Source organism: Devosia aquimaris (assembly GCF_020169335.1).
In the GTDB taxonomy this organism is placed as follows: domain Bacteria; phylum Pseudomonadota; class Alphaproteobacteria; order Rhizobiales; family Devosiaceae; genus Devosia; species Devosia aquimaris.
Window position 1 is genome coordinate 1 of sequence record NZ_JAIEZN010000002.1, and the last position, 111894, is coordinate 111894.

The following is a 111894-nucleotide window of genomic DNA, read 5'->3' on the forward strand; positions in this document are numbered from 1 at the left end:
CTTCTGTCAGAAAACACCAGAACAGTGGGAGCATCAAGCTCGACGTCGTCCAGTGCGCCGGGTTGTATTCAAGTCACTTAAGACTGTCAACACCCTTTTTTCAGTTTTCAGACCGGTTTGAATTGCTTCTTTCCGTTCCAAATTCTGGTCCTTTGAAATCGCTAATTGCTTAGGTTTTTCAGAGGCTTGCTTCGTTGCCCGCCGCCGTTTGGCGCCGCGCTCTTCAGCGATGGGCGGGTTATAGGGGGCACCCTTTTGCCTGTAAACCCCCCATGACGACAAAACCGTCATTTTCTGATTCAGCCCCCATGCCCCGGTGTGGAAAACTCTACTGAACCACGAGGGATTACGGCGCTTTCCGGCCGTTTGCGGAAAAATGCCGAGACATTTCATTTCCTTGCGGGATATTGCCTGGCGCTGTCCACCCCCGGGGACCGGAGCCAGGGATCACGGGCTCGTGGCCCCCGTTTTCCCAGTTCCGCCGCATTTTGCGCCGATATGGCGCCCATTCGGATGCGTTTGGCGCATCGGGGACCGCAAAGGGTTCGCTTTCGGTACGTGTTGGGTTAGGTTTCGCGCGCGTGGTTCTTTATTGGACCCATGCGCAGAGCCGGCCAGCAAGATCGGCGACCAAGGACAAGACTATGGCAGACCCAAGGATGGTGCATTGACCGCGGCGCAGAAGAGTCGCCATGCGGCCCTGCTCAAGGCGACCGGTTTCGAGGACGGTCCGGCGCTGACAGTACAATCCACCGATGGTGACATACCCCACGGGCGCGAGCTCAGCTTTACCTGGCTGACCGGCACCGTGATGACCGGCCTGACCAGCGTGCTGCTGATGGGCGCGGCGCTCTATGTCTCCTTCCAGGGACAGGACACCTTCTCGACCGCCTATGAGGCGCTGCAGCTGTCGCGCCCCAAGGCAGCCGAGGCCTTCCCCACCGATCTCTCCGCCAAGACCTCGCGCACCCGTCCCGTTGCCGCCACCCGCAGCGACCAGGAAGTCATCGAAGCCTCGATCCGCGAGACCGTCGACGGCCGCGACATGATCCGCAACCAGCCCTTCGTGCGCATCCGCGCCACCCTGGCCACGGCGGCGACCTCCCTGTCCGAGGGCATTCCCGAATATGATCCGGTAGCCATCCTGCAGGCCACCCAGCCCATGTCGGTGGCCAGCGACGCCATTGACATCAATACCGATGTCTATGGCGCCGAGGTCGAAGGCGAAGTGGCGGTCAAGCTCGCCGCCATCCCGCTGACCTTCGTGCCGCCCCGCGCCATATCGGACCAGTCCGCTGCCCAGTTCGTGCGTGGCGTCACCGAGTCGGACACCGCCATTGTCGGCGCCACCGCCCCGACCCTGGCCTATGCCGCCCTGGGGCCGGCCGTGCGCGACCTGGGCCTGTCCAACGACAGCAATCTGATCGGTGGCGTGGCCGAGAACGTGACGGTGCTGCCCAAGACCACCCAGGCCTCCGAAGCCGGGCTCGGGCGCTCGGAGCGCTTCCTCACGCTCAGGGACGATACCAACCTGCCCGAACTGCTGAGCAAGAACGGCTTCACCGCCAACCAGTCCAAGCTGGTGATGGACGCCCTGCGCAATGTGCTGCCAACCCAGGAACTGCCCGCGCGCACGCGCCTGCGCATACTCTATGGCCCGCTCACCCGCGAGGCGACGAGCCTGGTCCCCTATCGCATGAGCCTTTATGAGCCGCGCGCCGACGACAGCTATCAGCATGACGCCACCGTGGCGCTGACCGACACGGGCCAATATGTGCTCGGCATCGAGCCGGACTTCATCGAGTTTCCCGAAGAGGACACCGAAGAAATCAACGTGGCCAACCTGCCCACGGTCTATCGCTCGATCTGGGAGACCGGTCGCAAGCACGATCTGGACGACGCCACCATCGAGCGCATCATCGGCATGTTTGCCTATGACGTGGACATGAACAAGAAGATCGCCCCCGGCGATGGCATCGAGATCCTCGAGACTGCGCCGGACGCCGACAACCACAGCGAACTGCTCTATGTCGGGCTGACGCTGGGCGCGACCTCGCGCCAGTTCTACCGTTTCGGCACCGACGATGGCGTGGTCGATTTTTATGATGCGGACGGCGAAACCGGCAAACGCTTCCTCACCCGCCGGCCGCTCGAAGGCGGCGGCACGCTGCGCTCGCGCTTCGGCTACCGCATCCACCCCATCTTCCACACCCGCAAGCTGCACACCGGCATTGACCTGGCCGCCCGGTCGGGCACGCCGATCTATGCCGCCGGCGACGGCGTGATCAAATATTACAAGTGGCAGTCCGGCTACGGCAACAAGGTCGAGATCCAGCACGTCAATGGCTATGAGACCGCCTATGGCCACATGTCGCGCTATGTCGATGGCCTGAGCGTGGGCAGCCGCGTGCGCCAGGGCCAGATCATCGGCTATGTCGGCTCGACGGGCCAGTCCACCGGCCCGCACCTGCATTTCGAAATCCTGATCAACGGCAATCTGGTCGATCCGCTCAGCGTCAAGCTGCCCAAGGACAATGTGCTGGCTCAGCAGTACAAGGCGCGGTTCAACCAGACCATCGCCCAGATCAACGATCTGATGGCCCGCGATCCCGCGCCAGTCTCGGTCGCCCAGGCCAACTGACCGCGGGCGCTACTCGCGCGACGCCCACACCGCCATTTCAACCCCGCCCGGGGCACGGAAATGAAAGCGGCGTCCGCCGGGGAAATCGAACTGCGGCCGGGTGATCACCCCACCCGCCGCCAGCACGCGCCGCTCCGTGTCATCGAGATCGGTGCTGCGCACAATGGCCATGGTGGCGGCAACGCGCTCGGCGCTCTGGTCAATGCCACCCTCGATGCCGGCCCCCTCCACAGCATCATAGTCCGGTCCATAGCTGGTCTGGCCCCAGCCGAAGGCAGCCTGGAAGAAACCCATGGTCGCCGCCCGGTCGCTGGAGGGAAATTCGATATAGTCGATGATCTCGGCCATGCCTGGCTCCCCGAATCTTGTTCTTGTTATGTTCTAGTGCAGGCCAACCCACTTGGCAAGCAAAGGGGCCGGTCTTTCGACCGGCCCCTCACTGTCGCTATCGCCGCGATCAGGCCGCGGCGTCCATGGCCGTGGCCGGCTTGAGCACAATGCCCTCGTCATCGGCATCCACGGTCACCCGGCTGCCGTCGCGGACCGTGCCGCTGAGGATTTCCTCGGCCAGTTCGTCCTGCACGCTGCGCTGGATGACGCGCTTGAGCGGCCGTGCCCCATAGGCGGGGTCATAGCCCTCATTGGCCAGCCAGTCGCGCGCCTTGTCGGTGAGCTCGAGCCCGATATCGCGCTCCTTGAGCAGCTCCTTGAGCCGCCCGAACTGGATGTCGACAATGGCACCCATGTGTTCGCGACCCAGCCGATGGAACAGCAGGATCTCGTCGACACGGTTGAGGAACTCCGGCCGGAAGGCCGCCTTGACCATGTCGAGCACGCGGCCGCGCACCAGCTCCACCGATTCCCCGTCCTTGAGCTCGACCAGATATTCGGCGCCCAGGTTGGAGGTCAGGATGATCACCGTATTGCGGAAGTCCACCGTGCGGCCCTGCCCGTCGGTCAGCCGACCATCATCGAGCACCTGCAGCAGCACGTTGAACACGTCCGGATGCGCCTTCTCGATCTCGTCGAACAGCACCACCTGATAGGGGCGACGCCGCACGGCTTCGGTCAGCACGCCGCCTTCGTCATAGCCGACATAGCCCGGAGGGGCGCCGATCAGCCGGGCCACCGAGTGCTTCTCCATGAACTCGCTCATGTCGAGCCGCACCATGGCGGTCTCGTCATCGAACAGGAACTGGGCCAGGCTCTTGGTCAGCTCGGTCTTGCCCACGCCGGTTGGGCCCAGGAACATGAACGAGCCGATCGGCCGGTTCGGATCCTGCAGCCCCGCCCGCGAGCGCCGCACCGCACGTGCCACCGCGGCCACCGCTTCGGATTGGCCGATGACGCGGGCGCCGAGCGAAGCTTCCATATGCAGCAGCTTTTCGCGCTCGCCTTCGAGCATCCGGTCCACCGGAATGCCGGTCCAGCGGCTCACCACCTGGGCGATATCGCTGGGCGTCACCACTTCGGCGGCCATGCGCGCGTCGGGCGTGCCGTCGCCATCGGCATCCTCGGCGGCGGCAATGCGCTTTTCGAGGTCCGGAATGACGCCATAGGCCAGCTCGCCCGCCTTGGCCAGGTCACCCTGGCGCTGGGCAATCTCGAGCTGGCTGCGCGCGCTGTCGAGCTCTTCCTTGAGCTTCTGGCTGCCCTGGAGGCGCTCCTTTTCAGCCAGCCATTTGGCCGAGAGGCCCTGGGCCTGTTCTTCGAGCCCCGCCAGTTCGGATTCGAGCCGCTCGAGCCGGATGCGCGAACCCTCGTCTTCTTCCTTGCGCAGCGCCTCGCGCTCGATCTTGAGCTGCATGATGCGGCGATCAAGCTCGTCCAGCGCCTCGGGCTTGCTGTCCACGGCCATGCGCAGCCGCGCCGCCGCCTCGTCCATCAAATCGATGGCCTTGTCGGGCAGGAAGCGGTCGGCAATGTAGCGATTGCTCAAGGTCGCCGCACTCACCAGCGCCGAATCCGAGATGCGGATGCCGTGGTGCAGCTCATACTTCTCCTTGAGCCCGCGCAGGATCGAGATGGTGTCTTCCACCGTCGGCTCATCGACAAACACCGGCTGGAAGCGACGGGCCAAGGCCGGGTCCTTCTCCACATGCTTGCGATATTCGTCCAGCGTCGTGGCGCCCACGCAATGCAGCTCGCCGCGCGCCAAAGCGGGCTTGAGCAGGTTGGAGGCGTCCATCGCCCCGTCACTCTTGCCGGCGCCGACCAGCGTGTGCATCTCGTCGATGAACAGAATGATCTGCCCCTCGGCCGAGGTCACTTCGCTCAGCACCGACTTCAGGCGCTCCTCGAACTCGCCGCGATATTTCGCGCCGGCAATCAGCGCACCCATGTCGAGCGAGAGCAGGCTCTTGTTCTTGAGCGATTCGGGCACGTCGCCATTGACGATGCGGATGGCGAGGCCCTCGGCGATCGCGGTCTTGCCGACGCCGGGTTCGCCAATGAGCACCGGATTGTTCTTGGTGCGGCGGCTCAGGACTTGAATCGTGCGGCGGATTTCCTCGTCGCGACCGATCACCGGGTCGAGCTTGCCTTCGCGCACATCGGCGGTGAGGTCGCGCGCATATTTCTTGAGCGCATCATAGCTGTTCTCGGCCGAAGCCGAGTCCGCCGTGCGGCCCTTGCGGATCGCCTCGATGGCCGCGTTGAGCCCCTGCGGGGTCACGCCGGCCGATGCCAGGATCTTGCCGGCCTCGGTGTCCTTTTCCACCACCAGGGCGAGCAGCAGGCGCTCGACCGTGACAAAGCTGTCGCCGGCCTTCTGCGCGGCGCTTTCGGCCGTGTCAAAGACCCGCGCCAGTTCGCGGCTCAGATAAAGCTGGCTGCCATCGCCGGAGACGCTTGGGATGCGGGCCATTTCGGCTTCGACAGCGGCCCGGGCGCGCTTGGCGTCGCCACCGGCGCGTTCGATCAGCCCATTGGCCATGCCCTGGTCGTCATCCAGCAGCACCTTGAGCAGGTGGATGGGCGCGAACTGCTGGTGACCCTTGCCCAGCGCAATGGTCTGGGCGCTCTGAATGAACCCACGGGCCCGTTCGGTATATTTCTCGATGTTCATGCAACTCTCCTTGTCTCGCCCGTGCGCCGGCCCAAAAGGCACCGAAGTCACGTCGGAAGCGTCGTATGGCGGACCGCCTGGCAGGCAGCGCTGATCCGTCACTACAGGCTATATGGGAGCAGTTTTGCAAAGAAAAAGGCCGGACATCGCTGCCCGGCCATTTTTCAGTTTCGCTGGTTTTATTCGCCGGCTGTGGTGCTGCCGGCGGTCAGGAAGGCGGGCAATTCGCCCACGTCGGGCTGCTCGGCGCCGGCCAGATCGGCCCCGCCATCGCCACCGGCCGGACGCCGACGGCGCGGACGGCGTTCGCGCGGCTTGCGCACTTCGCCTTCGGCAGCGGCTTCAGCCGCAGGGGCCTCTTCGCTGGCCACAGCGGCGGCCACCGGCGCCACATTGCCATCGACCTCGCCACCCTCGACGCGAGCGGGACGCTCACGGTCAGGACGCTGGCGGTTGCGCTCATTGCGCGAAGGCCGTTCGCCATCGCCGCGATCCTGCCGCTGCTGGCGCTGTTCGCCCTGCTGACCGCCCTCGGGCTGCTCGTCGCCCTCCTGCTGCACATATTGCTGCTGCGGCTGGGGCTGCGGCGAGGAGAAGCGCGAGTTCATCTCGGGCATGTCGTCATCGTAATCGGCGTCGTCCTGGCCATCGGGCCGCTGGCCGTTCTGGGCCTGCTGGGCGCTGGAGACGATGCGGAAATAATGCTCGGCATGCTGCAGATAGTTCTCGGCCATCACCGAGTCGCCGCTGGACTGCGCGTCGCGGGCAAGCTGCAGATATTTCTCGGCGACATGGGCAGCGTTGCCGCGCACCTTGACGTCCGGACCGGTGCTCTCGAAATTCCGAGACAGCGGGTTCACGTGCTTGCGTCCGCCGTTGCGGCCACGCTGACGGTTCTTGTTATTCTGGTTATTGGGTCTCATCTGGTCGCTTTATCTAACTCTAGAAAAATAAGCGTCACACTGCTGGCGGACCGGCGTCATGCCTGGTCGGGCAGCTCCCCGCGAAGACCGAAGTCTTAGGCCGCAGGGCTCTATCATGGCTTCATGAAGACCGAAACCGTCTTACGGCGTCCGAACCGGTCCGCGTCATTCCAGCCTGGGCTGGAACCGCGCTGCAAACTGCAGCTTCCGGATGTGTCGGATGGCATGTCGCCGTGGCGCTCATGAAGCGCCGTTGACAGCCCGATCAGAATAGAGGGTTTGCGCCCGATTTGCCAGCACTAATTGTGGCGCCTGCAATAGCCCCCTCAGCTGCGGTCCAGCCCCCGGGCCCAGACCACGCGATCCTGCCCGCCAAGATCGCGATGCACTGCAACATCGGCAAAGCCGGCTTCCAGCAGCAGCGCCGAAACCGCCGCGCCCTGGTCATAGCCGATCTCGACCAGCACATGCCCATCGGGCCGGAGCCAGGCCGGTGCCTGCTTGGCAATGATGCGATAGGGCGCCAGCCCGTCGGGCCCGCCATCCAGCGCCAGCCGCGGATCGAAATCGCGCACCTCGGCCGCCAGCGTCTCGACAATGTCAGACGCGATATAGGGCGGGTTGGAGACGATGAGATCAAAGCTCTCGCCAGACTGCAGCGGTTCGAACCAGCTTCCGTGTTTCAGCGCAATGCGTTCGGTAACGCCATGGCGCGCGGCATTGGCACCGGCGGCCAGCAGCGCCTCGGCGCTGAGATCGACGGCCACGGCCGTCGCGTCGGGCTGGTTGGCGAGAATGGCGATGGGGATGCAGCCCGTGCCCGTGCCCAGATCGAGCAGGCGCCCACCCGAGGGCAGCGCGCCCAGTGCCAGCTCGACCAGCAGCTCGGTATCGGGCCTGGGCTCCAGCGTTGCGGCATTGAGCCCAAAGGCCAGGCCGTAGAACTCGCGTTCGCCGATGATCCGCGCCACCGATTCCCCGCTCATGCGCCGCTGCAGCAGTTCGGCCACGGCAATCGCCTGGGCTTCGCTCACCGGCTCATGCTCGCGCACAGCCAGCGCCACCGCGTCGAGCCCCAGGGCGTGTTGGGTCAGCAGCTTGGCGTCGAGCGCTGCCGTCTCGAATCCCAGCCGGGTCAGCACATCGCGCCAGCCGCGCCAGAGTTGCCCCAGGCTGGGCTGGCCAGTCAGTTCGATTGCTCCATCGCCGCCAGCTGCGCCGCCTGGCTTTCGGTGATCAGCGCCTCGATCAATTCGTCCAGCGCTTCGCCGGTGATCACCTTGTCGAGCTTATAGAGCGTCAAATTGATGCGATGGTCGGTGACCCGGCCCTGCGGGAAATTATAGGTGCGGATGCGCTCCGAACGATCGCCCGAGCCGACCTGGCCCTTGCGCTCGGCCGAGCGGGCGCTGTCGCGCTCCTCGCGCTGCATCTCATAGAGTCGCGAGCGCAGCACCAGCATGGCCTGCGCGCGGTTCTGGTGCTGCGACTTCATGGCCGAGGTCACCACCAGCCCGGTGGGTAGGTGGGTGATGCGCACCGCCGAGTCGGTGGTGTTGACGTGCTGGCCACCGGCGCCCGAGGCCCGCATGGTGTCGATGCGGATATCCTCGTTGCGGATTTCGATGTCGATGTCTTCCACTTCCGGTAGCACCGCGACGGTGGCGGCCGAGGTATGGATGCGGCCCGAGCCTTCGGTGGCCGGCACGCGCTGCACGCGATGGACGCCGCTCTCGAACTTCATGCGCGCATAAACGCCCTTGCCCGAGACATTGGCGATGATTTCCTTGTAGCCGCCCATTTCGCCGGGGCTTTCTTCCATCACCGTGACCTTCCAGCCATGGTTGGCGGCATAGCGCTCATACATGCGGAACAGGTCGCCGGCGAACAGCGCGGCCTCATCGCCCCCCGTGCCGCCGCGGATTTCGAGAATGATCGACTTCTCGTCCGCTTCGTCCTTGGGCAGCAGCAGCACGCGAACGGCCTGGAACAGCTCGGCGATGCGCTCGTCCAGCTCCTCGATCTCGGCCTGGGCCATCTCGGCCATTTCCTTGTCGCCGCTTTTCAGCAGCGCCTCGGCGTCCTCGCGGTCGCGCAGCGCCTTGGAATAGGCGCGGATCTGTTCGACGATCGGCGCCAGCTCGGCATGTTCCTTGCTGAACTTGACGAACTCGTCCGGCCCGGCCCCGCCTGACAGCGCCGCCTCGACATATTGGAAGCGCGTCTCGAGCGCGTCGAGCTTGTCCTGGGGAAGAGATGCCATGGCTGCAGTCTTTCAAGTCTTGAAGAGCCACGCTTTAGGGATATCGCAGCGCCGAGGCAAGGGTGCGCGGTGGCAAGCCTGACGCTGGATCGTTTCCCCCTTCAGTGGATTTACGGCTCCTTTGCCTCCCTCCCCCTTGAGGGGAGGGAATGAGGGAGGGGGTCCGTCAGTGGCCCACAGAACCACGTCAATTTGAACGTGAAGCGATCTCCACCGCGAAGATACCCCGGCAGGAAGCGCAGAACGGTGCCGTTCCCAGGCCGTCATGATTGCGAGATCGGGCGCGCTAGACCGGCAGGCCCTGCTTCTCGATCCACTCCTGCAGCAGCGCCCGCACCGAGACCCCGCTTGAGCCATCGCTGAGCGCGGCCGCCACCGACTGCTGGATCGGCTTGAGATCAAGATTGAGCACCAGCTCCTTGATCGGCCCGATCGAGGCCGGACCCATCGACAGCCGCGTCATGCCCACCGCCATCAGCGCCAGCGCCTCGAGCGGCTTGCCGGCCAGCTCGCCACACATGGTGATCGGCACGTCATAGCGCCGCGCCGTTTCGACAACCAGGCGAATGGCGCGCAGCCGCGGCATGCCGATAGGGTCATAATTCTTGGCGACGCGCGGATTGGCGCGGTCCGATGCAGTCAGGAACTGCACCAGATCGTTCGAACCGATGGAGACAAAGTCCGCCAGCGGCAGCAGCTGGTCGAGCTCGAACAGCAGCGATGGCACCTCCACCATCACGCCCAGCTCGAGCTTGCTCGGCAGCGGCTTGCCGGCGCGGCGCAGGCGCTCGACCTCCTTGTCGACCACCACGCGCGTCTGCACGAACTCGAACGTCTCGGTGACCATGGGCACCAGGATCTTGAGCGGACGCCCATTGGCCGCCAGCAGCAGCGCGCGGATCTGCGTGCGCAGCAGGCCCGGCCGCTCCAGCCCCAGCCGGATCGAGCGGAAGCCCATGGCCGGATTTTCCTCGGCCATCGAGCGCTGATAGGGCAGCACCTTGTCGCCGCCGATATCGAGCAGGCGGAACACCACCGGCCGGTCCCCGGCAATGGCCATGGCCTCGGCATAAAGTTCGGCCTGTTCGCTGAGCCTTGGCAGCTTGCTGGCGATCATGAACTGCAACTCGGTGCGGAACAGCCCGACCCCGGCCGCCCCGGTATCGTCCAGCATGGGCAGATCCGCCACCAGCCCCGAATTGTGCAGCAGCGTGATGGCCACGCCATCCTTGGTCACGCTCGGCTTGTCCTTGAGCGCGGCATAATGGGCGCGGCGCTTGGCCGTGACCTTGACCTTGTCGATATAGGTCTGCTCGATGTCCGGCGTCGGCCGCAGATGAGCCACGCCCGCCGTGCCATCCAGAATGATGTCGTCGCCGCTTTCGCACATCGAGACGATCGAATGCGCCTGGCCCACGGCCACCAGCCCCAGCGAGCGCGCGACAATGGCAACATGGGCCGTCGTGCCGCCCTCTTCGAGCACCACGCCGCGCAGCTTGGTGCGGTCGTATTCCAAGAGTTCCGCCGGCCCCATGTTGCGGGCCACCAGAATGGCATTGTCGGGCAGCGCCTTGCGCGCCAGCGCCTGGCTGTCGCCGGTCAGCATGCGCAGCAGGCGATTGGCCAGGTCATCGAGATCATGCAGCCGGTCGCGGATATAGGGGTCGGTCTGGCGCATCATGCGCGCCCGCGTGTCGTTCTGCACCCGCTCGACCGCCGCCTCGGCGCTGAGGCCATTGTCGATGGCCTCGGTCAGCCGATGCACCCAGCCGCGATCATTGGCGAACATGCGGTAGGTTTCGAGGATTTCGCGGTGATCGGTGGCGCCGGCCATGTCGCCATGGTCGAGCATGGCGTCGATCGAGACGCGCATCTTTTCCAGCGCCGTCTCCAGCCGCAGCTTTTCGGCATCCGTGTCGTCGGCGATGAAATTGGTCACCACCACGCGCGGATCGTGCAGCACCACGGTGCCCAGCGCGATGCCATCGGTGAAACTGACGCCAGTGAACATGCGCGGCCGCCTGAGATCGATATCGGACCCCGGCTTGATCAGATTGTCGAAGTCGGAGGTGGCGATCATCTCGGCCAGGATTGTGGCCGTCGTGAGCATGGCTTCGGTTTCATCCTCGCCATAGCGGCGGCGCTCGACATTCTGCACCACCAGCACGCCCAGCGTCTGGCCCGCGCGCAACACCGGCACGCCGAGGAAGGAATTATAGCGCTCTTCGCCCGTTTCCGGACGATAGGCAAAGCTGGGATGGCTGGGCGCGTCGTCCAGGCTCAGCGGCTCGGCCTCGGCCGCAATCAGCCCGACCAGGCCCTCGCCCAGCCGCAGCGTCGTCATATGCACCGACTCAGCCGCCAGGCCCTTGGTGGCAAACAGCTCCAGCGCGCCATCGTCGCGCAGCACATAGAACGAGCAGACATCGGCCCGCATATTGTCGGCGATCAGGCCCACGATCTTGTCGAGCCGCGCCTGCGAAGCCAGCGGCTCCGCCATTGTCTCGCGCAACTGCCGCAGCAGCACGCGTGGGCCGCCTATCGTCGTGACCATCTCGCCTTCAGACGGCCCTGCAAAGCCGCCCCCCTTGATCGGACGCGGCTCATCCCCTCGACGGAGCCTTATGCGTCCTTCTTGTCCAAACCGTAATAAGTATGCAGGGCGCGAACCGCAAGCTCAGCATACTGCTCATCGATCAACACCGAGGTCTTGATTTCCGAGGTGGTGATCAGCTGGATGTTGATGCCCTTGTCGGCCAGCGCCTTGAACATGGACGACGCCACGCCCGCATGGCTGCGCATGCCCACGCCCACGACCGACACCTTGGCGCCGCCCTTGGAGCCCGAGATACGGGCATATTCGATGCGGTCGCCGGCATCCTTGAGCGTCTTGATGGCCTTGTCATATTCGCTGTCGGGGACAGTGAAGGTGATGTCGGTGGTCGCGCCATCATCGGCGATGTTCTGCACGATCATGTCCACGATAATGCCCTGGTCGGCCAGCGTGCCGAAAATGGCCGCGGCCACGCCCGGATTGTCCTTGACGTCGCGCAGGGTGATCTTGGCCTCGGCCTTGGCGAGCGTCACGCCCGAAACGATCTGCTTTTCCATGATCTCTTCCTCATCGCAAACCAGCGTGCCGGGCACGCCCGGCGTCCCGTCGGGCGCCAGTTGCGGCGCATCGGGATCATCAAATGTCGAGCGGACCAACAGGCGCACCTTGTGCGCCATGGCCATTTCCACCGAACGGATCATCAGCACCTTGGCGCCGAGCGAAGCCATCTCCAGCATTTCCTCAAAGGAAATCTTGGTCAGCCGCTGCGCCTTGGGCACGATGCGCGGGTCGGTGGTGTAGACGCCGTCGACATCCGTATAGATATCGCAGCGATCCGCCTGGATCGCCGCCGCCACCGCCACGGCAGACGTGTCCGAGCCGCCCCGGCCCAGCGTCGTGATCCGGCCATGCGGCGACACGCCCTGGAAGCCGGTGATCACAGGCACCCAGCCATCATCGAGCCGCTTGTTGAGTTCGGTCGGGTCAATGCCGGTGATGCGCGCCGCGCCGTGCGCGTCGTCGGTCTCGATCGGCACCTGCCAGCCGGCAAAAGACCGCGACTGGATACCCATTTCACTGAGCACAATGGCCATCAGCCCGGCGGTCACTTGCTCGCCCGAGGCGACCACCGCGTCATATTCGCGGGCGTCATGCAGCGGGCTGGCTTCATTGACCCAGCCGACCAGCTCATTGGTTTTGCCGCTCATGGCCGAAACCACGACGACGACCTGGTTGCCGGCCTCGACTTCGCGCTTCACATGCCGCGCAGCCTGGCGGATGCGCTCGACCGTGGCCACTGACGTGCCACCGAACTTGACGACTATGCGGGCCAAGACCCCTACCCCGTTCCTCCGGCAGAACCCGCCGGTACGCTGTTGCTGGCGCGGACATGCCACAAAGGCGCGGCGGGATCAACGGGAATGGTGGAAAGGCGGGGCGGATGCGAAGGGAGGGGGCGGACTGGCGGCTTGGGCGAGCGATCGCAGGATAGCAGGCACTGAGGTGACGTGGAGGTGTTTGACAGGCACCGAAGTACCTGCGAGCCTCGGGCCGAGGCCAAGGTGACGATGTTTGAGCTATTTGAACAATGAGCAATCCGCCGCTAGCGACTTGTATCGCCTGTGGCAAGCGCTACAGAGCCTTGGTGCAGTTAAAAGCCGGGATTGCAAGCTACAGGTGCGCTTCATGTGACCACGTCACCTGGGAGGAGATGCCGGCGCTCGACAAAAAGATCCTCTATCTTGATCAGTTGGCCATTAGCCAAATTTTCAAAATCCGAACGGGCACCTACCCGCCAGATGCCCCTCACCATGCCTTTTGGGAGGAAGTAGCGGAACTTCTGGAGCAATGTGTTTTGCTACAGCAACTATTATGCCCGTCCTCCGACATCCATCGAGACGAGTCGATGGTATTTGCCAGGGGTGATGACTTGTCTCTCGCCCACGAGATGCTCGGTGGTGACACGAGCTTTCATGCCTCATCAGAGATAGAGGGAGACCAAGTCTGGACCTATCTGCGGGCGTTTGCGTCCGACACCGCGCCGGTCCTAGATCTCTCCGTGGACAAGATCCTCCATGGGCATCGAAACGAGTGGCTTTCTCGACTCCACATAACTGCTGCGATGGACTGGACCAGCTTTGCCAAGGGTGTGCGTGACCAGCGAGAGGTGTCCGCAGACCAAATGGCGCCCCTCTACGAACACTGGCGCTCTGATGCCAAGACGTCATTCAAGAGCGTTCTGGAGACCGAACTCGACTTCGGGAGCTCAAGAATTAGCGCCTACTCGCATTTCGTGGAGCTGGCCAGACAGGGCTTGGAGGGCGGCAATACTAACGCATTCGTGAATGCGGCGCTATCGGGACCGGTTCTGGAGTTTCGTGAGCTCCGCGAATACTTCACGAGAACAGGTCTCGGGATTGATGATGCCGAACGCCAAGTTGTGAATTTTTGGCAGTGGCCAGGCAATAGAACCATCCCGCACCACAGAATTCAAGCTTACCTATTCGCCGCAATGGCCCGCAAAATTAAGGCCGGCCAAAGAAAGAGCCCAAATCGTGGCGCCACTAACGATGTTCGAGCGATAGCGACTTATGCCCCTTATGTAGACGCCATGTTTGTGGATAGCGAGTTCGCGACGTTCCTACAGGAGGCCCCGCTCAAAGACGAACTCACCTACCGGGCGAGGATATTCTCAATCCGTTCCCGAGATGCGTTTTTGGACTACCTGCGCGGAGTGGTCAGGAGTGCGACTATAGAAACTGAAATGATTGCGGTGGCCCTCTACGGAGATGGCGCCCGACGAGCACAAGAATGACACCGGTCGGTGGTTAGTACTTTCTTGTCCAGAAGACCCCTCCCAGATGGATGGCTGCTTCCCAGATTAAGCGCTCGGAGAACGTTCGTCCGCAACGGGGTCGGGTCCGGCGAATGCTTCGGAAGAAGTCGACCGCCGCCGTGAGACCACAACATAGCCAAAAATTACCCGCTACCCCGACTTAAAGCGCCCATTCCCCGTTAGTAGACGAATAGAGAACAAAATACCTTCAAAGCCGTGAGGCGGTCCTACATGAGCAGGACATAGTTGGTGGTCGCTTCAATGGCGGCCTCGAGGCTTAGTTTCTCCTGGAACGCCAGTTGAAAACCAAATACGACGGCCTGCCCGCGCTCTTCGGGCGTACCGTGGTGGTTGGGATGGTCGATCATGTTGTCACCCCCCAGAAACTTTGTCCTCGCAAAAACCGCAGCAGGAAAGCTTGGCCTTTCAAGTTTTCTTAGACCTGCGAAGTAGCCAGCAAATGCGTCAGCCTGGAGTTCAGTGCGCTTAACAGTAGGCTGTCCCTGGTTAAGTGCTTGCAGCCCCAACTTGTACTGCAAAATATGGCCATACTCATGGGCACAAACGGCAGCCACAGCCGCATCTGGCGCCTCAGGCATTTGCAGCAGCTCTCGCAGAAAATTTAGCCCAAACAGAACCGACCCATCAGGTTTTCCAAGGCGCGGAGCTGTGGTGGCGTATGCGTTCTTTGAGCCTCCATCATCATAGTAGGCGAAGCCAGGGTCAATTTTGAACGCGCTCGCCAACATCGCCTGGGTCCGACCAAAGGCAATGTCCAGATTTGCATTCCCGGAACTGGAAATTACCGGCTCATTGCCGGTGGCCGCCGATATCGTAGGGCCTAGAACGTTGTCAAACAGGCTGGCTTCGAGGGATGGACTGGGTGCACAACCAGCATATTCCGAGCCCTGTGCATGTGCTGCACCACACGAACAAGCAACGCCTCCAAAAATCAACGTAAGTGAACCACCAAGCAGGACTTCTCGGCGTGTGAGCATCTCCGCCTCAACACATATTTGGGAATTGTTGGCATGCTTCAGGGGTATCCCCGCCGTTTGGGGTAGGGACGGGGTCAGGAACCGGATCTGGTAGAGGAGGAAGGCGCTGACCACCGACACGGAAATTGGCGTACTCAATTCTCTGGGTGAAGAGGTTGATCCCTAAATTCCAAGTAGATGTCCCATTCTGATGGTTGGCGGTCATTTCATAGACAGGTCCCGCAGGTAAAGAAATCTGTCCACTAACAGTTACGGACGAAACGGGCCCCAATTGCTGCAATGGAGGGTACACACCACTATTCCCGGTCTGCTGAGCTATAGTCCACCAAAGCTCTTGCCCATAGTACATCGGGTTCGGCGTACCAGTTTGAAGCTGCTGTATCACCGACTTGAGGATGGGCACCGGATCCAGGTTTTGGGCATTTGCCACTGAGGATACCAATAGGGAGATTGCCCCAAAAGCTACTGTTAGTATTCGCCTCATCTTCCGCCCCGAATACGATTGCGGAACCAATTAGCTCACAATATTAAGCATTTCTCAATGCCTTTATCCAAAAGTCCGCAAACTTGTTAATTTTCAACATTTGCCAGATACGCCCTCCTTCGTAGGCCATTTCTCCGTTCGTGGATTCGCGAGCCTCGCTCCACCTTATCCCCGCCCCCCAAAAATCCGTGCCACACGCGCCACATCCCCCCACTCAAGCGGTGCCGACGAAGCATCGGGCGGGGAGGCTGGCTGCATGGGGTCGCCCAGGCCGATGCATGGATGCTGACCGCTCAGCCACTACCCTGCAGTCACTTTGATCCGCGTTCACTGTGCTTGAAAACGTCCTTCGCACAGTCGATGAAGGCCCGAAGCTTGGGCTGCGACTGGCTCTTGGTCGGGAAGTAGAGAAAATAGCCGCTATCCGATGGCAGCTGGCCTTCGAAGTAACTCTTGAGCGCGCCGCTGCGAACATGCTGCTCCACGGTTGCAACAGGCAGGAAAGCGAGGCCGTGACCGTCTATGGCAAGGCTCGTTATGGCCCTGAGATCGTCCACGATGATGTGCTGGCGAGGCTGGATGGACACTGCCTGGCCATCGCGCAGGAAGCTCCAGCGATGAACGCTGTTGGCGCTCCGAAACCGGTAGAGAATGGCATCGTGGTCGAGCAGGTCCTCCAGATGCTGGGGCTCCCCGCGCTGTGCGATATAGTCGGGGCTGCCCACGATCGCCCATTTGACTGGCGGCGATATTCTGACGGCCACCATGTCCTTGGCGACAGACTCTCCAAGTCGAATGCCCGCGTCAAACCCTGACTGTATGAGGTCGACCAGGGCGTCGTTGACGGAGATCTCCAGGGCTACAGCGGGATATTGAGCACTGTAGTGTTTGATCACAGGCCGAAGCAGCGGCTCAATTGCCAGTGTCGGCACAGTCAGTCGCAGTGTCCCGGTCGGCGTTTCCCCCAGGGCCGCGGCGGATTGGAAGCCTTCTCTTGCCTGTGCAGCTGCAGACAGCAGGTGGTCGGCAAGCACCCGTCCAGCGTCCGTCAAAGCAACCCGCCGCGTCGTGCGCTGAAGCAGGGCCGTGCCAGCTCTAGCTTCCAAGGCCCGGACGGCTTTGCTTACGGCTGTGGTGGTAACGCCCAGGGCCTTGGCGGCCTTGGTGAAACTGCCGTTCTCGGCAACGGCAAGAAACGGCGACACATGGTCAAAAAGGCTCTTGTCAGACGTCAATTGTGCACCCCTGGTTCACACTTCATGGCGCTTTCGGCATCTTTTGGCAATGGTAGCCACGAGCTACGTCATTGGTCTCAGCAAGGAGAACACTATGACGACGCAAACGTGGTTCATTACAGGCACCTCTTCTGGCCTCGGCCTGATCCTGACCGAAAAGCTGCTGCGGCGCGGCGATCGCGTTTTCGCCACCGTCCGGCGCGCAGGCCCTCTTGATTCATTGCAGGAGGAATTTGGCGAACAGCTGATTGTCGATCACCTCGACGTCTCCAAGGAAGGCGCCGCGCGCCTGTCCGTGAACCGGGCTTTTGATCGGTTCGGACAGATTGACGTCGTCGTCAGCAATGCAGGATACGGGCTGTATGGTGCTGCCGAAGAGGTGACGGGCGCCCAAATCCGCCATCAGATCGATACCAACCTCATTGGTTCAATCGACGTTATCCGGGCCGCACTGCCGCATCTGCGAGAGCAGGGCGGTGGCCGCATTGTGCAAATTTCCTCCGGAGGCGGTCAGGTCACTTTGCCCAACTACAGCGTCTATCATGCCACCAAGTGGGGCATCGAAGGGTTCGTGGAAGCTGTGGCCCAGGAAGTCGCAACTTTCGGCATTCAGTGCACCATAGTCGAGCCGGGCGCCGCCGCGACCAATTTCCTGAAAAGCCTGGACTCCACGCCGGCAATGGACGTCTACAAGGACACGCCATCGGGAAAATGGCGCGAGCTGATCGCAAGCGGCGCGTTCGACGACTTCGGCAATCCGGAGAAGATGTGTTCCACGATCATCGACTTCATAGATAGCGGCAACCCCGCCTTGCGCTTGCCACTCGGCGGTCAGACCGCCGACTTCATAGAACAGACCCTGCAGAAGCGCTTGGAGGACATGCGCGCCGTAAGGGACTACTCCGTGGCGGCAGATTGATCTGATCCGGGCCCCAGAATGTCTGGTGCGGCGGCCGAAGCACAAGTCTGCCGAAAAAGCATGGACAGCCGATATTCGGTCCTCGGAAGTTGCCGGTGACGAACCAATACAACGTCGGCTGGGGCACACGTTTCGTTCCTCGATTCGCGAACCCCGCTCCACCTTATCCCCGCCCCCAGAAATCCGTGCCACACTGGCCCCGTCCCCGCCGTTCACGCGGTGCCGACGAAGCATCGGGCGGGGAGGCTGGCTGCATGGGGTCGCCCAGGCCGATGCGTGTATGCTGACCACCGGCCGGACACTGGTCTTGGGGAGAGAGGGGCTGGAGCCCCGCCCCATGCCGGCATGTCCAACCCGAAAGGGCGGCCGCTCGATGCGTGCGCAGGAATACCAGTGCGTGTGAAGCGGCTTTCGCCTCTTCAAAAAACGCAAACAGGCGGCGCAAGCCGTCGGGGCGAAAGCCGCTTCATGCCGTGTCACCGCCGCGACGCACAGCGTCGCCGGCGCTATGGGCGCTACCGCCTGCGACGCCGCTGCGCTTGCCTCCATCCCACCTGCGGGCTCATATGGCGCAACACTGGAGCCTGCCCATGACCGACACCACCATCAATGACGCCGAGGTCGCCAAGTTCACCGCCATGGCCGAGCAATGGTGGGACCCCAAGGGCAAGTTCAAGCCGCTGCACAAGTTCAATCCCGTGCGCCTGAGCTATATCCGCGAGAGCCTGCTCAGCCATTTCGGCCGCGACGGCAGCGCCATGCGGCCCTTCGAGGGCCTCAGCATTCTCGATGTCGGCTGCGGCGGGGGCCTCCTCTGCGAGCCGCTGACCCGGCTGGGCGCCACTGTCACCGGCATTGATGCGGCCGAGCGCAATATCGCCATCGCCCGCGTCCATGCCCAGCAGTCGGGCCTCGCCATCGATTACCAGGCCACCACCAGCGAGGCGCTGGCCGCCGCCGGGCGCCGCTTTGACGTGGTGCTCAACATGGAAGTGGTGGAACACGTCGACAATGTCCCGCTCTATATGAAGAGCTGTGCCGTTCTGGTCGCCCCCGGCGGGCTGATGCTGACGGCCACCATCAACCGCACGCTGCGCGCCCGGGCCCTGGCCGTCTTTGCCGCCGAGCGCGTGCTGCGCTGGCTGCCGGTGGGTACCCATGACTGGAACAAGTTTTTGACCCCCGAGGAGATCAAGGCGCTGGTCACCCGCAACGGGCTCACCGTCACCGCCGAGAGCGGCGTGGTCTTCCACCCCCTGGCCGATGAATGGCGCCTCTCGCCCGATATGGGCATCAACTACATGGTGCTGGCGGCCCGCCCGGCGGCGTGATGGCGGGGGGCCTTGCGCCCCCCTTCTCGGCGGTTCGGGGCTCGGCTATAAACGGGTATTCCCCCCCGGAGTTCCCCCATGCGCCGCCTGCTTGCCGCCCTTGTCGCTGTGGCCTTCGCCACGCTCGCCATCCCCGCCTTCGCCCAGACCGACGCCGACGTGCTCGACCAGATCGAGACGCTGCATGGCGATTCCGAGGGCTTTGTCGCCGCCTTCGAGCTCTTGCGCGAATCCTTCGTCTCGGGCGACGCCAGCACCTTGGCCGACATGGCCGTCTACCCCCTCACCGTCGAGGCCAATGGCGAGACCTATGATGTGCTCAGCGGCCAGGACCTGGTGGACAACGCCATGACCCTGGTCACCCCCGAAACGGTCGAGGCCATGGGCAACCAGTCCCTGGCCGATCTCATCGTCACCAGCGACGGCGTGGGCCTGGCCAATGGGGCCATGTGGATGGCCCTGGTGTGCAGTGATGACAGCTGCAGCGACAGCTATTGGGGCGTCATCCGCATCAACAACTAAGTATTGGCGTAAAAAGAAAATACCGCGGTGAGCGGTATTTTCTGTAATTTTACCAGACCCGATAGGACTAGCTTAAGAGCCCTTGGCCACACTGCCGGCAAAGGACGTGATTCCACGCATGCTTGGGCTTGATCGCAATCTGGATGTGCTGGACGACCTCGCGGCGGCGAGCGAGGCGGCGCGCCTGCGCGGCGACTATGCCGAAGGCGCCGCCATTGCCCGCCGCGCTGCCGACCACGCCCGGCGCGAGGGCAACCTGCCCGTGCTGGGCGCCATGCTGCGCCTGCTGGCCGAGCAATTGCTGCGCACCGGCGACAATGAAGAGGCCGTCACCGCTGCCGTCGAGGCCGCCGATATCGAATCCGGGCTCGACAACCAGACAGCCCGCGCCCGCAGCTGCACCATCCAGGCCATGGGCTATCTCGAGCTGGGCCTGGCCGAAGAGGCGCTGCAGGCCCTCTCGACCAGCCTGGAAATCGCGCAGCGGCTGCGCGATCCGGACCTGTTGTTCTGGAGCTACAACCGCATCGGCAACGCCAAGTCCCACATGGGCAAATATGCCGAGGCGCGCGATTTCCTGCGCCGCGCCCTGCCCCTTTCGGCCGGCCTGGGCAGCGAAGCCAAGTTCTGCATCCTCAACAACCTGGCCGACAATGCCGCCAACCTGGCCAATGCCGCCCATCTCGAAGGCGACAGCGTCGTCGTCGCGGATGCAGTGGAATTCGGCCTGCTCTATGCGCTGGACGCCATCGAGCTGGCGCGGGCCGCCGCCCATCCGTTTCGCGAGGCGATCAGCCTGGGCAATTATGCCATGCTGCTCGCCCATGCCGGCGACACCGAAGGCGCCATCCGCGCCAACACCCGCGCCCACGCCATCGCCGCCCGCAAGGGCTATCATGCGCTCGAACTCGAGACAGGCTTCAACCTGGCGCGCTTCGCCATGCTGGCCGACGATCTGGAGACCGCTGCGACCCGGCTTGAAAGCCTGATTCCCGAACTGGCCCAGCACAATGAGGCGCGCCTGCTGCTGCTGAGCCACCAGATGCTGTCCGACATCTACCAGCGTCTTGGCCGCGCCGATGCCGCGCTGACCCATTTCAAGGCCTTCCACCGGCTGGAAAGCACCACCCGCAGCACCATTGCCGAGACGCGCAGCCGGCTGGTCACCACCATGACCGAGCTGGGCGCCGCGCTGATCGAGGCCGAACGCGCCAACCTCGAGATTCGCCTGCACCAGATGCAACTGGCCGAGCTGGAGACCGAGCGGCAGGAACTGCTGCTGCGCACCACCGACCTCGACCGCAAGGCGCATGAGGACGATCTGACCGGGCTCAAGAACCGCCGCTTTGCCCTGGGCGCTTTGGCCGAACGCATTGCCACCTGCCCACCCGGCCAGTCGGTCTTTGTCGCCATCGCCGACGCCGACCATTTCAAGGCCATCAACGACCGCCTGGGCCACACGGCCGGCGACCAGGTGTTGCAGGCCCTGGCTCATCTGCTGGAGTCCCGGATGGGCCCCGGCGACCTGGTGGCCCGTCTGGGCGGCGAGGAGTTCTTGATTGCCATGACCGGCACGGCCGAGACGGCCCGCGCCACCTGCCAGGGTCTGGTCGACACCGTGGCGCAGGCAGTCTGGCCCAATGGTCTTCATGTCACCATCAGCGTGGGCCTGGCCAGGGCCGCCCCCCATGAAGACGTCAACGCCGTGATCGGTCACGCCGATGGCGCGCTCCATCGCTCCAAGAGCGGCGGCCGCAACCGCTTGACCCTCGACATCTAGCCAGGTCCTCAGGCGTCGCGCTGCTCCTCCACGGCCCGCGCCAGATCTTCGGTCTCGTCGCGGCTGAGATCCTTGACCCGGCCGAAGGGCTCGCACTGGCCCGGTGTCTTGCCCTTGTCACCGGTGTCGGGGGCGGGCTTGATCGGTGTGTCATCCTTGGGCGTCTTGGTCACTACAGGCTCCTTATCCACTCTCTTGCTGCCCAGTGCGGCCCCATTTCCCCGCCAAGTCAACACACGTTGCCGGCCGACGAGTGTACCGTACGGTACGGTACGGTTTTTGATTGATCCTGGTTTCGAATGGGTCTAAAAAGGGGAACGTCACCGCATCGCTCGGCACTGACTTCGAAGGATTTCTCCATGCCCGCCTATCGTTCCCGCACCACCACCCATGGCCGCAACATGGCCGGCGCCCGCGGGCTCTGGCGCGCCACCGGCATGAAGGATGGCGATTTCGGCAAGCCCATCATTGCCGTGGTCAATTCCTTCACCCAGTTCGTGCCCGGCCACGTGCACCTCAAGGATCTCGGCCAATTGGTGGCCCGCGAGATCGAGATCGCCGGCGGCGTCGCCAAGGAGTTCAATACCATCGCCGTGGACGATGGCATCGCCATGGGCCATGACGGCATGCTCTATTCCCTGCCCAGCCGCGACATCATCGCGGACTCCGTGGAATACATGGTCAACGCCCATTGCGCCGACGCCATGGTCTGCATTTCCAATTGCGACAAGATCACGCCCGGCATGCTCAATGCGGCAATGCGTCTGAACATTCCGGTGGTCTTTGTGTCCGGCGGACCGATGGAAGCCGGCAAGGCCATGCTCAAGGGCAAGCTGCAGGCGCTCGACCTTGTCGATGCCATGGTGATGGCTGCCGACGACAATTACACCGATGCCGAAGTGCAGGCTGTTGAAGAGGCTGCCTGCCCAACCTGCGGCTCCTGCTCGGGCATGTTCACCGCCAATTCCATGAACTGCCTGACCGAGGCGCTCGGCCTCAGCCTGCCGGGCAATGGCTCGACCCTGGCTACCCATTCCGATCGCAAGCGCCTGTTCCAGGAAGCCGGTCACCTGATCGTCGATCTCGCCCGCCGTTGGTATGAGCAGGATGACGCCTCCGTGCTGCCGCGCACCATTGCCAGCAAGGCAGCCTTCGAGAATGCCATGAGCCTGGATATCGCCATGGGCGGCTCGACCAATACCGTGCTGCATATCTTGGCGGCCGCCCATGAGGGTGGCGTCGACTTCACCATGGACGATATCGATCGCCTGAGCCGCAAAGTGCCCGTGCTGTCCAAGGTCGCGCCGGCCAAGGCGGATGTGCACATGGAGGACGTTCACCGCGCTGGCGGCATCATGTCCATCCTGGGCCAGCTCGACCGGGCAGGCCTGATCAACCGCAGCGAGCCCACCATCCATGCCGCGACCATGGGCGATGCACTGGACAAGTGGGACATCTCGCGCACCAATTCGGAGAGCGTGCGCCAGTTCTACATGGCGGCCCCCGGTGGCGTGCGCACGACCCAGGCCTTCAGCCAGTCCAACCGCTGGGCCGAGCTCGATCTCGACCGCCAGAATGGCGTGATCCGTTCAGCAGACAATGCCTTCTCCAAGGATGGCGGCCTGGCCGTGCTCAAGGGCAATATCGCCATCGACGGTTGCATCGTCAAAACCGCGGGCGTGGATGATTCCATCCTCAAGTTCACCGGCCCGGCCCGCGTCTTCGAAAGCCAGGACGATACCGTCAAGGCCATCCTGAGCAACCAGATCAAGGCCGGCGATGTGCTGGTGATCCGCTACGAAGGCCCACGCGGTGGCCCCGGCATGCAGGAAATGCTCTATCCCACGAGCTATCTGAAATCGAAGGGCCTGGGCAAAGCCTGCGCCCTGTTGACCGACGGCCGCTTCTCGGGCGGCACCTCGGGCCTGTCCATCGGCCACGTCTCGCCCGAGGCTGCCGAAGGCGGCACCATTGGCCTGGTGCGCGAAGGCGACATGATCGAGATCGACATCCCCAACCGCAGCATCACCCTGCTGGTCACGGATGACGAGCTGGTGCAGCGTCGTCACGATCAGGACCAGCTGGGCTGGAAGCCGGCCCATCCGCGCAAGCGCAACGTGACCACCGCCCTCAAGGCCTATGCCGCCTTCGCGACCTCCGCCGCCCGCGGCGCGGTGCGCGACACCCAGGCGATCGACAAGCTCTGGAACTAGGCGCCCGCAATCTGGACGCATGAGACAGCCCCTCCCCGCAATGGGGAGGGATTGCCGGCCGGGTGAAGGCCCGTCGCCGAGCGCGGAAAACAATCACGACAAACGCGTGACAAGCCGATCCGGCAATGCTAAACGGCCCGCAGCCACCTGACGGTCTGCCAAGACTGTCTTCTGGTCAGGTTCGATAGCGGGGATTCCACCCTCCCTATCGAACCGACCCTAGTCCCCCAAGACATCAGTCCGAGACGGTCTTTCCGTCCACCACCTTGATCTGCCGACGGCAGGCAGCGGCGATCTTTTCGTCATGGGTGGAGATCAGGAAGGTCGTCTGCTCCTGCTGATTGATCTCGGCGATCAGCGCCATGACCTGGCTGGCCGATTCCCGATCAAGATTGCCGGTGGGCTCATCGGCCAGCACCAGTTCGGGCTGGTTCATCAGCGCCCGCGCAATCGCGACACGCTGTTTCTGCCCACCCGAGAGTTGGGTAGCGCGGAAATCCATGCGGTCGGCCAGCCCCACGCGTTCCAGCAAGTCCTCCCCGCGCGCGCGGGCGCCGGCAGTCTCGCGTCCCTGGGCAATGGCAGTGGGGAAAATGACATTCTCCAGTGCGGTGAAGTCTGGCAGCAGATGGTGGAACTGAAAGACAAAGCCGATGTGGCGGTTGCGGAACTCGGTGAGCGCTGCATCACCTGCCCGCGTCAGATCCTCGCCGAGCATGCTGTGCCGGCCGCTTGTGGGCTGCATCAGCGTCCCCAGGATGGTGAGCAACGTGCTCTTGCCCGATCCCGAAGGCCCCAATAGCGCCGCCAGGTCCCCTTCCTCAAGCACCAGGTCGAGCCCCTTGAGCACACGCGTCTCGGCATCACCCGATCCATAGGTCTTGACCAGATCGCCAACCTCGACCAGCACGCTCATTGGCCGATCACCGACACCGGGTCGACCCGCGCTGCCGCGCGGGCCGGCAGGATGGAGGCCAGAATGGCCCCGATAGTGGTCAGCGCAATGGCCAGCCCATAGGCCCCCTGGCGCACATCAATGGGCAAGCTGCCCGAAGTGATGTTCTCCGGCAATGGAAAGGGCGACAGCGCCAGATAGCCCAGCCCGGCGCCCAGGAGCCCACCCAGCAGGCCGATAAGCGTGCCCTGCAGCACAAAGACGGCCACCACAAAGCCACGCGGTGCGCCAAAGGCCCGCATGATGCCGATCTCGGGCCGACGCCGATAGGTGGACAGCAGCAGCGCACTGGCAACGCCGATCACAATGGTCACCAGGGCAAAGCCCTTGATGAGATTGCCGGAGTTGGCCTGCGCCCGCAGCCCGCTGAGCAATTGCGCATTGCCCTGCGTCCAGGGCGTGGCCTTGAGCCCTGTCTCGGCCGCCAACCGGACTGCAAATTCATCGGCCTGATTGAGATCGTCCAGCTTGATCTCCACGCGGCTCAGCCCCTGCGGCAACGCGAACAGCGTACGTGCCGTGGCAGTGCTGACAAACGCTGCGCGCGCATCGAGCGCTTCGACGCCGACCTTGAAAATGCCGGCAATCACCAGCGATCGCTCGACATTGCGGTCCGATTGCAGACGGATCACCTGGCCAACGCCAATGCCCAGGTCTTCGGCCAGCGACTTGCCCACCAGCACCGCATTATTGGTGAGCACCGTATCGCCGGCGATCAGCCGGCTCTGAAGATCGGCAATGGCGGAGACCTTGTCGGGCTCGACACCTGTCACCGACACTGGCGCCCGCGACTGGCCGCGGATGACAAAGCCATTGCCCACGATCTGCGGCGAAACCGCCTTGACCCCCGCCATGGCGGAAATGGCCGGCAGGAAGGCTTCGGCACTGCGAAGGGTATCGCGCTGACCTCTGGCCTTCTGCTGCACCAGCTGCGCCTCGACACCCTCGGGCAACAAGAGCCCCGCGTCGCGGCTGGGCGCTTCAAGGGTGACATGGGAAATGTCGCCCACTGTCTGCTGCACCAGATAGACCGCCAAGCCGCCGATCAGCGCGCTCATGAAAATAAAGACAAAGACGCCCGTGGCGACCCCGGCGACCAACAGGCCCGTTTGCGCCTTGCTGGCGGTAAGATAGCGCCAGGCGATCTTGATGGCATAGAGCATGGCTAGCCCGCCGTGACCATGTCGCCCGCCTTGACCGTCGCAGGGGCCAGGATCACCACATCACCCGGCACAAGCCCGCTGGTGACGATGACGCGGTCGGCGGGCCAATCGTCAAACGTGATTTCGCGCAGGCGCGCGACGCCGTCGGCGATCACCATGACATGGCTTTGGGTTCCCTCGGTCACAATGGCGGCTCGGGGGATCGACAGCGCTTCAGGCACCTCTTCGACGATGACATTGGCATTGACCGTGAGCCCCACGGGCAGTGAAACGGCATCGTCGAAGCTGATTTTGATGGCGCGTCCGCCGGTAGCGGCATCAACGGTCGGGGCGGCGAAGACCACGGTGCCATGCTGGGCGACCGTGGCGCCCACAGGCTTGAGCAGCGCCTTGAGGCCCTTGGAGACGCGCGAGGAATAGAGTTCGTCCACGTCGGTTTCGACCACCAGATCGCCTGTGTCGGCGATGGTGAAGAGCTGGGTCTGCGGATCGACCAATTGGCCCTGATCCACGCCACGCGACAGCACCACCCCGGCAATGGGGGCAGTGATGACATATTGCTCGCGCTGCTTTTCCACCTGTTCCAGCGCGGCCTGCAAGCGCGCTGTCTCGTTGATGGCGCCAGCCAGTGCCAGCTCGGCGTCCTCAAGGCTTGAGCGGGTGGCATTGTCGCCCAGCGCCCGCGCACGATCCGCGGCAGCCGCCGCCTGGCTCTGGCGCACCTGCTGGGAGTCGAGTGCAGCCCGCGCCTGCTGCAGCTGCGATTGCACCAGGCTATCGTCGAGCCGCACCAGCACCTGCCCGGCGGCAACCTCGTCGCCCTCGCCGGCCAGAACCGCCACTGCCTGGGCAGATACCGCCGCCCGCACCGTCACCGACGTGCGCGCTGCAATCCGCCCGTTGACGGCCAGCACCTGCGACACCGGGCCGACGGAGAGCATCTCGCTGGCGACGACTTTGGGCCGCGCCTGCCAGGGCTTTTCAAGCAACGCATAGGTGCCCCCTGCTCCCAGCGCGAGCAGCAGGACAATCAGCCAGAACCAGCGCCGCTTGCGGCGCCGGATCACCGGACGGGAGGGTTTGTCGGAGCCGACCACAGCACTTCAGCCTTTTGATGCCTATAGGCTGTGTACGCCGGGTCGCCCCCGACAGATTTGCGGTCGATCAAACTTTGTTGATGACGGCCTAGCTGCGGCCGATCCGATCGAGCGTGGCGAAGTCCTCATCGCTCAGCGTGATGGCAGCCGCGGCGACATTGTCTTCGAGGTGCTTGACCTTGCCGGTGCCCGGGATGGGCAGCATCACCGGGCTGCGCTTGAGCAGCCATGCCAGGGCGATCTGACTGGGGCTGGCATTGTGCTTTTCCGCAATAGCGCGGGCATCGGCGTGTCCCTGGACCAGCTCGCCACCGGCCAGTGGGAACCATGGGATGAAGCCGATGCCATTGGCCTGGCAATAGTCCAGCACATCCTCGCTCTGGCGATTGGCGAAATTGTAGAGATTCTGCACCGTGGCGACGGGGAAGTACTTCTGTGCTTCCTTGATGTCGGCGACGCTGACCTGGCTCAGGCCGGCATGGCGGATGAGGCCATCGGATTTGAACTGGGCAATGGCCTCGAACTGGGCGGTCCGGTCGGTCTGGCCATCGATCCGATGCAGCTGCCACAGATCGAGCACATCAAGCTTGAGCCGGCGCAGGCTGGTCATCACGCCCTGGCGCAGGAATTCCGGGCGCCCCACCTGGTGCCATTGATCCGGCCCGGTCCGGGTCAGCCCGCTCTTGGTGGCGACGATGGTGCCCTGGCCATAGGGCGCCAGAACCTCCCCGATCAGCTCTTCGCTGATATAGGGGCCATAGCTTTCCGCGGTGTCGATGAAATCGACATTGAGCTCCGGCAGGCGCCGCAGCACCGCCTTGGCACCTGCCATATCTTCCGGCGGACCCCAGATGCCCTTGCCGGTGATGCGCATGGCGCCAAAGCCCAGGCGATTGACCTTGAGGTCGCCACCAATGGCAAATTGGCCCGAAAGGGCTGCGTCAAGTTTGGTCATGCTGTGTCTCCGTAGGATTGCGCCGGATGTGGCGCGCGAAGGCGGTCGCCCGTGCCAGGCACAGGGCGGCTGGAGGGATCAGTTGTGCTCGTCGGGCAATGACGGCAGGGGGAGAAAATCAATGCCATCCTCGGCCAGCGCCACCACCTCGTCACGGGTGGCCTCGCCATAGATGCCGCGGGCGTCAGCTTCCTCGAAATGGATCTTGCGCGCCTCTTCGGCAAAGCGGTCCCCGACATAGTCGGCTTCGGCAATCACCTTGTCGCGATAGGCCTTGAGCAGCGCGCGCAACTGCGCCGGATCAGGCCGACCGGCACTCACCGCGACGCGATCCTGATCGGTGCGCGCCACGGCCGGGGCCATGGGCGCCTTGTCCACAGCGGCGTCACCGCACACCGCACAGGTCACAATGCCACGCGCCTTCTGGTCATCGAATGCCGCGGCATTCTTGAACCAGGCGTCGTAGTGATGTCCCTTCGAGCAGTGCAGTGCGTATTGGATCAAGGCAAGCGTCTCTATGGGCCCTGCGGCCCGTTCAGTCAGGATATAGGTCGATTGCTCAGCTGTGCAACGGCAGCGGTGGCGCAAAGCTGCGCGCATTGGCCAGCGCCGGGATGCGCTCGCGCACTTCCGTAACCAGGCCAGGATCGATCTCGGCGAGCAGCACGCCGGGCGCATCGTGATCAAGCTCGGCAATCACCCGCCCCCAAGGATCGATCACCAGCGAATGGCCATAGGTGGCGCGGCCGTTCTCATGCTGGCCACCCTGGGCAGCGGCAATGACATAGCTGCCCGTCTCGATGGCGCGGGCACGCAGCAGCACATGCCAATGCGCCTGGCCCGTCGGCACGGTAAAGGCCGCCGGCACGGCTATCAGCCCGGCCCCGGCGTTGGCCAGGGTATTGAACAGCGTCGGAAAACGCATGTCGTAGCAGATCGCCATGCCCAGCGTGACCGGGCCCAGCGCCGCCGTGGTGGCCTGCGTACCGCCCTGATAGGTCGCGCTTTCGCGATAGGCATTGAGACCGGCAATAGTGGCATCGAACAGGTGGATCTTGTCATAGCTCGCCACCACGGCGCCATCGGGCCCGAACAGCACCGAACGATTGGCAAAGCGCCCGTCGGGCAGCGGCACGGCGAGCGAACCGATGTGGATGAACATCTGGTACTGCCGGGCCAGCGCAGCGACGCGCGCCAGCTGCGGATGGTCCTTGTAGGGTGCAGCGACTTTGGCCAGCGCCTCGCGGTTCTCCGCAAAGGCCATGGTGACCTCCGGCGTCAGCACATAGGCGGCGCCCGCCGCTGCCGCCTCGGCCAGCATCGGCTCAAGCGCAGCCATATTGGCCTCCGGATCGGGGCCGGAGCGCATCTGGATCGCCGCAATTTTCATGTTTGGTTTCCCGGGATCGCGTCAGGCCTGCAGCAGCGGGTCGAGACCGCCACGCCGATCAAGCGCGGAAATATCGTCGTAACCGCCAATATGCGCGTCATCGATGAAGATCTGCGGCACGGTGCGGCGCCCGTTGGCCCGCTGCGTCATGGTTTCACGCAGGGCCGGGTCGAGAACGGTGATCTCGGTATAATCGGCCCCCTTGTCGGCCAGCAGCGCCTTGGCCGCGTGGCAATAGGGGCAGGTCGGCGTAGTGTAGATTTCGATGCGAGCCAATGCTCTTCTCCAAACGAACCTGTCGGTCCTGATTATATGGGCATGTCCGCGCCAATGACAACGCGGGCGAAGGTCACAACATCGACGTCCGCCACGCCGGCCCGGTGCAATGTGTGGGTCACCGCCTTGGTGGTGGCGCCGGTGGTATAGACGTCATCGACCAGCACGACACGCCGCCCGCGCGTACGCACCAGGGCATCGGGATGGGCGGCAAACGCCCCGGACACATTGCGCTGCCGACCGTCGCCGCTGAGACCCACCTGCTGGCGCGTGCGGCGGATACGCTTGACCAGGCTCGTATCGACATCAAGCCCGATAAAACGACCCAGCGCCAGCGCCAGTTCGGCTGACTGGTTGTAGCGCCGCTCGTGTTGCCGCGCCCGATGCAGTGGCACCGGCACCAGGAGCGGCCGGTCCTGCCACAGCTCATGCCCGGCCCCCGCCATCAACCTGGCGCAGAATACGGCCAGTTCGGGCCGGTCACCATATTTGAGGCGCGACACCAGCGTGCGGGCCACCTCGCCATAGACCACGGCCGCGCGCGCTCGGCCGAAGGGCGGCGGATCAGCCAATGCTTCGGCCGAAAGCATGTCGCCTCCCATATCGGCCGCGAACGGCAGGCCCAGCCGCGGGCAGAGTGGCGCCGTGATGGGCCGCAGCTCAGCAAAGCAGCCCGGACACAGCGTCTGCGCGGTCGCAATTGGCGCCGCGCAGACCAAGCAGACGGGCGGATAGACTATGTCCAGCAGGCCAAGCCTGGCCCGTCGCAGGCCCGTCACCAGACCGGCGGCCCAGTCCCCCGCTTTGACAAGCGCGCTGCGGCTCTCCATAAGCCAGCCATAGTGCCAGCTTTGCGTCTGGCCGCAAGACATTCCAGCCCGCACCAAGACAGCCATGACCCAGCCCGCTTCGATCTTCGACACCGCACAGATCGCCCGCAATCTGGCGCGCCGTCCCAAGGGCGGCGATTTTGTCACCGATCTGGTGCTGGCCGATCTCGAGGACCGTCTGGGCACGCTGATCCGCGAGTTTCCGCGCGCCGCCATTATCGGGCCCGATATCGAGCACCTGCCACGGACCGGTGCTACGGCCAGCCACAGCTTCGCCTATGAGCGCCATGCCGCCTTTGCCGGGGACGACGACGTGCCGGCACTGCAGGGCGACGCCTACAATCTCATCGTCTCGCTGCTGCACCTGCAGGCGGTCAATGACGTGCCCGGCTATCTGGCGCGGCTGCGGGCGCGGCTGGCGCCCGACGGCCTGCTGATGGTGGCCGCGCTTGGTGGCCAGACGCTGACCGAGCTGCGCGAGGCCTTTCTCGCGGCGGACGCTCTGGTGCTGGGTGGCGCGTCGGCCCGTGTCGCCCCCATGATCCAGGTGCGTGACGGCGGCGCCCTGTTGCAGCGCGCCGGCCTGGCCCTGCCGGTGGCCGATGTGGAAACCCACGTCGTGCGCTATCCCCAGCCCTTCGCGCTGATGGCCGAGATCAAGGCGCTGGGCGCCTCCAACCCGCTGGTCGACCGGCCCCGCCGACCGGCCACGCGCAGCCTGCTGGCTGCAGCGGCGACGGCCTATGCCGAGCGCGATGCGGACGCCGATGGGCGGGTGCGGGCCACGCTCGAGATCATCTGGCTCTCCGGCTGGGCGCCGCACGAAAGCCAGCAGAAGCCGCTCAAGCCCGGCAGCGCCACCACCCGCCTGGGCGATGTCCTGGGGAGAAGCTGATGGACGCGCTGGCGGGACACATCCTGATCGTTTCCGGCTCGCCCGGCTCTGGCAAGACCACCATTGCCGCCGCGCTGTCGCGCCTGCCCGGCTGCAAGAAGGTACACCTGCATTCCGACGATTTCTGGGGCTATATCGGCACCGGCCATATCGACCCCTGGCTGCCCGAATCCGATGCCCAGAACCGCATGATCATGCAGATCGCGGCCGAAGTGGCGGCCCTTTACGCCCGCAATGGCTACCTGGTGGCGCTTGATGGCGTCATCCGCCCCTGGGCGCTGGAATTCTACCAAGCCCTTGGCGTGCCGACACATTATCTGGTGCTGCGGACCAGCGTCACCGAAGCGGTCGCCCGCTGTCAGGCCCGCGGTGGCGATAGCCTCACCGATCCCGAGGTGGTGGCCGAACTGCATGCCCAGTTCGCCGATCTCGGCCCGCGGGAACGTCATGTTCTCGATGTCGGCGGGCTGGACCAGGCGGCAACGCTCGACGCCGTCGTGGCCGCCTTTGCCTCTGGCAACTATCGCCTCGACTAGCGATTCCAGTGGCGGAAGCCCGTGCCATTTGGCACCCTCTGATCGGCCATTTACAGGCTGTGCAAGGGGAGATGAGCATGGCGCAATGCAGGGTTATTCGGGGCGGCGTGGCCTTTCACGGCAAGCAGGGCATGGACTATTTCGCCGGAGTTTCGGCGCAAAGCGCTGATTCCACAGGCATTTGCATGCACATGCTGGTGCTGCCGCCGGGCGGCAAGGCCAAGCCGCATTACCATGAGCGCCACGAGACGGCGATCTTCCAGCTCGAGGGCTCGACGTCCTTCTACCATGGGCCGACCCTGGAGTTTCTCGACCATGTGGCCGAGGGCGACTATGTCTATATTCCCGCCGGCGTGCCGCACCAGCCGTTCAACCCGACCGACAAAGTGGCGCGGGCCTTGATTGCCCGAACCGACCCCAATGAGCAGGAAAGCGTGGTGCTGCTGCCTGAAAGCATGAGCCGGATCTAGCAGTCACACCCTGCCTGACAAAACCGGGCACTTCGGCAACATCTGACAACATGGCGTGCACCCGAACCGTGACACATGCGGGACATGCGAAAAGGGCCGGTGTTTCCACCGGCCCTCTTCAATGAGATGACGAAAGACTGCGCGATTACGCGGCAGCTTCCTCGTCCGTATCGGCAGCGTCGGCCTTGCTGCGCTTGGGCGACTTGGCCAGGTTCTTTTCGATCAGCTGTACAGCCTCGGTCAGGGTCAGCTTGTTGACCACACCGATCTCGCGGCTCATGCGATCCATGGCCTGTTCGAACAGCTGGCGTTCCGAATAGGACTGCTCAGGCTGATCGTCGGAGCGATAGAGATCGCGCACGACTTCGGAAATTGCGATCAGGTCGCCGGAGTTGATCTTGGCTTCATATTCCTGGGCGCGGCGCGACCACATGGTGCGCTTGACGCGGGCGCGACCGGTGACGGTGGTCAGCGCCTGGGCGACCATATCTTCCTCGGCCAGCTTGCGCATGCCGACGGATTTGATCTTGGCCACGGGAACGCGAAGGGTCAGCTTGTCCTGCTCGAAGCTGATGACGAACAACTCAAGGGTCAGGCCGGCGACTTCTTGTTCCTCGATCGAGACAATCACGCCGACGCCATGCGCCGGATACACGACATACTCGCCCGTCTTGAATCCAAGTCGCTGCTGTGACTTCTTGGCTACCATATTCATGGAACTCCTTGTTGACGCCCCAAATGGACAGTTCCTGGCGGAACGGACCGTCCATCCCTACTATTCTTTCGGCGATCCGACGGATCGTCGCGCGCAGCAATAACCCCACGGGCTACCGGGTCCGCTTTTCCCGGAGCTCATGCATCCATTGATGTTGTCAAAAAAATCGTGCCTGACGGCACGGGCTGGGTGACGGGCTAATCTGCATACCCGGAGAGGTATAGCACAAAAATTCAGCAAAATCAAAAGTTACGAATCACCGCGCGCCGAGGCGCCGATTCAATGTGACGATCCTGTGGCTGACCCCATCACGGATCATTCCGCCAGGGCAAACTCCAGCAGCAGGCTGCGCTGCCAATCGTTGAAATTATTGTCTGACCCGATGAGGATACGCGTCTCGCCATCGGGCGCGGCATGCACCGTCAGGGACTCCATATTGTCGATGGCGCCGCCATCGGCAGACATCAGGATCGCCCCTGACAGCAGATTGCCCGGACGGACCTGATCGGCCGGCACGCGCCTGAGCGCCATGGAGAACCCAAGCACCGACAGCCCCCGCTCCAGCACCAGCAGGTCGCCATCGGGCAGAAAGGCGCAGTCGGTGGGATAGGTGCCCGGATGAGCCTTGTAGCTGAAGGCGCCCTTGTCGGCTTGGCCCAGCATCCAGCCCCGATGGTTGCCATCGGCATCGGGCGCATCCTCGGTGATCAGAATGGTCGAGCCGGCCACCGGCGACGCCGGCGGCGCGATGCACACCGACTCCAGCGACTGGTTGGTGCGCAGATTGCTCAGCCACTCCGGCAAGGACACCTCGCGCGCCGCCCCGCCCGGCCGGGCATCGTCCAGGCTAAAATCGGCCACCCGCGTCAGATGCTCAAAGCTGACGCGCACGGCATAGGGCTGGCCATCGCGATAGATGGTGTCGAGGCTCTCGGCATCGCGCGCATATTGGCGCGGCAGCGGCGCCCCCTTGGAATTGAGGATCGGCTCGACTGTCACGCCGATCAGGCCGAGCAGGCGTCCGCTATCGTCATAGGACAATCGGCCCGAGACGAAACTGCCGCGATCGGTGACAAAAGCCAGCTGCTGGCTGGGGCCGGTGACAGCGACACCCGAGAGCCCCCCGAAACGGTCATCGGAAGCGCTCATGGCGATGCCGCCCCGAAACACCAGGCCACCCACGGGCTGGTCGAGCGTCGCCCCCATGAAGCTGGCGACCTGGACAGACGTGACAGCCAGTTCGTCGCCCTGCACCATGCTGCTGGCCGCAAGCAGGGCAAGGGCGACTCCAGCGCCGCGGATCATCCGCGACCGCGCCGACGCGTCTGGGCAGGCATTTCTTCGTCGAACAGTGCCGCCAGTTCGTCGGTGAGCGCACCGGCCAGTTCCTCGGCATCGAGCAGGGTCACTGCGCGACGGTAGTAGCGCGTCACGTCATGGCCAATGCCCACCGCCACCAGCTGGATGGGCGAGCGGGTCTCGATATCCTCGATCACCTGGCGCAGATGGGCTTCCAGGTAATTGCCGGCATTGACCGACTGCGTGCTGTCATCGACCGGCGCGCCATCGGAAATCACCATCAGGATGCGCCGGGCTTCGGGCCGCGCCATCAGGCGCTTGCGCGCCCATTCGAGTGCCTCACCGTCGATGTTTTCCTTGAGCAGGCCTTCGCGCATCATCAGGCCCAGGTTGCGGCGCGCATGGCGCCAGGGTTCCTCGGCGGCCTTGTAGATGATGTGGCGCACGTCATTGACGCGGCCGGGGCTGGCCGGACGCCCGGCTTCGAGCCAGGCCTCGCGGCTCTTGCCGCCCTTCCACGCCCTTGTGGTGAAGCCCAGGATCTCGACCTTGACGCCGCAACGCTCCAGCGTGCGGGCAAGGATGTCGCCGCAGATCGCGGCAATGGTGATCGGCCGGCCGCGCATGGAGCCGGAATTGTCGATCAGCAGCGTCACCACGGTATCGCGGAAGTCGGTGTCGTTCTCGACCTTGAAGCTCAGCGCCTGCATCGGATCGGTGACCACGCGGGTGAGGCGCGCCGTATCGAGCAGGCCTTCCTCGAGGTCGAACTGCCAGGATCGGTTCTGCTTGGCCATCAGGCGGCGCTGCAGCTTGTTGGCCAGCCGCGCCACGGCGCCGGCGAGGTTTTCCAGCTGCTTGTCCAGCAGCGAGCGGAGCTGGTCCAGCTCGTCGGGCGGGCATAGCTCGGACGCCTTGACGATTTCGTCGAACTTTGTGGTGAACACCTTGTAGTTGAACTGGTTGGACAGCTGGTTGCCGCCATCCTTGGCCGGCGGCGGCATGGGCGCGTCTTCACCGGCATCGGTGGCCGCGTCCTCATCCGAATCGGCCATTTCCGACTCGATGCCGTCGACATCGCCAGTCTCTTCGCTGTCGCCAGCGCTTTCGTCGGTCTGGCTGTCCTGGCTCTCGTTCTCGCCTTCGCCCTGCTCGGGCGCCTGGTCGGAACTGTCGCCGCTGTCGGGTTCCTGATCCTGGTCCTCACCGTTCTCGGCGTCGTCCGGATCGCTCATCTCGCTTTCGGGGACGAGATTGAGGTCGCGCAGCAGCGCCTTGGCCGCCTTGCTGAACTCGTCCTGATCCTCATAGCGGGTCAGCAGCTCGTCGAGCGACTTGCCGCCCTTGTCTTCGATTTCCTTGCGCCAGAGATCGACCAGTGCATGGCCCGAGGGCGGCACCGCCACACCGGCCAGCTTCTCGCGCAGCAGCAGGCCCAGCGCCTCGGCAATGGGCGCATCGCCCTTGTCGTCGACCTCGGCATAATTGGCACGGAACAGCCGGTCTTCCAGCATTTCGGCGATATTGCCGACCATGCCGGGCATGCGCACGCAGCCCAGGGCCTCGACACGCGCCTGCTCGAGCGCGTCAAAGGCCGCGCGGGCCACAGGGTCCATCGGCGCACGCTTGCGATGGGCTTCCGGATCGTGGCTGGCCAGGCGCATGGCCATGGCATCGCCCTGCCCGCGGGCAATGGCAATGTCGCGCCGGGTCGGCAGGCGCGGCAGATTGGCCAGCCGCGCCTTGTCGGAGGTCAGCAGTGGACGATCGGCCGTGAAGCTGACCTCAAGGTCTGCCTTGCCACCAATGGCGCGCACCGTGGCACCCATGGCGGATTTGAACACCTGGGTCTGGTCGGGCTTGTTGGCTTTGCTGCGCGGGGGAGTGGCCATGGAAATGTCCGATCAGGCAGAGGCAGGCGCGCTCAGATGCGCCGAAAACAAAAGAAACATGGGCTGATAGCGCTCTTTTTCCCACTCGGGATGCTGGGCGATATCGGCGTCGGTTGCGGCCCATTCCTCGACGTGGTCGAGAACAAAGCCGGCGGCAATCAGGCTGTTGATCGTGGTCGAGATCAGCCGGTGGTGCTTGACCACGCCATCGGCGATCCAATTGGTGAGCCGTTCGCCCTCGCGCAGATAGTCAAGGACGGCGCCCACCATGCGGCCTTCGGCGTCAGTGACGAAATCGGGCGTGGCCCGTGCCGCGAACACCGGATGTTCCATGGAGAACACCAGCGAACCACCCGGCACCAGTGCCGCGCGGACGCGCGCGCAAAAACTGTCGAAATCGGCGAGGTAATGCACGGCCAGCGAGCTGAACACCAGATCATAGGCGCCATCGCCCAGCGCTGCGGTTTCCAGATCTGCCCGGGCAAAACGCACCGGCAGGTCGGCACAATTGCGCCGCGCGACGTCCAGCATGTTTTCGGAGAGATCGAGACCCACCACCTCGGCCGCACCGGCCTTGGCGGCCCATTGCGCGAAATAGCCGAAGCCGCACCCCAGATCGAGCACCCGCAGACCGCTCAGCGGCGGCAGCATGGCCCGCAGCGACGGCCATTCGGCGGCACCGGCCAGCCCCTCGCGCGAGCGGGGGAACTGGCTGTAGCCGTCGAAAAACTGCGCGTCGTCATAGATATTCTGGGCCACGAGGCACCATCCGAAACCTTAGGCGGTCACCGCCAGATTGGCCGAGCTCTCCGGCAGATCTTCGCCAAACACGCGCTGGTAGAACTCGGCCACCACGGGGCGCTCAAGCTCGTCGCATTTGTTCAGGAAGGTCAGGCGGAAGGCAAAGCCGACATCGCCACCGAAAATGGTGGCATTCTCGGCCCAGGTGATCACGGCGCGCGGGCTCATCACGGTGCTCAGGTCGCCATTGATGAAGGCCGAACGGGTCAGATCGGCCAGGCGCACCATATTGGCGACCAGCTTCTTGCCCTTTTCGGTGGCGGCATAGTCCTTGTTCTTGGCCAGGACGATGCCGACTTCCTTGTCATGGGGCAGATAGTTCAGCGTCGTCACCAGGCTCCAGCGGTCCATCTGGCCCTGGTTGATCTGCTGGGTGCCGTGATAGAGGCCCGAGGTATCGCCGAGGCCAATGGTGTTGGTGGTGGCGAACAGGCGGAAGGCCGGGTGGGGCACGATGACGCGGTTCTGGTCGAGCAGGGTCAGCCGGCCGGCGACTTCGAGCACGCGCTGGATCACGAACATCACGTCCGGACGACCGGCGTCATATTCGTCGAACACCAGGGCAACATTGTTCTGCACGGCCCAGGGCAGGATACCGTCGCGGAATTCGGTGATCTGCTTGCCGTCCTTGAGGACGATCGCGTCCTTGCCGACCAGATCGATACGGCTGACATGGCTGTCCAGGTTCACACGAACCAGCGGCCAGTTCAGGCGCGCCGCAACCTGCTCGATATGGGTCGATTTGCCCGTGCCGTGATAGCCCTGCACCATGACGCGGCGGTTGAAGGCAAAGCCGGCCAGGATAGCCAGGGTCGTGTTGCGATCGAACAGATAGTCCGGATCGACCGGCGGCACATGGCTATTGGCTTCCTTATAACCCATCACCTTCATGTCGGTGTCGATGCCGAACAGCTCCCGAGCCGAATATTCGGTGTCGGGCAGATTGGTGTATTCAGTCATGGTAAAGCTCTTGGCGAAAAATCGAGGCAGGAAGGGCAGAAAGCTCGGCGGGTCTATAGCAGCATTGTGACGGCGGGGGTAGTCTCCCGCCGGCATGGCTAGGTGCCGATAAAACCCATCTTCTTGAGGTGGCTATAGGCGGCAATGATGGTGCGCAGGCGCTCTTCGGACGATTTGTCGCCGCCGTTGGCATCGGGATGGTGGATCTTGACCAGGGTCTTGTAGGCCCGCTTGATCTCTTCGGACTTGGCCGGGCCGATGATGCCCAGGGTTTCGAGCGCACGACGGTCGTTTTCGTTGAGCGGCTTGACCCGTTCGGCCGCCGGTTTCTGAGCCTGGCGGTGGCGATATTTGGCGAACACGCCGAACGGATCGCCATATTTGTCGCCCGGACGCAAGTTGGCCGTCGACCGGGCCCGCACGCCCGGATTGCCGGTGGCAAAGCTGGAACGGCTTTCCGGACGCGGCGGCTGGGTCAGCGCCTCGTTCAGCTCGTCCTTTTCCATGCCGTCAAAGAAGTTGAAGGCCGTGTTGTAGTGGCGGACATGTTCCAGGCAGAAATGGTGATACTGCCCTTCGCTGCGGTTGCCCTTGGGGGCCTTGTATTCACCTGCGGCCTCGCAGCCCTCCCAGTCGCAGACATGCTCGATGGGCGCGGGTTTTTCTTCCCGCCGGGGCCGGATGCGAATGGTATCGAAAAGCTTGGATTGCGGTTTCATTGCGCCTAGTTGTTTGCTTCACGTCATTCAGAAAGGGGCAGCACGCTTGTCCATCAAAGACACCATTACCGCCAAGCTCTCGAGCAGGTTTGACCCCGCTTTCCTCGATGTGGTCGACGAATCGCAGCTCCATCACGGCCATGCCGGATGGCGAGAGGGTGGAGAGACCCACTTCCGCGTCAGAATCGCGACCAGCCATTTTGACGGCCTCAGCCGCGTCGCGCAACACCGCGCCGTCATGGATACCCTGCGCGCAGAGCTGGACGACAGGGTCCATGCGCTGGCCATCGAAGTGCTGCCCAGCGCCGGACCTGATGCTGTATCAGACAGACCCTAGCCGCGCATAGCGTCCAGAAACGCCGAAACTTTGGCGGGCTCAACATCGCGGGCGATATAGGCCTGGCCGATGCCCCGCGTCAGGATGAAGGTCAGCGCGCCGCGGCTGACCTTCTTGTCCTGCGCAATGGCCGCCATCAGCGCCTCGGTCGAGCCCAGCGTGCCCGGAATATCCCCCAATGTGGTGGGCAGGCCCGATTTTTTCAAATGCGCCACGATGCGGCCGGTATCCTGGCTGGGCGCCAGGCCCAGCTGCGCCGAAAAGCCATGCGCCAGCACCATGCCGATGGCCACGCCCTCGCCATGCAGCAGGCGATCGGAATAGCCGGTGTCTTTCTCGAGCGCGTGGCCGAAGGTGTGCCCAAGGTTGAGCAGCGCGCGCACGCCCTGCTCGGTCTCGTCTTCGATCACCACCCGCGCCTTGTGGGCACAGCAGCGGGCAATGGCCTCGCCGCGCGCCGGGCCGCCGGCAAAGATCTCGGCCTGGTGCTCTTCGAGCCAGAAGAAGAACTCCTCGTCGTCGATCAGCCCATATTTGACCACCTCGGCATAGCCGGCGGCGAACTGGCGCGGCGGCAGCGTATCGAGGGTGGAGAGATCGGCCAGCACCAGTTTTGGCTGGTGGAAGGCGCCGATGAGATTTTTGCCATGCGGGGAATTGATCCCCGTCTTGCCGCCCACCGAACTATCGACCTGCGCCAGGAGCGAGGTGGGCATCTGCACAAAGCCCATGCCGCGCCGCACGATGGAGGCGGCAAAGCCGGCCAGATCGCCGATCACCCCGCCACCGAGCGCGATCACCAGGTCTCCGCGTTCGAGCCGCGCAGCCAACAGGCCCTCGACAGCCTGCCCCAGATGGTCCCAGGACTTGGTCGATTCGCCGGCCGGCAGCACGATCTGGCTGTGCTCAAGCCCGGCGGCACCGAGCGACGCCACAAGGCGCGGCAATTGCGCCTGGGCCACCGTCTCGTCTGTGATGATGCCATAGCGCCGCCCGGGGAAGCGTTCGGCAAGGATCGCCCCGGCATCGTCGAGCAGGCGATCCCCGATCAGGATGTCATAGGCCCGCTCGCCAAGGGCGACATGGACCGTGTGGGCAATCTCGGCCATCAGGGCACCTGCACGTTGAAATGAGCCAGCAGCGCATCCACCACATCGGTCGCCACCGCCTCCTGCGGCACGTCGCGACTGACCACGGTGACATCGGCCTCGGCATAGATGGGATAGCGATCCTCGATCAGCTTGCGCAGTGTCTCGCGCGGATTGGCCGTCTTGAGCAGCGGGCGGTTGGACCGGCGCGAGACGCGCTCGAACAGAATGTCGATCTCGGCCTTGAGCCAGACCGACACGCCCTCGGCCTTGATCAGCGCCCGCGTCTCGAGATTGACGAAGGCCCCGCCGCCGGTGGCCAGAACCACGCCGGGTTGCTTGAGCACACGGGCAATGACGCGGGTTTCCCCGGCGCGGAACTCGGGCTCGCCACGCTGCTCGAAAATCTCCGGAATGGTCATCTGCGCGGCCTTCTCGATCTCTTCGTCGCTATCGAGAAACTTCCGGTTGAGGCGGGCGGCAAGGCGCCGGCCCACCGTGGTCTTGCCAGCACCCATCATGCCCACCAGCACCAGTGGACGCTCGCCAAGCGCCGCGCTCAGCGCCTCCGCGCGGGCCTGCCGCAATGCCGGGTCGGGTCGGGTCAAGAACACTCTCCAGATGGTGCCGCTATCAACCTGCCCCGGCGCGCGCTGTCAAGAACCCTCAAAGATTGCCTTGTGCCTACAGAAATGAAACCATTTGCTGTCAATTGTGAGCCAACACAACCGTCTGGACGCCCATGCCCACCCTGATCCGCCTGGTCATTTCACTGCTGTTTCTGGTCGGCCTGGTCTATGTCGGCATGTTCATGCTGGTGGCCTATGTCGAACCCGAGCCCAAGCCGGTGACCATCCGCATCCCCACCCGCGAACTGCTCGGCGAACCGGCGACGCCTGGGCTGGGGACCCCCGCACCGGCTGTGACGGCGGCCCCGGCAGCGCCGGCCAATCCGTGAGCCCGGCACAATGAGCAGCGGTCATCTGATCGGCGCCTTTCTCGAGATGATGAGCGCCGAGCGCGGCGCCGCCAAGAACACCATCGCCGCCTATAGCCGCGATCTCGAAGACTATGCCCACTTCCTCTCCCGTCGCAGCCTGAGCGTGATGAGCGCGGATCGCGCCGCCGTCACCGCCTATATCGACCACCTCAAGAACCAGGGCCTGGCCGCATCGTCGAGTGCGCGCCGCCTGTCGGCCCTGCGCCAGTTTCATCGTTTCCTCTGCGCCGACAATCTGCGCGGCGACGACCCGACACGCATCGTCGCCAGCCCCAAGACGCGCCGCGCACTGCCCAAGGTGCTCTCGATTGCCGAAGTCGATCGCCTGCTGGCAACCGCCGAGGCCGAGGCCAATCGTCCCGCCCCGCCACAGCAGCAGGCCGGCGCCCTGCGCCTCTATGTGCTGCTCGAGCTGCTCTATGCCACCGGCATGCGCGTGTCCGAGCTGGTGAGCCTGCGCCGCAGCGCCGTCATGCGCGACACCAGCTTCATCACCGTGACCGGCAAGGGCAACAAGGAGCGCGTGGTGCCGCTCAACGACCGGGCCCGCGACGCCATCAAGACCTATCTGGCCACCATCGAGCCAGGCCCCTATCTGTTCCCCGCCAGCGGCGCCGATGGCTATCTGTCCCGCCAGGTGTTCGCCCGCGACCTCAAGGCCCTGGCCGGCCTGGCCGGCATCGGCGCTGCGCGAGTGACCCCGCATGTGCTGCGCCATGCCTTTGCCAGCCACCTGCTGGCCGGCGGCGCCGACCTGCGCGTGGTGCAGATGCTGCTTGGCCATGCTGATATTTCGACCACGCAGATCTATACCCATGTGCTGGACGAAAAGCTGCGCACCCTGGTGGAGAGCCACCACCCGCTCAACCAGCCCGCAACAGGGCGGTAAATCTGTGAACAGAGCGGCCGCAGAGCCCCCCAGTGCCGGCACGCGGCGTGACTCTGCTTGACTTGGCATTGCACCATCGTCACTTTCCGGCCACTTTAGAGCGCGACAGCAGCGGCCCAGGGATGGGGCGCAGCGAACAGACCCCCAACGGGCAGGTGGAATGCAGTCTTATCTCGATTTCGAAAAGCCGGTAGCCGATCTTGAAGGCAAGATCGCCGAGCTCAAGGCCATGGCAGCAACCGACCAGGCCGTGAGCATCGACGAGGAGGTCAACCGCCTCTCCAGCCGCGCCGACGAAGCGCTGGTCGAGATCTACAAGCGCCTGACGCCCTGGCAGAAGACCCAGGTGGCGCGCCACCCGCAGCGCCCGCATTTCTCGGACTATGTGCGCACGCTCATCACCGAATGGCAGCCCCTGGCCGGCGACCGCAAGTTCGCCGAAGACGCCGCCATTCAGGCCGGCTTTGGTCGCTTCAACGGCCAGCCCGTGGCCGTGATCGGCCAGGAAAAGGGCAATTCCACCGAGAGCCGCCTCAAGCACAATTTCGGCATGGCCCGCCCCGAGGGCTATCGCAAGGCCGTCCGCATCATGGAAATGGCCGACCGCTTCAATATCCCCGTGCTGTCGTTTGTCGATACAGCGGGCGCCTATCCCGGCATCGGCGCTGAGGAGCGCGGCCAGGCCGAGGCAATTGCCCGCTCGACCGAAAAATCGCTGGAGCTGGGCGTCCCCAATCTGGCGATCATCATCGGCGAAGGCGGCTCGGGCGGCGCCATTGCCATCGCCACGGCCAACCGTGTGCTGATGCTCGAGCACGCCATCTATAGCGTCATCTCGCCCGAGGCCGGCGCATCCATCCTATTCCGCGACGCCGCCAAGGCGCAGGACATGGCCACGATCCAGAAGATCACCGCCCAGGACCTGTTCGGCTTCAAGGTGATCGACGGCATCATTCCCGAACCGACCGGTGGCGCCCATCGCCATCCCGACACGGTGATGAACTCCAGCCGCGACGCGATCGCCAGCTTCCTGCGCGAATTCGCCGACAAGAGCCGGCTGGAAGTGCGCGAGCAGCGCCGCGAAAAATTCATGGCCATCGGCACCAATATCTAGCCTGGACGCGTCGCAGCCGGTTGCATGGGGCGCAGTGATGCGCCCATGGCACACACTTGCGTGAACACGCCCGGCTTCCGGCGCATTTGGGGCCGTGCTAACACTTCATTCACCAGCTTTTCTCATGCTGCGCTAACCACTGGCCCCTATGGGTCAGCGCATTGTTTCGCTTATGGGCTTCCCATCTTGATCGCCACCGTCCTGCGCAAAGCCTGCACTGCCGTCATCCTGCTCTGGGTTGCTTTTGGACTGGTCGCCTGCGGCGGCTTCCTGCCCAAGACCAGTGACAATCGGCACAACCAGCCGCTGCAAAGCGGCGTAGTCTCCGCGCTCAAGGCCATGGGCTCCTCGCCCGGCGAAGCCATGGTGGTGCGCATCTTCAAGCAGGAGAAGACGCTCGAGGTCTGGAAGCGCACCAATACGGGCCAGTTCAAGCTGTTCAAGAGCTATGAGATCTGCGCCTTCTCCGGCGATCTCGGCCCCAAGATCAAGGAAGGCGACCGGCAGAGCCCGGAAGGCTTCTATACCATCACGCCGGGCCTGATGAATCCGAAGTCCAACTATTACCTGGCCTTCAACACCGGCTTTCCCAACAAGTTCGACCGCGCCTGGGGCCGCACCGGTTCAGAGCTGATGGTGCATGGCGACTGCTCCTCGCGCGGCTGCTACGCCATGACCGACGAGGGCATCGCCGAGATCTATGCCCTGGCCCGCGAAAGCTTCAAGGGCGGCAACCCCAGCTTCCAGCTGCAGATCTTCCCGTTCAAGATGACCCCGGCCAATCTGGCCGTCCAGACCAAGAGCCCCAATCTGAGCTTCTGGAAGAATATCAAGGACGGCTATGACCTGTTCGAGCTGAACAAGCAGCCGCCCACCTGGGACGTGTGCGAGCGCAAATATGTGTTCAACGTTGCCGGCGCCGGTGCGCTCAATGCGATGGGCCCCTGCCCCGCAATCTCCAGGGATGCAACGCTGATCGCCAAGCAGCAGGCTGACGAAGCCGCCGTGGTCAACGCCGTGGCGGAAGTGGAGCGCAGGGCGGCCGAGGAGGCAGCGATCAAGGCGCGCGGCGATGCGGTGACCGGCATGGTCGGCGGCGCCGTCTCGGGCCTGTTCGGCATCTTCGGCGAAAAGGTGACCCCGGTCATGAGCGGCAAGCCCGCACCGGTTCCGCACAAGCGTCCCGCCAGTCTCTAAATGATAGGCCGACCGGCGCGACACGCCGGCCGCGGACCGACAAGCGCATGGGCGCTTGCGGCGGACCGACAAGCGCATGGGCGCTTGCGGTGCACTAGCAGGTGACGCGGATTTCCGCGAAGCCGGTGATGGCATCGCCTTCCGAGGGCAGCACGCCCACCATGCACTGGGTGCCCGGCAGGCCGACCGTTGCGCCCTCGGCAATGACGGTCCCGTCGCCCAGTGTGATATAGCCATTGTCGACCGCAGCAATGGCGACCGCGCCGGACGAGCCGCACACAGGATAATTGTCGCCGGCCGACACCATGAAGCGCGTGCCGCTGGGCAGGCAATCGCCATCATTGGTTGCTGTCGCCGCGCTGCCCGCGCCGATGGCCGGCAATGCGGCGGGCGCCGGCGCAGTGGCCCCGCCCAAGCGCTGGTTGGCTTCCAGGAGCGCCAGGCGGTTGGCAATGTCCGCAAGGTCTGCACTGTCGGCTTGCGCCACGCCACCACTGGCCTGCTTGCCGAAGAGCTCAAGGCTCAACCGGATCTGGGCGATGTCGGTGGAGACGCGCCTGAGCTCACGCTGGGTATCGGCATAGACCCACAGCGACACGCCCAGCGCGGCAAGACCGACCACGCCTACCCCCAGGCCGAGGACGTTGAACCCGCCGCTGCGCGACACGGCCTTCTCGGGGGTCGATTGCGGCTCTTTGGCTGGCTTGGGAACGTTTGGCGCAGAGGGCGCAACCGGCGTCGCGGCCGCGGCCGGATTGGCTGGTGCGGCAGGGTCAGAATCGCGAGAAACGCCCGGAAGGGCCCATTTGTCGTCCAAAGCTGTCGCCTCCATTGCCGCCAAGGCTAGCACGATCTGCCGCCGGGATCGCCCGCGATTGCGGCCCTGATATGGTGATGGTCCCATGCAGGGACCGCATTGCTAGGACGTGCCGAACCGCCTCTCGAGCCATTCGACGGCAAAAGCAACCATCGCCCGCGCCTCCACCAGGACGCTGGGGGCATGCCCGATCAATCCGCGCCGCCCTTGGCCGGTTGAGAGGAAATCTTCCACCACGTCTTCGAAATAGTCGTCGGCCAGCCCGGCAACAATAGGAATGCCGGTGTTGAATTCCTCGAACCAGCGCCAGACCACCTGACCATCAAGCAGGATTGGCGTCTCGTAGCGCCGGACGCGCTTGTCGGGGATGTCGGCCAGATGCTCGGCATGATGCAGCAGCGTCATGGTGTCGAGCGGCGCGCCGAGCAACAGCGTCTTGCCACCGGCCGCCACCAGCTTGCCGAACGGCGACTGCGGCCCATAGCCATAATCGAGCGCATGGTCGGCAACGAACCACTCGGCACGTCCGCCCAGCGCGGCGCAGGAGGCGCCGGGGCTGGCACTGCGCCGGGCGCCCGGCGTGGTCCGCAGCAGTTCCGGAAAGGCGCCATTGTCGCGGATGGATCGCGAGCGCAGGGGATCGAACGGCGGAACGGCATCACGCAATCCGGGCTGCTCAAGCACGCCCTCTTCGCCCTGCCAGTCGCAATAACCCAACAGCGTCCCGCCGGGCCCGACCACATCGCCCAGCGCCGAGATCAACGCATCAGGCCCGCCCAGTATCGGCCCCACGGCGCGCAGGCCGGCATGCACCAGCACGCTGTCGCCTTCGACCAGGCCCATGACGCGGCAATGCTCGGCGAGGGCCGCCCGCGTCCACACCATGGCTAGGCGCCGACGTAGGCGACCTTGCGCGGCTCGGCCGCGGCGACTGCCGTTTCGCGGGCATCATAGATGCTGCGCGCTTCGACAATGGCGCCATGGTTTTCGGCCGACCAGTCCCACAGCGCCATGATGGGCGTCTGCAGCGTCTTGCCCAGTTCGGTGAGCTTGTATTCCACGCGCGGCGGCACTTCGGGATAGATGGTGCGGGTGACCAGACCATCGCGCTCCAGATTGCGCAGCGTCAGCGTCAGCATGCGCTGGCTGACCCCATTGATCAGCCGCTTCAGCTCATTGAAGCGCAGCGTGCCATTATTGCCCAGAATGCCCACCACCATCACGCTCCACTTGTCGCCGATGCGGTTGAGCACGTCGGACATGGCAGTGCAGTTGGAGGATTTGGACGTATCTTGCAGGGACATGGCGCAGCCTTTGAATTCTCTTGTCAGGCACAAATATAGCCGTAGTTACCTTCTGTGCCTAGCCCACCCCTGTCACACTGTCTTGATGGGCCCCGATTTTCCGGCCACCAGACAAAACCGCACAGGGACGGCGCCGGGGAATTGACAGGCTTTGCGGCCATGCTGTCTGTGTGTCGGCAACACCAAATAAGCCGACCGAGGAGAGATCATGAGTGACCGTATTGCCCAGCTTGCTGCCCAGATGACGCTTGAGGAGAAGGTGTCCATCCTCTCGGGCGAAGACTTCTGGTCCGTGCCCGCAGTGGAGCGGCTGGGCATCGGCAAGCTGCGCGTCACCGACGGCCCCAATGGCGCGCGCGGCGGCGGCTCGCTGATCGGCGGCGTCAAATCGGCGAGCTTTCCGGTCGGTATTGCCCTGGGCGCCACCTGGAACACCGCCCTGGTGCACGAGATCGGCATGGCCCTGGCCGACGAGGTCAAATCCAAGAACGCCCATATGCTGCTGGCGCCCACGGTCAACATCCACCGCTCGGTGACCAATGGGCGGAACTTCGAATGCTATTCGGAAGACCCCATCCTCACCGCGCAGCTCGCCACCGCCTATATCACGGGCCTCCAGAGCCAGGGCATCGGCGCCACCATCAAGCACTTTGTCGGCAATGAATCCGAGATCGAGCGCACCACCATTTCGAGCGAGATCGACGAACGCGCGCTGCGCGAGATCTATCTCGTGCCCTTCGAATGGGCGGTGAAATCAGCCGGCACCTGGGGCGTGATGAGCTCCTACAATCGCCTGAACGGCACCTTCACCTCCGAGCACGACTGGCTGCTGACCACCGTGCTGCGTGACGAATGGGGCTATGACGGCATCGTCATGTCGGACTGGTTCGGCAGCCACTCGACCGCCGAAACCGTCAATGCCGGTCTTGATCTCGAAATGCCCGGGCCCCCGCGCGACCGCGGCCAGAAGCTGATCGACGCCGTCAAGGCCGGCACGGTGAGCCAGGAGACGCTCGACCAGCGCGTCATCGCCATGCTGCGGCTGATGGAGCGCGTCGGCTCGCTCGATGACCACCGCCCCTTTGCCGAACGCGCCGATGACCGGCCCGAACATCGCGCCCTGATCCGCCGCGCCGGCGCCGAGGCCAGCGTCTTGCTCAAGAACAAGGGCGCCCTGCCCCTGCGCCCGGACGCGACCATTGCCGTGATCGGCCCCAATGCCAAGATCGCCCAGATCATGGGTGGCGGCAGCGCCCAGCTCAATGCGCATTACCGCATTTCGCCCTGGGACGGTCTTGTAGCCGCGCTGGGCGAGGATCGTCTGACTTATGCACCCGGCTGCACCAACCACCGCTTCGAACCCGTGCTGCGCACGCAGCTCACGGTGGAATATTTTGATAACACCAGCCTCAGCGGAGAACCCGTCCATGTCGGCAGCCAGGAGGAGGCCCAGGCCTTCTGGATTGGCGCCGTGGCCGAGGGCAAGGTTGACCCGCTGCAGTTCTCGGCGCGCCTGAGCGGCCGCTTCACGCCTGAGACCAGCGGCACCTATCGCGTCGGCATCTATGCCGCCGGCTTTGCCAAGGTGTTTGTCGATGGCCAGTTGGTCACCGACGCCTGGAGCAACTGGACCAAGGGCCGAACCTTCTTTGAAGAGGGTTGCGATGAGGTGATTGGCACCGTGCCGATGGAGGCCGGTCGCGCCTATGAGGTGGTGATCGAATTCGCCACCAAGGACTTTGCCACCCTCGGCCTGGCCGCCTTTGCCTGTGGCATCGGCCTGCCGCTGGGCGATGCGGCCATCACCGAGGCCGTGCGCGCCGCGCGCAATGCCGACATTGCCATTGTCTGCGTCGGCCGCAATGGCGAATGGGACACCGAAGGCAGCGACCTGCCCTCGATCGAGCTGCCGGGCCGGCAGAACGAGCTGGTCGCCGCCATCGCCCAGGCCAATCCCAATACGGTCGTGGTGCTGCAGACTGGCGGGCCGGTGGAAATGAACTGGCTTGGCGCCGTCAATGCCCTGGTGCAGTCCTGGTATCCCGGCCAGGAGGCGGGCAATGCCATTGCCGATGTGCTGACCGGCGCTGTCGAACCCTCCGGCCGCCTGCCGCAGACCTTCCCGGTGCGCTGGGCCGACAACCCGGCCCACAGCCAGGATCGCGAGGTCTATCCCGGCGTCGAGGGCAAGGTGCGCTATGAGGAAGGCATCTTCGTCGGCTATCGCCACTATGATCGCCTCGGCATGACGCCGCTGTTCCCCTTCGGCTTTGGCCTGGGCTACACCAGCTTTGCGCTGGCGGACATGACCATCGACGACGCGCGCTTTGAAGCCGATGGCGCGGTGACGGTCTCGGCCAGGCTGACCAATACCGGGGCGCGCGAAGGCGCGGCCGTGGTGCAGCTCTATGTCGGCGATGACGAAGCCTCTGACCTGCGCCCGGTCAAGGAGCTCAAGGGTTTTGACAAGGTGGCGCTCAAGCCGGGCGAGAGCCGGCAGGTGACGCTGACGCTCGACGCGCGGGCCTTTGCCTTCTATCGCCCGCAGGCCCATCACTGGCTGGTGGAAGCGGGCAGCTTCACCCTGCGCATGGGCCTCTCCTCCGCTGACCTGCCGCTGGTGGGCACGGTGTCGCGCAAGACCACGCTGATGCTGCCCGTCTAGGGCGCCAGCCCAAACGACAAAAAAGGCCGGCTCATCGAGCCGGCCTTTCCTTTTGGTTGAACCGATGGCGATCAGCCCTTGGTGGTGACGATCACGTCCTGGCCCTCAAAGGCCACGTCGGCGGGCTGACCATTGACCGTGACACTGGCAAAGCTGCCGGTGAGCTTGGCGCCGCTGAGGACGGTCAGCGGACCGGGCTGGGCGGTTTCGGTGGTGATGGCAAGGGTGGCGCCATCAACAGCCACGTCCCCGGCAACGGTGAGGCTGGCTGCGCCGTCGAGCGCCAGCATCGCACCTTTGGTGAGGCTCAGGGCCCCGCCGATGGCGAGCGCAGCATTGTCCACCACGAGCGTACCGCCGGCGACATAGACATCGCCCGTGCCCAGCGCCGTGGGCGAAGCCGCCACCAGCGTGCCGGCATTGACCAGCGTGCCACCGGCATAGGCATTGTCGCCGCTCAGGGTCAGGCTGCCGCTGCCATCCTTGGTCAGGAGGCCCGCGCCGGCAATGTCATTGCGCCAGCTGTCGGCCGCGTTGAAGCCACCAAGGGCGGCATCCATGGTCACCACCACATCGCCGTCGAAGGCGCCATAGCCATCGGCCGCACCGAAATAGTTGAGGCGACCATAGCCCTCGGCATCATCCATCACCGGATTGCCGGCGGGGAAAGCCGTGGTCTTGAGCACCACCCGGCGCTGCTCGGCACTGAGATAGGGCAGACGGGTTTCGAGCAGCACTTCGGCGCCCTTGGGGACGACCACCGGCGCATCGGCAGCCGCATCGGCGGCGACGATGCCGTAGTCGGCGCGGGCGGCGACATAGTCGGCATTGGCCGCGTGATCGGCAAAGCGGTCTTCGCTCACCGGTGCCGCATGGGCCATGGCCAGCAACTCTTCAGACGAACTTGCCCCGGTCTGGCGCATCAGCCAGGACTGCGCCTGGGCAAAGGCGTCGGCCTTGATGGCAGCATTGCTTTCCATGTTGAAATTATAGACCACGGCAGCCGTGCCCAGCATGCGCCCGCCGATGACATCCATGGGGCTGTGCATGCCGGCCAGGATGCGATCGTCACCCAGCTGATAGGCGCGGGTCAGCATCTCCTGGTACCGCTCGGGCACGAGATAGGCCATGGTCAGGCCATTGCGCCAGGCCTCTGCCGTGTGGCCGCTGGGGAAACCGCCATCCTTGACCGGCGTGCTGCTCTTGGCCGCTTCCAGGGTCGGCACGACGGCCACATCCATGCTCCAGCGCCAGGGGCGGGCATATTTGAAGTAGCGCTTGGTCGGCTCGGTCGAGGCATCCACACCCACCAGGTTCAGCAGGTCCACAGCCAGGCCCAGATCCTCATTGGCCGGCTGGTCATCGACCATGCTGCCCACGCCGACATTGTTGCCATGGTCATCATATTTGACCGCGGTGGCATCGGCTGGGACGCCGGTGATGGTGGTGAACTGCCAGGCGCCCGAGCGCCAGGCGGGGGTCAGCGGCCCCAGGCCATCGACCATGCTGGCATTCTTGCCGCGCCGGTCATCGAGATAGGCATCGACCGCCTGTGCATCGGTGCGGGCGGCAGTGGCGGCGATGACATAGTCGATGTTGGCCGCATGCAGCGCCGCGTCGACCACCGTGCCATCGGTGGCGCTGCCCGGCAGCCCCTCCCAGTCGCTCTTGGCGACGGCGGCGCAGCCATCCTTGGCTTCGGCTTCCACATCGGCATCCACGAAGGGCGTGCGCGGCGTCCACACCTTGAGGAAACCCGAGAGCAGGCGCACCCCAGCATTGGTCTCGAGCGTGGCAACGCAGGCATCGCCGCGCTGGTTGGTGACGCCGGTATCGACATAGGCCGGCACGTCGGCGACGGGGGCACTATCGACCTGGCCCAGGCCGGTTGGCGCGGCAGGCAAATCGGCGGCGCTCTGCGCAAAGGCAGGGTTGGCGGCAAGCGCGACGGTCAGCGCAAGGGCAGAAACCAACCCATGGGCGGCATGAAAACGAAGCATGAGCATTTTCCTTGTCAAGCAATGGCAGGGACCTGCCAATTAGTCAGGCAGGGTGACAAAGGAGCATAGATTGCGTGACAGTTCGATGTCACCCAAGGTTGTGGCCTGTGCAAAAGCCAGCGGCCGCCCCGCAAGAGGCGGCCGCTGTTGAAACGGTTTGCACAAAGATCTGAGCCGGTTCAGGCCGGTTGCGGCATGGCGTCAGCTGGCCGTTGCGGCTGTGGAAAGGCCAGGGCCAGCGCGGCGGCGGCCAGGCCAATCGCAGCCGAGCTGATGTAGAGCCACTGATAGTCCCCGAAGGTATCAAAGATCCAGCCGCCGCCGATCGGGCCGAAGGCCATGCCGATCGAGGAGGTCATGGTGATGCCGCCGAGCACCGTGCCCATCACATGGGCCGGGAAGTATTCGCGCGCCAGCACGCCATAGAGCGGCATCACCCCGCCATAGGCCATGCCCAGCACGGCGGCCAGCATGTAGAAATCACGCAGCTGCGTGACATAGATGTAGGTGAAAATGCCCGCCGCCTGCAGCAGCAGCCCACCCACGATGACGCGCTTGACCCCGAACCGGTCGGCACCGACGCCGAAGAACAGACGCCCGAACAGCCCCGCCACGCCTTCGACGCTATAGATGCTGGCTGCTGCCAGCGAAGAGGCGCCGCAGATCATGGCATAGCTCACCGTATGGAAGATCGGCCCGGAGTGGGCGGCGCAGCACAGAAAGAACGTGCCGGCCAGAACGATGAACTGCGGCGTGCGCACAATGGCGCCAAGGCGGTCGGCCGCCGAGGCGGCGGGTGCCGGAATGTCGGCCAGTTCGGTGGCTCCAGGGGCCGCGGCGCGGGCCGCCGGCGCCGGCCGGACCAGAAGAGCCAGCGGCGCAACAATCACCACCGCGCCCAGGGCAATCGACATCATGGCGCTGCGCCAGCCGATCTGTTCGATCAGCACGCTGGCCAGTGGGGTGACCACCATGGGCGCCACGCCGCCGCCGATGGAGACCAGCGAGACCGCCAGGCTGCGGTTCTTGTCGAACCAGCCGATGGTGGTGGCCATCAGCGGAGCAAAGAAGGCGCCACCGGCCGCCCCGATCAACCCGCCGTAGGAGAGCTGGAACATGACCAGGTCGGTCGCCCGGCTCGACAGCAACAGGCCAAGCCCGAGCAGCACCGTGGCAATCAGCAGCACGGGCCGGGCACCGATGCGGTCGCTGATCGTGCCCCAGAGAAAGCCGGCCACGCCCATGACGAGGAAGCCCAGCGTCATGGCGCCCGAAATGCCGGCGCGCGTCCAGCCGGTGTCATCGGCCATCGGCTGCAGATAGACCGGCAGCGCGAACATCGACCCCGCCGCCACACAGGTGATCACGGCGCCTGCGGCCACGATCACCCAACCATAATGTTTTTCCATTGTCCTGGCCCTCGCCATGCTCACATCATAGCTGCGACGCCCGGCGCCCTGCCAGATCGACAATCACATACGATTATTTTCATCACCGCCTGCCCGAGGCCGCATCAGTGGCCAGGCGCAACCTGATCATGTATCACCGGATGCGCCGTGACCCGGCGCCCAGACGACCTGTGGAGACCCCCCACCATGCGCCATGACAGCCGCTTGCCCCGTGTGCTGCACGCCCTGCTGCATCTTGAGAACATGGCGGCGCCGGCGACCTCGGAGATGCTGGCCATGATGCTGGGCACCAATGCCTCGGTGGTGCGCCGCACCATGGGCGGCCTGCGCGAGGCCGGCATTGTCGCCGCCAGCAAGGGCCATGGTGGCGGCTGGTCGCTGGCCCGGCCGCTGACGTCAATTTCTCTGCTCGATATCTATACGGCCCTGGGTTCGCCGACCCTGTTCGCCATCGGCAGCGATGACGACGACACCACCTGCCTGTTGGCCCGCGCCGCCAATCGCGCCACGCAGGATGCGCTGGCCCAGGCGCGGCAGCATTTCGAGCAGCAATTGGCCGCCATATCGGTCGCCGATCTCACGGCCGGCTGGTCAGCCGACGTCAAGGCCCATGTGCACGCGACGCAGCACTAGCGGTGTCAGGCAAGACTGGTGAGGGCCCTGGGACCGGTGAGCAGACGACGCCAGGCCGTATCGCCGGTTTGCAGCAGCCGCGCCGCGCAGAGCGCCGCATCGCCCTGACGCATGGTGACGGTTCGACCCGCCAGCCGCTGCTCGACCTGTGCGAAGATGACGGGATGCAACTGCAGCACGCCGCCAACCAGGCACACCGGCCGGTCGCCCACCCGCGCCAACAGCGCCTCGGCGAGGTTCGCAAGCTCGTCGCCTGCCCGACCAAGAATGTCCAGCGCCACGCCGTCGCCGGCCTGCGCAGCCTTGGCCACGGCAACCGCAAGCCCGCCGATGCGGCCCCGGTCGCCCGCATAGACAAACTGCCGGACATGCCCCCAGCTCTCTCCGCCGACAGCCGCGAAGATCTCTGCAGCCAATGGCGCCACGGTCGCAAAATTGCCGTCGCGGTCGAGCGCGCGATACATCCGGTCGAGGGCCCGCAGCGCGATCCAGCTGCCTGAGCCGGCATCGTCGATCAGGATGCCGCGCCCGCCGACCCGCACGAAATCGCCATCTGCCGTGGCGTGAAAGCCGATCGTGCCCGTGCCGGCCGAAATCAGATGGCCCTCGCCCGGAGCGAACTGGGCCATATAACCCAGGACGATATCGTCCATCACCACGATAGATTCCATCGGCACGCCGAGCACCGCATGCACGAGCTGTTTGACCGCGTCGGACGCCGCCGCACCAAAGCCGGTGATCCCGCCGGCCAGGGCCTGGACCGCCAGCCCCACCTCTGCAAGCGCCGTCGCCACGCTCTCAAGGGCCAGCCGCAATCGCGCCTGTTCGGCCGGATTGAACATATGGCCGGTGGCGCCACCGGCCTGTCCCCGCGCCAGCACCTGCCCGGCGGCATCGCAGGCCACCCAGCGGCTGGCCGTGCCGCCCACGTCGAGGCCGAGATAGACATCGGTCATGACGGCACGCCCTGGCGGACAAACATGCGGGTGATCTCGCGCGGATTGGTGATCATGGTGCCCACGACAACGGCATGGGCGCCAGCAGCGAAGGCCGATGCCACCAGCTCTGGCCGATTGTAGCGGCCTTCGGCCACCACCGGCAGCCCCGAATGCGAGACCAGCGCCTCGACCAGCGCCAGGTCCGGCCCGTCGGGGCGTGGCTCGCTGGTCGCAGTATAGCCCGACAGCGTCGTGGCCAGGTAATGCGCGCCCCAATCGGCGGCCATCAGCCCTTCGTCAAGACAGGACACATCGGCAAAGACTTCGGCGCCCAATTGGTCGCGGATGTGGCGCACAATATCACGCGGATGCTCGCCGTCGCGCGGCCGCATGGTGCAATCGAGCCCGACAATGCCGGCGCCCGCCGCCACCACTGCCTCGGCGGCCGCAATACTGGGCGTGATATAGACCGCATGGGCGTCGGAAAAGAGCTTGTTGATGCCGATCACCGGCAGGCCCGCCGCAGCAACCGCGGCAATATCGGCCGGACCATTGGCGCGGATCGCCACGGCACCGCCATCGCGGGCCGCCAGCGCCATGGCGCCCATGAACATCGGCCCATGCAGCGGATTGTCCGCCCGCGCCTGGCAGGAGACGACGAGGCCCCGTGGCAGCATTACTTGACCGCGCCCGAGGTCATGCCGGCGATGAACTGGCGCGACAGCACGATGTAGATGACGATGATCGGCGCCGCCGACAGCGTCAGACCCGAGAACAGCACGCCCCAATCGGTGGTATATTCGCCCATGAAGGTGGTGAGCCCCTGTGGCAGCGTCTTGAGCGCATCATTCTGGATGAAGACCAGCGGGAAGAAGAAGTCATTCCAGATCGGCACCACGTTCTGGATGCCGGCAATGACCATGGCCGGCCGCACCAGCGGCAGCATGATCGACCACATGATGCGCGCCTCCGAAGCCCCATCCATGCGGGCGGCATCTTCGAGCTCATTGGGCAGGGTGCGGATGAAACCGGTCATGATGAAGATCGTCGTCGGCAGGCCCATGGCCGTATAGACAAAGATCAGCGAGAGCTGGTTGTTCAGGATCGACAGATCCCGCATCAGCATGAACAGCGGGATGATGGCCAGCTTGAGTGGCAGCGTCAGCCCGGCGACGAAGAACATCAGGATAAAGCCGGCCCCGGTGAACGCATAGCGCCCCAGGGCATAGGCAGCCATGGTGCCCAGCGTCAGGATCAGCACCATCGAGGCGCCGGTGACCACGAAGGAATTGAGCAGGTAGCGCAGGAAATTGGTCTGCGTCCAGATTTTCACGAAATTGCCGACCTGGGTGAGATCGGGAAAGCCGAAGGGCGACTGGAAGATCTGTGGCGTGGTCTTGAAGGCCGAAAAGATCATGATGACGATGGGCGCCAGCATGATGATGGAATTGGCGATCAGGATGATCTGCAGCAAGCCATCGCGGCCCAGCGTGCCCAGGATGCCCTTGCGGTCGTAATAGCTCGTGCCGACGGCGCTCATATCTGGATCTCCCGGGCGCGCAGCCGCACGGTGATCACCGAGGCGATGACGGCAATGAACAGGAAAATCAGCACGGCCAGCGCACTGCCCAGGCCAAAATCCTGCTGTCCGGCCGACACATTGCCAAAGGCGGTGCGGTAGAAATAGAGCCCCAGCACATCGGTGGAGCCGAACGGCGAGCCATCCAGCCCGCCCATGATATAGGGCAGCTCAAACCAGTTGAACGCGCCCACGAACAGAAGCGTGAAGACGATCGTGGCGCTGGGCGCCACCAGCGGCCAGACGATCTTGCTGATCTTGACCCACTCGCTCTCGGTTTCCATGCGCACGGCATCAAGGATTTCCCCGGGGATGCGCTGCATCCCGGCCAGGAACACCAGCGTGGGAAAGCCCACCATGTGCCAGGCCTGGGCGGCGATGATGCTCCACAGCGCCGTGCCGCTCTGCCCCAGCCAGGGCTGCGCCATCCAACCGAGGCCCACATTGCGCAGGGTGATGTTCACCACGCCGAACAGCGGATGGTAGAAGAGCTTGAAGAGATAGGCGACGATGATGGTGGACAGCACCACCGGCAGGAACACCGCGATGCGGTGGAAGCGCGCGCCAGGCAGCTCGCGCCATAGCGCATAGGCCAGGATAAAGCCCAGCCCGTTCTGCAGCACCATCAGCGCAAAGAACACAATGATGTTGTTCTTGAAAGCATTGAGCGTCCAGCTGCGATAGGGCTCGACGAACAGCACGGTGTGGAAATTGTCCAGCCCGACAAAGGCACCGCGCTTGAGCCCCTGCCAGTCAAAGAAAGCATAGGCGAAGGCCGAAATGATCGGATAGACGACGAACAGCGCCACAAAGGCCAGTGGCGGCACGATCAGGGCGGTGATCCAGAGGCCGCGGCCTGTCATCCTCAATTTGGGCATTGGGGGCTCGTTTGCTGCTGGACCGGCGCGGGTCGGAGAGCGAGGGCTGGGTGGTCGGCAACACGGGGCCGCCGACCACCCTGCAGGCGCAGGGAGGACGCCTTACTTCTTGAAGGGCTCGTACCAGGCGGCAAGGCCGGTGGTGAGCGTTTCGCCGATGGCCTCGGGCGTGGTCTCGCCCGCGAACAGCTTCTGCATTTCACCCTGGATCAGCACCGAGCCGGAGGGCTCGCCATAGCGGAAATGCGCCAGCATCAGATAGGGAATGGAATGCTGGTTGAGCTCGGCCACTTCGGCCAGCAGCGGATTGTCAAAGGTAACGCCGGGCACGGTCGAGATATTGTTCAGCGTATTGGCGAAGGCCTGGCCGAACTCGGGGCTGGCCAGATAGTTCACGAACTTGATGGCCGCTTCCTTGTTGCTGCCGGCCGCGTTGACGCCATAGCCGCCGTCGAAATAGAGCGCGACGAGCTTTTCGTCCTCGGCCGTCTTGCCGGGTGCGGCGAACATGCCCAGCTCGATGTCGGGATTCTGGTTCTTGAAGTTGGCCAGCTCATAGGAGCCGCCCACGAACATGCCGGCCATGCCCGAGGAGAACAGCTGCTGGGCAGACGGATAGTCGAGGCCGATAAAGCCATCGGGGAAGTACTGGGCGGCGACTTCGGCCACAGCACCCAGGGCACTGGTGAAGCGTTCGTCGGTGAAGTCGGCCTTGCCGGCCATCAGGTCTTCATAAAAGCCCTTGGTCATCAGCGACGACCCCAGACCGAAGGTGACGGTCTCGTTCTGCCAGGCGGTGGCGGTGCCATTGGCAAAGGGGATGACGCCGGCATCCTTGAGCTTCTGCGCCAGGGCTTCCAGATCCGCCCAGCTCTGGGGTTCTTCCAGGCCATTGGCGTCAAAGATCGCCTTGTTGTAGATCACGAACTGGGTCTGGCTGGCGAAGGGCACGGCATAGACCTTGCCATCCGAGCGCATGGTCTCGGCAGCCAGGGCAGCCGGATTGAAACCGGACAGAGCCGGTACCGTCTCGGTGCTCAGCGGTTCGAGATAGCCGGCAGACGCCACGTTCTCGAGGCCGCCATAGGCACGCACCATGGCCAGATCGGGCCCGGTGCCGCCAGCCAGGGCGGTCGAGAGGATGGTGTTGTAATTGGTGGCCTCGAAGGTCTCGAACTTGACCGTGATGCCGGGATTGGCGGCCTCGAAGCTCTTGATGAAGCCTTCGTAGGCAGCCTTGTCTTCCTGGCGCCAGCTCCACATGGTGAGCTCCTGCGCCATGGTCGGAGCGGCCAGGAGCACGGCCCCCAGCGCCGCACCGATGCGGATAAGATTGGTCTTCATGGTGTTCCCTCTGCTTGCAAAATGTGTCGGCATGGACCTCATCCGGCGCCTCCCAGCACCAGCCGCCGGCCATCCTCGGCGGAAAAGAAATGCGTCGACGCCGGATCGACCTGGACGGTCACCGCTTCGTCGGGCGCAAAAAGGTCATTGGGCGTGGTGCGCGCCGACAGCAGCGTGCCATCGGCCAGACGCGCATACACAAAGGCATTGTCACCCAGATATTCGGTGTATTCGACCACCGCGCGCAGCCCCTCGGCATCGGCATCGCGCACCAGGCGCACGCTGTCGGGCCGCAGACCGAGCTTGAGTGCGGGCACCTGTGGCAGGGCCGACATCACGACCGACCCGCCATTGGCGATGCCCAACCGATTGCCGTCGCGCGTCACATCCACCAGCGTCATGCGCGGCGAACCGATGAAGCCGGCCACAAAGACATTGGCGGGAGTCTCATAGAGTTCGCGTGGCGAGCCGACCTGTTCGATGCGGCCGCTGTTCATCACCACGATCTTGTCGGCCAGCGTCATCGCCTCGACCTGGTCATGGGTGACATAGATCATCGTGCCGCCGATCTCGCGGTGCAGCTTGGCAATCTCGAGCCGCACTTCGGAGCGCAGCGCCGCGTCCAGATTGGACAGCGGCTCATCGAGCAGGAACACATCGGGCTTGCGCACCAGCGCCCGGCCGATGGCGACGCGCTGCCGCTGACCACCGGACAGTTCGCGCGGGCGCCGCTTGAGCAGGGCATCGAGCTTGAGCATCTGCGCGGCCTCGGCAATGCGCCGCTCGACCTCGGCCTTGTCCAGCCCCATCAGGCGGGCGCCAAAGGCCATGTTCTCATAGACATCCATGTGCGGATAAAGCGCGTAGGACTGGAACACCATGGCGATGCCACGGCGCGAGGGCGCGACATCGTTCATGCGAGTGCCATTGAGCACGAACTCGCCCTCGGTGATGGGGTCCAGCCCGGCGATCAGGCGCAGCAGCGTGGACTTTCCGCAGCCGGAAGGGCCGACAAAGACCACGAATTCGCGGTCACCGATCTCCAGATCGATGCCATGCAGGACCGCCGTGTCGCGGAACCGCTTCTTGATGCCGCGAAGCGATAGCTGAGCCAAAGTGCTCCCTCCGTCCCGCCTGCTCGACGCAGGCTCCCCTCGTCACGCCGCACCCGGCGCGCCTGTTGGAATACTAAATTCCTAAAATTTCTTGTGTCAAGAATATTGTATTACGTTCTGGGCGCAATGCAGAGCTGGATGAACAGCCGGAGCCTCTAGCGGGCCTTGAGCACCGTCACTGCGCTTTCGGACTTGTGGATGAAATCATGCGCGCTGCCCTGGCGACCGATCAGCAGGATGAACAGCATGTCCATCAGCATCAGCTGCGCGTCGCGCGAGGTGATGGCCGACGAGCGGACCCGTTCTTCATCGGCCACGGTGAACAGATGGATGTCGGCCAGCTCGATCAGGGGATTGGGCTGCAGCCCGGTCATCGAAATCACCGTGGCGCCCCGTTGCCGGGCAACCTCGGCAATGCGCAGCGTCTCAAGACTGCGGCCGGAGTGCGACAGCGCCAAGAGCACGTCCTGTTCGTTGAGCGCAGAGGCATTGGAAATCTGGATATGGCTGTCGCTGTCGATCAGCGCCATGCGGCCCAGCTTGAGCAGCTTGTACGAGAAGTCCTTGGCCACCAGCGAGGACGCACCCACGCCGGCCAGTTGGATCTTGCGGGCATCCACCAGTGCATCAAGCGCCCGATCGATGGTCTGCTCATTGTTGGCGGCCAGGGTCTCGCGCATCGAGAGCAGCTTGCTGCCGATCAGCTTCTGCAGAATGGTGACATAGCTGTCGCTGGCATCGATCGTGCCATGAATGACCCCGCCCGGCGCATGCCACTCCAGCGCCTTGGCCTTGTTGACGGCCAGCTTGAGCTGCTGATAGCCGGCATAGCCGAGTTTCTGGCTGAACTTGACCACGCTCGACTGGCTGCGTCCGGTGGCCTCGGCCAAGGCTGCAGACGACAGGGTGAGCATCTGCTCGGGATGGTCGATGATGAACTGGGCGATCTGCCGATCCGCCTGGGTCATCGACTCGAGCTTGGCACCGAGGACTTTGAGAATGGACATGCTGGCTTCCGTGACGTCGGCCCCGACCACAGGCCCCCAAGGGGAAGGACTATCGCCGACGCCGCTGCAATTGCAACCAAGTTCAACCCCGCGCCGGGCAGACGCAGCCGGCGGCCAGCCCACTGGGGCCCGACAGAATTAGGAATACAATATTCCGAGTTACGTTGACACCAGGAATATTCATTTCTAACATCGCCTCGGAATTTGAGCATAGGCACAATGGCAAAAACGACCCTGATGGCCGAGCTGGAACAGCTTGTGTCCGAAGCCCGCAACCCGCAGACCCTGCAGATCGACCTGATGTCGACCACGCAGATCCTCTCGGCCATGAACACCGAGGATGCCCGCGTTGCCGAAGCCGTGCGCAAGGTTCTGCCCGAGACGGCCAAGGCTGTCGACTGCATTGTCGACGCCTTCAAATCCGGCGGCCGGCTGATCTACATGGGCGCCGGCACCAGCGGGCGACTGGGCGTGCTCGATGCCTCCGAATGCCCACCCACCTTCGGCGTCCCCGAGGGCATGGTGATCGGACTGATCGCCGGCGGCGACCGCGCCCTGCGCCACCCCATCGAGGGCGCCGAGGATTCGCCCGAAGAGGGGCGGCAGGACTTGCGCAGGATCGAAGTGACCTCGCGCGACGTGGTCGTCGGCATCGCCGTCAGCGGCCGCACACCCTATGTCATCGGCGGGCTCGACTATGCCAAGAGCGTGGGCGCCGTCACGGTCGCCCTCTCCTGCAATGCCGACAGCGCCATAGCGCGGATGGCCGACATCGCCATCTCGCCGCTGGTCGGGCCCGAAGCGCTGACTGGTTCCACCCGCCTCAAATCGGGAACGGCACAGAAGCTGGTGCTCAACATGCTGACCACGGCCAGCATGATCCGCATCGGCAAATCCTATGAAAACCTGATGGTCGACCTGTCGGTGAGCAATGAAAAGCTCGCGGCCCGCGCCACCCGCATCCTGGTCGAGGCCACCGGCTGCACGCCCGAGGCGGCTGAAGGCTTCCTCGTGGCCAGCCGCAACAATGTCAAACTTGCCATTCTGATGGCCCTGACGGGCCTGGATGCCGAAGAGGGCATGCGGGCGCTCGAGCAGTCGGACGGCTTCCTGCGCCGCGCAGCCGCCAGCCACCAGCCCCGCGTCGCCGGCTGAACGGGCCCGACCGCCGGAGCACGCCACAGGCACACGGGCCATGACAACTCAGCTTGAAGCGGCCATCGAGCGCTTCCCCATCGCCGGACATTTCACCATTGCCCGCGGCAGCCGGACCGAGGCCGTGGTCGTGCGCGTCCGCCTCAGCCGTGACGGCCAGTCGGGCAGCGGGGAATGCGTGCCCTATCCCCGCTATGGCGAAACGCCCGAGGCCACCCTGGCGGCTATTGAGGCCCTTGCGCCTGACATTGCCGGCGGCCTGACCCGGCAACAGCTGCAGCAGCGCCTTCCGCCCGGCGCAGCGCGCAATGCGCTCGACTGCGCCTTCTGGGACCTTGAGGCGCGCCTGGCCGGAACCACCGTCGCGGCTCTTGCCGGGATCACCCTGCCAGCGCGCATCGAAACCGCCTTCACCATCAGCCTGGGCACGCCCGAGGCCATGGCCGCGGCAACCGCAAGGGCTGCCCATCTGCCGCTCCTCAAGATCAAGCTCGGGGCGCCGGGGGATGCGACGCGCCTGGCCGCCGTGCGCGCTGCCGCGCCGCAAACCCGTCTCATCGTCGATGCCAATGAAGGCTGGCTGGGCGAGGATCTCCCCCTGCTGCTGGAGGCCTGCCGAGAGGCCGGTGTCGAACTGGTGGAACAGCCCCTGCCCGCCCATGCCGATGCTGCACTTCAGGACCTCAAGAGCCCCGTCCCCATCTGCGCTGACGAAAGCGTCCATGCCCTGGCCGGGCTGGACGCCCTGGTGGGGCGCTATGCCGCCGTCAACATCAAGCTCGACAAGACCGGCGGGCTGACCGAGGCGCTGGCCGTGGCCAATCGGGCGCAGCAGCTCGGCCTCGACATCATGGTGGGCTGCATGGTCAGCACCTCGCTGTCCATGCTGCCCGCGCGCCTTTTGGCCGGCCATGCGCGCTGGATCGACCTCGACGGGCCATTGCTGCTGGCTGAGGATCGTCCGGGAGGCCTCGTCTATGCCGATGGCCTGATTGATCCCGCCGGCGCGCCGCTCTGGGGCGGCTGAGCCCTAGCGCGGATGGGTGACGTCGCGCGTGCGGCGCAGGGCATCCACCGTCTGCTCATAGCGCTGGCTGGCCACGCCCAGGAACAGGCAATCGACAATGGCCAGTTGTGCAATGCGGCTGACCATGGCGCCGGCGCGAAGCCGGCTTTCCCGCGCCCGGCTGACCAGACAGGCATCGGCGGCCACGGCCAGCGGCGAATCGGGCGCACCGGTGACCGCGACAGTCAGCGCCCCCGCCTGGCGGGCGATATCGAGAAAGCGGATGGTGTCGGCCGTGGTGCCCGAATGGGAAAAACCCAGCGCCACCGTCCCCGGCGGCGAGAGCAGTGCCGCTGTCCAGGCCTCGTGCGGATCGGCCAGAAGGAAGGCATTGCGGCCAATGCGGAACAGCTTGTGGTGCAGATCCTGCGCCACGAACTGGCTGGCGCCAATGCCGAACAGCAGGATGCGCTCGGCCTTGTCCAGCGCGGCAACCACCTGCTCAAGCACGCCATAGTCGAGCCCCGAGACGGTTTCATCGATGGCCAGGATTTCCAGCGATGCCACCTTGGAGGCCATTTCCTGCAATGTGTCGGACTGTGCAATCTCGGCGCCCAGCATCAGATCGCTGCCGAACTGCGCCGCCTCCTTGCCCAGTTCGGTCGCCAGCGCCATGCGCAGCTGCGCATAGCCCGACAGGCCCAGCGTGCGGCAGAAGCGCACAACCGAGGCCACCGAGGTGCCGCAGCTTTGGGCCAGTTCGGAAATGGTCTGCTCCAGCACGATGCGCGGCTGGTCGCGGATCACCTTGGCCACGCGCTGCATGGCCGGCGTGAACTTGTCCACCGAGGCTTCGATTGTTGATTGGATATTCAAGGCCATCTCCCCGCACCCTGCCCTGGACCCCGGCAGCGCGATTGCGGCGCGACCCTAGCTGAGCCGTCGCGCCAGGCCCATTGAAACAAAAGTTCAGAGACAACATCAATACTGAAAATTATTGACAGCCGGTTCCGGGACTTCATAGGCTCTGGTCAAGAGGTTGGTGCATGCGGGCGAGGGACCCGTGCCGAAGGCGGCGCACACAACGACCTTGGCCCGGTCCCCGCTGTGGGGCTGGTTGAACAGTGAGGGAACACCGATGATCCGCATTTCGCCCACAAAGATCCTGGCCGGGCTGGCCTTGGCCACAGCGCTGACGGCCGTCTCGACCGCCCTACCCGCCCAGGCCGCCAGCTTGCGCATGGCCTGGTCACAGGACGCCACCGGCCTTGATCCGCACAAGCAGACAGCCTTTTCGTCGCTGCGCCTGCTGGAGCTGATCTATGAGCCGCTGGTGCGCCTGGATGCCGAGCTCAACGTCGTGCCGGCCATCGCCACCAGCTGGGAATTCGCCCCCGACGCCAAGACGCTGACCTTTTCGCTCGACCCCAACGCCAAGTTCTCCAACGGCGCCCAGGTGACCTCGGCTGACGTCAAGGCGTCCTTCGAGCGCCTGCTGAACGAAGAAACCGCTGCGGCCGCACGCTCGAACTTCCTCTCCATCGAGAGCATCGACACCCCAGACGACGTGACGGTGACCTTCCACCTCACGACCGCCGACGTGCCGATCCTGGTGGCCATGGCCACCATCAACGCCGCCATCCTGCCCGCCTCGGAAATCGCAGCCGGCACCGTGGGCACCACCGCGCTGGGCTCGGGTCCGTTCAAGCTCGACAGTTGGGAACCCAATGCCAAGGAAGTGCTGAGCCCCAATGCTGACTGGGCCGGCGGCACGGTCGGCGTGGACGGCATCACCATCTCGGTGCTGCCCGACGAAACCGCGATCCTCGCCTCGCTGCGCGCCGGCCAGACCGATTTCGCTTTGCTCAATGACCCGCTGGTGGCCACGCTGGTGCCCATGGAGTCCAATCTGGTGCTCAACCGGGTCGGCCAGCTCTCCTACAACGTGCTGCAGCTCAACCCCTCGCGTCCGCCCATGAACAATCTCAAGGTCCGCCAGGCCATGAGCTGCGCCATTGACCGCCAGGCCATCATCGATGCGGCGCTTGCCGGCGAAGGCAAGGTGACGGGTCCGCTGACCATGCCGGCCTTCGCCCAGGATCCCTCGAGCCTGTTCTGCTACACCCAGGATCTGGACAAGGCCAAGGCGCTGATGGCCGAGGCCGGCGTTGACGGCTTCACCGCCAAGGTGATCGCCGCCACCGGCGAGCCGCCCGTTGCCGCTTCCGAAGCCCAGGTGCTGCAGTCGCAACTGGCCGAGATCGGCATCAAGCTCGACATCGAGATGATGGAACTCAACGTCTATGTCGACACCTGGCTGGCCGGCAATTTCGACATGGCCGTGGCCCAGAATGGCGGCCGTCCCGATCCCTACCCGATGTACAACCGCTACTTCACCAAGGAGGGCAATCTGGTGAAGGTCTCCAACTTCACCGATGACGAGCTCGACAGCCTGATGAAGCAGGGCCAGGCCGAGACCGATCCGGCCAAGCGCGTGGAGATCTTCCACAGCTTCGAAAGCCGCCTGGCCGAGCTCTCGCCCTGGCTGTGGCTCTCGACCGGCTACAACTACACCGCCCAGCTCAAGACCGTCTCCGGCTTTGAGCCCTCGCCCACCGGCACGCTGTTCGGCCTGACCAAGGTCACCGTGGAATAATCCAAACCTGGACCGGCCCTCGGGCCGGTCCACCCAACAGGTCGATGTCATGAGTTATGTGGTTCAGCGCCTGCTGACCTTTCCGCTGATCCTGCTCGGGGTGTCCATCCTGGTCTTCGTTTCGATCCGGCTGGTGCCGGGCGATGCGATCACGGCCATGCTGGGCACCGAGGCGGGCCTTTTGACCCCGGCGCAGCGCGCCTCCCTCGCCAGCTATTTCGGCATCGATCAACCCATCTGGTCGCAATATCTGCGCTGGCTCTCGGGCCTGGTCCAGGGCGATTTGGGCATCTCCTCGATCTATGGCAAGCCCGTGCTGACGGTGATCCTAGAGCGTTTTCCGCTGACGCTGCAGCTTTCGCTGATGGCCATGGTGATCGCGCTGGGCATCGGCGTGCCGCTGGGCGTGTTGGCCGCCTCGCGCAATGAACGGCCCAGCGACCTGATCGTGCGGGTGCTGGCCATGCTCGGCCAGTCGACGCCCAGCTTTGTCGTGGGCGTGCTCATCATCTATGTGCTCTCGGTCTGGTTCGGCTTCGTGCCGGCCATGGGCACCTTTACGCCGCTGCTGACCGACCCGCTGGCCAGCATTGGCCAATTGATCTTTCCCGCCATCACCCTAGGCTTTGCCTTTGCCGCCTCGGTGACGCGCATTGCCCGCTCCTCCATGCTTGATGTGCTCAGCGACGATTATGTGCGCACCGCCCGCGCCAAGGGCGTCACCCCGCGCAGTGTCATCTGGCGCCACGCCCTGCCCAATGCATTGATCCCGGTGGTGACGCTGTCGGGCGTCGAATTCGGCTATCTGCTGGGGGGCGCGGTGATCGTCGAGCAGATCTTTGCCCTGCCCGGGCTGGGGCGCCTGGTGCTCGACGCCATTACCCAGCGCGACTATGCGCTGGTGCAGGGTACGGTGCTGTTCATCGCCTTCAACTTCCTCGTGGTGAACCTGCTGGTCGATCTCGCCTATGTGGCGCTCGACCCGCGCATCCGGATCGGGGGGCGCTGATGGCAAAGATGCTCGCCGCCCTGTTCCGCCATCCGTCCGGCCGCATTGGCCTGGTCATCATCGGGCTCTACCTGCTGGCCGCCATCCTGGCCACGCTGGGCCTGACGCCGCATGATCCGCTCAAGCTTTTTGCCATCGACCGGCTCAAGCCCCCCAGCGCCACCTATTGGTTCGGCACCGATCTCTTGGGCCGCGACGCCTTCAGCCGCCTGATGCTGGGTATTCGCCAGTCGATGTTTATCGCCTTTGCCTCGGTGGCCATCGCCACCATTGCCGGCACCATCATCGGCCTGCTCGCGGCCTGGTGGGGCGGCCTCTGGGACGGGCTGTTCATGCGCATCATGGATGTGCTGCTGGCCTTCCCGGCGATCCTGCTGGCCCTGCTGATCATTGCCGTGGTCGGCCCCGGCGCCATGACCAGCATTGCCGCCATTGCCATTGTCTATACGCCCATCTTTGCCCGCGTGGTGCGCGGCCCGGCGCTGTCGCTCAAGCAGCGCGAATTCGTCGATGCCGCGCGCACCTTTGGCAGTTCCCAGACCTATGTGCTGACCCATCACCTGCTGCTGAACCTGGTCGCGCCCCTGGCCGTGCAGGTGACGCTGGCGCTGGCCTGGGCACTGCTGACCGAGGCCGGGCTGAGCTTTTTGGGCCTCGGCACCCAGCCGCCGACGCCCTCGCTCGGGTTGATGCTGGCCGAGAGCCGCAACCTGATGCAGCACGCGCCCTGGCTGATGATCTTCCCGGCGCTGACCATCATGCTGGGCATTTTGGGCTTCAATCTCACTGGTGATGCCTTGCGCGATATTCTCGACCCCAGGACGCAGGGGCGCCAGCCATGACCAAACTCCTCTCCGTGCGCGACCTGCATGTCGGCTTTGGCCGCGACCCAAAAGCCAATGAAGTGGTCAAGGGCGTGAGCTTTGACCTCGAACAGGGCCAGACCCTTGGCATCGTCGGGGAATCGGGTTCCGGCAAATCCGTCACCGCCCTCTGCATCAATCGCCTGGTCGATTTCGGTGGTGGCCGCATCACTGCGGGCAGCATCAATCTGGCCCGCGCCGACGGCAGCGTGCTCGACGTGGCCCAGGCCGATGAAAAGACGCTGCTGGGCGTGCGCGGCCGCGACGTGGCCATGATCTTTCAGGAGCCCATGACCTCGCTCAATCCGGTGCACACCATCGGGGCACAGATCGCCGAGGCCTATCGGCTGTCGCAGGGGCTGACCGGCGCTGCGGCAGACCGGGCAAGCCTGGATGTGCTGGAGCGCGTGCGCATCGCCGATGCCAAGTCCCGCCTCGGCTATTACCCGCACCAGCTCTCGGGCGGCATGCGCCAGCGCGTGATGATCGCCATGGCCCTGGCCGCCAGCCCGCGCCTGCTGATCGCCGACGAACCGACCACGGCCCTGGACGTAACCGTGCAGGCCCAGATCATGGCGCTGCTGGCCGAACTGCGGGCCGAAACCGGCATGTCGATGATCTTTATCACTCATGACATCGGCCTGGTCGCCGGCATCGCCGACAACATCATGGTGATGCAGAATGGCCTGGCGGTGGAGCAGAACACCACCGGCGCCGTGCTCGACCATCCCCAGCATGACTATACCCGCCACCTGCTGCGCGCCGTGCCGCATTTCACCGCCGGCGCGGCCGTGCGCAGTGACGGCTCCCGCGCCAACACCGCCGAGCCCATCGTCAGGGTCGACGACCTGGCCGTGCGCTTCCCCATAGGCAAGGCCTGGTTTGCGCCGCGCGGCGCCATCCATGCCGTCGATGGCGTGAGCTTTGACCTGATGCCGGGCGAGACGCTGGCCATTGTTGGCGAAAGCGGCTGCGGCAAGTCAACCACGGCGCGCGCCCTGCTTGGCCTCAACCAGCGCCATCGCGGCACCATCACCGCGGGCGCCGGAAACAGCAGCCACCCGGTGCAGATGGTGTTCCAGGACCCCTTCGCCTCGCTCAATCCGCGCCTGACGGTGGAGGCCCTGCTGGCCGAACCGGCCATTGCCAATGGCCGCAAGCGCGATGCCGCGCTGCGCGAGCGCATGATCTTCCTGCTCGGGCGCGTCGGCCTCCCCGAGGAGAGCCTCACCCGCTATCCGCACCAGTTCTCCGGCGGCCAGCGCCAGCGCCTGTGCATTGCCCGGGCGCTGATGCTGAACCCCGATGTGGTGGTGCTCGACGAGGCCGTGTCCGCCCTTGACGTCTCGGTTCAGGCCAAGGTGCTCGAACTGCTGGTGGATTTGCAGCGCGAGTTCGGCCTCGCCTATCTCTTCATCTCCCATGACATGGCGGTGGTGGAGCGCATTGCCCACCGCATTGCCGTGATGTTTGCCGGGCAGATCGTGGAAATGGGCGAAGCCCGCGCCGTGCTGTCGGCGCCGCAGCACAGCTATACCAAGCGCCTGATCGCCGCCGTACCGGCCATCGAGCGGCGACGTCAGCACTTTGCCGTCGACATGACGCAAGTGCCCTCGCTGGTGCGGCCACCGGGCTATGAGCCACCACCGGCGCGCTGGCAGCAGATTGGCGGCGATCATCTTGTGCGCGAGGAGACCGCCCATGAGCAGAATTGAGCAGCAGCTTGACCGCGCCTTTGCCCCGCTGGCCGCGGCGATCACTGCGGGCCGCATTCCCGGCGGCGTGCTCGGCGTCATCGACAGCACCGGCCAGCGCGCCATCCGCGCCATCGGCCAGGCGCAGACGGTGCCGATGAGCCGGCCGATGGAGACCAATACCTGGTTTGACCTGGCCTCGCTCACCAAGGTGCTGTTCACCACCGAGCGCGTGCTGGCCCTGGCCGAGGCGGGGCGCATCGACCTCGATGCATCGCTGACCAGCGTGCTGCCGGACTTCCGCCACTACAATCTCGACAATTGGGAACGCAAGGTCACCTTCCGCCAGTGCCTGGGGCATCAGACGCCCTTTCCCGCTGTTTTCCCGCTCTATACCTATGGCCGCGACCCCGACCTGTTGCGCACCTTCCTGCTGCAGCATGAGTTCGCGGCTGGGCCTTCGGTCTATTCGGACATCAACTTCATCCTGCTCGGCCTGGCGCTGGAGCGCATCGCGGGACACTGGATCCGCCAGATGGACCCCGGCCCCGGCTTTGCCTGGTCGGCTGATCCTGACCAGTCCGCGGCCACCGAGGATTGCTACTGGCGCCATCGCGTGCTGGTGGGGGAAGTGCATGACGACAATTGCTCGGCGCTCGACGGCGCGGGGCATGCGGGCCTGTTCGGTACCGTTACGAGCCTGCTCGACTTTGCCGCCACGAAGCTGGCCAACGCCGGCGCCGATGCGCTGATCCGCACGCCGCTGTCGGCCCGCCGCACGCACGGCTGGGAGCGCCCCTATGAGGGCTGGTCGGGCGGCGAGCACTGTTCGCCCCAGACCATCGGCCACACCGGCTTCACCGGCACGGGCCTGTGGATCGACTTCGAGCGCGGCCAAGCCTGGACGCTGTTGACCAATCGCGTGCATCCCACGCGCCATTTCGACAGCGGCATCATCGCCCTGCGCCGCGCTGTCGGCGACGCCATCAACGCCAATTAGGGAGAGCAGCATGGAGCCCATCTGGTCCATCGGATTGATGACCGGCACGGTCCTCGACGGCAATATCGATGTGGCGCTGCTGCGCACCGATGGCGAGCGCATCGAGCGCTTCGGCGCCTATACGCTGGCGCCCTATCCGCAGGACATTCGCGACCTGCTCGAGGAGACCCTGGCGCAGGCGCGCGTGTGGAACTTTGAAGGTCCCGAGCCCGCAATCTTTGCCGCGGCTGAAGCGGCGCTGACCACAGCCCAGTCCGCGGCCGTGCTGGACCTGGTCAGCCAGGCCGGGCTCACCCCGGCGGACATTGGCATCATCGGCTTTCACGGCCAGTCCGTGCTGCATCGCGCGCCGCAGCCGGGCCGTATCGGCGCCACCCGCCAGCTCGGGGACGGCGCCCTGATGCACAGGCTCACCGGCATCAGGACCGCCTACGATTTCCGCTCGGCCGATGTGCGGGCCGGCGGCCAGGGCGCGCCCCTGGCCGCGCTCTATCACCAGGCCCTGCTGCGCATGATCGGCGCCACCGACGGCAAGACCGCCGTGCTCAACCTGGGCGGCGTCGCCAATGTGACCTGGTGGGACGGCAAGGATAGCCTGATTGCCTTTGACACCGGCCCGGCCAATGCGCCGATCAATGATTTCATCAAGGCGCATGGACTGGGCGAGATGGACCGCGACGGCACGCTGGCGCTGCGCGGCACGGTGGATGAGGCACGCCTGGCGCGCCTGCTGACCCATCCCTATCTCAGCGCGCCCTTCCCCAAATCGCTCGACCGCTTCGACTTCCTCGCCAGCATGGCCGATGGGCTGGACGTCGAGACCGGCGCAGCCACGCTGACCGCCTTCACCACCGGCGCTGTGGGCAAAGCGCTTGACCTGCTGCCGCAGCGGCCCGAGCGGCTGATTGTCTGTGGCGGTGGCCGGCACAACCCGGCGATCATGGCCATGCTGGGCGCGCGCGCTGGGATCGAGGCGGTGCCGGCCGAAGCCGTGGGCTGGCGCGGCGACGCCATTGAAGCGGAGTGCTTTGCCTTCCTCGCCGTGCGGGTGCTGCGCGGCCTGCCGATCAGCTTCCCCACCACCACCGGCGCGCCTCATCCGCTGACCGGTGGACAATTGGCGGCCTGAGCCATGGACGAATTGTCCGTTGCGGTCACCGAAACGCCAGACGCCGCTGCGCTCGATACCATTGGCAGCCAGTTGGCGCGCTTCAACGAGGCCGATGTCGGCCCTGCCGAGCGGCGGCCGCTGGCCGTGGTGGTGACCGATGGCGCCGGAACGCTGGTTGCCGGCATCTCGGGCTACACCGCCTGGGGCTGGCTCTATGTGCAATGGCTCTGGGTGGACGAGGCCCAGCGCGGCCGGCGCCTCGCCGGGCGGATGCTGGCCGCCGCCGAGGCCGAAGCGCGCGCCCGCGGCTGTCACCACGCCTATATCGACACCTTCAACCCCAAGGCGCTGACGGCCTATCAACGGGCCGGCTATGTGGTGTTTGGCGAGCTGCCCGACTTTCCCCTCGGCCGGACCCGCAGCTTCCTGAGCAAATCGCTCTAGCGTCTCGCGGTCCACATGGCGGACCGGGCGTCAAACAGGGTTTCGCTGCGACTCCCGATTTGCTATCGAAAAGCCGTGGTCTCGTAGCTCAGTTGGATAGAGCACAGGATTCCTAATCCTGGGGTCGTGGGTTCGAATCCCGCCGAGATCACCACCTCCCTGATGCAGAGACGGGCCCCGCAGGGCCCGCCAATAGGTCACAACTGCGGCGCTTCGATCAGGCGCCGTGAATGGCCGCTTCCACGTCACCCACCGCATGGCCGGTCAGATCCTTGGCGATCTCGGCCAGCAGCTTTGCGGACAGCGCCTTGTGGTAATGCTTGCGCATCTCGCCCAGCGCGCGCGGCGCTGCAATGATGACCAGGCCGTCGATCCGGCCCTCAAGCGCCTCCTTGTTGAGGAAGCCAACAATACCGGCCGAAAAGCCGTCTTCGCTGGCCTGGCTGGGATCGGGATTGCCCGAACTGGTCTGGCGCGAGCCGCTGGCATGGGCATCATCCGCATGCGCGTGCTCAAGCGGCGCCAGCTTGAGCCCCGCTTCATCGCCCGCATTGCGGAACAGGTTCAGCTTCTCGCCGTCGGCGACAGCAACAATCGTGCCCTTGGGTAGCATCATCAGTCGTCTCCGCGGTTGGTGAGAAAATCGGCAGCCGGCGCGGGATCGGTCCCGCGCCGCAAAAATCAGGCTGCACTCCAGCCCTTATCGACCGGAAGCACGGCGCCATTAAGGTAGCGCGCGGCATCGGAGGCCAGAAACAGCACGGCCTGGGCAATATCGATGGGCTCGAGCATGCCCGGGTTGCTGGCGTGATAGGGCCCCAGCCGCGCCAGCGCCGCCTGGTCGAGCGCACTGGCGTCGACGCTGTCCATGATATTGGTGCTGACCCCGCCCACGGCCAGCGCGTTGCAGCGCAAACCGGCCTTGGCATATTGATAGGCCGTGCTTTTGGTGAGGCCGATCAGCGCGTGTTTGGAGGCGGTATAGGCTGCCCCCGCCGCGCCGCCGCCAATGGCCGCCACCGAGGCGATATTGACGATCGAGCCATGGCCCTGGGCCAGCATCAGCGGCACCGCCCGGCGCATGGCATACATCGGCCCGTCGACATTGACGGACATGCAACGCCGCCAGGTGGCATCGTCCACCTCGGCGACCGAGGCAAACAGATCCATCACGCCGGCATTGTTGACCAGGATGTCGATGCGCCCGAATTCGGCAATCGCCCGGTCGATCATGGCGACGCAGTCGGCCTCTTCGGCCACATTGCCCGTCATGCCGACGATGGCGCCACCGATGTCGCGCACAGCCGCCGAAATGGCTGGCTCGTGCCAGTCGACGGCGACGACCTTGGCCCCCTCGGCAACAAAAAGCCGGGCGATCGCCAGGCCAATGCCCGAGCCCGCCCCCGTCACAACCGCTACCTTGTCCTTGATCTGCATGACTGCCTCCGCATGGTGCAGAGCCAGACTAGGCCGGGCGGCGTTGATCCACCTTGATGCAGGTCAAGTTCGCATGGACCAAGAAAAAAAGCGGCGCGCCCAAAGGCGCGCCGCAGCATTGGATCAGCGCGCGGCCCAGTTGAGCCCGCGGCGCAGGATGGTGGCCATCTCCGGCACGGCGAATTCGGACGAGACATGGCCCAGCGCCGAATAGAACACCCGGCCGGCGCCATGCTTGCGCTTCCACACCACCGGCATGGTGACGCCATCGATCCAGCTGGCGTGCTCGCCGGTGAAGGTCGTGGTCGCCAGCACCTCGTTGGAGGGGTCGACATGCATGTAATATTGCTCGGAATGATAGGGGAAGCTGGACACCCCAGCCATCACCGGATCATCGGGACGGGTGATGTCGACGCGATAGTCGATGATGTTGCCCGGATGGGACACCCACTGGCCACCCACCATGAACTGGTAGTCCACCGCATCGCGGAAGGCATCGCCCATGCCGCCATGGAAACCGCCCAGGCCAACGCCGCCCTCGACTGCCGCCGTCAGATTGGCGACTTCTTCCTTTTCGATCTTGCTCATGGTGAAGATCGGCACGATCAGGCTCAAGTCCTTGATCGCCGGATCGGCAAAGGCCTCGGTGGTGTCCTCCAGATAGACCTTGAAGCCGTCCTCTTCCAGCCAGCCCTTGATGATGCGGGCGCATTGCTCCGGCTCGTGGCCGCTCCAGCCGCCCCAGACAATCAGTGCTTCACGCATGGCAATTCTCCTCAAAATATGCCCGTCCGGCGCAAATGCCGGACAGTGTGCTTGCTATTGTGCGGCCCGGCGTGCCGGACCGGTCGTGCCCCAGGGCGAACCATAGAGCTCGCCCAGCGCCACAGCTGCAGCGCCCCGGGCCCAGGTCTTGTCGTCGGCCTCGTCGATGACGATTTCGGCCAGTTGCGCCAGGGGCGCCGGAATGGCATTGGCGAAGGCCTGGCGCAGCGGCGCCAGCAGGTGCTCGCCCAGTGCCAGGGTCGAGCCAACCACAATCACCCGGTGTGGCGCAAACAGCGCCACCAGATTGGCCATGGCGATGCCCAGCGCCGCCCCGGCGCGGGCTGCCGCCGTGCGCAGCGCCTCATCGCCCGCCTCAATGGCGCGGCGCACCTGCACCATGCCCTGGCCCAGTTGCATGGCTTCCGCCATGCCCGGGTCATCATGGCTGCCGTTGACGATGGCCCGCTCGCTGGCGAGATCGGCGAGCTTGATGGCGTTGTCGCCACCGGCGCCCATGATCATGTCGCCCAGCGTCAGGCTGAGCCCCCGCGCGCCCCGGAACAGCTGCCCGCCGTGCATCACGCCCAGGCCCAGCGTCTCTTCGATGGCGACCAGCACGAAGTCATCGAGATCGCGCGCCTGCCCGAACCAGTGCTCGGCCATGGTGATGGCATTGGCATCGCTCTCCACGATCGTGGCGATGCCCAGCCGGCTGGCGATGGCGGCATGCAGCGACACATCGGCGTCGCGCAGGACCCCGCTCGACAGCACCTTGCCGGTACCGTGCTCGATAATGCCCGGCAGCGACAGAGCAATGGTGTTGATCTGATTGAGCCCCAGTCCGGCGTCGCGCACGCAGCGGCGCACGCCGTCTTCCACCAGATCGACAATGACCTCGGTGGGGAGGCGATCGACGCGCACCGGCAGCGTCAGATTGGCCAGCACATCGCCCTGGAAATTGGTGGCCACAAAGACGATGCGATTGGCGGCGAGCTTGGCCCCAACCACCCAGGCCGCTTCGGGATTGAGCGCCAGCATGACACGTGGCCGCCCGCGCAGCGTCTGGCTGCGGATATCGCCCTCGTGCTGGACGGTGATCAGCCCATCATCGAGCAAAGACGCCGTGATCGCCGAAACCGTGGTCGCCGACAGATCCGTGCGCTCGCCAATCTCCACCCGGGCGATGGCGCCATGGCGACGGATGGTATCGAGCACAAGAAAGCGGTTGATCGCCCGCATCAGTTCGGGGTCGGCGGTCTTCATGACGGCGGGGGCTCGCTGGGCGGGACCCGATTTAAATCGGGATACAAATTAACTGGCGCAGTTGTAAAGCGAGGCCGCCGGGCAAGGCAAGGACAATTCGTGCCAGCGTTAAGGCATCTGCAGCCCGCACCCTTTAGCATGCGCCACCATGATTTGGCCTTGCTGCGCCCCTAACCGGCAGGCTCACCTTCGCATCAGGATTGCTCCATGACCGTTTCGCGCCTCTTCCAGCCGGCCATTCTGCCCATCGCTGCCCTTGTTGCTGGGCTTACGCTCGCCGCTTGCTCCATGGGCGGCCCCAGCACGGGCGGCGCGCTCGCGCCGGCCCTGTCGGCCCGCATGGACCAGCCCGGCGCCCGGCTCGACGCCGACCAGGCCATCGGCATGATCAATGCGTTCCGCGCCACCCGTGGCGTGCCGCCCCTGACCCATGATGCAGGCCTGGACGGCACGGCCCAGGCTCTGGCCAATGAATATGCCAGCACCGGCACCCCGCCCAAGACGCCGCAGGAACTGGCCGGCATGAAGCTGAGCGCGGGCTATGCCACGTTTGCCGAGACCTTCTCGGGCTGGCGCAACAACCCCGCTGACGCGGCGGGCCTGACCACCAATGCCACCCGCGCCGGCATTGCTGCCACGTTCAGTGCCAGCTCCACCTATGGCACGCATTGGGTGCTGGTCCTTGACCGCTGAAACCATTGATGCACGCGGGCTGAAATGCCCGCTGCCTGTCTTGCGCATGGAAAAGCGCCTGGCGGCCCTGCCGCCGGGCCGCATGCTGACCGTGTTGGCCACCGACCCCATGGCCCGCATCGATATTCCGCTCTATTGCCGCCAGCATGGACATGACTGCACGCACACCGTCGAAAACGACGTGCTGCGCTTCGACATCGTCAAGGGCTAGGCGCCCTTACCCAGGAAGCAATGTCCAGCTAGTCTGCCATTTTCCAATGGGAGGATTTCAGCATGGCCAAGCTGGTCTTTGGGATGAACATGTCGCTCGATGGCTATGTGGACCACGACAAGTTCGGGCCCGACGCGACCCTGTTTCGGCACTTCATCGAGCAGACCAAGACCCTGTCGGGCAGCCTCTATGGCCGCGGGCTCTATGAACTGATGGCCTATTGGGATGGAGATGACTGGAGCCAGGATTCCAACGCCATGGACGACCTCCGCGCGTTTGCCCTGGCCTGGCGCGCCGTGCCGAAATGGGTGGTGTCGAACACGCTGACTACGCTGGGCCCCAACGCGTCATTCCTGCGCGGCGATCTGGCGACCGCGGTGCGTGACCTCAAGGGCAGGACCGATGGCGTGATCGAGGTGGGCGGCACCAAGCTGGCGCGGAGCCTTGCCGAACTCGGCCTGATCGATGAGTACCAGCTCTATGTGCACCCGGTGGTGCTGGGCAGCGGCACGCCATTCTTCGCCGGCTTTCGCCCAAAGCTCCGTCTCGTCAGCCACGAGCGCATTGGCGACAGCTATCTGCGGCTGGTCTACGCACCGGCCTAGCTAGAGATTGGCTGGCCGTGGTCGCGGAAAAGGCACGGTCGGGTCACCCACCACCGGCGTAATGCCCGGTCGCAGGTCGCCGCCCAGGGACGCTGCCGCGACCGGCGCAGCGAACTGCGGCACATGCGGCGGACGCGGGCGCGGCAGGCTGACCCCGGTGGCCAGACGGCCAAGATCGGTCGCCACATAGCTGCGCGGCGCCACCACGTCATTGAGATAGCTCGGCTGGCCTTTCATACCCATGGGGAAGGCGGCCTGCTGCGCCTCGACATAGGCCTTGGCCCCCTTGCCGCAGATCAGCGGCGTCATGTCGACGGGAGGCACGCCAGGATTGTCGGCCAGGGTCAGCACGGTCTGCCCGGTGGGCCGGGCGGAGCCGGACAAGCCCTTGAGCACAAGCTCGGCCGTGCGTTCGTTGCGCTCGCGCGCAGACGAGCCCCCCAGAACCACTGCCAGCAGCCGCCGGCCATTGCGCTCGACCGTCACCACCATGTTCAGGCCCGAGGCGCAGACATAGCCGGTCTTCATGCCCGTGGTGCCGGCAAAGCTGGTCAGCAGCTCATTGTTTGATTCCAGCTTTGCCTTGCCCAGCTGCACGACTTCCGTGCCGAACATGGGCATGTATTCCGGAAAGCTCTGCTGGATATAGAGCGCCAGCACCGCCAGGTCGCGGGCGGACGTGTATTGCCCGGGATCGTGCAGCCCGTTGGGATTGGTGAAACGGGTGGCATTCAGGCCCATGCGGGCGGCCACGTCGTTCATCTTGGCAACAAAGCCCGCCTCATCCCCACCGATGGTCTCGGCAATGGCCATCGCCACGTCATTGGCCGATTTGACCAGCATGACATAGAGCGCATCCTTGAGCGTGAGCGCGCTGCCCACCGGCAGGCCCGACTTGGATGGCGCCTGGTTCACCGCCTTCTTGGACAGGATCACCGGGGTATCGAGCGTCACCGTGCCCTTGGCGATCTCCTCAAAGGCGACATAGGCCGTCATCATCTTGGTCAAGGATGCCGGATGCCAGGGCTGCCCGGCATCTTCGGCATGCAGAACCGCCAGATTGTCCATATCCACCAGCAGCATCGGGTTGGCGGCAACCCGCCCCAGGGCCAGGCAACTGAGAGCGAGGACGAGCACGAGGCGGCGGACAAACGACAAGGGGCGGCTCCGGCAGGACTGCAGGGTGATCGGGAAACAGCGCCCTCATACCAGCGCCGGGGCCCCGGCTCAAGGAAAGCCGGACCGGCTGACAGGCTTTTGAACCCATCACGGAAACGCGATCCCTTCCGCATCGTAATGATTTTTTGCCGCATTGTGGTGCATGGTGAACGAAATCTCTCCGGGACCTGATTTGCTCAAGACAACCCTCGCTCACCTCGCCACGCTGGCCATGCTGTCGTCTGTGTCGGCCGCGGCATCAGCATGCCAGGACCTGACCATGGCCCAGGGTGGCCAGGTGGTGCAGGTGACCGATGGCGACACCATTGTGCTCAATGATGGCCGCATCATCCGCATGATCGGCACCCAGGCGCCCAAGCTCGCGCTGGGCCGCGAGGATTTCGACACCTGGCCGCAGGCGGAGCAGTCCAAACAGGCGCTCGCCGATCTGGTGCTGGGCAAGGATGTGCAGCTGGGCTTCGGTGGCGAACGGGAGGACCGGCACGGCCGTGTCCTCGCCCATGTGATGGTGCAGACCCCCGATGGCACGCTTTGGGCCCAGCAGGCCATGGTCGCCGCCGGCCTGGCCCGGGTCTATTCCTTTCCAGACAATCGGAAATGTCTCGATTTGTTGTTCGCGGCCGAAGGCCGCGCCCGCGTGTCCGGACTTGGCATCTGGAGCGATCCCTATTACAGCGTTCGCTTGGCGGACCAGCCTGCGGCCCTGTTGGCGCGGGTGGGACATTATGAGCTTGTCGAAGGGCGCATCTTGAAAGCCGAGAACCGTGGCGGGCGGGTCTATTTCAATTTCGGCCGGTCCTGGAAGCAGGATTTCACCGCCGTCATGGAGGCGCCTGCGCTTCGGCTGTTTGTCGCAGACGGGCGCGACCCGCTGGTGCTCGAAGGCGCCCTGGTGCGCATAAGAGGATGGGTGGATGACCGGGATGGTCCACGCATCGAGATCACCCATCCCGAACAGATCGAGGTTCTGGCAACGCGATGACGGTCCAGAAGTACATTGCCAAGAATTTTGTCCGCGGCCTGCGCAGCGGTGGCCTGGCCGTTTCGCTGCTGGCCCTGTCGGCCTGCACGACACTGACCAGTTCCAACATTGCCGTCAGCACCACCGGCGACAAGCCGGCCCCGCTGGTGGTTACCCAGGGCACCGACGACGCCTCCATCGGCAGCCGCGAGCATCCGCGCATCATTGCGGCCTATGGTGGCGTCTATTCCGATCGCCCCGCCGAGATCATGGTGGCCCGGATCGTTGGCCGGCTGCTGGCTGCGGCCGACCAACCCAATGCCCAGTTCCAGGTGACCATTCTGGACACCTCCGAGGTCAACGCCTTCGCCCTGCCGGGCGGCTACATCTATGTGACGCGCGGCATCCTGGCCCTGGCCAGCGACACCAGCGAACTGGCCGCCGTGCTGGCGCACGAGATCGCCCACGTCACGCTGCGCCATGCCCGCGCGCGCACGGACCGCACCCGCACCACCGAAATCGTGGACCGCGTCATCACCGGCGTGTTCGGCGGCGACACCTCGACCGATGCCACCGCCAACCGCACCCGCCAGTCCATGGCCTCGTTTGGCCAGCAGCAGGAGCTCGAGGCCGACCGCGAGGGCATCAAATATGCTGGCAAGGCGGGATATGATCCGCAGGCCGCGGCCCGCTTCCTCAGCGTCATGAGCCGCTTTGCCACCTTCTCCGCCGGCTCGGGCAGCAATCAGGAAGGGTTCCTGTCCTCCCATCCCTCGACACCGGCGCGCATCCAGAAGGCCATCGAGACCGCCCGCACCATGTTCGGCCAGAATACGGCCGGCGAAGTGGATCGCGACGGCTACCTGGCGTCCATCGCGGGCCTGACCTTCGGCGACAGCCCCTCGCAGGGCTCCATCATTGGCCGCCGCTTCATCAATCCGGGCGCCAAGTTCACCTTCACCGTGCCGCAGGGCTATACATTGCAGAGCGCCCAGAGCGCCGTGGTGGGCGTGGCCGGGGACGGCGAGGCCGTGCGCTTTGACAGCGCCGACGTCCAGGCCAATGTGAGCCTGACCGATTATCTCAAATCCGGCTGGATCGCCGGCCTCAAGGCGGACAGCGTCACCAGCCGGACGGTCAACGGCATGGAAATGGCCAGCGGCCTGGCCCAGACCGACCAGTGGTTCTTCCGCGTTGCGGTGATGCGGCTCAATGGCCAGGTCTATCGCTTCATCTTTGCCGCCAAGTCCGACAGCCAGCGTTTTGCCCAGGGCGCGGCCGCCACGATCGAGAGCTTCCGCCCCACCACGTCTGCCGACATGGCAGCGATCCGCAAGGTGGCCGTGACAGTCGTCACCGCCCGGCCGGGCGACACAGCCGATTCCCTGGCCAAGCGCATGGCCTCGCTCAGCCGCGGCACCGAATTGTTCTACATCATCAACGACCTCTACCCCGGCGACCCCGTGGTGCCAGGGGAGAAATACAAGATCGTCGCCCTGCAATAGGCCGGCGCTTCTGCTAGTTGATATTGCCCGACTTGTTGTCGAGTGTTTCGGCAACACCGGAATTGAACAGGCCGGTCACGCTGTTGCCGAGCGCCACGAAGGTGCCGATGATCGCGATGCCGATCAGCATGCCCAACAGGGCATATTCGATCGCCGTTGCACCATCTTCGGCGCGCAAGAACGCCCTGACTGTCGATTTCACCGTGCGCCCCCGCGTACCGTTCTGTCCTAGAGCAGATCGCACAATGCGGCGATCAACGGCTCATCGGCCGGTGGCATGGCATAATCACGAAGGGACTGCGGCCGCACCCATTTAAGCGCAGCATGCTCGCGGTTCTGCGGCGCCCCCTGCCACTTCCGACAGACATAGAGTGGCATCAACAGGTGAAATTTCTCATAAGAGTGGCTCGCAAACGAGAGCGGCGCCAGGCAGGCGGCCTGCGTCTGGATGCCCAACTCCTCTTCAAGCTCGCGCATGAGCGCGGCTTCCGGACTCTCGCCCGGCTCGATCTTGCCGCCCGGAAATTCCCAGAGGCCGGCGAGGGACTTGCCCTCGGGCCGCTGCGCAATGAGCACGCGCCGGTCTGCGTCCACCAAGGCGCAGGCCACCACGACAAGCAGGGACTGGGTCATGCGCTCTCCGGGGATCGATAGTGGTAGTCGTACTGGTGCACATAGCCCAGACCGCGGTAGAGCGCCTGCGCGCCCAGATTGTCGGCCTGCACATTGAGCATGGCATGGCGCGCGCCGTTGGCATGCCCCCAGGCGAGGCCTGCGCGCATCATGGCAGCACCATAGCCCTTGCGCCGCTGGCCCGGGTCGGTGACCACATTGCCGGCCACCACAATGCCGTCGGCAAGGGTCATGATGGCCGAGGCCACCGGCGCACCCGACCCATCGCGCAGCACAATGCCGCGCGCCGGTGTATCGAGGGCGGCCAGAAGCGCGGTGAGCCCGGCCAGGCGGCGATCATCATAGTCGGCCAATTTGCGCTGCACGGACAGAAACGCGGGGTCGAAGGCGTCGTAGTCGCTGCCGCGCGGATCGGTCTCGACGCGGTCCAGCGGCATGGCGAAAACATAGCTATGGTCATAGGCCCGCCAGCCCAGCGCATCGAGCGCGGACAGTGTCTGCGGCCCGGTGAGCGGGGTAACGCGGAACACCGGCGTCAGCCCGCGGGCAAGGAACCAGTCGGCGGCCGCCAGAATGCGGTCGCGTGCATTCTCGTCATCGGCTGGATCCAGGCATTGCACGGAATTGGCGCGCTTGGTGTAGCCATTGGCAGCGCGGCGCACCCAGGCGCCATCCCATTCCACCTCGATGCCGGGCCAGGCTGCCAGCCCGCTCCGCTCAAGGCCAGCCACATCGGGCAAACCCATGTCAGCTCCGGTAGTCGCCATTGATGGTGATATAGCCATGCGTCAGGTCGCAGGTGTAGACGGTGGCGCGCCCATCCCCCAGGCCCAGGCTCACGGTGAGCTCGAGCTCCTGCCCCTTCATATAGGCGCTGGTAGCCGCCTCGTCATAATTGCCAGCGCGTTCGCCATCCTTGGCCACCAGCAGGTCGCCAAAGCGGATCGACAGGCGATCGCGATCGGCCGGCTCACCCGCCTTGCCCACTGCCATCACCACGCGGCCCCAATTGGCATCCTCGCCGGCAATCGCCGTCTTGACCAAGGGGGAGTCGGCAATAGCCTTGGCGATGCGGAAGGCCGAGGCGTCACTGGTCGCGCCTTCGACATGAACGGACACCTGCTTGGTCGCCCCTTCGCCGTCGCGCACCACCTGGATAGCCAGATCGAACAGCACATCGCGCAGCGCCTCGCCGAAGACTTCGGCGCGCGGATCATCCAGGCTGGTAATGGGCTCGAGCGCCGCCGCGCCGGTGGCAAACACCAGCAGCGTGTCCGACGTTGAGGTGTCGCTATCGACCGTAATGGCGTTGAAGCTGGTCTGCACATGGCGGGCCAGCAGGGCCTGAAGCACCGGCGCGGCAACCGGCATGTCGGTGACCACAAAGCTCAGCATGGTCGCCATGTCGGGCGCGATCATGCCGCTGCCCTTGGCAATGCCGTTGATCTTGACCTCGACGCCGTCGATCTCGAGCGTCGCGCCATTGAGCTTGGGGAAGGTGTCGGTGGTCATGATGGCCTTGGCCGGTTCCATCCAGGAACCCGCGCCCAGCCGGGTCGCCATGGTGTCGAGCACGCCATCGAACTTGCCCGCATCAAGCGGCTCGCCGATGACGCCGGTGGACGCCAGGAAGATTTCGCTGGGTGCGCAGCCCAGCGCCTTGGCCGCAAAGTCGGCGGTCAGCTCGACGCTGCGCTGCCCCTTGATGCCGGTGAAGGCATTGGCATTGCCCGAATTGACCACCAGGCCGCGTGCCACGCCCCCCGGCAAATTGGCCTTGCACCAATCGACGGCGGCCGAGGAGCATTTCGAACGGGTGACCACGCCGGCCACCGTGGTGCCGGCATCAAAGGCCATCAGCAGGACGTCGGTGCGATTCTTGTACTTGATGCCCGCCTCGGCCGTGGCAAAGCGCACGCCGGCGATGGTCGGCAGGTCCGGATAGGATGTGGGGGCGAGGGGCGAAACCGGATGGGCCATCGGGCAAACCTTGTTGCAAGCAAACAGGTCTGTGGTGTGCCCCAAACATGCGGCATTCGCAAGACAGGCGGCGCCATCTCGGCACTTTGCCAGTTGGGGCGTGTGGAGGCTTGGCGCCTCCACACGCATGTCGGCTTACTGCGCTGCCGGCTCGGCCGCGGCGTCCGTCTCGGTCTGGGCCGACACGGCCGCGGCCAGGGCCGGATCGGGAATGTCGATCTCAACGCCATCCATCAGCTTGGCCACGGTGCTGTCGAACGTGGTCATCAGCAGCTGTTGCTGCAGCTGGGCGGCGACCTGTTCGAAGGCCGGCGGGCTGGACTCGCGCTTTTCTTCGAGGCGAATGACATGCCAGCCGAACTGGGACTGCACCGGATCGGACACCTGGCCCACATCGGTCAGCGCAAAGGCAGCCGCCTCGAAGGGTGCCACCATCATGCCCTTGCCGAAAAAGCCCAGATCGCCGCCATTGGCCGCGCCGGGGTCGATCGACTTTTCCTTGGCCAGGGTGGCGAAGTCAGCGCCGCCATCGAGCTGGGCCTTGATGGCCTTGGCCTCTTCCTCGGTGGCCACCAGGATGTGGCTGGCGCGGATTTCGGGCTGTGGCACGAAGTCGGCGACGAATTTGTCATAGGCGGCGCGCACGGCTTCCTCGGTCACCGAGCCGGCGATGGCATCGGCGAAATAGGCGCGGCGCAGCGCGCGCTCCTTGAGATACTGCAGGCGCAGGGCAAACAGCGGCGTATCGGCCATGCCGGCGTCGGCACCGGCCTTGGCCATCACCTTCATGTCGATCAGCACGCGCACCAGGAACGCCTTGCGCTGTTCGGGCGGCATCTGCTGCAGTTCCTGCGCCAGGTCTTCGGCTGCAAAGCCCAGCTCGGCTTCGGTGATCGCCTCGCCACCCACCGTCGCCACCACGGTATCGGGCGACACCGGCGCGGCAGCTTCGGCAGCAGCTGGAGCCTCGGCGGCAGGCGCCGCATCTTGGGCGAAGGCAGGCGTCAGCGCACTGGCAGCCAACAGCACCACGAGCAGGCTCGCGCCACGGGCGAGGCGCAGGGGGGAAAACATCATTGGGGTCGGTCTCCTTGGCCGGCGCGGAACAGGGTGTCCGGACGGATGTGTGCGGCACTCCTGTGCCATGGCTGTGCTCGGCGCGGCTGGAAATGACAAGTGGGCAAATGCACCACGCCGCACTTCGTGAGCGCGATTGGACAAAAAGCCCAGCATCTGCGCTGTTTCCCGCCAGCACGACTGAGGTTTCGCCCATTTTGCCAGCGTTGACAAGACAAGGGGGCGCTCTTACATCTCACGCGCTTTTCCGCCGCTCGGCGGGAATACAGAAATTCAAAGCCGGAGAGGCTTTCTCATCGCGCCACGAGGCCTGGTCTGGCCAATCCGCAGTGTCCCGCTGCGCCGCGATGAGTTACCGAAGGACCTTGCATATGGCACTTGCTGCGCTCGCCCGGCGGATTTTCGGCTCCCCATCGGATCGCCAAGTCAAACGCTACCAAGGCAAGGTGGCCGCCATCAACGCCCTTGAGCCCGAGCTGGAAAAGCTCAGTGACGAGGCCCTGCGGGCCCGCACGGCCGAGTTCCGGGCCCAGCTGGAAAAGGGCGTCGATCTCGATGATTTGATCGTGCCCGCTTTCGCCACCGTGCGCGAAGCCGGCAAGCGCGTCCTGGGCATGCGCCACTTCGACGTGCAGCTGATCGGCGGCATGGTGATGAATGAGCGCGGCATCGCCGAGATGCGCACCGGCGAAGGCAAGACGCTGGTGGCGACCCTGCCAATGTATCTCAATGCGCTCACCGGCAAGGGTGCCCACCTCGTCACCGTCAACGATTACCTCGTCAAGCGCGACGCGGCCTGGATGGGGCAGATCTACAATTTCCTCGGCCTCTCCTGGGGCGTGATCGTCCATGGCATGACCGATGCCGAGCGCAAGGCTGCGTACGCTGCCGACATTACCTATGGCACCAATAACGAGCTTGGCTTCGACTACCTGCGCGACAACATGAAATATACGCGCGCCCAGATGGTGCAGCGCGGCCATGCCTTCGCCATCGTGGACGAAGTGGACTCCATCCTGATCGACGAGGCGCGCACGCCCCTGATCATCTCGGGTCCCTCCGAAGACCGCTCGACGCTCTACACCACGCTCGACAACCTGATGTCGATCATCGAAGAGGGCGATTTCGAGCTCGACGAGAAGCAGCGCGCCGCCACCTTTACCGATGCCGGTATTGAAAAGCTCGAGGCCCGCATGGCCGCCGACGGCCTGCTCAAGACCGGCTCGCTCTATGATCTGGAAAACGTCGCCCTGGTGCACCACGCCAATTCGGCCCTGCGCGCCCACAAGCTGTTCCGCAAGGACAAGGACTACATCGTCCGCAACGACGAAGTGGTGATCATCGACGAGTTCAGCGGCCGCATGATGCCCGGCCGCCGCTATTCGGAAGGCCTGCACCAGGCCCTGGAAGCCAAGGAACACGTCAAGATCCAGCCAGAGAACCAGACGCTGGCCTCGATCACCTTCCAGAACTATTTCCGCCTCTACGAAAAGCTTGCCGGCATGACCGGTACGGCCGCCACCGAGGCCGAGGAATTCGCCGACATCTACAAGCTCGACGTGGTGACCATCCCCACCAACCTGCCCGTGCAGCGCGTGGACGATGAAGACGCCATCTTCCGTACCGCAGCCGAGAAGTTCGACGCCATCGCCGACCTGATCAAGCAGTGCCAGGACCGTGGCCAGCCCGTGCTGGTGGGCACCACCTCGATCGAAAAATCCGAAATGCTCGCCGAGCTGCTGCGCAAGAAGAACGTGGGCAGCATGAACGTGCTCAATGCCCGCCACCACGAGCAGGAAGCCTTCATCGTCGCCGACGCCGGCCTGCCCGGTGCCATTACGATCGCCACCAACATGGCCGGTCGCGGCACCGACATCCAGCTCGGCGGTAACCTCGAGATGCGCATCCAGCGCGAGACCGAGGGCCTCGAAGGCGCCGAGCGCGAAGCCAAGATCGAAGAAATCAAGCGCACCATCGCATCGGACAAGGCCAAGGCCCTGGCGGCCGGCGGCCTGATGGTGATCGGCACCGAGCGCCACGAAAGCCGCCGCATCGACAACCAGCTGCGCGGTCGTTCCGGCCGCCAGGGCGACCCCGGCCATTCGGCCTTCTTCCTGAGCCTGCAGGACGATCTGATGCGCATCTTCCCGGTGGACAGCATGGATTCCATGCTGGGCAAGCTGGGGCTCGAGCAGGGCGAATCCATCACCCATCCCTGGGTGACCAAGGCCATCGAGCGCGCCCAGGGCAAGGTGGAAGCGCGCAACTTCGATATCCGCAAGAACATCCTCAAGTACGACGATGTGATGAATGATCAGCGCAAGGTGATCTTCGAGCAGCGTCTGGAGATGATGGACGCCGAGGATATCTCCGAGACGGTCGTGGAAATGCGCCACGACGTGGTGGAGAACATCGTCGCCAAGGCCATTCCGCCGCGCTCCTATCCCGAGCAGTGGAACATCGAGCAGCTCGAGGCCGCCGCCAAGACCTATCTCAATATCGAATTGCCGATCAAGGAATGGGCGGCCGAGGACGGCATCGACCCCGAGATCGTCGTCGAGCGCATCAAGGGCGCCGTGGACGAGGCCGCTGCCACCAAGGAAGCCAATACCATCGCGACCATGGAAGCGGCCGGCACGCCCAACCCGACCATCATGCGCCAGGTGGAAAAGTCGATCCTGCTGCAGTCCATCGACGGGCTGTGGCGCGAGCACCTGGTGACGCTCGACCACCTCAGCAAGGTGGTTGGCTGGCGCGGCATTGCCCAGCGCGATCCGCTCAACGAATACAAGCAGGAAGCCTATGAGCTGTTCCAGGCGCTGCTGGTCAACCTGCGTGAACTGGTCACCACCCAGCTGAGCCATATCGTTCTGCAGCCGCGCGCGGCCACCCCGCCCACGCCCGACCTGAGCCGCCTGCAGGAAACCCATATTGACCCGCTGACTGGCGAGAACGACGCTGATGAAGGCGACACCATCGCCGACTCGCTGGGCGCCGTGGGCAGCGATCCCTCGCTCAAGCCCATCGACCCCAAGCTGCTGGTCGGCGTGTCGCGCAATGCCCCCTGCCCCTGCGGCTCGGGCAAGAAGTTCAAGCACTGCCACGGCCAGTTCTAGGCTGGGACAGACCATCGCAACACAAAGGGCCCGGACATCTGTCCGGGCCCTTTGTGTTTGTGGCGTGAGCGCGAAAGGCTAGGCCGGAACCAGCGCAGGCTTGCGGGCGACAAAGGCCTCGATCTCGGCCATTGGCAGATGATCGCCAACATCAGCCCCATAATAGCAGCGGACCAGGCGCCCGTTTTCATCGATAAGGAAATCGGCGGGCACACGATTGAGCGGACCATTGAACATGGCGGGCAGATAGCCTCTGGAGAACGCCTCCATCAGGGCGCCCGGGCGCAGCCCCGCCTTGAGAAAGCCCAGCCAGCTGGTTTCAACGCCATAGCGCTTGTAGTGTTGCATGGCCGGGTCCGGAACGATGGGAAAGGGCGCATCCTGCCGTCCCACATGCTGGGCAATATCGGCAGCAGACGACTGGAACACCGCAACCACGCTGAGCCCCCGCGCCACCCACTCTGGGTGGCGACCGATCATGCTGTGCACCCGCAGATTGCACAGCGGGCAGGATGCATAGCGGTAGAACGACAGCATCACCTTTCGCCCACGCAGGGCCGCCAGCGACACCGGCGCGCCAAACAGGTCTGTGGTCTCCATGCTGGGGGCCATCTGCCCCTCGGTCAGTCGCGTCATCGTGCTCTCCTGCACCTGAAAAATCGCTGGTGTCGCCCTTGTCAGGCGGGTTGTCCGTGCGCGGCCATGGCGTCGATGTCGGCCAGAATATCCTCCACCACATCGGTGACGTGGGTGCGGTCACCGGTTGCATGCGCCAGCATGGCAGCGCCCTCGAGGTCGCGTACCATCTTGCGCCCAGCCCGCCGCGCCGCCTCCCCATCAAGCCCCAATTGCCGGAAATGACCAGACGCCCAGTCGCTGAGCGCCGTGAAGACATGGCCGATATCAGCGGCGCCGGCCTGGTCCTGCTTACCCAGCTGTGCCACCAGCGTGCCGACGGGGCAGCCGTGGCGGGTGAGCATATCGGCCTGTCCCAATGTCATGCCGGCAAAGGCGCGCAGGGCCAGGCGGGAATCGCCCAGGCCATCCCATTCATCCCGTCTGGCCTGTAATTGCCCGGCGACACGGCTGACAGCAGCCCCGACCATGTCGTCCCTAGATTTGAAGTAATAATAGAGACTGCCCAACGGCATCCCCGCGGCCTCGGCCACATTGGCCAGCGTCAGCCCCGCCAGCCCACGTTCATAGGCCACCTGCGAGGCGGCAATCTTGAGAACATCGCCCTTGTTCGCGCGTGCCGCCATAGTCCACTCCATCAACTAAGTAAGTTTTCTTACTAGTTCGGAGATTTGTCAAGCGGGCAACAAAAAGGGGCCGGACAGTGCTGTCCGGCCCCAATCGATGCGCCTGCGACTATTGCGCTAGACCAGCGCCGTTATCGTCTTTTTCCGCCACACAAACCGGTACCAGCAACCCTGGAGCACGAACATCATCACAAAGCTGGCGGCATAGGCCACCCATATGCCCGTAAGGCCCATGCTTGTCTGGCTGAGCACGATGGCGCCCGGCAGCTCGATGCACAGGATGCAAATCAGCGACAGCACCATGGGCGCGATCACCGTGCCGCTTGAGCGCATGATGCCGGAGAACACCACGCTGCCGCCAAAGGCCAGAATGCTCCACAACACCACATGCAGCAGCGTCTCGGCGACGTCGATCACCTCCGGATCGGTGATGAACAGAGCCACCAGATGCTGGCTGAACAGATAGGCCAGAGCAATCAGCGGACCGGTGATCAACAGGTTGAGCACCAGGCCCGTGCGCGTGATGGCGCCGAGCTGATCGCTCTTGCCGGCGCCGATGGCCTGCGCCCCAAAGATCGAGGCGGCGATGCCGATCGACATGGCGGGGAACTGCACATAGCTCATCACCTGGCCCAGGGCGCCATAGGCCGCCGTGGCGCTGGAACCGAAGCGGTTGACCAGGCCGACCACCACAATGCCCGAGATCGACGACACCACCATCTGCAGCCCAGCCGGCAGACCCAGCCGCAGGATGAGACCCAGCAGCGCGAAGTCGGGATGCAGCATGGCCGCCCACAGCTTCCCATCTGGAGCCAGCGGCATGTTGCGCACCCGCAGATAGACGAACAGGAAGACCAGCACGCTCAAGAAACCCGCGATCGAGCCCACAGCGGCGGCAATCACCCCTAGCTGCGGCAGGCCGAACCAGCCCAGGATCAGGGCGGGTGTCACCACCAGACCCACCGCCAGCGACAGCAGCAGCGAAAACAGCGGCGTGATCGTGTCGCCGACACCGCGCAGGACCGAGGTCGCCACGATGAACAGGAAGAAGCCGGGCATGCAGCCCAACATGACCCGGGCATAGCTGGCCGTGATCGGCGCGATATCGGCAGGCACGCCCAGAACGCTCAGGATCTGGTCTGTCCAGATCACCCCGACGATGGCCACCAACACGCCCAGCACAAAGGCCGTGGCCAGGGTGGTGCCGGCGACCTGCTTGACCTTGTCGATGTTCTTGGCGCCCCAGGCCTGGCCGATCAGCACTGTCGAGCCCGAGGACAGCCCGATCAGGAAGCTGAGCAGGAAGAACATGATGGGGAAGAACGTGGCTGTGGCCGCCAGCGCATCCACGCCGACGAGCTGGCCCACATAAATTGAATTGAGGGTGCCCGACAGCGACTGCAGGATATTGCTCGCCATCAGTGGCAACAGGAAAATCAGAAACCGCTGCCAGAGCGGTTTGGATTGAAAACTCATCTTGAACTCCCAAGACATGAACACGGACGCGTCACGTCACGGCCCCCACGATGGAGCTAGGGGTCAAATTATCGGACTGACCGCTGCGGGGACCTGTTCACATCCTTCAAATACGGGATGCCGGCTGGACGGGCGCTGGTGGCGTGGCAATGACACGGCGCCGTCTCTACGCCCCGGGCCTCAAGGCGTCAACGGCCGCAACGATCTGCAATCACTTCCCGTAATAACGGCGATCACCACTTGTCATGACCCGACCAGCGTTTTGTCGATGCATCGGCCTGTGCGGATCGCTATTGCATAGACCATGCAAACCAGCCCGCCCTCGACACACGGCTTCGCCGACCAGTTCTTTGCAGGCGCCCGCGCCTGCATTCCGGTGGTCCTGTCGGTGGCTGCCTATGGCATGGTATGGGGCGTGCTGGCGCGTGGCGCCGGGCTGACGCCGCTTGAAGTGCTCATGATGAGCGGGCTGGTGTTTGCCGGCTCGGCCCAGTTCGTGGCGCTTGACCTCTGGACAGCCAGACCCGCGACGCTGCCCATCGGGCCACTGATCCTGGCCGCGCTCATCATCAACCTGCGCTACCTGCTGATCACCGCGACGCTCCGCCCGCTGTTTCGCCCCGACCAGACCTGGAAGGGCGCCCTGATGATGGGCATCGTCTCGGACGAGACCTGGGCCATGACCATGCTGGAAATGCAGAGGGGGCGCGGCACCATTGCTTTCCTCCTCGGCGGCGGCGTCTTGGCCTATGTCTGCTGGCTGTTGACCACGCTGCTCGGCTACATGGCCGGCTCAGCCATAGCCGATCCGGCGACCTATGGCCTCGACTTTGCCTTTACCGCCACCTTCCTGGTGCTGCTGTTCGGCATGTGGAAGGGCAAGGCCGACCTGCTGCCCTGGGCCGTTGCCGCGCTCAGCGCCATTGTCGCCGCCCATGTTGTCCCCGGCACCTGGTATGTGCTGATCGGCGGCATCGCCGGCAGCCTGGCCGGCGCCATTGCCGACACGGTGCGCCATGTGGACTAGTCCCCAGGCCCTTGCCGCCATCCTGGGCATGGCGCTGGTGAGCTTTGCGGTCAAGGCGCTGGGTCTGCTGCTGGCCAACCGCCTGCCCCGCCACGGCTTTGCCGCGGCCTGGCTGCGCCATGTACCCGGCGCCGTGCTGGCTTCGCTGGTGGCGCCTGCCCTTGCCACGGGCAATCCCGCTGAACTCCTGGCGGCCCTGGCCACGGCACTGATGTACTGGCGCAGCCGCAGCCTGATCCTGTCCATGGCGACCGGGGTATTGGCTGTCTATGTCGCGCGGCTCGCCCTGGCCGGATAAACACCGGACCCCGTTGCGGACCGGCGCGAGCTAGGCTAGAGACTTTGCCCGTGCCCCTCTGGCGGAATGGTAGACGCAGAGGACTCAAAATCCTCCGCCGCGAGGCGTGCCGGTTCGAGTCCGGCGGGGGGCACCACTTCCAACACATCGCTGCCCGACACACACCAAAGCGTGAACCGCAATGGCGCGCGCGCATTGTGGGAAACACACGCCCAGCCAGCGCGTTAACCCTATTCCTTACCGACCCATTAATCGTTTGCGTCGCATTTTAGCACAAAGTTCACCGCATACCCGTGACGAGGCTAAACCATGAAACGCAAGTCCCTCTTGCTGTCCGCACTCCTTTTGCTCTCGCCGTCCGCAATGGCCGCCGACCTGGGCTGGAACGGTGGAGACTCGGGCTCGATCTATTCTCCCGTGCCGGCCTCGGGCTGGTCTGGCTTTTATGCAGGTATCAGCGCGGGCTATGGCTGGGGCAATGTGCTGCGCAAGCCCACCGCAGGCGGCGCCGAGACGTCCAACGGCACCTCCGGCTTCGTGCTGGGCGGGCAACTCGGGTACAATCTTGACCTGGGCGGCATGGTGATCAGCACCGAGGCCGACCTCCAGGGATCCAACCTGGGCTATGAGGAAGCCATTCCCGGCATTGGCACCTTCAAGACCGGCATGGACTATTTCGGCACGCTGCGCGGCCGCGCCGGCATGAGCTTTGGCCAGGTGATGCCCTATCTGACGGCCGGCTTTGCTGCCGGTCGCGGCACGGCCAGCGTCACCAGCCCGGCCAATGTTGTCACCTCCCAGTCGGCCAATCATCTGGGCTGGACCGTGGGTCTGGGCATGGAAGCCATGGCCACCCAGAACATCACCTTCAAGGCCGAATATCTCTATGTAGACCTCGGCACGCAGAGCTATGCGGGCCTGCCGGTGGGCAATTCGGACATTACCCAGCGCTTCAGCGTCATCCGCGGCGGCGTCAACTACAAGTTCTAGTGCTCGGCGGTTTCGACCGCCGATCCCATGCGACGACGGGCCCGGCCTGGCATCAGCCACGCCGGGCCCGTTGTCATTGCGGGCAGCAGGACGATCATTTGGCCGTTATTCGCTGGAAAAGCGCGCAAGGCCGGTCTATCCAGCGCCATGCTCGATCTTTCCCAATGATGGAACGCCCCATGGCCGCGCTGCTGCATCCCCTCGACAAGAAATCGGCCGCACTGGCCTTTGTGCTCGGTCTGGCGACCATTCTGGGCGCCTGGGGCAGCCAGATCATCGGCGGGCTCTATCCGTGCGAGCTGTGCCTGGAACAGCGCATGGCCTATTACTATGGCCTGCCCCTGTTGCTGATCGTGTTGATTGCCTGGAATCGCCTGCCGCTGGCCGTGTGGTATCTGGCCATGGCCATTGTCGCCGCCATCTTCGCCTGGGGCGCCTACATGGGGGCCTATCACGCGGGTGTGGAATGGGGCTTCTGGCCCGGCCCGACCGCCTGCACGGGTGTCGGCGACGCCATGGATTTCAATGCACTTAGCGACATGAAGCCGGTGATCGGTTGCGACGTGGTGCAGTTCCGCCTGTTCGGCATCTCGCTGGCTGGCTACAACGCCCTGATCTCGGTGGCCATCGTGACGCTTCTGGGCATTTCGATCTGGGCCCAGATGCGCGGCAACCGCCGGGGCTAGTCGCCCTTCGCCTGGGCGCCAAGATCTTGCCCATCATGGACGACCCGGACAATCTGCACCGTGCCGGCAACGACCCGGTGGAGCACAAGATAGGCGCCGATCGGCATCCGGCGGACGCCTTCGCGCAACACTTGGCTTTTGGAGTGGTAGCGGCCGGTCGCAACCAGATCGTTGACGGCCTGCTCGAGGGCCTCGCCCAATTCGGCACTGATCGCCATAGCTCGACCTCCTGATGGTCAACCAATAATAGTTATTGGTCGGCACCCCCAAAAGGACGAGGGATCAGGGCTCGAGCTCGATGTCCCAATAGAGATAATCCAGCCAGCTCTGGTGCAGATGGTTGGGTGGGAAGGCGCGGCCATTGTTGTGCAGGTCATGCACGGTCGGGTGATAGGGCGCCTGGTGCGGGAACATCTTGATCTCGCTGGGCATCCTGTTGGCCTTCTTGAGATTGCACGGCGCACAGGCGGCGACGACGTTCTCCCAGGTGGTCTGGCCACCCTTGGAGCGCGGAATGACGTGATCGAAGGTCAAATCCTCGCGCGAACCGCAATATTGGCACTGGAAGCGATCGCGCAGGAACACGTTGAAGCGTGTGAACGCCGGATGGCGCGCAGGCTTCACATAGTCGCGCAGCGACACCACGCTGGGCAGGCGCATTTCGAAGCTGGGGGAATGGATCACTGTGTCGTAGAGGCTGACGATATTGACCCGGTCCAGACACACCGCCTTGATCGCGTCCTGCCACGACCACAACGAAAGCGGATAGTAACTGAGCGGCCGGAAGTCGGCGTTCAGAACCAGCGCGGGACAGGCCTCAGGCGACACGTGAATGGTCACTTGAGTCTCCCGAAATGGGAATCGAGTAAGTCCATATCCCCTTTATACTAAGCCCTTTGTGTCAGGGCTGTGAAGCCGGGGTGACGGGCTTATTTTTGCATGAGACCGGTAATGAAATCGGTAGCATAACCGAGCCCGTCCGGGGCGATGCCATGCCCGACACCGGGGCTGACGTGATAGCGCACATCCACGCCTGCCGCCCGCAGGGCCGCATCCGCCTCGGCGCTATGGGCCGGGTCGACCACCGTGTCGCTATCACCATGCACCAGGCAGACCGGAGGCTTGGCAAATTGCCCCTCGCCAAAGCCCTCTGGCGGCAGGAAGGCGCCTGAAAACCCGATGATGCCCATCAGCGGCTGTGGCAGCGACAGCCCGACATGGAGGGCCATCATCGCCCCCTGGCTGAACCCGACCAGCAGGGTCTGCGCCGGGGCGATACCGGTTTGCGCCCATAGATCGTCCAGGAACTCGACCAGCACCGGCGCCGCCCCGACGACGCCCGTCTGGCGCCTGGCCAGCCGGTCTTCATCGAAGCTGACATCGAACCATTGATAGCCGGCTGAGAACTGCTTGCAGGCGTCCGGGCCATTGGGCGAAATGAAGACAGCGTCGGGCAACACATCCTGCCAATGCGGCGCCAGGCCGATCAGATCGCTGCCATCCGAACCATAGCCATGCAGCAGCACGACGGCCTGTTGCGGCAGGCCACCGGAACGCGGTGGCAGCATGGGGCCGGAGAGCTTGGTCACAGGGCGATTCCTTCCTTGTCGCGCAGCACGGCAAAATAGCGCCAGAACAGCAATGCCGCCGCCGAGCGATGGGGCGCCCAAGCGGTGGCGAGCCCGATCATGTCCTTGATCGTCGGACGGGCGTCAAGCCCGAGGCCATGGGCGACCGCCTTGAGCAGGGCGAGATCACCGGCTGGAAAAACATCGGCGTGACCGGCGCAGAACATGAGATAGACCTCAGCCGTCCAGGGGCCGATGCCCTTGTGCGCCACCAGATAGGCCACCGCCTCGGCAGCAGGCAGTGACTCGAGATGGTCAAAATCCAGCGTGCCATTGGCCATCGCCAGCGCTATGGCGCGCACGGTGCGATATTTGCTGCCCGAAAAGCCCGCCGCCCGCACGGCCTCTTCGCTGAGGTCCAGATAGCGCAGCGGATCCAGCGCGCCATCGAGCGCTGCAAAGCGGGACCAGATGGCGCTGGCGCTTGCCACAGAGACCTGCTGCCCGCAGATGACCTTGGCCATCCCCGCAAAGCCGGGCTCTGTCAGGCGCGGCTGCACTTCGCCAGCCACGCGGCGCACCGGCACGAGGCGCGGATCAATCTCCACCAACCGGTCCAGCGTCGTGGCGATGGCCGACACGCTGTCGAGCCGTCGTGACGGCGCGATCGCGCCCATGCTATGACCCGGCTGTGCCAAACCGTTCATCCAATCCCATCCTTCGTTTTGCGCCCAGCCCCAATGGCCGGCTGCACCTTGGCCATGCCTATTCAGCCCTGGTGACCTGGCGGGCCGCCGCCACCCTGGGCGGCACGGCGCTGCTGCGCATCGAAGACATCGACGCCGAGCGCTGTAAACCCGAATTTGCCCAGGCGATAGAAGACGATCTGCATTGGCTGGGACTCGACTGGCCGGTGCCGGTGATGCACCAGTCCGATCGCATGCAGGCCTATGCCGATGCCGGCAATGCGCTGCGCGACCAGCGCCTGCTCTATCCGTGCTTCTGCAGCCGCACCGAGGTCGCGGCCCTCGCCACCGGAACGGACCCCGACGGGGCGCCGCTCTATCCCGGCACGTGTCGGCATATGGCCCGCAGCGAGCAGATCGAACGGCTGGAGCGTGGCGACCCCGTGCAGTTCCGCCTCGATACCGAGGCGGCAACGGCGCGCGCCGGCATGCTGACCTATACGGTGGTGGGGCCGCTGGTGACCGACCGTCCGCAGATCCGCCATGCCCGTCCGGAGCGTTGGGGCGACGTCGTGCTGCAGCGCAAGGGGACGCCAACGAGCTATCACCTGGCCGTGGTGGTCGACGACGCGGCCCAGGACATCACCCATGTCACCCGCGGCCGGGACATGGAGGCGGCAACCGACATCCATGTGCTGCTGCAGATGCTGCTGGGTCTCACTTCTCCCATCTACCATTTCCACCGGCTGATCCTGGACGAGGATGGGCGAAAGCTGGCCAAATCGAAAGGCTCGCCATCCCTGGCGAGCCTGCGGGAGGCCGGCTGGACACCGGCCGATGTGCGTCGCGCCGTCGGGCTGGGCGACTAGGCCGCCCGCGCTTTTGCCAGCGGCGCCATGACCTGTGCGATGGCTTGAGGGAACGGCGTCGCAAAGTCCGGGCCGAGCAACGCATCGAGCCGGGGATCGACCAGTTCCATCGGGTTGTTCCACAGATAGCGCATCTTGACGATCTCGCGCACGAAGCCGTTGACCAGCCCCATGGCTTGCAGCAGCACCCAGGGCATGGGCGTGACCTGCAGCGGTGTTGGCCAGGCGCTCTGTATGGCGGCCATCAATGCGCCATGCGTCACATAGTGGCCGGCAAAGTGGAACGTCTCGAATGGCCCGAATGTGGCCCGTTTCTCCGCCAGCACGGCAAAGGCCCGTCCGAGATCAGGCAGATAGGCCCATGCATGGCCGAGGTCGAGCGCGGCCAGATGATGAATCTTGCCCTTGCCGATATCGGTCAGCATGGCCTGGTCGAACCAGTCCCCCACATTGCCGGGCGCATAGAAATCGCCGGCGCGCAGGATGATGGTCTGGAACCGGCCCTCGCGGCTGGCTGCGGCCAGCATCTGTTCCTGCTCCACCCTGATGGCGCCGCGCGGCGTCTGCGGGTTTTGCGGCGTGTCGGGCGTTATCCGCCGGTCGGTTGCGGCATAGTTGTAGATATTGCCCGGATACATCAGCGTCTTGCCGCTGTCGCCCATGGCCGCAATCACCAGCGCCAGCTGGGCGACGGCCCGGCCCTTGTCCCACTTGTCATAAGGCAGGTTGAGCGCATTGACCACGATATCGGCCGGCGCGATGGCCGCCCTGAGATCATCCAGGCTCGCCGCATCGCCGGGCACGAAGCGCACGCCGCTGATCGGATGGCGATTGCTGCGGCCCATGCCGATGACGCTGTATCCGGCGTCCAGAAAGGCCTTTGCGGCGTGATGGCCGATGTGGCCGTTGATCCCCAGTATTGTCACATTGCCCTTGGTCATTTTGGCGCTCCACTTGTGTTGAAAGCAAGCATGCGCCATTCATTCTTGTGGCGCGATTGCCATAAATCGAACAACAGGCATTCAATTATGAATAGAGAGCCGGACTGGGCCCTGTGGCGCAGCTTTGCTGCCGTTGTCGCCAATGGCTCACTCTCCGGGGCGGCGCGCGAACTGGGCATCAGCCAGCCAACCGTGGGCCGCCACGTCGAAACGCTTGAGGCTGATCTGGGCCTGACACTGTTCGAGCGCAGCCTCACCGGTCTCAAGCCCAATGCCACGGCGCTGCGCCTGTTTGATTCGGTGTCGCGCGCGCAGGCGCTGCTGGCCGAGGCCTCCATCGTTGCCCAGGGCGCGCTCGACGATTTCGGCGGCACCGTGCGCATCACCGCCAGCGAGATGATCTCCAACCACGTGCTGCCGCAACTTCTGCTGCCCATCCGCCAGCGCTATCCGCGGATCGCCATCGAGATCGTTCCATCGGACTCGGCCGAGAACCTGCTGCTGCGTGAGGCCGACATCGCCATCCGCATGTTTCGGCCGACCCAGCTTGAACTGGTGACCCGCCGGCTGGGCGCAATCGAGCTCATCGCAGCCGCCCACGCCGACTATCTGGCCCGCCGCGGCACGCCGCGCAGCATGACCGACCTGCTCGAGCACGACCTGATCGGCTTTGACCGCTCGGACGCCATCGAGACCCATGCCCGGAGTATCGGCCTTGCCCTGACGCGTGACAATTTCAAGCTGCGGTCGGACTCACAGACCCATCTATGGGCCTTGATGCTGGCCGGCCTCGGCATCGGTTTCGGCCAGGCCAGGCTGGTCGCCAGCACCCCTGGAATGGTGGCGCTGCCGATCGACCTCGAGATCCCGCCGCTCGATGTCTGGCTCACAACTCACAGGGAATTGTTCACCTCGCACCGGATTCGTGCGATCTATGATGCGCTTGCCGAGGGTCTGGAAACGTATATCAACGGCAAGGCACCCTTTCGGTAGGACTCAATGCAAACAGCGCTCAATATCGCCATCGCTCTTGCGATGCTCTTCGTGGTCATTGTTCTGGGGATGGGCCTGTGGAACATGCTCAAGGCCGGCCCGGGCAATACCAGCCAGCGTCTGATGCGTCTGCGCGTGATTGGCCAGGCCATCGCCCTGGCGCTGCTGCTGGCGGCGCTGTTCCTGTTCGGCGGCCGGCAGGGCTGAGCGGCACCATGGTCAAGCTCAACGTGATCTATACCAAGACCGGTGATGACGGCACCACTGGCCTGGTGCGCGGTCCGCGCCGCCCGAAATACGATTTGCGCGTCGAGGCCTATGGTACGGTCGACGAGGCCAATGCCTGCCTCGGCCAGGCAAGGCTGCACACTTCCGGCATGCCGCGCATCGACATGCTGCTCAGCCGCATCCAGAACGATTTGTTCGATGTCGGCTCCGACCTGGCCACGCCCGGCGCCGACGATCCCGCCGCGGAATATCCCTCTCTGCGCGTCCGGGCGGTCCAGACCGCAGCGCTCGAAAGCGCCATTGACCAGTACAATGCGACGCTCGCGCCGCTGACCAGCTTCGTCTTGCCCGGCGGCTCGCCGCTGGCAGCCACGCTGCATCTGGCGCGCACCGTAACGCGCCGCGCCGAGCGCATCACTGTCGAACTGGCGGCAGCCGAGCCGGACACCAATCCAGAGGCCATCCGCTATCTCAACCGACTGTCGGACCTGTTGTTCGTGCTCTCGCGGGTGGCCAATGGCAATGGCAGCCGCGACGTGCTGTGGGTGCCGGGCGGCAATGGCGATCAGCGCAAGCGCTGATCGCATCGCGCCACGGCCGCGTCAGGCGGCGCGCGGCGGCGCTGCGTCGTCGACGGTCATTTGGGCCCGGTCAAGTTCCAGCACGATCTCGTCCACGGTCGGGCTCAGCATATCGCCAGAGAACACCACGCGGTTGCGACCACCCCGCTTGGCGGCATAGAGCGCCGCATCGGCCTGGGCGAACAGATCTTCGGCCGGCAGATCACCCCTGGCCATGGACACCCCGAAACTGGCGCTGATGTGGATGGGTTGCCCCTCCCAGACCAGATCAAGTCCATCGATGGCCTGGCGCAGGCGCTCGGCCACCTGTTCGGTGATGGCGACCGTGGTATCGGGCAGCAGCACGGCCAGCTCCTCGCCTCCCAGTCGCGATAGCAGATCGCGACCGCGCAGGCTGGCCCGCAGGACGCGCGACACCTGTTGCAGCACATGGTCGCCGGCGGCGTGGCCGAACGTGTCATTGACGATCTTGAAGTGGTCGAGATCGATGATGAGCAGGGCCGCGAGCCTGTCTGGGTGGCGCAGCCCGGCGATACCCCGCTCGAAAGCGCGACGATTGGGCAGTGCGGTCAAAGGATCGGTGAGCGCCCGCGTCTTCCACTCCTGCTCGCGCAGGATCTGCGCCAGTTCGCGCTCGACGAACAGCCCCAGCAGCACCGCCGCCACCACCGACGCCAACAGAACAAAGGGCCCGACCTGGGTGATCAGCGACCAAGCGCTGGCATAGCCCATCACCGCGCCCGTCAGCACATAGCAGGACACGACCACCCCGAGCACGAAGAGATGCCGGGCCTTGACCGCCGAGCGGGGCCGCAGCCAATGGCGCCAGCCCAGGCCCAGCAAGGCTGCCGCACAGATGCCGACCACGCCGGGCAGCGCGCCAGAACCTCCCAGCCATCCGCGATAGGCCGCGGCCATTGCGCCGGCGACCAGTGCCGCCGGCCAACCGCCGAAGGCGGCCGCAAAGCCGATGACAATGCCGCGTGAATCCACCATGACGCCGCCCCCAATATGGGTGGGAGACATGATGGTGACGATGCCGCCAATGCCAAAGACGAGACCCTGCAGGATTGAGCGGGTCCAGCGCGGCCAGTCCTGCCGCTCAATGACGCCGAACAGGATTGCCATCAGCGCGAGAACGCCGGTCCCCTCAATGATGGCGATAAACAGATCCTGCAGGAACATGGTCAATCCGGCTTGGCGTATACTGCCGGCACTTCACCAGACAGGCGTAAGCGATCCATGAAGTTTGTCATGGGGATGCCCAGAGCCTGCACTCAGCCTTAGCCAGGGCTTAACGCGCGCCGCCGCCACGGCAGAACACTCTATTAGGCATTTCCTTCAAATTGACCACAACGGGGAAGTCTTTGTTTAGGGCCGACCGCTACGGTGATGCGATGGACATCAGGCAGAAAGGAGGTCCGACATGAACGCCGACCTCTCCACGCAGATGCTGGCCATGAACACCATCAAGACGCAGAACAGCGTCCAGATCGCGGTGTTCAAGAAGGCCAATGAAATGCAGAACGAACTGCTGAACACACTGACCCAGCAGGCGCTTTCGCCGCCGCTGCCCGGCCAGGGGACGCAGGTGGACAAGCGCGCCTGACCGAAAGGAGCCTGCCATGAGCAATGCCCTGGGGATCGGCCCGACTGTCATGATCAACCGCATCGTCGCCCGCGACGCGACCCCGCTCGCCGCCCATCTCGGCAAGGTCGCCGAGCTGCGCATGAAGCTGGAAAATGCGCGCGCCGCCGAGCAGGCGCAGGCGCAACTGCTCAATCCCACCGAACCAGCCAGCAAACCCCAGATGGTGACCGGCGCCGATGTGGATCGCCTCGTCTAGCTCTGGCTGCCCAGACCCTTGAGCGCCTCCACCACGGCTTCGCCGTCGGGGGTGTTCCATTCAGCGGGGCCCTGCAGCACCGCCAGTTCGCACCCGTTCTTGTCCAGAACAAGCGTTGCGGGAAGGCCGACGGCAACGGCCTCCTGCTTGAGCCGCTCGAAAGCGGCAAAGCTGCTGTCGGCGTAAAGCGGCAGATGCGCGAACTTGTTTTCGTCAAGAAAGGCCTTGGCCTTGTCCAGCCCGCCCGCGCCGATATCGAGATTGATCGGCAGCACCATGAAGTCCTGCCCATTATACTTGCCGGCCAGCGCATCAAGCGCCGGCATCTCGGCCCGGCAGGGTACGCACCAGCTCGCCCAGAAGTTGACCAGCAGCGCCTTGCCCTTGAAATCGGCGATCGTCACCGGCTTGCCATCGGCATCGGCAAATCCAAGCGTAGAATAGCCCCGCCCCTCGCCTGTGCCGTTCAGAGCCGCCAGCTCCCCCACCGCTGCCGCGTCGATTGCCGCGGCGGCGGCTGGCTGGGCGACGCATTCGCCGGCCTGTCCGGCATTGCCGAGCCAGACCCACGTCGCTATAGCTACGCCCAATCCCGCCACACCCAGAGTGACCAGCAGCCGCCTGCGGCCGGATGGTCGGGGGGCTGGCGCTTGCGTTTCGGTCATAACAGATCTCCGAGGTAGTCGATGAGCAACAAGATGTGGGGCGGCCGGTTCGCCACGGGCCCCGATGCCATCATGGAAGAAATCAACGCCTCGATCGGGTTCGACCAGCGCCTGTTCCGCCAGGATATTGCCGGATCAATTGCCCATGCCACAATGCTTGCCGAGACAGGCATTCTGACGCAGGCAGATCGCGCCAGCATCCTGGCCGGTCTAAACGAGGTGCTCGCCGAAATCGAGGGTGGCACCTTCACGTTCTCGCGGGCGCTCGAGGACATCCATATGAACGTCGAGAGCCGCCTGCGCGAGAAGATCGGCGACGCCGCCGGGCGCCTGCACACGGCCCGTTCGCGTAATGACCAGGTCGCCACCGACTTCAAGCTCTATGTTCGCGACACCATCGACACGCTGATCATCCAGGTGACGACGCTGCAGCTGGCCCTGGCCAACAAGGCCGAAGACGAAGCCGAAACCATCATGCCCGGCTTTACCCATCTGCAGAGCGCTCAGCCGGTGACCTTCGGCCACCATCTGCTGGCCTATGTCGAAATGCTCGGCCGCGACGCCAGCCGCCTTGCCGACGCCCGCAAGCGGCTCAACGAAAGCCCGCTCGGCTCGGCTGCCCTGGCCGGAACGCCCTACCCCATCGACCGCCACATGACGGCGGAAAAACTGGGCTTTGACCGCCCGACGGCCAATTCGCTCGACGCCGTGTCGGACCGAGATTTTGTTATCGAGACCGTCGCCGCTGCGGCCATCTGCGCCATGCATCTCTCCCGCTTCGCCGAGGAGATGGTGATCTGGAGCTCGGCCCAGTTCGGCTTTGTGCGCCTCTCCGACAAGTTCACCACCGGCTCTTCGATCATGCCGCAGAAGCGCAATCCCGATGCCGCCGAACTGGTACGCGCCAAGATCGGCCGCATCCTGGGCGCACTCACCAGCCTGATCGTGGTGATGAAGGGGCTGCCGCTGGCCTATTCCAAGGACATGCAGGAAGACAAGGAAGTCGCCTTCGACGCGCTCGACGCCCTGTCGCTGTCCCTGGCGGCGATGACCGGCATGGTCGGCGACATGGTGCCCAATCGCGACCGCATGCGCGTGTCCGCTGCCGCGGGCTTTTCCACCGCCACCGATATTGCCGACTGGCTGGTGCGCGAGCTCAACATTCCCTTCCGCGATGCCCATCACATCACCGGGCAGATCGTGGCCCTGGCCGAGCAGAAGAATTGCGGGCTGGAGGGCCTGACCATCGAGGACTTCAAGTTCATCGACCAGCGCATCGACAGCCGCATCCACAAGGTGCTGACCGTCGAGGCCTCGGTCGCCGCCCGCCAGAGCTATGGCGGCACCGCCCCGGCAAATGTGCTGACCCAGGCCGCGCGCTGGAAGACGATCCTGACCGGCAAGCCGCACGACCCCAGGCCGCTGACGGCGAAGAAGCATGGCGGCCATGGCGATGGCGGGGTTGCTTAGACGCCAGCGCCATCTACTCTTGCAACAGGATTGATTTGGATCGGACCTGATGGCGGGCATTCCCCGGCAGATGAGATTGACGGAACGCCATGTGGGCTATGTCCAGCCCACGGACGTGTCCAATGACATGCCGGCCCCGCCTGAAGGCATGTGGGCTGCCTCCGAAGCCGAACATCACGCCATCATCGAGCAATTGCTGGGGCCGGACCGGGCAGACCGCGAAGTCTGGATCTTTGCCTATGGGTCGCTGATCTGGCGACCAGCCTGCGATTTCGTTGAAAGCCGCAATGGGCTGGTGCATGGCTGGCACCGCGCCTTTTGCCTGGGCTGGAACAACCGCTTCCGCGGTTCGGACGAAAACCCCGGCCTGATGCTGGCGCTGGATCGCGGTGGCGCCTGCAATGGCGTCCTCTACCGCCTGCCGCCGGATCGGGTGGACGCCTGCATGATGGCCTTGCTGCAGCGCGAGATGGCCTGGCTGCCCTCGGCCTTTCCGCCACGCTGGGTCAATGCCCGCTCGGGCGACCGCACCATCCGCGCCCTGACCTTCTGCATCGACCGCAACTCGGGCCGCTATGTCTCGGGCCTGTCCGACGCTGCGATCGCTGAAGTGCTGGCCAAGGCCGTGGGCTCACGCGGCTCGATGGCCGAGTACCTCTTTGCCACCGTGCAGCACCTGGAGGCCATGGGCATCCATGACCCCCATCTCTGGCAGCTGCAGTCCCTGGTCGCGGCGCATATCGAAGCCACTTATGAGGCCAATCGATAAGTCTTGCTTTCGTTTTGGGCGGCGCTGCACTAGGGAGTGATCCCGAAATAATCCACCATCCCGGTGTCCTTCCGGCGCAGGCCGGAACGCCCGCAGAGGTGGCCAACCCTGTTGAGGACGAGTCTTGGTCCACCATTTCCAGCATCGCGACGGCACGCTCTACGCCGAGGACGTCAACCTCAACGCCCTGGCCGAAAAGGTGGGGACGCCGTTCTATGTCTATTCCAGCGCGACGCTGCGCCGCCATGTGCGCGTGGTGAAGGCCGCCTTTGAGGGCATCCCGACACTTCTGGCCTATGCCATGAAGGCCAATTCCAACCAGGCCGTGCTCAAGTTGATGGCCAGTGAAGGTGCCGGCGCCGACGTTGTGTCGCTGGGCGAGCTGGAACGCGCCCTGGCCGCCGGCATCAAGCCTGAGATGATTGTCTTTTCCGGGGTCGCCAAGACCATCACCGAAATGCGCCGCGGCCTGACGGCCGGCATCAAGTGCTTCAATGTCGAGAGCGAACCCGAGCTGGAACGCCTCTCCATGATCGCCGCCGAAATGGGCACTACGGCGCGCGTATCGGTGCGTATCAACCCCGATGTGGACGCCAAGACCCATGCCAAGATCTCCACCGGCAAGGCGGAGAACAAGTTCGGCATCGCCTATGGCCGGGCCCGCGCGGTCTATCAGCGCATCGCCGAACTGCCCGCAGTTGAGGCGGTGGGCGTTGACATGCACATCGGCAGCCAGATCACCGACCTCGAGCCCTTTGGCGACGCCTTTGACCTGCTGGCGAGCCTGGTCGATGACCTGCGCGCCGATGGCCACAACATCCGCCATGTCGACGTCGGCGGCGGCCTGGGCATTCCCTACCATCTCGAGGAAGACGCGCCGCCCCTGCCCGAAGCCTATGCCAAGGTTGTGCGCGACAGGATCGGCCGCCTGGGCTGCACGCTGGTGATCGAGCCGGGGCGCCTCTTGGTGGGCAATGCCGGCATCATGGTCACCAAGGTGGAATATGTGAAGGAAGGCGGCACCAATTTCGTCATCGTCGATGCGGCGATGAACGATCTGATCCGCCCCACGCTTTATGAGGCGCACCACGATGTGGTGCCGGTCAACCATTCCAACCTGCCGCCCATCACGGCCGATATCGTCGGCCCGGTCTGCGAGACCGGCGACTATCTTGCCAAGGCTCGCACCATGCCGGGCGTCAAGGAAGGCGATCTGCTGGCCATCATGAGTGCGGGCGCCTATGGCGCGGTGATGGCGTCAACCTACAATTCGCGCGCGCTGATTCCCGAGGTGCTGGTCGATGGCGACCGCTTCCACGTGATCCGCCCGCGCAAGTCGCTCGATGAGCTGATCGCCCTCGACAGCGTCCCCGACTGGGTCTGACCCCGCCTACAGCGGATCGCGGTGCTGCCGGGCGAGCGAGACCACTTCGACCGGTTTGCCCGCCAAGGCATCGTCGATCTTGGTCAGCAGGTCGGCCAGGGTGAACGGCTTGACGATGACGTCATAGATCAGCGCATCGAGCCCATGGGCGCGTTCGCGCTGGTCGGCAAAGCCCGTCATCAGCACGATGATGACCGCGGGATATTTGGCCGCCACGTCGAGCGCCAGGGCGATGCCGTCCATGATGGGCATCTTGATGTCGCTCAGCAGCAGGTCGAAGCGCCCCTGCTCACTGTCCATGGTCTCGGCTGCCAGCCCACCGTCTTCTTCGGCGACCACCTCATGGCCCTTCATGGTCAGCGCGCTGACCACAAAGGCGCGAACGGAGGGGTCGTCTTCGGCAACAAGTATGCGGGCCATCAATGATGCTCCGGTGTAACGGGGTCGGATGCTGCCGCGCCATGTCCGGCTGCGGCATCTGAGGTGGTGTCGCCATGCGCCTCTGTCGCCGGCGCGGCGTGGTTTGACGCTGGCTCAGCATGCCCATCTGCCGGCGCGGCATGCCCCTCGTCAGGAGCAGCATGCCCATCTGCGGGTGCAGCATGGGCGTCGGCTGGTGCAGCATGCGGGTCAGCGGGCGCAGCGTGGTCGTCCGCGGGAACGGCGTGGTCGGCGGCTGGCGCCGCATGTCCGTCGGCAGCGGCATCATGGCCGTCTGCGGCCGGCGCCACCGTTCCATGCGCGTCCGTGCCGTGTCCGTCTGCCTCGGTGGTGGCCGTTCCATGCCCGTCACCGGCAGTTTCGCCGGCGCCGGCCCTGGCCGCCGTGGGACCGGGTGCCGGTGGCAGCGCCGATTCGGCAAAGGCCAGGCGTACGCGCGCGGCGCTGGCCGGCGGTTGCGAGAGCTGCGTATCCAGGGTCGCGCGCTCGCCCGCCATCAAGTCATGCACCAGCGGGTCCACGCTCCACTGATAGACAGTGTTGCCGTCGTCATCGAGCAGGGTCACCACCACGGCTGGCACCGGCGCCGGGCTGGGGCGCAACCCGACAATCTGGGCCGAGACGATCAGCATTTCCTTGCCATTGCGGGTGGTGCGCAGCGTGCTGAGACCGGCGAAATCGAGCCCCACCACGTTCACGCCCAGGCCTAGCCTGTCATAGATGCCGGCCATGGCCGGGAATTGCTGGACGATCTGCGTGCGCCCGAAATAGGCGCCGGCGCCAGTTCCCAACAGCGCGAGCACCGCGACCACGCGCGCAACCCCGCGGGCGCGCGCCATCGGCAGCTCCGACGTGGACGCACTCTGGGGGCGGGAGAAATTCCGGCGTCGCCTGCGCACCTCGGCCGGGTCAATCTTGCCGGCGCCGCGGGCAGCCGCCAGGGCCTGCTTGTCCGCCTTGCTGCTCGCTTTGCGCGCCTTTGCGGCCGCGTCCTTCTCGGCGCTGGCCATGGCCTCGTCCAGGCTATCCTCGGCAATGGCTTCCTCGGCCTTGCGCACCTCTGGCGAGGCGGGCGGCTCTTCCTTTGGCAGCGGGGCCTGCTGCCAGGCTTCCTGGCAATGGGCGCATTGTACCTTGCGGCCCGTCGCGCCGATGGCCTCGTAGGTCACCTGGTACTTGGTCTGGCAATGTGGACAACTGATGATCATGGGGCCAGACGATGCTTGCGAATGCGACTACAGCGCCCACCAATCTAGCCCGAGGGTGTTAAGACTCCTCAAACCCAAGCCGCGACTGCACAATCCACCACATTTGTGCCGCTTTCATCCCGCCTACGACGGTGCATGCCGCATCGGCCCGCACGCACTGCTATGCTGCGGCCGATCCCTGATTCGCAGGGCCATTCCGAACCTTGGGAGCCAGCAGTCTTGATCGAATTCTCCGATGTGGGATTGCGCTATGGCAACGGTCCTGAGGTCCTGCATGACCTGACCTTCAAGGTTGAGCCGGGCTCGTTTCATTTTCTCACCGGCCCTTCGGGTGCCGGCAAGACCAGCCTGCTGCGCCTGTTGCTGCTCTCGCTCAAGCCATCGCGCGGTCGCGTGACCATGTTTGGTGAGGATGTCAGCAATCTCAGCCAGGACCGGCTGCTGCAGATGCGACGCCACATCGGCATCGTGTTCCAGGAATTCCGCCTGCTCGACCATCTGACCACATTCGAGAACGTGGCCCTGCCGCTGCGCGTCCTTGGCCAGCCCGAGGCTGAGTATCGCCCCAATGTGACAGAGCTGCTCGAATGGGTCGGCCTGGGCGAACGCATGAACGCCCCGCCGTCGCTGCTCTCGGGCGGCGAGAAACAGCGCGCCGCCATTGCCCGCGCCGTGATTGCCCGCCCCAAGGTGCTGCTGGCCGACGAGCCCACCGGCAATGTCGACCCCGAGCTTTCCAGCCGCCTTGTGCATCTGTTCGCCGAACTCAACCGCACGCTGGGCATGACCATCATCCTGGCCACCCATGAACTGCCGCTGCTCGACAAGTTCAGCTATCCGCGCATGCTGCTGAACAAGGGGGAACTGACGATCCATGATTGAGCGTCTCATGTCCCTGCTGCCGCGCCGCGGCGGCGCCGCCCCCATCGTTCCCGAAAAAAGCGTCGCCGGCCGGACGCTGCTGCTGATGATCACCATCATGAGCTTTCTCTCCGCCGTGACCTTGGGCGGCGTGGTGCTGGTGCAGAAATCTGCAATTGCCTGGTCCGCCGACGTCGGGCGCGAGGTCACCATCCAGATCCGCCCGGTGGCGGGAGAAGTCATGGAGTCCAATCTGCGCACCGCTGTGTCTCTGGCCGAGACCACCCCCGGCGTCGCCAGTGCACGCGCCCTGACGGTCGAGGAAAGCCAGAAGCTGCTTGAGCCCTGGCTGGGCGCCGGTCTTGATCTCTCGGCAATCGAGATTCCGCGGCTTGTCGTGGTGCAATTGTCCGACCCCGTTGATGCCGATATCGAGGGCCTGCAGCGCAACCTCGCTGCCATCAAGGGGGCAAGCCTCGACACCCATGCCGCCTGGCGGCAGCAGCTCAACACAATGGCCGGAACCATCGTTCTCTCCGGGTTGCTGGTGCTGGTCCTGATCGGCGCGGCAACGGTGTTGGCGATCATCTTTGCGACCCGCGGCGCCATGGCGACCAACCGCGAGATTGTCGATGTGCTGCATTATATCGGGGCATCGAACAGCTTCATTGCCGGCGAGTTCCAGGGGCGGTTTCTCTCCATTGGCCTGCAGGGCGGGCTGCTGGGCACGGCGGCAGCGCTGGCCTTCTTCCTTCTGGTGGGCACGGCCGCAGGCAACATGCTGTCCAGCGAGGCAGGCGCCCAAATCGGCGTGCTGTTCGGGCGCTTTGCCATCGGCATGGACGGCCTGTTGCTGCTGATAGCCGTTATTCCGGTGATTGCGGCACTGACGGCAGTCACCTCCCGCCAGACGGTGCGCCGCTATCTCAGCCAGACGTCCTGACCGTTCAAAACACGCTCCGGCCTCGCCAACCGGCCATTTGCCCGCTATGACGCTGCCACGGCATCAGGCCGAGGGAGACTCTTTGTGGCGGTGTTTCAGGCAATTCGCACGGCAGTGTTCTACGCGCTGTTCATCGGCCAGACCGCCATCATCGCCTTCATCCTGGGCATTATTGCGCTGATCACCGGTCGGACGCGGCTGAGCTGGGCCATGGCGGTCTATTGGTGCAGCTCCAACCTGGTGTTGCTGCGCGGCCTGACCGGCGTCCGCACCAAGGTGACTGGCGCCGAGCACATCCCGGAGGGTGGCTGCATCATTGCCGCCAAGCACCAGAGCGACTGGGATGTCTTTGCCATTTTCCCCTATACGGGCCGCCCTGCCTATATCGTCAAGAAGGAGCTGATGCGCATCCCCTTCTTCGGCTGGGCCGCGCGCTCGCTGGACTGCATCGAAGTCGATCGCAAGAAGGGCGCAGAGGCCATTCCCTCCATGATGCGCCAAGCCCATGCCGCCATCGAGCGTGGCTGCCGCATCGTGATTTTCCCCGAGGGCACCCGGCGGGCGCCATTGGCATCGCCGGACTATCGCCAGGGCATTGCGCGGCTCTATGCCGAACTCAACGTTCCGGTCGTGCCGGTCGCGCTCAACTCTGGGCTGTTCTGGGGCCGCAACAGTCTGGTGATCTGGCCGGGGACGGCGGAGGCAAAGTTTCTCCCGGCCATCGAGGCTGGCCTGCAGCCCGACGTGTTCATGGATCGACTCAAAAAAGCCATCGAATCAGAATCCGATCAGCTCATTCTCAAGGCTGACGAGCAGGGGCTTTCGCGACCGGTCGGACCAGAATTGCGCAGCAAGCTCGATGCGCTCAGGCAATCGGCGGCGGAACAACGCTAGACACTATATATTGACCCAATCTGCAAACAGCCCCATAGATGTAGTCGTCACCTTGTGGACGAGTTGACACGCCGTGCATTTTGTTCTATTTTTGTTCTAATGCGAACAGCGCTGTGGGGATAGCGTGTGATGGTTGGAAGCGAGAACAAGGTCGTCAGCCATGCCTTCGGGCGGCACAGCCATTGGCAGGGTCGCTCCGGTCGGGCCTATGACCTGATCAGCGAAAATGTCGAAAAATTCGCCATGGGCGACGCGGACCTGTACCTGATCGCCAAGGGCAGCCATGTCATGTGGGTCGGCTCGACCAGCGAGCTGGTGGGTGATCCCCTGAGCCGCTCCCGTTTCCGCCTGGCGCTTGATTGCGCCGACCGCGTTTTCCGCCTGCTGACCCCAGGCGCTGCTGCCGAGCGGCTCTCGACCATCTGGGATCTTGAAGGCGCAGCACCCATGGCGGACGCGCAGGCGGCCTGAGCGCCTTAGGCTGCCGCGCTGGCCTCACTGGTCAGCAGGTCCACCAGCGCCATCAGCTGCCGGTCCCGAATACCCAGTTGCGCCAGGTGCCTGGCGGTATTGACGACATAGTCGATATTGGGACCCGACAGGCCCACCCCCGCACGCACCATAGCCAACTGCTGCTCCAGCGTCAGCTTGCCGGCAAATTGTTCGTGCCGCTCGTCGACCACAAAGGTCAGCGCCGTCACGACGCTGCCACCCTGGAGATGCACCGGGCGCATCACATCGCGGTAAACCGCCGTCACTTGTTCCCGCGCCTCGAGATAGGCCCGCACATCGCTCCAGTCGCTGTCCGCCACCTCGAAGGCCATGCCCCGGCAGGCGCCACCGCGCGTCAGCCCGAACACCAGACCGGGACGCTCCGGCGTGCCGCGATGATGATGGGACACAATCGACAGACTGCGATGGGCGCCGCGGAGCAGGCCCTGCACGGACCGCACATGGGCAAAGCCCGGATTCCAGATCAGGGACCCATAGCCGAACACCCAATGGGTCGGCGACGCCGTCGATGTATCGTGTGTTGTCATGTCCTGGCCCAAAATCTAGGCAAGCCTTGTCGTCAAGGCAATTGCCAACGCTGGATATGTGCCCTGCATGCGGCGGACCACCCGCTTTTGCCGCGACCACGCCAGCCGATAGCGCTTTGCTGCTGCCCCGGCTAAGAGTTTGCACCATGAAAAAACGAATCATCATTCTGGGCGGCGTTGTCATCGCCGTCATCCTGGCCTGGTCGGTCGCCTGGTATGTGCTGTCGGGTATCGTTCAGCAGCAGATCCTGGCGCAGGCCGAGGCCGATGGCATCACCAGCCCCAGGCTGACCTGTGGCACGCTCAGCGTCGGCGGCTTCCCGTTCCGCTTCGATGCCGATTGCGAACAGGCCCATATCGTCACGGGTGACCTGGAGCTGGACGTGCCCGGCATCCGCGCCAGCATCCGCGTCTATGCCCCCACCCATCTGCTGGCCTCTGCTAAGGGCCCGCTGCAGCTGGTGGACAGCTTTATCGGCACACGCAACGCCGTCGCCTGGTCAACGCTGGAAGCCAGCATACGCCTGCAGGACTGGCGCATCGCCCGCGCTTCGGTCTCGGGCAAGGATCTGGTCTGGTCCGACACCCTGCTGGGCGATACCACCATTGCTACCGCGCCGCTGGTCGAGGCCCATCTGTTCGACATTCCGGAGCGCCACGATCCAGAACGACGCCTGGCGGCGCTCGCTGGCTACGTGCTGGCCAAGGATCTGGCCTATCCCGCCCTGACGCTGAGCCAGACCAATGCGGAAGTTCAGCTCGAACTGGGCGGCCTGCCCGACGATGTGCGCAACTGGGGTGCGCCTGACATGCTGGCCCAGATGCAGGCGGCTGGCAGCACGCTCGACATCGTGGGCATCCATGGCACCGATGCAGACTCGGTGCTGGACGCGACCGGCTCCCTCTCGCTGGACGCCCAGGCCCAGCTGGAAGGACAGATCACCATCACCTCGACAGGCGTCGCCGAGCGCATCGGGCCGCTGCTCGAAGAGCCCTGGCGCACCCTGGTGCTGGGCGCGCCCGGCGCCGATGGCAGCTATGCCAACCAGCTCAATTTCCGCAATGGCGGCCTCTACTCGGGCCTTGTGCCAATTGCCATGATCGGCCCGCTCTTCTAGGGCAACCAGACGACGCCGCTAGGCGTCATCGCCACCGCCATGCTCGCGCACGAAGGGCACCTCGGGCGCCGGCGGCGCCTCATGCGGGCGACCGAAATCGGGCGCGGCCGTTTCCTGCCCGGCCGAGATGATGGACCGGCGAATGGCGCGGGTGCGGGTGAACATGGCCTCGAGCGCCGGGCCGTCGCCCATGCGCACCGCCCTCTGCAGCACCGACAAATCCTCGGTGAAACGCCCCAGCATTTCGAGGACGGCATCGCGATTGGTGAGGAAGACGTCGCGCCACATCACCGGGTCGGAGGCCGCGATACGCGTGAAATCGCGGAAGCCGGAGGCCGAGAACTTGATGACCTCGGACTGCGTCGCAGCTTCCAGATCAGCCACCGTGCCCACGATGTTGTAGGCCACCAGATGGGGGATATGGCTGGTGATCGCCAGCACCATGTCGTGGTGAGCGGCTTCCATGCTTTCGACATGGCTGCCCATGGCGCGCCAGAAACCCGCCAGCTTTTCGGTCTGGGCCGGATCGACCTCACCGCCCGGCGTCAGCACGCACCAGCGACCGGCAAACAGCTCGGCAAAGCCCGCCGAGGGCCCCGAATGCTCGGTGCCGGCGATCGGATGGGCTGGGATGAAATGCACCCCCGCCGGCACCAGGCTCTTGAGCACCTTGACCACGTGGCCCTTGACCGAGCCGACGTCGGACAAGATCGCGCCCGGCTCCAGCGCCGAGGCAATGGTCTGCATCACCCCTTCATAGGCGCCCACCGGAGTGCACAGGATCACCAGATCGGCGCCACGCACGGCTTCGGCGGCGTCGAGCGTATAGATATCGCCCAGCCCCAGTTCGCGCGCCTCGTCCAGCGTTTCCTGCTTTCGCGTGGCAATGGAGATCACCTCGACCAGCCCCTGCCGCCGCGCGGCCAGCGCGATGGACGACCCGATCAGCCCGATGCCCACCAGGGCAAGCTTGCGAAAATGAACACTCATGAAATCTTGACCAGTGCCTTGAGAATGCCGACGACGCCCTGCATCGCCTGTTCCGAACCAATGGAAATGCGCAACCCGTGGTCGATGCCATAGGAGCCGGCCACCTCACGCACCACCAGACCACGCTCCATCAGCGTGTCGAAGGCCAGGCGCGCATGCTCGGCATCGGGAAAAAGCACCAGCACGAAATTGCCCTGGCTGGGCACCACATACATGTGGTTGCTGGTCAGCTCCTGGGTAATCCAATCGCGCCATTGCGC

General features: G+C 64.7%; 114 protein-coding genes, 2 tRNA genes and 1 pseudogene (1 of these 117 only partly in view). 52 read left to right on the plus strand and 65 right to left on the minus strand.

The window, feature by feature from the left end; genetic code table 11:
- Positions 1-667 precede the first annotated feature (667 nt).
- Positions 668-2641 carry a M23 family metallopeptidase gene (locus tag K1177_RS12780; RefSeq protein WP_224703757.1) on the plus strand — a complete coding sequence of 658 codons (1974 nt, stop codon included), beginning with the start codon at positions 668-670 and terminating at the stop codon, positions 2639-2641.
- Positions 2642-2650: 9 nt separating this feature from the next.
- On the opposite strand, the gene K1177_RS12785 is transcribed toward K1177_RS12780, so the two are convergent.
- From K1177_RS12785 to K1177_RS12815, 7 genes are all read right to left on the minus strand, one after another.
- Positions 2651-2989, minus strand: coding sequence for a VOC family protein (locus K1177_RS12785; RefSeq protein WP_224703758.1), 339 nt, complete (start codon positions 2987-2989; stop codon positions 2651-2653).
- 109 nt (positions 2990-3098) lie between these two features.
- Positions 3099-5708 carry an ATP-dependent chaperone ClpB gene (clpB, locus tag K1177_RS12790; RefSeq protein WP_224703759.1) on the minus strand — a complete coding sequence of 870 codons (2610 nt, stop codon included), beginning with the start codon at positions 5706-5708 and terminating at the stop codon, positions 3099-3101.
- A 179-nt stretch (positions 5709-5887) separates the two neighbouring features.
- A complete protein-coding gene (locus K1177_RS12795; RefSeq protein WP_224703760.1) occupies positions 5888-6631 on the minus strand; it encodes a DUF4167 domain-containing protein in 744 nt (247 codons plus the stop codon).
- Positions 6632-6957: 326 nt separating this feature from the next.
- Complete coding sequence (prmC, locus tag K1177_RS12800) at positions 6958-7884, minus strand: peptide chain release factor N(5)-glutamine methyltransferase (protein WP_318153306.1); 927 nt, start codon at positions 7882-7884, stop codon at positions 6958-6960.
- Entirely contained in the window at positions 7818-8894 is a 1077-nt protein-coding gene (gene prfA, locus K1177_RS12805; protein ID WP_224703761.1) for a peptide chain release factor 1, read from the minus strand. Before prfA ends, prmC begins: the two co-directional genes overlap by 67 nt.
- A gap of 286 nt (positions 8895-9180) precedes the next feature.
- On the minus strand, positions 9181-11448 hold the full coding sequence (gene ptsP / locus K1177_RS12810) for a phosphoenolpyruvate--protein phosphotransferase (protein WP_224703762.1): 2268 nt from the start codon (positions 11446-11448) through the stop codon (positions 9181-9183).
- A gap of 68 nt (positions 11449-11516) precedes the next feature.
- On the minus strand, positions 11517-12782 hold the full coding sequence (locus K1177_RS12815) for an aspartate kinase (RefSeq protein WP_224703763.1): 1266 nt from the start codon (positions 12780-12782) through the stop codon (positions 11517-11519).
- 254 nt (positions 12783-13036) lie between these two features.
- On the opposite strand from K1177_RS12815, the gene K1177_RS12820 reads away from it, so the two are divergent.
- Positions 13037-14263, plus strand: a complete 1227-nt coding sequence (locus K1177_RS12820) for a hypothetical protein (protein WP_224703764.1) — start codon at positions 13037-13039, stop codon at positions 14261-14263.
- A gap of 248 nt (positions 14264-14511) precedes the next feature.
- On the opposite strand, the gene K1177_RS12825 is transcribed toward K1177_RS12820, so the two are convergent.
- Positions 14512-15282, minus strand: a complete 771-nt coding sequence (locus K1177_RS12825; RefSeq protein ID WP_224703765.1) for a neutral zinc metallopeptidase — start codon at positions 15280-15282, stop codon at positions 14512-14514.
- 795 nt (positions 15283-16077) lie between these two features.
- Positions 16078-17001: a LysR family transcriptional regulator gene (locus K1177_RS12830; protein WP_224703766.1), complete on the minus strand. Its 924-nt coding sequence runs from the start codon at positions 16999-17001 to the stop codon at positions 16078-16080.
- Positions 17002-17095: 94 nt separating this feature from the next.
- On the opposite strand from K1177_RS12830, the gene K1177_RS12835 reads away from it, so the two are divergent.
- From K1177_RS12835 to K1177_RS12850, 4 genes are all read left to right on the plus strand, one after another.
- Positions 17096-17920 (plus strand): SDR family oxidoreductase, encoded by an 825-nt coding sequence (locus tag K1177_RS12835; RefSeq protein ID WP_224703767.1) that lies wholly within the window; start codon positions 17096-17098, stop codon positions 17918-17920.
- A gap of 590 nt (positions 17921-18510) precedes the next feature.
- Positions 18511-19251: a bifunctional 2-polyprenyl-6-hydroxyphenol methylase/3-demethylubiquinol 3-O-methyltransferase UbiG gene (ubiG, locus tag K1177_RS12840; RefSeq protein WP_224703768.1), complete on the plus strand. Its 741-nt coding sequence runs from the start codon at positions 18511-18513 to the stop codon at positions 19249-19251.
- A gap of 78 nt (positions 19252-19329) precedes the next feature.
- Positions 19330-19773 (plus strand): hypothetical protein, encoded by a 444-nt coding sequence (locus K1177_RS12845; protein ID WP_224703769.1) that lies wholly within the window; start codon positions 19330-19332, stop codon positions 19771-19773.
- Between the two features lie 118 nt (positions 19774-19891).
- Positions 19892-21553, plus strand: a complete 1662-nt coding sequence (locus tag K1177_RS12850; RefSeq protein WP_224703770.1) for a tetratricopeptide repeat-containing diguanylate cyclase — start codon at positions 19892-19894, stop codon at positions 21551-21553.
- A gap of 8 nt (positions 21554-21561) precedes the next feature.
- Here the strand turns inward: K1177_RS12850 and K1177_RS12855 are convergent, their stop codons facing one another.
- The gene (locus K1177_RS12855) at positions 21562-21726 is read right to left on the minus strand and encodes a hypothetical protein (RefSeq protein WP_224703771.1); all 165 of its coding nucleotides are present in this window, start codon (positions 21724-21726) and stop codon (positions 21562-21564) included.
- A gap of 186 nt (positions 21727-21912) precedes the next feature.
- Here K1177_RS12855 and ilvD point away from each other — a divergent pair, with 186 nt between their 5' ends.
- Positions 21913-23766: a dihydroxy-acid dehydratase gene (ilvD, locus tag K1177_RS12860; RefSeq protein WP_224703772.1), complete on the plus strand. Its 1854-nt coding sequence runs from the start codon at positions 21913-21915 to the stop codon at positions 23764-23766.
- A gap of 235 nt (positions 23767-24001) precedes the next feature.
- On the opposite strand, the gene K1177_RS12865 is transcribed toward ilvD, so the two are convergent.
- From K1177_RS12865 to K1177_RS12905, 9 genes and pseudogenes are all read right to left on the minus strand, one after another.
- Positions 24002-24682 carry an ABC transporter ATP-binding protein gene (locus K1177_RS12865; protein ID WP_224703773.1) on the minus strand — a complete coding sequence of 227 codons (681 nt, stop codon included), beginning with the start codon at positions 24680-24682 and terminating at the stop codon, positions 24002-24004.
- Positions 24679-25884 carry an ABC transporter permease gene (locus tag K1177_RS12870; RefSeq protein ID WP_224703774.1) on the minus strand — a complete coding sequence of 402 codons (1206 nt, stop codon included), beginning with the start codon at positions 25882-25884 and terminating at the stop codon, positions 24679-24681. The genes K1177_RS12865 and K1177_RS12870 overlap by 4 nt, the downstream gene beginning before the upstream one ends.
- Positions 25885-25886: 2 nt before the next feature.
- Positions 25887-26981 carry an efflux RND transporter periplasmic adaptor subunit gene (locus K1177_RS12875; RefSeq protein WP_224703775.1) on the minus strand — a complete coding sequence of 365 codons (1095 nt, stop codon included), beginning with the start codon at positions 26979-26981 and terminating at the stop codon, positions 25887-25889.
- A gap of 88 nt (positions 26982-27069) precedes the next feature.
- Positions 27070-27936, minus strand: a complete 867-nt coding sequence (locus tag K1177_RS12880) for an aldo/keto reductase (RefSeq protein WP_224703776.1) — start codon at positions 27934-27936, stop codon at positions 27070-27072.
- Between the two features lie 78 nt (positions 27937-28014).
- Positions 28015-28440: a DUF1178 family protein gene (locus K1177_RS12885; RefSeq protein WP_224703777.1), complete on the minus strand. Its 426-nt coding sequence runs from the start codon at positions 28438-28440 to the stop codon at positions 28015-28017.
- A 55-nt stretch (positions 28441-28495) separates the two neighbouring features.
- Complete coding sequence (locus tag K1177_RS12890; protein WP_224703778.1) at positions 28496-29326, minus strand: carbon-nitrogen hydrolase family protein; 831 nt, start codon at positions 29324-29326, stop codon at positions 28496-28498.
- A 21-nt stretch (positions 29327-29347) separates the two neighbouring features.
- Positions 29348-29602 (minus strand): glutaredoxin 3, encoded by a 255-nt coding sequence (grxC, locus tag K1177_RS12895; protein WP_137150801.1) that lies wholly within the window; start codon positions 29600-29602, stop codon positions 29348-29350.
- Between the two features lie 32 nt (positions 29603-29634).
- Complete coding sequence (locus K1177_RS12900; protein ID WP_224705789.1) at positions 29635-30192, minus strand: ComF family protein; 558 nt, start codon at positions 30190-30192, stop codon at positions 29635-29637.
- 24 nt (positions 30193-30216) lie between these two features.
- Positions 30217-30498: pseudogene (locus K1177_RS12905) on the minus strand (double zinc ribbon domain-containing protein); the annotation flags it as partial.
- On the opposite strand from K1177_RS12905, the gene K1177_RS12910 reads away from it, so the two are divergent.
- From K1177_RS12910 to K1177_RS12920, 3 genes are all read left to right on the plus strand, one after another.
- The gene (locus tag K1177_RS12910) at positions 30497-31327 is read left to right on the plus strand and encodes an SAM-dependent methyltransferase (protein ID WP_224703779.1); all 831 of its coding nucleotides are present in this window, start codon (positions 30497-30499) and stop codon (positions 31325-31327) included. The pseudogene K1177_RS12905 and the gene K1177_RS12910 overlap by 2 nt on opposite strands.
- On the plus strand, positions 31327-31863 hold the full coding sequence (locus tag K1177_RS12915; protein WP_224703780.1) for an AAA family ATPase: 537 nt from the start codon (positions 31327-31329) through the stop codon (positions 31861-31863). The genes K1177_RS12910 and K1177_RS12915 overlap by 1 nt, the downstream gene beginning before the upstream one ends.
- Before the next feature lie 71 nt (positions 31864-31934).
- Positions 31935-32333 carry a cupin domain-containing protein gene (locus K1177_RS12920; protein WP_224703781.1) on the plus strand — a complete coding sequence of 133 codons (399 nt, stop codon included), beginning with the start codon at positions 31935-31937 and terminating at the stop codon, positions 32331-32333.
- Between the two features lie 145 nt (positions 32334-32478).
- Here the strand turns inward: K1177_RS12920 and K1177_RS12925 are convergent, their stop codons facing one another.
- From K1177_RS12925 to K1177_RS12950, 6 genes are all read right to left on the minus strand, one after another.
- A complete protein-coding gene (locus K1177_RS12925) occupies positions 32479-33048 on the minus strand; it encodes a CarD family transcriptional regulator (protein ID WP_396120210.1) in 570 nt (189 codons plus the stop codon).
- A gap of 315 nt (positions 33049-33363) precedes the next feature.
- Complete coding sequence (locus tag K1177_RS12930) at positions 33364-34353, minus strand: esterase-like activity of phytase family protein (RefSeq protein ID WP_224703783.1); 990 nt, start codon at positions 34351-34353, stop codon at positions 33364-33366.
- The gene (gene cobT, locus K1177_RS12935; protein WP_224703784.1) at positions 34350-36239 is read right to left on the minus strand and encodes a cobaltochelatase subunit CobT; all 1890 of its coding nucleotides are present in this window, start codon (positions 36237-36239) and stop codon (positions 34350-34352) included. Before cobT ends, K1177_RS12930 begins: the two co-directional genes overlap by 4 nt.
- 12 nt (positions 36240-36251) lie before the next feature.
- Entirely contained in the window at positions 36252-36998 is a 747-nt protein-coding gene (locus K1177_RS12940; RefSeq protein ID WP_224703785.1) for a class I SAM-dependent methyltransferase, read from the minus strand.
- An 18-nt stretch (positions 36999-37016) separates the two neighbouring features.
- Positions 37017-38000 (minus strand): cobaltochelatase subunit CobS, encoded by a 984-nt coding sequence (gene cobS / locus K1177_RS12945; RefSeq protein ID WP_224703786.1) that lies wholly within the window; start codon positions 37998-38000, stop codon positions 37017-37019.
- Between the two features lie 98 nt (positions 38001-38098).
- Positions 38099-38719, minus strand: coding sequence for a J domain-containing protein (locus tag K1177_RS12950; RefSeq protein ID WP_224703787.1), 621 nt, complete (start codon positions 38717-38719; stop codon positions 38099-38101).
- A gap of 46 nt (positions 38720-38765) precedes the next feature.
- On the opposite strand from K1177_RS12950, the gene K1177_RS12955 reads away from it, so the two are divergent.
- The gene (locus tag K1177_RS12955; protein ID WP_224703788.1) at positions 38766-39056 is read left to right on the plus strand and encodes a BolA family protein; all 291 of its coding nucleotides are present in this window, start codon (positions 38766-38768) and stop codon (positions 39054-39056) included.
- On the opposite strand, the gene aroB is transcribed toward K1177_RS12955, so the two are convergent.
- Complete coding sequence (gene aroB, locus K1177_RS12960) at positions 39053-40165, minus strand: 3-dehydroquinate synthase (RefSeq protein ID WP_224703789.1); 1113 nt, start codon at positions 40163-40165, stop codon at positions 39053-39055. The two genes, K1177_RS12955 and aroB, sit on opposite strands and share 4 nt — an antisense overlap.
- Entirely contained in the window at positions 40165-40752 is a 588-nt protein-coding gene (locus K1177_RS12965; RefSeq protein WP_224703790.1) for a shikimate kinase, read from the minus strand. The genes aroB and K1177_RS12965 overlap by 1 nt, the downstream gene beginning before the upstream one ends.
- A 134-nt stretch (positions 40753-40886) precedes the next feature.
- Here K1177_RS12965 and K1177_RS12970 point away from each other — a divergent pair, with 134 nt between their 5' ends.
- The 4 genes from K1177_RS12970 to K1177_RS18530 all read left to right on the plus strand — a co-directional run bounded on the left by K1177_RS12970 (position 40887) and on the right by K1177_RS18530 (position 44344).
- Complete coding sequence (locus K1177_RS12970; RefSeq protein WP_224703791.1) at positions 40887-41102, plus strand: hypothetical protein; 216 nt, start codon at positions 40887-40889, stop codon at positions 41100-41102.
- A 10-nt stretch (positions 41103-41112) separates the two neighbouring features.
- Positions 41113-42033, plus strand: coding sequence for a site-specific tyrosine recombinase XerD (xerD, locus tag K1177_RS12975; RefSeq protein ID WP_224703792.1), 921 nt, complete (start codon positions 41113-41115; stop codon positions 42031-42033).
- Between the two features lie 160 nt (positions 42034-42193).
- A complete protein-coding gene (locus tag K1177_RS12980; RefSeq protein ID WP_224703793.1) occupies positions 42194-43147 on the plus strand; it encodes an acetyl-CoA carboxylase carboxyltransferase subunit alpha in 954 nt (317 codons plus the stop codon).
- Positions 43148-43333: 186 nt separating this feature from the next.
- The gene (locus K1177_RS18530) at positions 43334-44344 is read left to right on the plus strand and encodes a murein L,D-transpeptidase family protein (protein ID WP_318153296.1); all 1011 of its coding nucleotides are present in this window, start codon (positions 43334-43336) and stop codon (positions 44342-44344) included.
- Between the two features lie 94 nt (positions 44345-44438).
- Here K1177_RS18530 and K1177_RS12990 read toward each other — a convergent pair whose 3' ends face one another.
- The 3 genes from K1177_RS12990 to K1177_RS13000 all read right to left on the minus strand — a co-directional run bounded on the left by K1177_RS12990 (position 44439) and on the right by K1177_RS13000 (position 46465).
- Positions 44439-45011 carry a hypothetical protein gene (locus K1177_RS12990; RefSeq protein WP_224703794.1) on the minus strand — a complete coding sequence of 191 codons (573 nt, stop codon included), beginning with the start codon at positions 45009-45011 and terminating at the stop codon, positions 44439-44441.
- A gap of 252 nt (positions 45012-45263) precedes the next feature.
- The gene (gene aac(3), locus K1177_RS12995; RefSeq protein ID WP_224703795.1) at positions 45264-46046 is read right to left on the minus strand and encodes an aminoglycoside 3-N-acetyltransferase; all 783 of its coding nucleotides are present in this window, start codon (positions 46044-46046) and stop codon (positions 45264-45266) included.
- Between the two features lie 2 nt (positions 46047-46048).
- On the minus strand, positions 46049-46465 hold the full coding sequence (locus K1177_RS13000) for a winged helix-turn-helix transcriptional regulator (RefSeq protein ID WP_224703796.1): 417 nt from the start codon (positions 46463-46465) through the stop codon (positions 46049-46051).
- Between the two features lie 208 nt (positions 46466-46673).
- Here K1177_RS13000 and K1177_RS13005 point away from each other — a divergent pair, with 208 nt between their 5' ends.
- Positions 46674-49130: a beta-glucosidase gene (locus tag K1177_RS13005; protein ID WP_224703797.1), complete on the plus strand. Its 2457-nt coding sequence runs from the start codon at positions 46674-46676 to the stop codon at positions 49128-49130.
- 71 nt (positions 49131-49201) lie between these two features.
- Here K1177_RS13005 and K1177_RS13010 read toward each other — a convergent pair whose 3' ends face one another.
- On the minus strand, positions 49202-51130 hold the full coding sequence (locus K1177_RS13010; RefSeq protein ID WP_224703798.1) for an acid phosphatase: 1929 nt from the start codon (positions 51128-51130) through the stop codon (positions 49202-49204).
- A 179-nt stretch (positions 51131-51309) separates the two neighbouring features.
- Complete coding sequence (locus tag K1177_RS13015; protein WP_224703799.1) at positions 51310-52539, minus strand: MFS transporter; 1230 nt, start codon at positions 52537-52539, stop codon at positions 51310-51312.
- Between the two features lie 186 nt (positions 52540-52725).
- Between K1177_RS13015 and K1177_RS13020 the strand changes: the two genes are divergently transcribed.
- Complete coding sequence (locus K1177_RS13020; protein WP_224703800.1) at positions 52726-53172, plus strand: RrF2 family transcriptional regulator; 447 nt, start codon at positions 52726-52728, stop codon at positions 53170-53172.
- A 5-nt stretch (positions 53173-53177) separates the two neighbouring features.
- Here the strand turns inward: K1177_RS13020 and K1177_RS13025 are convergent, their stop codons facing one another.
- From K1177_RS13025 to K1177_RS13055, 7 genes are all read right to left on the minus strand, one after another.
- On the minus strand, positions 53178-54128 hold the full coding sequence (locus K1177_RS13025) for an N-acetylglucosamine kinase (RefSeq protein ID WP_224703801.1): 951 nt from the start codon (positions 54126-54128) through the stop codon (positions 53178-53180).
- Positions 54125-54787 (minus strand): N-acetylmannosamine-6-phosphate 2-epimerase, encoded by a 663-nt coding sequence (locus K1177_RS13030; protein ID WP_224703802.1) that lies wholly within the window; start codon positions 54785-54787, stop codon positions 54125-54127. Before K1177_RS13030 ends, K1177_RS13025 begins: the two co-directional genes overlap by 4 nt.
- Positions 54787-55650 carry a carbohydrate ABC transporter permease gene (locus tag K1177_RS13035; RefSeq protein WP_224703803.1) on the minus strand — a complete coding sequence of 288 codons (864 nt, stop codon included), beginning with the start codon at positions 55648-55650 and terminating at the stop codon, positions 54787-54789. Before K1177_RS13035 ends, K1177_RS13030 begins: the two co-directional genes overlap by 1 nt.
- Entirely contained in the window at positions 55647-56567 is a 921-nt protein-coding gene (locus K1177_RS13040) for a carbohydrate ABC transporter permease (RefSeq protein WP_224703804.1), read from the minus strand. The genes K1177_RS13035 and K1177_RS13040 overlap by 4 nt, the downstream gene beginning before the upstream one ends.
- A 102-nt stretch (positions 56568-56669) precedes the next feature.
- Positions 56670-57911, minus strand: coding sequence for an extracellular solute-binding protein (locus K1177_RS13045; RefSeq protein ID WP_224703805.1), 1242 nt, complete (start codon positions 57909-57911; stop codon positions 56670-56672).
- 38 nt (positions 57912-57949) lie between these two features.
- On the minus strand, positions 57950-59026 hold the full coding sequence (locus K1177_RS13050; RefSeq protein ID WP_224703806.1) for an ABC transporter ATP-binding protein: 1077 nt from the start codon (positions 59024-59026) through the stop codon (positions 57950-57952).
- A gap of 155 nt (positions 59027-59181) precedes the next feature.
- A complete protein-coding gene (locus K1177_RS13055) occupies positions 59182-60033 on the minus strand; it encodes a MurR/RpiR family transcriptional regulator (protein WP_224703807.1) in 852 nt (283 codons plus the stop codon).
- Between the two features lie 219 nt (positions 60034-60252).
- Between K1177_RS13055 and murQ the strand changes: the two genes are divergently transcribed.
- Both murQ and dgcA read left to right on the plus strand, forming a co-directional pair.
- On the plus strand, positions 60253-61188 hold the full coding sequence (gene murQ / locus K1177_RS13060) for an N-acetylmuramic acid 6-phosphate etherase (RefSeq protein WP_224703808.1): 936 nt from the start codon (positions 60253-60255) through the stop codon (positions 61186-61188).
- A 40-nt stretch (positions 61189-61228) separates the two neighbouring features.
- Positions 61229-62215, plus strand: coding sequence for an N-acetyl-D-Glu racemase DgcA (dgcA, locus tag K1177_RS13065; RefSeq protein WP_224703809.1), 987 nt, complete (start codon positions 61229-61231; stop codon positions 62213-62215).
- A 3-nt stretch (positions 62216-62218) separates the two neighbouring features.
- On the opposite strand, the gene K1177_RS13070 is transcribed toward dgcA, so the two are convergent.
- Positions 62219-63070, minus strand: a complete 852-nt coding sequence (locus tag K1177_RS13070) for a MurR/RpiR family transcriptional regulator (RefSeq protein WP_224703810.1) — start codon at positions 63068-63070, stop codon at positions 62219-62221.
- A 262-nt stretch (positions 63071-63332) separates the two neighbouring features.
- Between K1177_RS13070 and K1177_RS13075 the strand changes: the two genes are divergently transcribed.
- The 8 genes from K1177_RS13075 to K1177_RS13110 all read left to right on the plus strand — a co-directional run bounded on the left by K1177_RS13075 (position 63333) and on the right by K1177_RS13110 (position 71125).
- Positions 63333-64850 (plus strand): ABC transporter substrate-binding protein, encoded by a 1518-nt coding sequence (locus K1177_RS13075; protein ID WP_224703811.1) that lies wholly within the window; start codon positions 63333-63335, stop codon positions 64848-64850.
- 49 nt (positions 64851-64899) lie between these two features.
- On the plus strand, positions 64900-65859 hold the full coding sequence (locus tag K1177_RS13080) for an ABC transporter permease (protein ID WP_224703812.1): 960 nt from the start codon (positions 64900-64902) through the stop codon (positions 65857-65859).
- Positions 65859-66701: an ABC transporter permease gene (locus K1177_RS13085; protein ID WP_224703813.1), complete on the plus strand. Its 843-nt coding sequence runs from the start codon at positions 65859-65861 to the stop codon at positions 66699-66701. The genes K1177_RS13080 and K1177_RS13085 overlap by 1 nt, the downstream gene beginning before the upstream one ends.
- Positions 66698-68437, plus strand: a complete 1740-nt coding sequence (locus K1177_RS13090) for an ABC transporter ATP-binding protein (RefSeq protein ID WP_224703814.1) — start codon at positions 66698-66700, stop codon at positions 68435-68437. The genes K1177_RS13085 and K1177_RS13090 overlap by 4 nt, the downstream gene beginning before the upstream one ends.
- Positions 68424-69416: a serine hydrolase domain-containing protein gene (locus K1177_RS13095; protein ID WP_224703815.1), complete on the plus strand. Its 993-nt coding sequence runs from the start codon at positions 68424-68426 to the stop codon at positions 69414-69416. The genes K1177_RS13090 and K1177_RS13095 overlap by 14 nt, the downstream gene beginning before the upstream one ends.
- Before the next feature lie 10 nt (positions 69417-69426).
- Positions 69427-70545 (plus strand): anhydro-N-acetylmuramic acid kinase, encoded by a 1119-nt coding sequence (locus K1177_RS13100; protein ID WP_224703816.1) that lies wholly within the window; start codon positions 69427-69429, stop codon positions 70543-70545.
- 3 nt (positions 70546-70548) lie between these two features.
- Complete coding sequence (locus tag K1177_RS13105) at positions 70549-70971, plus strand: GNAT family N-acetyltransferase (protein ID WP_224703817.1); 423 nt, start codon at positions 70549-70551, stop codon at positions 70969-70971.
- A gap of 77 nt (positions 70972-71048) precedes the next feature.
- A tRNA-Arg gene (locus K1177_RS13110) sits at positions 71049-71125 on the plus strand.
- 63 nt (positions 71126-71188) lie between these two features.
- Here K1177_RS13110 and K1177_RS13115 read toward each other — a convergent pair.
- The 4 genes from K1177_RS13115 to K1177_RS13130 all read right to left on the minus strand — a co-directional run bounded on the left by K1177_RS13115 (position 71189) and on the right by K1177_RS13130 (position 74439).
- The gene (locus K1177_RS13115) at positions 71189-71587 is read right to left on the minus strand and encodes a host attachment family protein (RefSeq protein WP_224703818.1); all 399 of its coding nucleotides are present in this window, start codon (positions 71585-71587) and stop codon (positions 71189-71191) included.
- A gap of 65 nt (positions 71588-71652) precedes the next feature.
- The gene (locus K1177_RS13120) at positions 71653-72408 is read right to left on the minus strand and encodes an SDR family oxidoreductase (RefSeq protein WP_224703819.1); all 756 of its coding nucleotides are present in this window, start codon (positions 72406-72408) and stop codon (positions 71653-71655) included.
- A 123-nt stretch (positions 72409-72531) separates the two neighbouring features.
- Positions 72532-73173, minus strand: coding sequence for a ThuA domain-containing protein (locus K1177_RS13125; protein WP_224703820.1), 642 nt, complete (start codon positions 73171-73173; stop codon positions 72532-72534).
- Positions 73174-73227: 54 nt separating this feature from the next.
- Positions 73228-74439, minus strand: a complete 1212-nt coding sequence (locus tag K1177_RS13130; RefSeq protein ID WP_224703821.1) for an ROK family transcriptional regulator — start codon at positions 74437-74439, stop codon at positions 73228-73230.
- A 207-nt stretch (positions 74440-74646) separates the two neighbouring features.
- Between K1177_RS13130 and K1177_RS13135 the strand changes: the two genes are divergently transcribed.
- The 3 genes from K1177_RS13135 (at position 74647) to K1177_RS13145 (ending at position 75948) form a co-directional block, all read left to right on the plus strand.
- Positions 74647-75132, plus strand: coding sequence for a CAP domain-containing protein (locus K1177_RS13135; RefSeq protein WP_224703822.1), 486 nt, complete (start codon positions 74647-74649; stop codon positions 75130-75132).
- A complete protein-coding gene (locus K1177_RS13140; protein WP_396120217.1) occupies positions 75122-75343 on the plus strand; it encodes a sulfurtransferase TusA family protein in 222 nt (73 codons plus the stop codon). Before K1177_RS13135 ends, K1177_RS13140 begins: the two co-directional genes overlap by 11 nt.
- A gap of 62 nt (positions 75344-75405) precedes the next feature.
- A complete protein-coding gene (locus tag K1177_RS13145; RefSeq protein WP_224703824.1) occupies positions 75406-75948 on the plus strand; it encodes a dihydrofolate reductase family protein in 543 nt (180 codons plus the stop codon).
- Here the strand turns inward: K1177_RS13145 and K1177_RS13150 are convergent, their stop codons facing one another.
- The gene (locus K1177_RS13150) at positions 75949-77106 is read right to left on the minus strand and encodes a D-alanyl-D-alanine carboxypeptidase family protein (protein WP_224703825.1); all 1158 of its coding nucleotides are present in this window, start codon (positions 77104-77106) and stop codon (positions 75949-75951) included.
- Between the two features lie 193 nt (positions 77107-77299).
- Here K1177_RS13150 and K1177_RS13155 point away from each other — a divergent pair, with 193 nt between their 5' ends.
- Together K1177_RS13155 and K1177_RS13160 are read left to right on the plus strand one after the other, a co-directional pair.
- Positions 77300-78109: a thermonuclease family protein gene (locus K1177_RS13155; RefSeq protein ID WP_224703826.1), complete on the plus strand. Its 810-nt coding sequence runs from the start codon at positions 77300-77302 to the stop codon at positions 78107-78109.
- Positions 78106-79593 carry a M48 family metalloprotease gene (locus tag K1177_RS13160; RefSeq protein WP_224703827.1) on the plus strand — a complete coding sequence of 496 codons (1488 nt, stop codon included), beginning with the start codon at positions 78106-78108 and terminating at the stop codon, positions 79591-79593. The genes K1177_RS13155 and K1177_RS13160 overlap by 4 nt, the downstream gene beginning before the upstream one ends.
- Positions 79594-79606: 13 nt before the next feature.
- On the opposite strand, the gene K1177_RS13165 is transcribed toward K1177_RS13160, so the two are convergent.
- The 5 genes from K1177_RS13165 to K1177_RS13185 all read right to left on the minus strand — a co-directional run bounded on the left by K1177_RS13165 (position 79607) and on the right by K1177_RS13185 (position 83283).
- A complete protein-coding gene (locus K1177_RS13165) occupies positions 79607-79795 on the minus strand; it encodes a Flp family type IVb pilin (protein ID WP_224703828.1) in 189 nt (62 codons plus the stop codon).
- Between the two features lie 26 nt (positions 79796-79821).
- Positions 79822-80226: an 8-oxo-dGTP diphosphatase MutT gene (gene mutT, locus K1177_RS13170; RefSeq protein ID WP_224703829.1), complete on the minus strand. Its 405-nt coding sequence runs from the start codon at positions 80224-80226 to the stop codon at positions 79822-79824.
- Positions 80223-80972: a GNAT family N-acetyltransferase gene (locus K1177_RS13175; protein WP_224703830.1), complete on the minus strand. Its 750-nt coding sequence runs from the start codon at positions 80970-80972 to the stop codon at positions 80223-80225. The genes mutT and K1177_RS13175 overlap by 4 nt, the downstream gene beginning before the upstream one ends.
- 1 nt (position 80973) lies before the next feature.
- Positions 80974-82206, minus strand: a complete 1233-nt coding sequence (gene argJ / locus K1177_RS13180; protein ID WP_224703831.1) for a bifunctional glutamate N-acetyltransferase/amino-acid acetyltransferase ArgJ — start codon at positions 82204-82206, stop codon at positions 80974-80976.
- A gap of 135 nt (positions 82207-82341) precedes the next feature.
- Positions 82342-83283, minus strand: coding sequence for a peptidylprolyl isomerase (locus K1177_RS13185; RefSeq protein WP_224703832.1), 942 nt, complete (start codon positions 83281-83283; stop codon positions 82342-82344).
- A gap of 371 nt (positions 83284-83654) precedes the next feature.
- Here K1177_RS13185 and secA point away from each other — a divergent pair, with 371 nt between their 5' ends.
- Entirely contained in the window at positions 83655-86399 is a 2745-nt protein-coding gene (gene secA, locus K1177_RS13190) for a preprotein translocase subunit SecA (RefSeq protein ID WP_224703833.1), read from the plus strand.
- 78 nt (positions 86400-86477) lie between these two features.
- Here secA and K1177_RS13195 read toward each other — a convergent pair whose 3' ends face one another.
- The 3 genes from K1177_RS13195 to K1177_RS13205 all read right to left on the minus strand — a co-directional run bounded on the left by K1177_RS13195 (position 86478) and on the right by K1177_RS13205 (position 89137).
- Complete coding sequence (locus K1177_RS13195) at positions 86478-87035, minus strand: peroxiredoxin family protein (protein ID WP_224703834.1); 558 nt, start codon at positions 87033-87035, stop codon at positions 86478-86480.
- A gap of 41 nt (positions 87036-87076) precedes the next feature.
- On the minus strand, positions 87077-87661 hold the full coding sequence (locus tag K1177_RS13200) for a TetR/AcrR family transcriptional regulator (RefSeq protein ID WP_224703835.1): 585 nt from the start codon (positions 87659-87661) through the stop codon (positions 87077-87079).
- A gap of 117 nt (positions 87662-87778) precedes the next feature.
- A complete protein-coding gene (locus K1177_RS13205) occupies positions 87779-89137 on the minus strand; it encodes an MATE family efflux transporter (protein ID WP_224703836.1) in 1359 nt (452 codons plus the stop codon).
- Between the two features lie 304 nt (positions 89138-89441).
- Between K1177_RS13205 and K1177_RS13210 the strand changes: the two genes are divergently transcribed.
- The 5 genes from K1177_RS13210 to K1177_RS13230 all read left to right on the plus strand — a co-directional run bounded on the left by K1177_RS13210 (position 89442) and on the right by K1177_RS13230 (position 92138).
- Positions 89442-90164, plus strand: a complete 723-nt coding sequence (locus K1177_RS13210; RefSeq protein ID WP_224703837.1) for an AzlC family ABC transporter permease — start codon at positions 89442-89444, stop codon at positions 90162-90164.
- The gene (locus K1177_RS13215; RefSeq protein ID WP_224703838.1) at positions 90154-90462 is read left to right on the plus strand and encodes an AzlD family protein; all 309 of its coding nucleotides are present in this window, start codon (positions 90154-90156) and stop codon (positions 90460-90462) included. The genes K1177_RS13210 and K1177_RS13215 overlap by 11 nt, the downstream gene beginning before the upstream one ends.
- Before the next feature lie 52 nt (positions 90463-90514).
- Positions 90515-90598, plus strand: a tRNA-Leu gene (locus tag K1177_RS13220).
- 173 nt (positions 90599-90771) lie between these two features.
- On the plus strand, positions 90772-91452 hold the full coding sequence (locus tag K1177_RS13225; RefSeq protein WP_224703839.1) for an outer membrane protein: 681 nt from the start codon (positions 90772-90774) through the stop codon (positions 91450-91452).
- 179 nt (positions 91453-91631) lie between these two features.
- The gene (locus tag K1177_RS13230; protein ID WP_224703840.1) at positions 91632-92138 is read left to right on the plus strand and encodes a disulfide bond formation protein B; all 507 of its coding nucleotides are present in this window, start codon (positions 91632-91634) and stop codon (positions 92136-92138) included.
- Here the strand turns inward: K1177_RS13230 and K1177_RS13235 are convergent.
- The 4 genes from K1177_RS13235 to K1177_RS13250 all read right to left on the minus strand — a co-directional run bounded on the left by K1177_RS13235 (position 92135) and on the right by K1177_RS13250 (position 94413).
- On the minus strand, positions 92135-92356 hold the full coding sequence (locus K1177_RS13235) for a type II toxin-antitoxin system RelE/ParE family toxin (protein WP_224703841.1): 222 nt from the start codon (positions 92354-92356) through the stop codon (positions 92135-92137). The two genes, K1177_RS13230 and K1177_RS13235, sit on opposite strands and share 4 nt — an antisense overlap.
- A gap of 64 nt (positions 92357-92420) precedes the next feature.
- Complete coding sequence (locus K1177_RS13240) at positions 92421-92978, minus strand: HNH endonuclease (RefSeq protein WP_224703842.1); 558 nt, start codon at positions 92976-92978, stop codon at positions 92421-92423.
- A gap of 89 nt (positions 92979-93067) precedes the next feature.
- Positions 93068-93727, minus strand: a complete 660-nt coding sequence (locus K1177_RS13245; RefSeq protein WP_224703843.1) for an alpha/beta hydrolase — start codon at positions 93725-93727, stop codon at positions 93068-93070.
- Positions 93724-94413: a DNA-3-methyladenine glycosylase family protein gene (locus K1177_RS13250; RefSeq protein WP_224703844.1), complete on the minus strand. Its 690-nt coding sequence runs from the start codon at positions 94411-94413 to the stop codon at positions 93724-93726. The genes K1177_RS13245 and K1177_RS13250 overlap by 4 nt, the downstream gene beginning before the upstream one ends.
- On the opposite strand from K1177_RS13250, the gene gluQRS reads away from it, so the two are divergent.
- Positions 94398-95261 (plus strand): tRNA glutamyl-Q(34) synthetase GluQRS, encoded by an 864-nt coding sequence (gene gluQRS, locus K1177_RS13255; protein WP_224703845.1) that lies wholly within the window; start codon positions 94398-94400, stop codon positions 95259-95261. The genes K1177_RS13250 and gluQRS overlap by 16 nt on opposite strands.
- Here gluQRS and K1177_RS13260 read toward each other — a convergent pair.
- Positions 95258-96202, minus strand: coding sequence for an NAD-dependent epimerase/dehydratase family protein (locus tag K1177_RS13260; RefSeq protein WP_224703846.1), 945 nt, complete (start codon positions 96200-96202; stop codon positions 95258-95260). The genes gluQRS and K1177_RS13260 overlap by 4 nt on opposite strands.
- Positions 96203-96289: 87 nt before the next feature.
- Here K1177_RS13260 and K1177_RS13265 point away from each other — a divergent pair, with 87 nt between their 5' ends.
- From K1177_RS13265 to K1177_RS13275, 3 genes are read left to right on the plus strand one after another with little or no spacing between them, the layout of a single operon-like run.
- Entirely contained in the window at positions 96290-97195 is a 906-nt protein-coding gene (locus K1177_RS13265; RefSeq protein ID WP_224703847.1) for a LysR family transcriptional regulator, read from the plus strand.
- Between the two features lie 6 nt (positions 97196-97201).
- Positions 97202-97402 (plus strand): twin transmembrane helix small protein, encoded by a 201-nt coding sequence (locus K1177_RS13270; protein WP_224703848.1) that lies wholly within the window; start codon positions 97202-97204, stop codon positions 97400-97402.
- A gap of 8 nt (positions 97403-97410) precedes the next feature.
- Positions 97411-98004 (plus strand): cob(I)yrinic acid a,c-diamide adenosyltransferase, encoded by a 594-nt coding sequence (locus K1177_RS13275; protein WP_224703849.1) that lies wholly within the window; start codon positions 97411-97413, stop codon positions 98002-98004.
- Positions 98005-98025: 21 nt separating this feature from the next.
- Here K1177_RS13275 and K1177_RS13280 read toward each other — a convergent pair whose 3' ends face one another.
- A complete protein-coding gene (locus K1177_RS13280; protein WP_224703850.1) occupies positions 98026-99189 on the minus strand; it encodes a GGDEF domain-containing protein in 1164 nt (387 codons plus the stop codon).
- 241 nt (positions 99190-99430) lie between these two features.
- On the opposite strand from K1177_RS13280, the gene K1177_RS13285 reads away from it, so the two are divergent.
- The gene (locus K1177_RS13285) at positions 99431-99613 is read left to right on the plus strand and encodes a putative motility protein (protein ID WP_224703851.1); all 183 of its coding nucleotides are present in this window, start codon (positions 99431-99433) and stop codon (positions 99611-99613) included.
- Positions 99614-99629: 16 nt separating this feature from the next.
- The gene (locus K1177_RS13290; RefSeq protein ID WP_224703852.1) at positions 99630-99851 is read left to right on the plus strand and encodes a hypothetical protein; all 222 of its coding nucleotides are present in this window, start codon (positions 99630-99632) and stop codon (positions 99849-99851) included.
- Here the strand turns inward: K1177_RS13290 and K1177_RS13295 are convergent.
- Complete coding sequence (locus tag K1177_RS13295) at positions 99848-100516, minus strand: TlpA family protein disulfide reductase (protein ID WP_224703853.1); 669 nt, start codon at positions 100514-100516, stop codon at positions 99848-99850. The genes K1177_RS13290 and K1177_RS13295 overlap by 4 nt on opposite strands.
- Positions 100517-100537: 21 nt before the next feature.
- On the opposite strand from K1177_RS13295, the gene argH reads away from it, so the two are divergent.
- The 3 genes from argH (at position 100538) to lysA (ending at position 104139) form a co-directional block, all read left to right on the plus strand.
- A complete protein-coding gene (argH, locus tag K1177_RS13300) occupies positions 100538-101986 on the plus strand; it encodes an argininosuccinate lyase (RefSeq protein ID WP_224703854.1) in 1449 nt (482 codons plus the stop codon).
- A gap of 49 nt (positions 101987-102035) precedes the next feature.
- Positions 102036-102755, plus strand: coding sequence for a gamma-glutamylcyclotransferase (locus tag K1177_RS13305; RefSeq protein ID WP_224703855.1), 720 nt, complete (start codon positions 102036-102038; stop codon positions 102753-102755).
- A gap of 124 nt (positions 102756-102879) precedes the next feature.
- The gene (gene lysA / locus K1177_RS13310; RefSeq protein WP_224703856.1) at positions 102880-104139 is read left to right on the plus strand and encodes a diaminopimelate decarboxylase; all 1260 of its coding nucleotides are present in this window, start codon (positions 102880-102882) and stop codon (positions 104137-104139) included.
- A gap of 6 nt (positions 104140-104145) precedes the next feature.
- Here lysA and K1177_RS13315 read toward each other — a convergent pair whose 3' ends face one another.
- The gene (locus K1177_RS13315; protein WP_224703857.1) at positions 104146-104559 is read right to left on the minus strand and encodes a response regulator; all 414 of its coding nucleotides are present in this window, start codon (positions 104557-104559) and stop codon (positions 104146-104148) included.
- Positions 104559-105788 carry a zinc-ribbon domain-containing protein gene (locus K1177_RS13320; RefSeq protein WP_224703858.1) on the minus strand — a complete coding sequence of 410 codons (1230 nt, stop codon included), beginning with the start codon at positions 105786-105788 and terminating at the stop codon, positions 104559-104561. The genes K1177_RS13315 and K1177_RS13320 overlap by 1 nt, the downstream gene beginning before the upstream one ends.
- Before the next feature lie 219 nt (positions 105789-106007).
- On the opposite strand from K1177_RS13320, the gene ftsE reads away from it, so the two are divergent.
- The 4 genes from ftsE to K1177_RS13340 all read left to right on the plus strand — a co-directional run bounded on the left by ftsE (position 106008) and on the right by K1177_RS13340 (position 108957).
- Entirely contained in the window at positions 106008-106670 is a 663-nt protein-coding gene (gene ftsE, locus K1177_RS13325) for a cell division ATP-binding protein FtsE (protein WP_224703859.1), read from the plus strand.
- Positions 106663-107592, plus strand: coding sequence for a cell division protein FtsX (locus K1177_RS13330; RefSeq protein WP_224703860.1), 930 nt, complete (start codon positions 106663-106665; stop codon positions 107590-107592). The genes ftsE and K1177_RS13330 overlap by 8 nt, the downstream gene beginning before the upstream one ends.
- Before the next feature lie 84 nt (positions 107593-107676).
- Positions 107677-108486 (plus strand): lysophospholipid acyltransferase family protein, encoded by an 810-nt coding sequence (locus K1177_RS13335; RefSeq protein WP_224703861.1) that lies wholly within the window; start codon positions 107677-107679, stop codon positions 108484-108486.
- 129 nt (positions 108487-108615) lie between these two features.
- On the plus strand, positions 108616-108957 hold the full coding sequence (locus tag K1177_RS13340; protein WP_224703862.1) for a hypothetical protein: 342 nt from the start codon (positions 108616-108618) through the stop codon (positions 108955-108957).
- A 5-nt stretch (positions 108958-108962) separates the two neighbouring features.
- Here the strand turns inward: K1177_RS13340 and K1177_RS13345 are convergent, their stop codons facing one another.
- The gene (locus K1177_RS13345) at positions 108963-109526 is read right to left on the minus strand and encodes a gamma-glutamylcyclotransferase (RefSeq protein WP_224703863.1); all 564 of its coding nucleotides are present in this window, start codon (positions 109524-109526) and stop codon (positions 108963-108965) included.
- Between the two features lie 146 nt (positions 109527-109672).
- On the opposite strand from K1177_RS13345, the gene K1177_RS13350 reads away from it, so the two are divergent.
- Entirely contained in the window at positions 109673-110644 is a 972-nt protein-coding gene (locus K1177_RS13350; RefSeq protein WP_224703864.1) for a DUF2125 domain-containing protein, read from the plus strand.
- Between the two features lie 18 nt (positions 110645-110662).
- Here the strand turns inward: K1177_RS13350 and K1177_RS13355 are convergent, their stop codons facing one another.
- Both K1177_RS13355 and hisC read right to left on the minus strand, forming a co-directional pair.
- The gene (locus K1177_RS13355; RefSeq protein WP_224703865.1) at positions 110663-111634 is read right to left on the minus strand and encodes a prephenate/arogenate dehydrogenase family protein; all 972 of its coding nucleotides are present in this window, start codon (positions 111632-111634) and stop codon (positions 110663-110665) included.
- A protein-coding gene (gene hisC, locus K1177_RS13360; RefSeq protein ID WP_224703866.1) for a histidinol-phosphate transaminase crosses the window boundary here: on the minus strand, positions 111631-111894 show its end. It continues 831 nt past the right edge of the window; 264 of the gene's 1095 nt are visible here — the last part of the coding sequence; its start codon lies beyond the right edge, outside the window; it ends in the stop codon at positions 111631-111633. Before hisC ends, K1177_RS13355 begins: the two co-directional genes overlap by 4 nt.

Coding starts and splice junctions, on each gene's coding strand:
- K1177_RS13105 (WP_224703817.1), top strand. CDS start 70,549: ATGGACGAATTGTCCGTTGCGGTCACCGAAACGCCAGACGCCGCTGCG.
- cobT (WP_224703784.1), bottom strand. CDS start 36,239: ATGGCCACTCCCCCGCGCAGCAAAGCCAACAAGCCCGACCAGACCCAG.
- K1177_RS13345 (WP_224703863.1), bottom strand. CDS start 109,526: ATGACAACACACGATACATCGACGGCGTCGCCGACCCATTGGGTGTTC.
- K1177_RS13100 (WP_224703816.1), top strand. CDS start 69,427: ATGGAGCCCATCTGGTCCATCGGATTGATGACCGGCACGGTCCTCGAC.
- K1177_RS13120 (WP_224703819.1), bottom strand. CDS start 72,408: ATGCAGATCAAGGACAAGGTAGCGGTTGTGACGGGGGCGGGCTCGGGC.
- K1177_RS13305 (WP_224703855.1), top strand. CDS start 102,036: ATGGCGGGCATTCCCCGGCAGATGAGATTGACGGAACGCCATGTGGGC.
- K1177_RS12835 (WP_224703767.1), top strand. CDS start 17,096: ATGACGACGCAAACGTGGTTCATTACAGGCACCTCTTCTGGCCTCGGC.
- K1177_RS12925 (WP_396120210.1), bottom strand. CDS start 33,048: ATGAATATGGTAGCCAAGAAGTCACAGCAGCGACTTGGATTCAAGACG.
- K1177_RS13275 (WP_224703849.1), top strand. CDS start 97,411: ATGGTCAAGCTCAACGTGATCTATACCAAGACCGGTGATGACGGCACC.
- K1177_RS13280 (WP_224703850.1), bottom strand. CDS start 99,189: ATGTTCCTGCAGGATCTGTTTATCGCCATCATTGAGGGGACCGGCGTT.
- K1177_RS13290 (WP_224703852.1), top strand. CDS start 99,630: ATGAGCAATGCCCTGGGGATCGGCCCGACTGTCATGATCAACCGCATC.
- K1177_RS13355 (WP_224703865.1), bottom strand. CDS start 111,634: ATGAGTGTTCATTTTCGCAAGCTTGCCCTGGTGGGCATCGGGCTGATC.
- K1177_RS13230 (WP_224703840.1), top strand. CDS start 91,632: ATGGCCGCGCTGCTGCATCCCCTCGACAAGAAATCGGCCGCACTGGCC.
- K1177_RS13075 (WP_224703811.1), top strand. CDS start 63,333: ATGATCCGCATTTCGCCCACAAAGATCCTGGCCGGGCTGGCCTTGGCC.
- K1177_RS13145 (WP_224703824.1), top strand. CDS start 75,406: ATGGCCAAGCTGGTCTTTGGGATGAACATGTCGCTCGATGGCTATGTG.
- K1177_RS13080 (WP_224703812.1), top strand. CDS start 64,900: ATGAGTTATGTGGTTCAGCGCCTGCTGACCTTTCCGCTGATCCTGCTC.
- argJ (WP_224703831.1), bottom strand. CDS start 82,206: ATGGCCCATCCGGTTTCGCCCCTCGCCCCCACATCCTATCCGGACCTG.
- K1177_RS13195 (WP_224703834.1), bottom strand. CDS start 87,035: ATGACGCGACTGACCGAGGGGCAGATGGCCCCCAGCATGGAGACCACA.
- K1177_RS13340 (WP_224703862.1), top strand. CDS start 108,616: ATGGTTGGAAGCGAGAACAAGGTCGTCAGCCATGCCTTCGGGCGGCAC.
- K1177_RS13225 (WP_224703839.1), top strand. CDS start 90,772: ATGAAACGCAAGTCCCTCTTGCTGTCCGCACTCCTTTTGCTCTCGCCG.
- K1177_RS12910 (WP_224703779.1), top strand. CDS start 30,497: ATGACCCAGCCCGCTTCGATCTTCGACACCGCACAGATCGCCCGCAAT.
- ubiG (WP_224703768.1), top strand. CDS start 18,511: ATGACCGACACCACCATCAATGACGCCGAGGTCGCCAAGTTCACCGCC.
- K1177_RS12930 (WP_224703783.1), bottom strand. CDS start 34,353: ATGATCCGCGGCGCTGGAGTCGCCCTTGCCCTGCTTGCGGCCAGCAGC.
- K1177_RS13350 (WP_224703864.1), top strand. CDS start 109,673: ATGAAAAAACGAATCATCATTCTGGGCGGCGTTGTCATCGCCGTCATC.
- K1177_RS13010 (WP_224703798.1), bottom strand. CDS start 51,130: ATGCTTCGTTTTCATGCCGCCCATGGGTTGGTTTCTGCCCTTGCGCTG.
- K1177_RS13285 (WP_224703851.1), top strand. CDS start 99,431: ATGAACGCCGACCTCTCCACGCAGATGCTGGCCATGAACACCATCAAG.
- K1177_RS12845 (WP_224703769.1), top strand. CDS start 19,330: ATGCGCCGCCTGCTTGCCGCCCTTGTCGCTGTGGCCTTCGCCACGCTC.
- K1177_RS13260 (WP_224703846.1), bottom strand. CDS start 96,202: ATGACCAAGGGCAATGTGACAATACTGGGGATCAACGGCCACATCGGC.
- ptsP (WP_224703762.1), bottom strand. CDS start 11,448: ATGGTCACGACGATAGGCGGCCCACGCGTGCTGCTGCGGCAGTTGCGC.
- K1177_RS13330 (WP_224703860.1), top strand. CDS start 106,663: ATGATTGAGCGTCTCATGTCCCTGCTGCCGCGCCGCGGCGGCGCCGCC.
- K1177_RS12890 (WP_224703778.1), bottom strand. CDS start 29,326: ATGAAAATTGCGGCGATCCAGATGCGCTCCGGCCCCGATCCGGAGGCC.
- dgcA (WP_224703809.1), top strand. CDS start 61,229: ATGACAACTCAGCTTGAAGCGGCCATCGAGCGCTTCCCCATCGCCGGA.
- K1177_RS12880 (WP_224703776.1), bottom strand. CDS start 27,936: ATGACCAAACTTGACGCAGCCCTTTCGGGCCAATTTGCCATTGGTGGC.
- K1177_RS13045 (WP_224703805.1), bottom strand. CDS start 57,911: ATGAAGACCAATCTTATCCGCATCGGTGCGGCGCTGGGGGCCGTGCTC.
- murQ (WP_224703808.1), top strand. CDS start 60,253: ATGGCAAAAACGACCCTGATGGCCGAGCTGGAACAGCTTGTGTCCGAA.
- K1177_RS13085 (WP_224703813.1), top strand. CDS start 65,859: ATGGCAAAGATGCTCGCCGCCCTGTTCCGCCATCCGTCCGGCCGCATT.
- K1177_RS12915 (WP_224703780.1), top strand. CDS start 31,327: ATGGACGCGCTGGCGGGACACATCCTGATCGTTTCCGGCTCGCCCGGC.
- prfA (WP_224703761.1), bottom strand. CDS start 8,894: ATGGCATCTCTTCCCCAGGACAAGCTCGACGCGCTCGAGACGCGCTTC.
- K1177_RS13115 (WP_224703818.1), bottom strand. CDS start 71,587: ATGATGCTACCCAAGGGCACGATTGTTGCTGTCGCCGACGGCGAGAAG.
- K1177_RS13215 (WP_224703838.1), top strand. CDS start 90,154: ATGTGGACTAGTCCCCAGGCCCTTGCCGCCATCCTGGGCATGGCGCTG.
- K1177_RS13095 (WP_224703815.1), top strand. CDS start 68,424: ATGAGCAGAATTGAGCAGCAGCTTGACCGCGCCTTTGCCCCGCTGGCC.
- K1177_RS12795 (WP_224703760.1), bottom strand. CDS start 6,631: ATGAGACCCAATAACCAGAATAACAAGAACCGTCAGCGTGGCCGCAAC.
- K1177_RS13090 (WP_224703814.1), top strand. CDS start 66,698: ATGACCAAACTCCTCTCCGTGCGCGACCTGCATGTCGGCTTTGGCCGC.
- K1177_RS13210 (WP_224703837.1), top strand. CDS start 89,442: ATGCAAACCAGCCCGCCCTCGACACACGGCTTCGCCGACCAGTTCTTT.
- K1177_RS13135 (WP_224703822.1), top strand. CDS start 74,647: ATGACCGTTTCGCGCCTCTTCCAGCCGGCCATTCTGCCCATCGCTGCC.
- K1177_RS13205 (WP_224703836.1), bottom strand. CDS start 89,137: ATGAGTTTTCAATCCAAACCGCTCTGGCAGCGGTTTCTGATTTTCCTG.
- mutT (WP_224703829.1), bottom strand. CDS start 80,226: ATGACCCAGTCCCTGCTTGTCGTGGTGGCCTGCGCCTTGGTGGACGCA.
- K1177_RS13000 (WP_224703796.1), bottom strand. CDS start 46,465: ATGTCCCTGCAAGATACGTCCAAATCCTCCAACTGCACTGCCATGTCC.
- clpB (WP_224703759.1), bottom strand. CDS start 5,708: ATGAACATCGAGAAATATACCGAACGGGCCCGTGGGTTCATTCAGAGC.
- K1177_RS13030 (WP_224703802.1), bottom strand. CDS start 54,787: ATGCTGCCACGGGGCCTCGTCGTCTCCTGCCAGGCGCGGGCGGACAAT.
- K1177_RS13055 (WP_224703807.1), bottom strand. CDS start 60,033: ATGTCCATTCTCAAAGTCCTCGGTGCCAAGCTCGAGTCGATGACCCAG.
- K1177_RS12850 (WP_224703770.1), top strand. CDS start 19,892: ATGCTTGGGCTTGATCGCAATCTGGATGTGCTGGACGACCTCGCGGCG.
- K1177_RS12820 (WP_224703764.1), top strand. CDS start 13,037: ATGAGCAATCCGCCGCTAGCGACTTGTATCGCCTGTGGCAAGCGCTAC.
- K1177_RS13130 (WP_224703821.1), bottom strand. CDS start 74,439: ATGAAGACCGCCGACCCCGAACTGATGCGGGCGATCAACCGCTTTCTT.
- K1177_RS13315 (WP_224703857.1), bottom strand. CDS start 104,559: ATGGCCCGCATACTTGTTGCCGAAGACGACCCCTCCGTTCGCGCCTTT.
- ilvD (WP_224703772.1), top strand. CDS start 21,913: ATGCCCGCCTATCGTTCCCGCACCACCACCCATGGCCGCAACATGGCC.
- K1177_RS13125 (WP_224703820.1), bottom strand. CDS start 73,173: ATGCGTGAAGCACTGATTGTCTGGGGCGGCTGGAGCGGCCACGAGCCG.
- K1177_RS13185 (WP_224703832.1), bottom strand. CDS start 83,283: ATGATGTTTTCCCCCCTGCGCCTCGCCCGTGGCGCGAGCCTGCTCGTG.
- K1177_RS12785 (WP_224703758.1), bottom strand. CDS start 2,989: ATGGCCGAGATCATCGACTATATCGAATTTCCCTCCAGCGACCGGGCG.
- K1177_RS13270 (WP_224703848.1), top strand. CDS start 97,202: ATGCAAACAGCGCTCAATATCGCCATCGCTCTTGCGATGCTCTTCGTG.
- K1177_RS13320 (WP_224703858.1), bottom strand. CDS start 105,788: ATGATCATCAGTTGTCCACATTGCCAGACCAAGTACCAGGTGACCTAC.
- K1177_RS12825 (WP_224703765.1), bottom strand. CDS start 15,282: ATGCTCACACGCCGAGAAGTCCTGCTTGGTGGTTCACTTACGTTGATT.
- K1177_RS13295 (WP_224703853.1), bottom strand. CDS start 100,516: ATGACCGAAACGCAAGCGCCAGCCCCCCGACCATCCGGCCGCAGGCGG.
- xerD (WP_224703792.1), top strand. CDS start 41,113: ATGAGCAGCGGTCATCTGATCGGCGCCTTTCTCGAGATGATGAGCGCC.
- K1177_RS13160 (WP_224703827.1), top strand. CDS start 78,106: ATGACGGTCCAGAAGTACATTGCCAAGAATTTTGTCCGCGGCCTGCGC.
- K1177_RS12865 (WP_224703773.1), bottom strand. CDS start 24,682: ATGAGCGTGCTGGTCGAGGTTGGCGATCTGGTCAAGACCTATGGATCG.
- K1177_RS13250 (WP_224703844.1), bottom strand. CDS start 94,413: ATGAACGGTTTGGCACAGCCGGGTCATAGCATGGGCGCGATCGCGCCG.
- K1177_RS12920 (WP_224703781.1), top strand. CDS start 31,935: ATGAGCATGGCGCAATGCAGGGTTATTCGGGGCGGCGTGGCCTTTCAC.
- K1177_RS13265 (WP_224703847.1), top strand. CDS start 96,290: ATGAATAGAGAGCCGGACTGGGCCCTGTGGCGCAGCTTTGCTGCCGTT.
- K1177_RS13200 (WP_224703835.1), bottom strand. CDS start 87,661: ATGGCGGCACGCGCGAACAAGGGCGATGTTCTCAAGATTGCCGCCTCG.
- aroB (WP_224703789.1), bottom strand. CDS start 40,165: ATGGCCGAGATTGCCCACACGGTCCATGTCGCCCTTGGCGAGCGGGCC.
- K1177_RS12900 (WP_224705789.1), bottom strand. CDS start 30,192: ATGCTTTCGGCCGAAGCATTGGCTGATCCGCCGCCCTTCGGCCGAGCG.
- K1177_RS12970 (WP_224703791.1), top strand. CDS start 40,887: ATGCCCACCCTGATCCGCCTGGTCATTTCACTGCTGTTTCTGGTCGGC.
- K1177_RS13035 (WP_224703803.1), bottom strand. CDS start 55,650: ATGAGCGCCGTCGGCACGAGCTATTACGACCGCAAGGGCATCCTGGGC.
- K1177_RS12870 (WP_224703774.1), bottom strand. CDS start 25,884: ATGCTCTATGCCATCAAGATCGCCTGGCGCTATCTTACCGCCAGCAAG.
- K1177_RS13005 (WP_224703797.1), top strand. CDS start 46,674: ATGAGTGACCGTATTGCCCAGCTTGCTGCCCAGATGACGCTTGAGGAG.
- K1177_RS13040 (WP_224703804.1), bottom strand. CDS start 56,567: ATGCCCAAATTGAGGATGACAGGCCGCGGCCTCTGGATCACCGCCCTG.
- K1177_RS13025 (WP_224703801.1), bottom strand. CDS start 54,128: ATGACCGATGTCTATCTCGGCCTCGACGTGGGCGGCACGGCCAGCCGC.
- K1177_RS13015 (WP_224703799.1), bottom strand. CDS start 52,539: ATGGAAAAACATTATGGTTGGGTGATCGTGGCCGCAGGCGCCGTGATC.
- K1177_RS13235 (WP_224703841.1), bottom strand. CDS start 92,356: ATGGCGATCAGTGCCGAATTGGGCGAGGCCCTCGAGCAGGCCGTCAAC.
- K1177_RS12950 (WP_224703787.1), bottom strand. CDS start 38,719: ATGAAACCGCAATCCAAGCTTTTCGATACCATTCGCATCCGGCCCCGG.
- K1177_RS13175 (WP_224703830.1), bottom strand. CDS start 80,972: ATGGGTTTGCCCGATGTGGCTGGCCTTGAGCGGAGCGGGCTGGCAGCC.
- K1177_RS13020 (WP_224703800.1), top strand. CDS start 52,726: ATGCGCCATGACAGCCGCTTGCCCCGTGTGCTGCACGCCCTGCTGCAT.
- argH (WP_224703854.1), top strand. CDS start 100,538: ATGAGCAACAAGATGTGGGGCGGCCGGTTCGCCACGGGCCCCGATGCC.
- secA (WP_224703833.1), top strand. CDS start 83,655: ATGGCACTTGCTGCGCTCGCCCGGCGGATTTTCGGCTCCCCATCGGAT.
- K1177_RS12980 (WP_224703793.1), top strand. CDS start 42,194: ATGCAGTCTTATCTCGATTTCGAAAAGCCGGTAGCCGATCTTGAAGGC.
- cobS (WP_224703786.1), bottom strand. CDS start 38,000: ATGACTGAATACACCAATCTGCCCGACACCGAATATTCGGCTCGGGAG.